Raw genomic sequence first — 111,814 nt, 5'->3', positions numbered from 1 at the left:
GCGAAAGGATTCGCCATGTGACCTTTCTAACATCGGTGATCCCAAGTGACCAGGGCTCGGCCGATCCGTGCCCGGCTGACCTCATACCGCCCGGGCGGTATGCGCTGCACGACTTGGGCCCCTCCGGACGTGGTCGTCCGGCGCGCATTTCTCGTGTGCGGCGCATGATCATGCCATGCCCGATGTCTGATTAGGTCGATATGATGCATTTTGTGATCATGTCTGCACGGCTGTGGCGCCGTCGCCCCGCCTACAGCGGCCGATGGGAAGCTGCCCGGCTGTCACCCCTCATCCTGACCGCTCTCATCGCCGGCTTGGCGTTCTCCACGCCCAGGGAGATCGCCTTCAGCCGCCTTCTGCCCGCCGCGCCCGCCCTTGCCGCCGCGATGTGGCCCGTGCTCCCCACGATCCTGTTGGGGGCGTTCTGCCTGCTGCTCATGATCGTCCTCAGCTTCTTCTACACCGATCTGGGGACGCAGTACACGGCGGCCGCGATCGTCGCGGTCACCCTGGCGGCCGCATACGGAAGTCATGTCCGACTTCAGCGTGAGGAAATGATCTTCCAGATCCGGCTCGTCGCCGACGCGGCCCAGAAAGTGCTGCTGCGCCCGCTGCCACACCGCATCGAGGGCGTCGAGATCGAGTCGCTGTACCTGGCGGCTCAGGAGCAGGCCCGGATCGGCGGCGACTTCTATGAGGCGATCGGTACACCGCACGGGGTCCGGCTGCTCATCGGCGACGTACGGGGCAAGGGCCTGTCCGCGGTGGGGGCGGCCTCGGCGGTGATCAGTTGCTTCAGAGAGGCCGCTTACGACGAGCCCGACCTGCAGGGCGTCATCCACCGCCTCGAGACCGCCGTCACGCGTCACAGCACTGTGTTTCCGGACCAGGACCAGTCCGAGCACTTCGCCACTGCTCTCCTCGCGGAGATCCCGCACGACGGCGGCTGCGTACGACTTCTCAACTGCGGGCATCCCCCGCCGCTGATCGCGCGTCACGGCAACGTCCGGGTCCTGGTCCCGACCATCGCCTCCCCGCCTCTCAACCTCGCAGCGCTCATCGGTGACCGTTACTGGGTCGACGTCGTCGCCTTCGCCCCGGGGGACCAGCTGCTGCTCTACACGGACGGCGTATCGGAGGCCCGGGACCACGCGGGCGAGTTCTTCCCGCTGCCGGACTGGATGCGGCGGCAGGGCCTTGAGCAGCCCCGTGAGCTGCTCGACCAGCTGCACTTGGCTCTGCTGCGGCACAGCGGCGGAAGGCTCGACGACGACATCGCGGCCCTAGCGCTGAGGTCCTCCGACGCGCAGGATCGGGGAACCGTCGGCATCGAGGGTTGAGTCCTCGTGTCCGCATGCCGGAAAGCCGCACGTGCTGGGCCGCATCAAGCAGATCGTCGTACGCGGCGGCTACAACATCAGCCCGGCGGAAGTGGACGCGAACTCGCCGCGCATGCCGCCGTCGCCGAGGTGGTCTGCGTCGGTGTGCCCGAGCCGGACCTGGGGGAACGCCTGGCCGCGTGCATCCGCCAGGCGCCGGGCACGCCCGCACCGGACCTGCGGGAACTCACGGCGTTCCTGGCCTCCCGGCGCGGCCTCGAGCGCCGCGAACTGCCCGAACTCCTGCTGCGCGTCGAGGAGATGCCCCTCGGCCCCAGCGGAAAGGTCTGCCGCGGGACCCTGCTGCTGGCCGCCCGTGAGACCTCCGCACCGAGAGCGAAGCGGTGAACCCCGCATCCCGCTGCCAACACCCCGCATCAGGGAGCGATATGGACAGCGTCGCCGTCATCGGACTCGGCTACACCGATCTCCCTCTGGCCCGGGAGGCGTGCCGCGCCGGTATGCGTGTCACAGGGATCGACGAGAACCCGTCCGTCACCGCGTCCCTGAACGCGGGCCACTCGCACGTCCCCGACGTCACCGATGCCGACCTCGGCGCCATGCTGGACGCCGGTTTCCGGGCGTCCGCCGACGAAAGCCCGCTGGCGGAGGCCTCGGTCGCCGTGATCTGCGTCCCCACACCGCTGGACGACACGGGCGGACCCGACCTTCGCCATGTGCGAAGCGCCGCCCCCGCCCTCGGGGACCGCCTGAAACCCGGCAGTCTCGTCGTCCTGCAGTCCACGTCCTTCCCGGGCACCACGGACGACGTGGTCCGGGGCATCGTGGAGCAGGCCTCCGGTCTCACCGCCGGAACGGACTTCTCCCTCGCCTTCTCACCCGAGCGCATCGACCCGGGCAACCAGACCTTCGGCGTGCGGAACACCCCGCGTGCCGTGGGCGGTTACACCCGGACGTGAACGACGGCCGCGGCCGACTTCTTCCGGCACTCGTGCGACCGCGTCGTGGAAGCGGGCTCCGCGCGCGAGGCCGAACTGGCGAAACTCCTGGAGAACACCTAGCGCAACGTGAACATCGCCCTGGTCAACGAACTCGCCGTCGCCGCCCGCGCACTGGGAGTCGATGTCTGGGAGGCCCTCGACTGCGCCCGCACGAAACCGTTCGGCTTCCAGGAGTTCCGGCCCGGACCGGGCGTGGGCGGGCACTGCATCCCGGTCGATCCCTTCTATCTCACGCACTGGGCGCGCACCGGAGGGACACCGCTGCGGCTGGTCGAGCTCTCGCAGGAGATCAACGCCCGGATGCCGGCGCATGTCGTACGGCGTGCCGAGCAGTTGCTGAACGAGCGGGGCAGCGCCCTGCCGGACGCGCGGGTGCTGCTGGTCGGAGTGACCTACAAGCGCAACAGCACAGACGTACGAGCCAGCTCGGCCGCCGCGATCGTCCGGCTGATGCGGCAGAGCGGCGCCGACGTCACGTATCACGACCCGTTCGTGGCCGCCTGGGCGCCGGGCTGCGAACCGGTGAAGTGGTCCGCCGACGCGGACGCCGACCTCACGATCCTGCTGCAGGACCACGACGCCGTCCCGCTGGACCGGCTGCCCGAGCACGCCCGACTGCTGCTGGACACCCGGGGCCGGCTGCGCGGCACCCGCGCCCATCAGCTCTGAGACGGGCCCTCGTCCGTGCCGGGTGCGTCGGCGAGGCGGCCCGGCCAGTCGGCCCTGCGTGCCGTTTCCGCCTGCTGTCGCGGGTCGGCCACCGCGTCGCGCGGATCGTCCGGCCACTGCCGCACGAGCGCGGTGGCCCAGTCGGCCCATTCGGCCACGAGCCGGTAGTAGTCGGTCAGGAAGCGCCCCACCAGCAGGGTGCGCGGCGCGTTCGGGGAAGGGGCCCTGGCCGGTGAGGTAGGCGCGGGCGGCTGCCAGGCCAACCCGCGCGCAAAGTGCTTCACACCCTGCGTCACCTACTGTCCGGCGAGGTCGTGCTCGCCGACGGCCGGGCGGTGCGCGCGAGCGAGCCCGACCACGCCGACCTGTTCTGGGGCATCCGCGGCGACGGAGGGAACTTCGGCATCGTCACCGAGTTGGAATTCCGGCTGCATCGGCTCGGTCCCACCGTCCTCGCAGGCCTGGCGATGTTCCCGATCGAGCGCCCCGGAGGTGCTGCGGGGCTGACGGGACTTCGCCGACGCGTCACCCGACCAACTCGCCACCGCCTGTCTGCTGCTCACCGCGCCGCCCGAGCCGTTCTCCCCGAGGACCTGCGGGGCAAACCGGTGCTGGGCATGGCCGCCCTGTCGATCGACACGTTCCTCGCCCACGCCGTCGGACTGACCGCGCTCGGCGCCTCGTTGAGCGAGATGGTCATCTTCCGCACCGGGCAGGCCGTCGCAGCGGTGCCCGACGGGGCGACCGCGTTCTGTTCTCTACCCGATCCGCGTGTGGGCCGACCCGTCCGGCGACGCCCGGATGACCGCGGCCGGCCGGCCGGGCGTTGGCGGCCGCCATGCGACCGTTCGGCACCGGTGCTCCTACCTGACCTTCACCCCCGGACCGGACCGAGTCCGCGGCGCCTACGGCGACGAGACATACGCCCGCCTGGTGCCACTCAAGAACCTCTACGACCCGGCCATCCTGTTCCGCCTCAACCAGAACAACCGCCCCGGCCACCCGGCCGCCGTCGGCTGACTGTGTGTCATCCCTACAACTGGGGTACCACGCACCACAGTTGCGTCACTCCCAGGGTGGAGAGGAGGTACCGCCCGGCGAGGGATCCGCAAGCGCGCCCGGTTCCTGAAAGATCCTTCCTGTCCGAACACGCGACCGGAAGGAACGAATCGTGCGCAGACGACGTCTCGCGCCGCTGTTGGCCGTGAGTGTCACGGCGACGCTGGCTCCCGCACTCGCCACCTCGACGGCCGCCGCCGCTCCCGCCGCCACTCCGCCGACCGCCTCCTTATCCGCTGCCAAGGGCGGCGCGCTGGACCGGTACGTGAAGCAGAAGCCGCGGTGGAAGCGGTGCGAAGCCGACTCCCCGGCAAAATTCCAGTGCGCCACGATCAAGGTCCCGCTGGACTACCGGGTTCCCGCGGGCAAGCGGATCGAGCTGGCCATATCCCGGATCAGGAGCACCTCGCCCGGCAAGCGGCACGGTGTCCTGTTCTCCAACCCCGGCGGCCCGGGGGGAGGGGGGCTCTACATGCCGCTCGACCTGAAGGATGTGCTTCCCAAGTCCGCGCAGCGGAAGTACGACCTGATCGGCTTCGACCCGCGCGGTGTGGGACGGAGCAGCCCCGTCTCCTGCGACCTGAAGCCGGAGGAGGAGAACTGGCTGCGGCCGTACAAGAAGGAGACGTTCGCCAAGGACGTCGCCTGGGCACGCGACGTCGCGGACAAGTGCAGGGAGAAGGCGGGCGACACGCTCGCGCACATCACCACACGCAACACCGCGCGTGACATGGACCTGATCCGAGCGATCCTCGGCGAGAAGAAGATCTCGTACCTCGGCTACTCGTACGGCACCTACCTTGGCGCCGTCTACACCCAGCTCTTCCCGGGCCGGGCCGACCGGTTCGTGCTGGACAGCGCGGTCGATCCGGCGCGCGCCTGGCGAGGCATGATCCAGTGGTGGGCGGAGGGCGCCGAGCCCGCGTTCGACCGGTGGACCGAGTGGGCCGCCCAGCGGTCCGACAAGTACGGCCTCGGCGGCACCCCGAAGAAGGTCGACCGGACGTTCTGGGACCTGGTCGCGCGGGCCGACGAGAAACCCATCGAGATGGACGGGCAGCCGACCACCGGTGACGACATCCGCTTCGGTTTCCGCGGGGCCGTCTTCAGCCCGGAGTTCGCCACCGAGCTCGTCGTGGAACTGAAGAAGGCCGCGGCCGGCCGGCCCGCCTCCGCGAAGAAGCTCGCGGCGTTCACCGGGTCCGGGCGGACCGGGACGACAGGCGCCGCCGGTGCCGGCGAGGTGCCGGCCGACAACATGACGGCGAGCTTCTGGGCCGTGGTCTGCGGTGACAACTCGGCGCCGTGGTCCCGCGATCCCGAGAGCTACCGGCGGGACGCCATCGAGGACAAGGGACGCTACCCCCTCTTCGGTGACTTCGCGTCCAGCATCAAGCCCTGTGCGTTCTGGGACAAGTCCGTGGAACGGGCGACGAAGGTGAACAACAAGGTCCGCTCCCTGGTCGTCCAGAACGAGTGGGACTCGCAGACCCCGCTGCCCAGCGGTCAGGCCCTGCACGCCGACCTGAAGGGCTCGCGGATGGTCACCGTCCACGGCGGCGAGGGACACGGCGTCTACCCGAGCGGCAACGCGTGCACGGACGGCACGGTCACGAAGTACCTGCTCACCGGCAAGCTCCCGGCGAAGGATGTGACCTGCGAGGCGACGGCCGACTCGAACGCGGAGGCACGGAAGAACCAGAAGCGGGACGTGCTCCCCGGCTCTCCGCTCCCGCAGCGCGCCCCGGACCGTTTCTGAACACGGGCGCACGGCCCATAGCGACATGACCCATAGCGACATGACCCATAGCGACACGGCTCTAGCGACATGGCCCATCGGCGCATGGCCCATTGCCGCATGACTCCTTGAAGGCGGGGCGGGACCTCCTGGCGGGGTCCCGCCCCTCGTGCGACGGTCCGAGGCCGACAGCCCTGGGCGACGCACCGAGGGCACGAGCAGAGCGTGCTCCGGGAGGGGTGCCTCTACCGTCCGACGAGCCGCCGTTCGAGGTCGCGGAGGTCCTTGCGGAGGGAGGAGCGGACCTGGCGGGCCAGGAGTGGCGCGGCCAGCCGGTAGAAGCCGCCTCCGCCGCCCCGGACGCGAATGCGGGCGCGTGTGCCGCGGGCGTCCGGCTCGAAGGCGTACGTGACGTGCATGGGCATCGGACCGGCCACGGAGATCATGTCCAGCAGATGGGGCGGTTCGTGCGCGGCCACCCGCAGGACGTAGTCGATGCGCCGGCCGAGGAAGAAGGCCGTCCGGGTGATCTCGGCGTCCACGCCGAAGCCGCCCGCGTCCGCCTCCCGGGTCAGCTCCGCGGTGCGGATGCCCTGAGTCCACTCGGCGTCATGGCGCCAGTCCATGGCGTACTCGGCCACCCGCTCGGGCGGGAGCGGGATCACGCGCTCCACGGACACGTCGATGGTCATGGCACTGCCGCCTTCACCTTGACCGGCCCGGGTCGGGGGCGGGCTGCTGTCTCCAGGGTCCTCGATGTCCGAGACGGGCGCACGACGGGCAGGCCGGACGCGCTTCGAACGGGGACAGTGCCGGATGCCTCGCCGTCATGAGTACGCGTACTCAGTCGCGCCCGCCCGGCTACCGATCCGAGCGGTCGGCCGCCATGAGACGGTCCTTCCATGTCCGCCTCAACGCCCGTTGGCCGTGCCGCGCTTGCCGCTTCCGCCCTGGCTCTCGTCGCCGCCCTCTCCGCATGCGGTGATCTGCACGCCCCGGAGGCGACGGCCCGGCCCGCCACTCCCAGCGCGTCCACCGGGGCCTCGCCGTACGTGGAGCCGGGGGCCGGTGACGGCGCTCCGCACTACCACGAGAACAACGCGTCCCGACAGTCGCGCGAGATGTCTCCCGCCCACGCGAAGGACGCCGAGCGGGAGGCCGGGCGCATCCGGCCGGTGCTCGAGCGGCTGTGGGAGCAGCGGAAGTGGGACCCGGCGACGGTGCGCACGGCCCTGCTGCGCCTCGGTTACGAGGAGGAGCGCGTCACGAAGGACGGCAAGCGGCTCGGTGGGACACTCACCGTCACCGGGATGTCCCCGCGCTGGAAGGACGACGGTTACGTGACGCCGGAGGGGGCGCGGGTCGCGCTGCGCGTCCATGACGACGCCTGCGTCACGGCGTTCGTGCAGAAGTCGAACTTCGAAGCCAGGGCCAACGGGCCGTACCCGGAGACCGGCTGCTTCGAACCGCCCTTCGCCCACTGACCGGGTGCCTCACCGCACCGCGTCCGCCAGGGCGTCGATGCCCTCCTCGAAGCCGACCGGTGGTTCGAAGCCCAGGTCGCGGCGCGCTGCCCGGACGCTGAACCAGTGGGGATGCGTGAGCTCCGCGACGAGGAAGCGGCTCAGGGCGTGGGTGCGGGTGAGGCCGGCTGGAGCCGCGCCCGCCGTCTGCTGCCCGCCCTGGCCACCGCCCGCTTCACCCGCCTCGTACCGGCCGACGCCGGTCCCGGCCCGGAAGGCCGCGCGGACCTGCTGCGCGAACTGGCCGCCCGGGACGAGGCCCGGGCCGCGATCACCCAGACCCTGACCCTGCTGCTCGCCACCGTCCTGCACAGCGACCCGGAGGAGCTGGACCCCGCCCGGCCCGTGACCGACTTCGGCCTCGACTCGCTGCTGAGCACCGAGTTCCTGGTGCGTGCCGGCGAGCACTTCGACGTCCGCCTGGCGGCCACCGAACTGATGGGCGGCGACCGCACGCCGACCTGCTTCGCGCACGTGGTGCACAGCAGGCTGGACCTTCCGTAGGGGGTTCCCACGAAGACCGTCTCTTCAAGGACGAGGAGACGGCCCGCGTCGCCTTCAGAGCACCTCGGCCCGCCCCGTGGTGTCGTCGAGGAACCCGCCCGACTGGTGCTGCCACAGCTTCGCGTAGGCGCCGTCGGTCCCGAGAAGCTCCTGGTGCGTGCCCTGCTCGACGATCTGTCCGCGGTCGAGGACGACGAGCTGGTCCATGGAGGCGACCGTGCTCAGCCGGTGCGCCACCACCAGCGCGGTCCGCCCGTCCATGAGCCGCCACAGCGCCTCCTGCACGAGGAGTTCGCTCTCCGAGTCCAGGGCGCTGGTCGCCTCGTCGAGCAGCAGGATCGGCGCGTCGCGCAGGATCGCCCGGGCGAGAGCGACACGCTGGCGCTGACCGCCGGACAGCTTGATGCCGCGCTCGCCCACCAAGGTGTTGAAGCCGTCCGGCAGCGCGTCGGCGAACTCCGTGACATGGGCCGCCTCGGCCGCCCGGCGGATCTCGGCCTCGGTGGCGTCGGGCCGGGCGAACGCGATGTTGTCCCGCAGGGTGCGGTGGAACATCGCCGGGTCCTGCGGCACGTACGCGATCTGGCTGCGCAGGTCGGTCTGGCGCAGCCGGCTGATGTCCTGACCGCCCACGAGGATGCGGCCGCCGTCGATGTCCGTCATCCGCAACAACAACCGCGTGAGGGAGGTCTTGCCGCCGCCGGACCGGCCGACCAGGCCGACCCTCGCCCCGCTCGGCACGTCCAGGTCGAGACTCTCGAACAGCGGCCTGCCGCCACGGTGAGCGAAGGTCACCTTCTCGAAGCGGATGCCGGCGGACCGGGGCCGCAGCGGCTCCGGCGACGGCGGATCGAGCACGGTGGGAGGCGTCAGGAGCAGCTCGGTGAACTGCGCGGCCTCCGTCATCGAGTTCTCCAGCCGGCGGTAGATCTGGTTGAACTCGAACATGATCCGGGTCGCGTTGCTGTAGTAGGTGAAGGCGACCACGATCGCCTCCACGCCGTTTCCGCCCCCGGCGAGCGTGACCGCGAGCAGCAGACCCATCGCGTTGGTCAGCACCGACATCGGCGCGACCAGCGTGTCGATGCGGAGGTTGCCGTAGTCCCACGACCGCAGCGTGAGCCGGCGCGAGGTGGCGACCCGGGAGCGGTGCTCGGCGGCCTCGCGCTCCTCCGCGGCGAACGCCCGCACCGTGTCCATGTTCATCAGGCTGTCGGCGACGTGGCCCGACACCCGGGCGATCGCCTCCTCACGCAGGTCGACCAGCGCCTGGCGGCGCCGGATCAGAGGCGCGACCAGCACCCCGGTCAGGGTGATCATCACCAGCAGTCCGACCACGAGGAGGGGCTCGTAGCGCCACAGCACCACCGCCCCGAACGCCAGCGGCACGAAGCTGCCCACGATCTGGAACGTCAGCGTGTCCACGAACTGCTCGAAACGCGAGGCGAAGCTCAGGACGCGCTTGGTCAGCGAACCGGCGAAGTTGTCGTGGAAGAACGCGGCGTCCTTGGCGAACAGCTCGTCCATCCCGATCACGTACAGGTGCTCGATGCCGAGGGCGTCGAGGCGGTTGAGGCAGTGCACGGCGACGCGCCAGAGTGCCTCCGCGAACAGCAGGACCCCGACGAAGCCGAGGACGTACGGCAGTGCCGAGTCGACCGTGAGGTCCCTGTCGTCGGCGATGCCGCCGACGAGCTTGGCGACGATCAGCGGCGCGATGTAGTTGATTCCGATGTTGCCCAGCGCCATGGACAGCATCGCGGGTGCCGTCAGCCGGCGGAGCCGGGACAACTCCCGTCCGTAGTAACGAAGTGCGAGAAGTACCGAGCGTTTGCCCGGCTGAACCCTGCGCGATCCAGGCGTATCCATCCCACCCCTGTGTCGTTCTGTGGCCGCCCGCCACGCGCGCATGTGCGGGCAGGGGCCATCGCCGCAACGGATGTGTGGAGATTCGGGTCGAGTCCGGAAGTCTGCCGCGACGGCGACCGCGGCGTCCAAGCGTTTTCCGGCCGGGCGGTGGTGCGCAGGGAGCGCCAAGAGGCACGGTCGGCGGACTCGGGGCGGTCGGGGCGGTGGCGCGGGTCCGGCCGGGCGGTTCAGGACGTGCGTGCGCGGGGGTGCCGGTGACGCGGGGATGTCGGTAACGCCACCCCCGTAGCGGGTGTCCAGGCCCAGGGACGGGCCGTGCCGGGGGCGGCAGCATGTGTGTCGTCGGCAACCGGCCGACGACCGATCCGACACCGGACATCGGGGGACCCCCATGAACGAGACCTTCGCCAGGCGCCTGACGGGCCTCGCTGCCGCGGCCGCACTCATCATCGAAGTACCGCTCTGCTTCATCTACTCCGGCCCACCCCGGACGTGAACATCCTCACCAGGCTGCTGCTCGCGATCTTCTCGCCGGCGTTCCTGATCGTGTTCGTGACGGCCTTCCGCGAGCTGGTCAAGCGGGTGAACCCGGACTGTGAGTGGGTGGGTTCGCCGGCGTTCGCCGTCGGGCTGGTCTACGTGGCGGTCACCCTGGTCTCCAGCGGGCTGGAGGCCGGCGCGGTCATCGCCGCCGACCGTGCGATCGATCCGACCATCGCGGTCAGCGGCACCTACGTCCTCTACGGCTCGATCGGCAAGGTGCTGACGGCGCTGTTCCTGACCGTGGTGGGCTTCGGCATCTCCCGTACGAACCTGCTGCCGCGCTGGACCGGCCGCTCCGCCTACGTCCTGGCCGGGGTCAATCCGGCCTTCGTGCCGTCCCTGTTCTTCGGCAACGACCCGGTGGACTTCTACGCGGCGAACGGCTGGGGCACCACCGCGTCGCTGGGCGCGATCCTCAGCTACTGGCTGCTCGCGCTGGGCATCACGACGTACCGCAGCGCCACCACGAGGGCCGCTCTCCCCGCTCAGCGCAGGTAGACCGGCACCCTCGAGGCCAGATCGCCCAGTACGTCCCGCTCCGCCCCGGTCGGCGCCCGCCGTCCCGTGCCCACCAGCAGCGCGTCCGCGTCGGAGAACGACGGGGGGAAGGCGCTCCCGGCGATCCGCTCCAGCATCTCGCGGGACCGGGCGAGCCCCTCCGCGGGCGGCTGCGCGGCGTGGGGGAGGTGGGCGATCAGGTCGAGATGGTGCAGCGTCCACTCCATGACGTACGTGGAGAGGTAGTCGCCCACGGTAAGAACCTCGTCGCGGGTGCCGACCCTGAGAGCGGGGTCGGCGAGCTCCGCCGCGCGGCCCGCGGCGGAGCCGACGTCGTCCAGGTGGAACTTGAGGAGATGCGGTTCCCCGTACGCGGCGGCCAGCCGGACGGTCAGCGCGTCGAGCGGGTCGTCTCCGGTCGGCGGCGTGTCGGAGACCTCCCAGTAGGTCAGCGCGTCACGGGTCGGTTCCCCGTCGGCGGGGGTGGCGAGGGTGATCAGGACGTCCTGCGCGTCGATGACCAGATGGCACACCAGGTCCCGTACCAGCCAGCCCGTACAGCCGGACGGCCGGGCGAAGTTCTCGTCGGACAGGCCGGCGACCGCCGCGCGCAGCGCCGCCCAGGAGCGTGAGAAGAGATCCACACCGGCAACGTAGGCCGTGCCGTGCGGGCGGACAAGCGCATTGCGGACAGCGGGACCGCCTCTGCGGCGGCGCCGTGGAGCACAGCTGTTGACGCCGACCCGGCCGGCGCGCCACGGTGAGTAACGTGGTAGATGCGGTGCATCACCGACGCCCTGAGATCCGAAGGTGGTGGGCATGGCCGTCATGGGGAGGCCCGGATCGCCGGCCGCGACGGGCGAGGCCGTGGAGCGCCTCGTCTCGCCGGTCAACTCGCACACCGAATGGGATCCGCTGGAGGAGATCATCGTCGGGCGGCTCGAGGGCGCGACGATCCCTTCGGGCCACCCGGTGGTCAGCTGCAACGTGCCGCCCTGGGCCGGGCGGCTGCAGGGACTCGCCGCCGGCTTGCGGTATCCGCGCGTGCTCGTCGAGGAAGCGCAGCAGGAGATCGACGGGTTCATCGACCTGCTGGAGTCCCTCGGTGTCACGGTCAGGCGGCCGGACATGGTCGACCACCGGCGCCGCTTCGCCACCCCCGACTGGTCCTCCCGGGGCTTCTGCAACACCTGTCCGCGGGACAGCATGCTCGTGATCGGCGACGAGATCATCGAAACGCCGATGGCCTGGCCGTGCCGGTACTTCGAGACCCACTCCTACCGCCCGCTCCTCAAGGACTACTTCCGCCGCGGCGCGCGCTGGACGGCGGCACCCAAGCCGCAGCTCACGGACGAACTGTTCGATCCGGACTTCCAGGTCCCGAAGGACGGCGAGCCCATGCGGTACATCCTCACCGAGTTCGAGCCGGTCTTCGACGCGGCGGACTTCGTCCGGGCCGGGCGGGACCTGTTCGTCACCCGCAGCAACGTCACCAACCGGATGGGCATCGACTGGCTGCGCCGCCATCTCGGGCCGGGGTACCGCATCCACGAGATCGAGAGCCGCTGCCGCACGCCCATGCACATCGACACGACGTTCGTCCTGCTCGCGCCAGGAAAGGTGCTGGTCAACCCCGAGTACATCGACGTCGACCGGCTGCCCGGCGTCCTGAGCTCCTGGGACGTCCTGGTCGCCCCCGAGCCCGACCCCATCGACGAGACGCTGCTCAAGGTCACGTCGATGTGCGGCAAGTGGCTCAGCATGAACGTGCTCATGATCGACGAACGGCGGGTGATCGCGGAGCGGCATCACACCGGCATGCTGCGCGCCCTGGAGAAGTGGGGTTTCGAGCCGATCCCGTGCGACCTGCTGCACTACGCGCCGTTCGGCGGCTCGTTCCACTGCGCGACGCTCGACATCCGGCGCCGCGGCTCACTCGAGTCCTACTTCGACTGACGGAGGCCTCCGGGCGCCCTCAGCCTCCGCGCGCCCCTCGGACTCCAGGCGCGCCCAGCCGCCCGGCCGCGAGGGCGGCGAGTTCCGCAGGCGTCCGCGGCCCCGGCTCCGTGCCCGTCAGCCACCCCTGCGCCCGGAGGAGTTCCGTCGCGGCGGCTCCCCACGGCAGTCGCAGGCCCGCCTCCCGGAGAAGGTCGGGACGGGCCAGTGCCACGGGAGCGGGCCCGGTGCGGACTCCGGACGGGGTGAGGAGCGCCGCGTCGTCGGCCCAGCGCAGCGCGAGGTCGACGTCGTGGGTGGCCATCACCACCGTGGTGCCGGCCCCACGGAGACCGTCGAGCGTGGTGAGGAGCCGTTCCTGGCCGTCGGGGTCGAGCCCGGCCGTCGGCTCGTCGAGGATGAGGACACGGGGCCGCATGGCGACCGCGCCCGCGATGGCGGTGCGCTTGCGCTGCCCGTAGGAGAGCAGATGGGTGGGCCGGTCGGCCAGGGCGGTGATGTCCAGGGCGGCGAGCGCCTCCGCCACCCGCGCCCGCACGTCCGCGTCGTCCAGGCCCAGGTTCAGCGGCCCGAACGACACGTCCTGCTCGACGGACGCCGCGAAGAGCTGGTCGTCCGGGTCCTGCACCACCAGCTGGACGGTCGTCCGCAGCCTGGTCAGGCCCTTGCGGTCGTACGTCACCGGCTGCCCGTCGACCGTCAACCGGCCCTCGCGGGGCCGCAGTCCGCCGCTGAGGAGCCGCATCAGCGTGGTCTTGCCGCTGCCGTTGCGGCCGAGCAGCGCGAGCGCGCGCCCCTCGCGGATCTCGAAGTCGAGGCCGCTGAGCACGGCCGGGCCGTCCTCGTAGGCGAAGGACGCGCCCCGCAGGGCGACGAGGGCGGGCTCGCTCATGTCAGCGACCTTTCCAGTACGAAGGTGAGGACGGCCAGCGCCGCGAGGAGCACGCAACTGGCGGCCGTGAAGCGGACGGAGACACGGGCCTCGGGCACCAGGACGCGCAGGGTGCCGTCGTAGCCGCGCCCGGCGAGACCGGCCTGGAGGCGGACCGCCCGGTCGAAGGCCCGGACGAACGCGGTGGCGCCGAGACCGCCCAGGGACCGCCAGGCGGCGGCCCGCGTGGTGTGCCCGAGCCGGGCGGCCTGCGCGTCACGGACGCGGCGCACGGAGTCCAGCAGCAGGAAGCTCATCCGGTACGTCACGAGCGCCACGTCGACGACCGGCGCGGGCACTCCGGCCCGGACCAGCCGCGGCAGCAGGTCGGACATGGGAGTGGTGAACGCGAACAGCAGCACCCCCAGGGAGGCCGCCGAGGTGCGCAGCAGCAACTCCCCGGCCCGGACCGGCCCGTCACCGGCGAGGGAGACGAAGCCGCCCGGCCCGCCGACCTGAACGAGGAGCGTCAGCGCGCCGGTCACGCAGAAGCCCAGCGGCACCCGGTAGGCCCGCCACAGCCGGAGCCAGGGCACGCCCGCCGGACCCAGCAGCACCACCAGGGCGGTCAGCAGCACCAGAGCCGCGCCCGGCCAGGGCGGCAGCGAGATCGCCAGGAGGGTCAGACCCAGCCCGAGCACGGCCTTGTCCACGGGATGGCGGTGGCGCCAGCGACTGCTGTGCGCCGCCGCGTCGATCGGCAGCACGCGGCTCAGGCCCCTTCGGCCGTGGACTCCTCGGCGGTACCGTCCGCCGGGTTCCCGGGGTCCCGCTCCCGCTCCAGCGCCCGCCGCTCACCCTGCCGCCTGCCCCGGCGCAGTCCGAAGTAGTAGGCGAGGACACCTGAGCCGAGGGCCGCCTGGAGGGAGAACAGCGCCGACTCGATCTCACCGGACGGCGGTTCGTACAGGGGCGAGAACCAGGGCTTGTAGTCCGGCTCGATCTCGGTGATCGCCGTCTCCGCCTCGCCGTCGGCGCCCGTGAACGGCTCCTTCTTGTGGTCGCCGAGGCCGAGCGCGAGCGGCAGCACGGCGAGCGCGGCCACGGCGAGCAGCAGCACGAGATTGATCTTGGTGTTCCTGCTCATCGGGCCACCTCCTGGGTCTCGCTGCGGGACTGCTTGTCGGCGAGGAGCACACCCAGCCGGGTCAGTTCGCCCTTGCTGGACTGCACCAGCAGCCGCATCACGAGCACCGTCAGCAGTCCCTCGCTCACCGCGAGCGGGATCTGGGTGACGGCGAAGATGGAGCCGAACTTGCCGAGCGCGCCCAGGAACCCGCTGCCCGGGTCGGGGAACGCGAGCGCCAGCTGCACGCTCGTGACGCAGTAGGTGGACAGGTCGGCGACGAACGCGGCGGAGAACACGGCGACCATCAGCGGCACGCCGTAGCGGCGCAGCAGCCGGTACACCGCGTAGCCCGCCCAGGGGCCGGCGATCGCCATGGAGAAGACGTTGGCGCCGAGCGTGGTCAGACCGCCGTGCGCGAGCAGCAGCGCCTGGAAGAGCAGGGTGATGGTGCCCAGCACCGCCATGGCGGGCGGCCGGAACAGGATGGCCCCCAGGCCCGTGCCGGTGGGATGGGAGCAACTGCCGGTGACGGACGGCAGTTTCAGCGCGGACAGGACGAACGTGAAGGCGCCGGAGGCGCCGAGGAGCAGGGTGCTCTCGGGGTGCTCGCGCACCTCACGGGTGAGCGACCGGACTCCGTGGAGGACGAACGGCGCGGACGCGACGCCCCAGGCGACGGCGTGCGCCGGAGGAAGGAAACCCTCGGCAATGTGCATGGCTCAGCGGACCCTCTCCAGCACCTCGTGGATGGTTGACGCGCCTTGGCCGGTCTCCTGGCTCACGGGTCCCACCGCCCGTACTCCGCCTTCCCGGGTCCCTGAGGACCCAGTGGCTGCCCGTCAGGGCCGGAGCCGGACTTCCCGATCACAGTGGCGAGGGCCGCACCGGCATCACACCGGATTTCCCGTTCACCAAGGCGTGGTGACAGTAATGCCGAGATAAGGGCCATGACAAGCCAGCCGAGGGGGCGCGCGAGGGGGCGCGTGAAGGGGCGACCGCTCGCACACCGGCGCGGGAGGGCTCAGTCGTCACCCTCGTCGCCCTCGTCCTCCCCTTTCTCCCCGGACCCCGGAGGCTGTTCCTGCCGGGGCTTGTCGGCCTTCTCCGGCGGGCTGCCGCTCACCTCCGGAGTCGGGCTGGTGGGGCCGGGCGTCGGTTCGGCGAGGGTCGGGGCGTCGGGTGCCTTGGGGGAGGGGGTGACATCGGCCACTGTGCCGGCGGCCGGAGTCGTGGCGGCCGCCGGTGCGGAACCAGGTGAGTCGGCGGAGTCGCCGGGCGAGGGGGCGGCCGGGCTGCTCGCGGACGGGGACGCGTCGGGTTCCGTGCCCTCCGTCGCGGTGTCGTCGGGCGAGAACCACTGCATGCCGGCGAGCATCGCGGCGAGGAAGACGGCCGCCGCGGCCACCGCCGCGGCCGTTCTCCGGTGGTTGCCGAGACCGTCTCGGGGCGCGGCGCGACGGGAACGCCCGCCCGGGGCGGTGCGGGACCCCGTGGGCAGCGCGTGCGCGGTCGGGGCGCCGGTGCCGGCCGCCGCATACGGTCCCGGCCCGGAGGACGGCCCCGGGGACGCCGGGTACGGCCCGGTCGCGGCGGCCGGCCCCGGGGACGCCGCGTAAGGCCCGCTGCCGGAGGCAGACCCCGGCGACACCGCCTCCGGCAGCGGCTCGGGCAGCCCCCGCCAGGCGCCGCCGGCGAACCACTCGGCAGCCTGCTGCGCCGTGGGCCGGTCCTCGGGCTGCTTGGCGAGCAGGGCGAGGAGGTAGCTCTCGAAGGCCGGCGGCAGACCGGCGACACCGAGTTCCCGGGGCGGTACGGGGGCGTTGTCGAGATGCTGGTGCAGGAGCGCGACGGCGGTGTCCGCCTGGAAGGGCGGGCGGCCGCTGAGGAGCTGGTAGAGCACGCACCCCAGGGAGTACATGTCGGAGGCGGGACCCGCGGGCCGGCCCAGGGCCCGTTCGGGCGCGAGGTAGAGGCCGGTACCGACGATCTGGCCGGTGGCGGTGAGCGCGGCGCCCGGGTCGTCGAGGAAACGCGCGATGCCGAAGTCGCCGATCTTGAGGGTGCCGCCCGCGTCCAGCAGGAGGTTGGCGGGTTTGACGTCCCGGTGCACGATGCCCTGCTGGTGCGCGGCGGCGAGTCCGGCGGCGGCCTGCGCGGCGAGTCGGGCCACCTGCTCGGCGGGGAGCGCGCCGGAGGCGGACAGCACCCGGGCGAGGCTGTCGCCCTCGACCAGCTCCATTACCAGGTACAGCCGGTTGTCGTACTCGCCGAAGTCCAGGACCCCGACCACGTTGGGGTGGTTGAGACGCCCGGCCGTCTGCGCCTCCAGACGGAACCGGGAGGCCGCCGTGGCATCGGTGTCCTGAGGCAGCAGCAGCTTGACGGCCACCGCTCTGGCGAGCGTCTCGTCGTACGCACGCCAGACCTCTCCCATTCCGCCGCGCCCGATCTCAACGTCCAGCCGGTAGCGGCCCGCTAGCAGCACTCGTCCTCGTCCTATGCTCGTGGGAAGGTCCTCGCCGCAGCCCGCAACTCCCCGCGTCGGAGCGGGGGTTGATTGGTGGGTGCCGCAGCCGACCCAGGATACTGGCGCCGCGTGACCACCGTTCCCCGGTGCGGTGTCGTGGGACGGCACGGTCCCGGAAACCGGGGAGCGCAGCAGCATCCCGCCTGGGGTGACGGCGCGGCGCGTGTGGTTGCCGACACCGTCCCCCGTGCCTCCGTACGCCGGCCGCGCCGCCGCTGTCCCTTCCCTCTCCTCCCCTCTCCTCCCCTCTCCTCCCTCGCTTCCCTGCGCACGCGCCTGTCGTCAGGCCGCCGCTGCCGCCCCCCGCGGCCGCTTCTCGCGGCGCGGCAGCAGTGCCACCGCCAGGGCGGGTACGGCCGCGAGGAGCAGCCAGGGCACGGCGGCCGGGAGGCCCGCGTCGAGGAGGGAGCCGGTGGCCGCGCTGCCCGCGAGGACGATCAGGCCCGAGACGGACGACAGCGCACCCATGTAGAGGCCGATCCGGCCCTCCTCGGCGAGGTCGGGCACCCAGGCGCGGGCGGCGGGCACGACCAGCATCTGCCCCACCGTGAGCAGCACGACGAAACCCGCCGCCGGCAGCAGCCCGGCCGTACCCGTCCAGCCCGCGGGGCGCGCCGCGGCCACCACCGCGAAACCCGACGCGATCAGCAGCAGCCCGGCGGTCATGGAGCGGCGCAGGTCGAGCCGGTCGCCCGCCCAGCGGGTCACGGGCATCTGGGCGAACACCACCAGCACCGAGGACAGGGCGAACAGCCAGGACAGCGGCGCCTGGGAGCCCGCCGCGCGCTGCACCTCGTCGGGCAGGGCGAGATACAGCTGGTTGTAGGCGAGCAGGTACGTGCCGTACGCGCAGCACAGCGCCAGGAAGCGGCGGTTGCGCAGCAGCGCGCGAGCCCCGCCCTTGTCCCGGTTCCGGACCCTGCCGGGGATGTGCTGCGGCATCAGCCACACGTGCCCGGCGAGGACGAGCACGAACACCGCGGCGCCCGCGAGGCACGCGGTGCGGAAGTCGACGGCGAGCAGCAGCGCGCCGAGCAGCGGTCCGACGAAGGCCCCGGCCTGGCCGGCCACGCTGAACAGGGCCAGTAGACGGGTGCGTGAGCCGTGTCCCGCCTCCTCCCAGGCCACCGCCTGCCGGGCGACCTCGGACTCCACGGCGGGGGAGAACAGCGCGGCGGCGAAGCCGATCACCAGAACCGCCCCGATCACGGCCCAGCTCGCCTGCGCGTACCCGAGCCACGCGAACCCGGCGACCCGCAGGACGCAGCCGGCCAGCACGACCGGGCGTACGCCGTAACGGTCGACGAGCGCGCCGCCGACCACGAACAGGCCCTGCTGGCTGAAGGTGCGCAGCCCGAGCACGAAGCCGACCAGCCAGCCCGCCATGCCGATCGCGGTGCCGAGGTGCTCGGCGAGGAACGGCAGCACGGCGAAGAAACCGACGTTGAAGGCGAGCTGGGTGACGATCAGCAGCCGCAGCAGAGGGGACAGTTCCCGCCAGAGCCGCCAGGTGCTCTCGCGCGGGGCCCCGGGCGTCGCGTCGGGTGTCTTGTCGCCGTTCGCAGGGGCGGCCCGGCGGGCCAGGGCGCGGGATATGAGGCCTGTCATCGTTTTTCTCTCGGTGAGAGGGACACGGGGGTCAGGAGGGCGTCGTCGGGGTCCGGCCGCTGCCGCGCGGCGGGCACGACCCGGTCGCCGGGCGGCTGCTCCGGGCTGTCGGCCCGCCCGCGCCGCCGGGGCAGTCGTACGCCGCCGGCAGCCGTCACCGCGAGGGCACCGAGCAGGGCGAGTACGGCGGCGGGGAAGAGGACGGCCCACGGGGCGCGCTCGGCGTACGGCTGGTTCTCGGCGAGCAGCAGACCCCACTCGGGGGACGGCGGCTGCGCGCCGAGGCCCAGGAAGCCGAGCGCGGCGAGGCTCAGCGCGACGCCGGGCAGCCGGAGAAGGGCGTGCCGGGTCACCGGCGGCAGCACGGCGGGCAGCAGTTCGTGCCGGAGGAGATACCACCGCCCGGCACCGAGCGCACGGGTGGCGTCCAGGTGGGTGGTCGCACGCTCCTGACGCAGCAGGGAAGACGTGTGCGCGGCCAGCGGGGACCAGGCCACGACGCCGACGGCGAGGGCGGGCGCCCAGGGGCCGCCGCCCGTGATGCCCGTGACGAGGAGCCCGGCCAGGACGGGCGGTACGGCACTGACGGTGTCGACCAGCGGCCCGGACAGCCGCGGCAGCAGCCCCAGCAGCAGCCCGGCGACCAGGGCTGCGGCGCTCACCGCGAGCGCCGTGCCGAGAGTGTTCAGCGCTCCGTGGGCGACCCGGGCGAGGATGTCCCGGCCCAGCGCGTCCGTCCCGAACGGGTGTGCCGGGGAGGGGCCCTGCAGCCGGGCGAGGGTGTCCAGGGCGAGCGCGTCACGCGGCAGGCCGAGGCCGATGACCGTGGCGAGCAGCGCTCCGTACAGCAGGGGCAGGGCGCGGGGCGCGGGCGGGGCCGGCCGGTGCAGGGAGCGCAGGGCGCCGTCGCGCAGCGCGGGCCCGATCAGCAGCCGGGCCGCGAGCCGGGCGAGGACGCCGGCGGTGGCCGCGAGCAGGACGAGGGCGAGCGTGCCGGTCTGCAGGGCGGGCAGGTCCTGGGCGAGCGCGGCCTGCAGGCTGAGCCGGCCCAGGCCGGGGATGTCGAAGATCTGCTCGACGGCGACGGATCCGCCGGTCAGACCGACCACGAACAGGCCGAGGTTGGGCAGCAGTCCGGGCACACAGCGGCGCAGGGCCTGCCGTGCCACGGACTTCGGCGGGACCCCGCGGGCCGCGGCGGCCGGCGCCCAGGGTTCGGCGAACGCGCCGGGCAGCAGGTCGTCCAGCATCCGCCCGAGGACCGCGCCGGCCGGCAGGCCGAGGGCCAGTGAGGGCAGCACCATCCACTGCGGCCCGTACCAGCCCAGGGCCGGCAACCAGCCCAGGTGCACTCCGATCACCGCGGCGAGCACCGAGGCGACGAGGAACTCGGGCAGCGCGGCCAGCACCGCGGTCGTCGTGCCTCCGGCCCCGCGCGCGCCGAGCCGGCCCCGCGAGCCGAGCCGGAGCGTACGGGCGCACACGGCACTCACCGTGACCGCGGCGACGACGAGGGCGCCGGACATCAGCAGCAACGACACGCCGAGCGCCTGCGCGACGGAGGGCAGCACCGGGGCACCGGACACCCACGAGGTGCCCGCGTCCCCCTGCAGCAGCCCGCCCAGCCAGCGGCCGAGCAGTGCCAAGGGGCCGCCGCCGAGCCCGAGTTCGTCGCGGATGGCGGCCAGCGTCTCGGGGGTCGGGTCGCGGTCCGCGGAGCGGGACTTGAGCACGGTCAGCGCCGGGTCGGTGCGCGACAGCCACGGCAGCAGCCCGATCGCGCCCACCAGGCCGACCGCGAGCACGGCCCGCCACAGCAGCGTCGGGAGGTCGCCGCGCGCACGAACGCGCAGGGCGGCCAGGCCCTTGACCAGGGGGGTGTTCACCGTCGTCCCCGTGCCGCTCAGGCGAAGGGGATCTCGAAGTGCACCACGCCGCTGCCCCCGCCGGGCACGTCCTCGCGCTCGTCGCACACCACCTTGCCCAGCGTCCGCCACAGGCCCAGCGCGCCGGGCGAGTGCGGATACACGTGCAGATACACGGACCGGTACCCACCGTCGGCCCGCGCGAAGTCCAGCAGACCCTCCACCAGCCGCCGGGCCAGGCCCCGCCGCCGGTACTCGGGGCGCACGTACACCCGCCGGAGCTGTGCCGTCTCGCCCGAGGGGAACCGCTCGGCCAGCCACCGCGGGTTCGGCGGATGCGCCGGGCCGCGCGCGTCGAGCGCCGCCGTGGCCGCCACCGTCCCGTCCCGCTCGTCCACGGCGACCAGGAGCGTGTGCCGTGGCGGCAGGACGTAGAAGGACGCGGGATCGATGATGTCGGCGTGCCAGCCGGGCACGTATCCCGTCCCGAAGTCGCGGTACACCGCGTCGAGCATCACCACCCGGGCCCCGTCGAGGTCCTCCGCCGTGGCTTCCTTGATGGTGACACCGTGCATTTGCACATCATATGCAAGAAGCTTTTCCGGCTGCCAAGGGGGTGTCCGCAGGGCTCAGCTCTCGGCCGGGGTGAGCACCACGAAGTCCGCGTTCGCCGGGTCGAGGCAGACGGCCAGCCGACCGACGCCCTCCGCGTCCTCGGGCCCCATCTGCACACTGCCGCCGTTCTCGGTGACCTTGGCCACCGCGGCGTCGCAGTCCTCCACGGCGAAGACCGGGTGCCAGTACGGCCGGCCGTTCGTCAGCGAGAGGTTCTCCTTGCCCATCTCCATGAGACCGCCGTGCATGCGCTCCTCGGGCAGTCCCGCGGGGGTGATGAGGGTGTACGTGCCTGCGCCGCCCGGCAGCTCCATGTCGCTGAACTGCCAGCCGAACAGGCCGCCGTAGAACTCCTTCGCGGCCGTCGCGTCGCTCGTGAGCAGCTCGGTCCACGACAGTGAGCCCGGCTGGTCGACCAGGTCGACGCCCTTGTTCGTCCCCGGCTGCCAGACGGCGAACTGGCCGCCCAGCGGGTCGCTGTACTGCGCCATCCGGCCCCATTCGTCGAGGTCCATCGGCGCCACCCGGACGGTGCCGCCCGCCTGCTGCACGGCCTCCGTCGTGGCGTCCGCGTCGGGGACGCTGAAGTAGAGCATCCAGGCCGAGCGCGCGCCCTCCTCCGTGAGCTTGCCGAGACCGGCGACGATCTTGCCGTCCTTCCGGAACATGCCGCCTTCGAAGTCCTCGCTCCCGCCCATGTATTCGTAGTCCCACCCGAGCACGGCGCCGTAGAAGGCCGCCGCGGCCGGTACGTCCGGAGTGCCGAGGTCGAGCCAACAGGGGGAACCGGGGGCGAACTCCGTGGTGATCATGGCGATGCTTCCCTTCCGCAGGTTCGGTGTGCCCAGCGTGACACCGGGCACTGACAACCGCCCGTCGGCCGGGCCCGGTCGGCGGACCCCCGGGCCGTCCGCCCCTGGCGGCGTGCACGGCCGTGGAATCATCGGCTCCATCGCCCGGCCGGGTGATCGCGGAATCCTGTGCGGTGAGGTGGTGAGCGGCGTGGTGGCCGGCTGGGAGTGGGACGACACGCTGTTCTCGGGGACCGCCCCCTACTACGAGCGGGGACGGCTGCCGTACGCCCCCGGATTGGCGGAGGAACTCGCCGGGGCGCTGCGGCCCGACGGGAAGGGACGCCTCATCGACGTGGGATGCGGGCCCGGGACCGTCGCCCTGAGCATCGCGCATCTGTTCGGCGAGATCGTCGGCGTGGACCCCGACCGCGGGATGATCGCCGAGGCCTGGCGCCGGGCCGCCGACCGGGGAGTGGGGGAGAAGACCCGGTGGGTGCGGGCCCGGGCCGAGGATCTGCCCGCGGGGCTCGGCACGTTCGACGTCGCCGCCTTCGCGCAGTCCTTCCACTGGATGGACCGCGACCTGGTCGCGGCGACCGCCAGGGACATGCTCCGGCCGGGCAGTGCCCTGGTGCACATCTCGGACCTGAAGACGGAACACCGCGCGCTCGACGGCCTGCCGTACCCGCCGGTCCCCTACGCGGCGGTGGACGAGCTGGTCAAGCAGTACCTGGGACCCGTGCGGCGAGCGGGCCGCGGAGTGCTGCCGCAGGGCACGCCGGGCGGGGAGGCCGAGGTGTTCGCCCGGGCGGGATTCTCCGGCCCCCGGCGTCTGGTCGTCCCCGGCGGGCAGGCTCTGGAGCGGACCTTCGACGATGTCGTCGCCTAGGTGTTCTCCATGTCGTTCTCGGCGCCGCATCTGTTCGGAGGGCGCCGGGACGGCTTCGAAGCAGACCTGCGCCGGCTGCTGCGGGAGGCCTCTCCGGCGGGTCGCTTCTGCGAACGCGGGCCGAGCACGGAGGTGTTCGTCTGGCGGAACGGCCCCTCCGGGCGCTGACCCCGGGGGGCGCCGGGGACTGGATCAGTGCACCGACATGCCGCCGTCGACGAAGACCGCCTGTCCGGTGATGTAGGCGGACGCCGGGCCGGCCAGGAAGACCGCCGCTCCCGCGAAGTCCTCGGCCAGTCCGTTCCGCCCGATCAGCGTGCGGTCGGCGAGGGCGGCCACCCTCTCCGGATCCGACGACAGCCGCGCGTTGAGCGGTGTCATGACGAACCCCGGCACCAGCACGTTGCACGTGACGCCGCGCGGCGACCACGCCTCGGCCTGCGACCGGGCCAGCGACTCCAGGCCGCCCTTGGATGCGCCGTAGGCACCGCTCTGGACGAACGCCCGGTGCGCCTGCTGCGAACTGATGTGCAGGATCCGCCCGTAGCCGCGCTCCGCCATGCCCGGGCCGAAGCGCTGGCCCAGCAGGAACGGCGCGTCCAGGTTGACGGCCATCGTGAGGTCCCAGACGTCCTCGGTGAGTTCGTCCATGGGCGGGCGCACGTTGATCCCGGCGCTGTTGACGAGGATGTCCGGTTCCCCGAACGCCTCGACGGCCCGCTCGGCGGCCGTCCGCACACCCTCGCGCGTGCTCAGGTCCGCGCTGACCCACGCGGCGCGGCAGCCCTCGGCCGTCAGTTCCTCGACCGTCGCGGTCAGTCCGGCCTCGCCGCGGGCCACGGCCACCACGCTCGCCCCGGCGCGCGCGAGGGCACCGGTGATGGCGCGGCCGATGCCCGAACTGCCGCCCGTGACCACCGCGGTCCGGCCGTGCAGGGAGAACAACTCGGAGAGATAAGCCCGGGTGGCCGGTGTGGCTGCTGTCGACATGACGAGCACTCTAGAACGGCCGGTCGAAGCCCCGGTGGCCGCGTGCGACCGGCGGGGCACTCGGGCAGTGCTCCGGATCACATGGCGTGGATTGAGTGCCCGGCCCGGGCGATGTCCGTACTCATGGGCGACGGGGCGGTGCCGGATGCGAGGATGAGGCGCCATGACGGCTGGGCGGTGGGCTCGCACGATACGGGCCGCGGTGTTCGCGGCCGTCTGTGTCGTGCTCGCCGCCCTGGGGCACGTCATGATGTCCGGCGACCATGTGCCCCTCCGGACGCTGATGGCCGGCTGGGCCGTGACGGGCGTGGCGGGCTGGTGCCTGGCGGGCCGGGAGCGCGGACTCCGGCTGGTCGTCGCCGTCGCCGTGGCCGTCCAGACGGCCCTGCACTCGGCGTTCTCGCTCGCGTCGCCGGGAGCGCCGGACGTGCCCATGCCCATGTCCCCGTCCATGCCGATGTCCATGTCCATGTCCGAGCACATGGGGCATGCGGGACACACCACCGGTGGTGACTCGTCCCTCGGCATGCTCACCGCCCACCTGCTCGCCGCCCTGCTGTGCGGCCTGTGGCTGGGGCACGGGGAGCGGGCCGTCTTCCGTCTCCTGCGTGCCGTCGGCGGTCGGCTGGCCGCGCCGCTGCGGCTGCTGCTCGCCCTGCCCGCACCGCCGCCCCCGCCCGTGCGCGTACGGCGGCGGTCCTCGGACCGGGCACCGCGCCTCCTCCTTCTCGTCCACGCCATCACCACTCGAGGGCCACCCGTGGGGGCCGCTGCCGTCTGACGGCAGCCGGTGAGTCCCGGGGCGGCCCCTGCGCGCCCCGGTGCCGTACGGGTCCGGCCCATCGGGTCCGGCCCATCCCTCACTCACGGGACCGCGCAACCGTGCGCGCACGCCCGGCCTCACTCAGGCCCGCGTGCTCGCCCTCCCGTGGTCCCGGAATCCCGAGAAGGACACCAGGTGATCACTCCTGCCCTGCCCGTTCCGCACGAGAGAAGAGAGCTTCCGGCGTCGGCCGACGAGTCGGTGACCGCCTGGGCGCTGGCCGCCCGCGGCGGTGACTCCGTCGCCGTCGACCACTTCGTGCGGGCCCTGCACCGCGACGTCATCCGCTACGTCGCCCATCTGTGCGCCGATCCGCAGGCCGTCGACGATCTGGCGCAGGACACGTTCCTGCGAGCGCTCGGCAGCCTGCACCGGTTCGAGGGCCGCTCCTCGGCCCGTACCTGGCTGCTGGCGATCGCCCGGCGCGCGGTGGCCGACAGCCTCCGGCACACCGCCGTCCGCCCCCGCCCGGCCGACCTGCCCGACTGGGAGCCGGCGGCCGAGCTCGCCCAGCCGCGCGGCCTGCCGGGCTTCGAGGACGGCGTGGCGCTGCTGGAACTGCTGGCCTCACTGCCGGACGAGCGGCGTGAGGCCTTCGTCCTCACCCAGATGCTGGGCCTGCCCTACGCGGAGGCCGCCGAGCTGAGCCACTGTCCGGTCGGCACCGTCCGCTCCCGCGTGGCCCGCGCCCGGGCGACGCTGATGACTCTGCTCACCGAGGCGGATCACCCGGCTCCGGCCGCGTCACCACCCTCACTGGCCGCGGCCTGACACCCCCTGGGTGCCCGCCGGGACTCTCCGGCGGGCACTCGGCGACATGGTTGACCACGCCGTGGTCGAACTAGGCGGCCAGGACGGGCGGCAGGAGGAGGTTCAGGGACGCCGACCACCAGCCGAGCGCCGCCGCCGTGCCCGCTCCCGCGAGCAGGCGGGAGCAAAGACCGGCCGGCTGGTCGCGGCGAGGGCGGGCGAGTGGCTCATCCCCTGCCCACTTGAGCTCGGTGTTCGCCGGGCGGGTGGTCTTGAACGCCGAGTGCCTGAAGCCAGGGGAGATCACCGCGTCACGCCGCCCGCACCGCCGCCCGCCGCGAGCCCCACCGCCGCGTCCGGTGGCTCCCGGCCACCCGGCACACCGCGTAGATGCCGAACGAGATCGTCGTGACGTAGGGGCTGATGGGAATGCTGCTGCCCAGCGCGAGCAGGATGCCGCCCTCGATCGAGGCCACGGCGAACAGCACGCTCAGCACGGGCAGCAGCACCGGCGACGCGGTGACCCGGGTGGCGGCCGCGGCCGGGGTGACGACCAGCGTGAGCACCAGCAGCGCCCCGACGACCTGCACCGACAGGGCGACCGCGAGCCCGAGCACCAGCATGAACGCGAAGGACAGCGTGCGCACCGGCACCCCGCGTGCCTCCGCCACGTCCGGGTCGGTGCTGGCGAAGGCGAGCGGACGCCACATGACCGCCAGGGCGATCAGCACCAGCACGGACGTGCCGAGCAGCCACGACATCTGCGGCGTGTCCACGGCGACGATCTGACCGGTGAGCAGACCGAACTTGTTGGCCGCCCGGCCCTTGTAGAGGGCGAGGAAGAGCACCCCGAGACCCAGTCCGAACGGCATGATGATGCCGATCACCGAGTTGCGGTCCCGGGCCCGTGTCCCCAGCACCCCGATGGCCCCGGCCGCGAGGAGCGAACCGGCGATCGAGCCGGCCACGATGTTCGCGCCCAGCAGCAGCGCGGCCGACGCGCCCGCGAAGGACAGCTCGCTGATGCCGTGCACCGCGAACGGCAGGTCCCGCATCAGGACGAAGACCCCGGCCAGACCGCCCACGAGCCCCAGCGCCACGCCCGCGATGAGCGAGTTGCGGACCAGGCCCAGGAGTTCGCCGTAGTCCGTGAAGTCGAAGATCTGCCGCCAGACCCCTTCGGCGAGCATCATGCGCGCACTCCGTCCGTCGCGTGCACCGGCCCGGGGTGGTGCGGCGGCGCGGCCGGCTCGTCGGGGGCCCCGGCGACGACGACCCGCCCCCGCACGCGCACCACGTCGACCTGCGTGCCGTAAAGCCGGGACAGCGACTCGGAGGTCAGCACCTCGTCCGGGGTGCCGACGCGGTGGCCGCCGGGGGCCAGGTACAGCACCCGGTCGACCATGCCCAGCACCGGGTTGATCTCGTGCGTCACGAAGACCACCGCCGTGCCGTGGGCGCGGCGCCGGGCGTCGATCAGCCCGGTGACGGCCCGCTGGTGGTGCAGGTCGAGCGACAGCAGGGGCTCGTCGCACAGCAGGACGCGCGGATCGGTCGCCAGGGCCTGGCCGATGCGCACGCGTTGGCGTTCGCCGCCGGACAGCATGCCGAGCGGGACGTCGGCGTAGGACGCGGCCCCCACCGACTCGAGGATCTCGTCCACCCGGCGGCGGACCGGACCGGTGCGCGGGCGCGGCCCGAAGCGGTGCCCGTCGATGCCGAACCGTACGAGGTCCCGGGCGCGCAGCATGGCCTGCGCGGACAGCGCCGCCTGCTGCGGGACGTAGCCGATGTGCCGGGCGGCGTCGCGAGCTGGCCGGCCGAGGACGGTCAGCGTTCCGGCGGACAGCGGCCGACGGCCCAGCAGCGCCCGTACGAAACTGGTCTTGCCCGCTCCGTTCGGCCCCAGCACGGCCAGGAACTCCCCGGGCCGTACGTCGAGGTCGAGGCCGCTCCACACCGTGCGGTCGCCGTAGGACAGGGCCGCGCCGCGCAGACTGACGACGGGAGTGCCGTCCTGCCCGGACACGGGGGTCACTTGGCCAGCGCGCTCGCGAGCGCGTCGACGTTGCCGGTCATCCAGCCGAGGTAGTCCTTGCCCGTCGGCAGGGTCTCGGTCACGGGCACGACGGGGATGCCGGCCGCCTTGGCCGCCGCCTCGGACTTCTCGGTCTGCGGGCCGGAGGTCTGCTCGTTGTAGACGAGCACCTTGACCTTCCCGCCACTGAACAGCGCCAGGCTCTCCTGGAGGACCCGCGGGGAGACGTCGTCGCCTTCCTCGATCGCCTCGCTGAACGCCGCCGGGGTCTTGTCGACCAGCCCGCTCGCCTCGGTCATGTACAGCGGCACGGGCTCGGTGATGGCCACGCCCGCACCGCCGTGCTCCTTCTTGATCCGAGCCTCCTCGGCCTCCAGCGGGGCGAGTTTCGCCTTGAAGGTGGTGGCGTTCTTCTCGAAGGCGGCCGCGCCGGCGGGGTCGGCCTTGGCGAGGGCCGCGGATATGCGGTCGGCGACGCGGGCGACGGTGGGGAAGTCGTACCAGACGTGCTCGTTCAGCTCGCCGCCCTTCGGCGCGGTCTTGCCGGACACCCGCACGGCGTTGATCACCTGGGCGGAGTCGTTGTGGCCGCTCCTGAGCATGCGGTCGACGAAGTCGTCGTAGCCGCCGCCGTTCTCGACGACGACCTTCGCCTTGGACAGGGCCAGCTGGTTGTGGGTGTCGGCCTCGTAGGAGTGGGGGTCCTGGTCGGGGTCACTGATGACCGAGGTGACGTCGACCTTGTCGGCGCCGATGCTGCGCACGATGTCGCCGTAGACGTTCGTGGAGGCGACCACGGGCACCTTGGCCGAGGCGCTCTTGGCGTCGGCGGAGTCCGACGAGCTGCCGCAGCCCGCGAGAAGGGCCAGTGACGCGCTGGTCAGCAGCGCCAGGCGGCGGGACGTGGACAGGGGCATGGCTCCTCCATGACGGATGTGCAGAGGGGGTGCCGGAGTGCTCGGCAGGCGCCACGCTAGATGGGAATGAATGTCAAGAGCGAGTTCCGGCCGAAGTCATGTGAAAACCGTTGCCAATTGTTGGGGAACGTCTGGACTAGCGGTCCAGCGATTGGATCGGTAGTCTAAATCCATGCGAGAGACCCTGACCTCGGAACGGGACGCGATCCTCGCCGCGCTGAGACCTGTCGTCGACGGGATCGCCGCGACCTTCGGACCGCTCTGCGAAGTCGTGCTGCACGACTACCGGAACCCGGAGAAGTCGGTCGTCGCCGTGGCCGGATCGGTGACGGGGCGGACGGTGGGCGGCGCGATGAGCGAGATCGGCATGCGCGTCCTGTCCCACGGGGACGAGGCGGCCGACGAACTCAACTACGTCACCCGCACCCGCGGCGGGGCGCTGGTGAAGTCCTCCACGATGGTGCTGCGGGACTCCACGGGAGCCGTCTTCGGGGCCCTCTGCGTCAACGTGGACATCAGCGCCGTCAGCCAGGTCCACGACCTGCTCGGCACCCTCGCCGGAGTCGGCGCCGCCCCCGCGGAGCTGCCGACCACCACCTTCGGCAACGACATCGACTCCGTCGTCGACGCCCTGGTCGACGCCCACCAGTCGAAACAGCGGGGCAGCTGGGCGGAGCTCGACCGCGCCGAGCGCCTGGAGCTGTTCGGCGGGCTCGACACGCGCGGGGTCTTCGCCGTGCGCGGCGCGGTCGAGCAGGTCGCCGCCCGGCTCGGCATCTCCCGCGCCTCCGCCTACAACTACCTCTCCCAGGCCCGGGCCGCCCGCAGTGCGGCGTCCGGCACATCCGCTGGAGGATCCGCGTGACGACCACCACCCCACCGGTCACCCTCGACGACGTGCGGGACGCCGCCGCCCGGATCCGGGGCGTCGCCCACCGCACGCCCGTCCTGCGCTCCCGCACCCTCGACGCACTCGCCGGCGCCGAGATCCACCTCAAGTGCGAGAACTTCCAGCGCGTCGGCGCCTTCAAGTTCCGCGGCGCCTACAACGCCGCCTCCCGCCTCACCCCCGACCAGCTGTCCCGGGGCATCGCCGCCTACTCCTCCGGCAACCACGCCCAGGCCGTCGCCCTGGCCGCCCGCGAACTCGGCACCACCGCCGTGATCGTCATGCCGGAGGACGCCCCGCCGTCGAAGCGGGCGGCCACCGCCGGCTACGGCGCCGAGATCGTCACCTACGACCGCTACACCGGCGACCGCGTCGCCATCGCCGAGGCCCTGGCCGCCGAGCGGGGTCTCGCCGTCATCCCGCCGTACGAGCATCCGCACATCATGGCCGGGCAGGGCACGGCCGCACTGGAACTCCTCGAAGACGTGGGGGAGTTGGGGGCTATGCTGACACCGGTCGGCGGCGGCGGGCTGATGGCCGGCAGCGCCACGGTGGCCAAGGGCCTGCACCCGGCCACCCGCATGATCGGTGTCGAACCGGAGGCCGGGGACGACACCAGGCGCTCGCTGGAGGCGGGCCGGCGCATCAGCATCCCGGTGCCACACACCATCGCCGACGGACAGGCCCTGCACACACCCGGCGAACTCACCTTCTCCGTCAACCGGCGACTCGTCGACGACGTCGTCCTGGTCACCGACGACGAGATCCGGGACGCGATGCGGTTCGCCTTCGAACGCCTGAAGATCGTCATCGAACCGAGCGGCGCCACCCCGCTGGCCGCCCTGCTCACCGGCCGCGCGGGCCCTCTCCCGGCCCGCGTCGGCGTCATCCTCTCCGGCGGCAACATCGACGCCGAGCGCTTCGCCCGGCTCTGCGGCACCGGCACCCGCTGAATGGCGCGGCCCGCTCCACGGGCGGACGATGGAAACACACCCTCACGGAGGAGGAGCGTCATGTTCGAGGTGAAGACGCTCGACAAGCCGGACGAGCGGCGCGACTACCCCCGGGGTCACCTGGAAGCCGTCCACATGACGGGACTGGACTTCGCCGTGGCCACGTTCGAACCAGGCTGGCGCTGGTCCGAGTCCGTGGCTCCGATCGCCGGGACCGAAAGCTGTCAGATCCACCACAACGGCTACGTCGTATCGGGCCGTATGCGCATCCGCATGGACGACGGAGCGGAAGGCGAAGTGGGACCCGGCGACGTGTTCGTCTGCCCGCCCGGCCACGACGCATGGGTCGTCGGCGACGAGCAGTGTGTGGTCTACGACTTCGCGGGCAGCATGGCCAAGGAGTACGCCAAGAAGGACTAGCCCCACCGTGCTTGGTACGGGGCCGTCTGATCACACCGGCAGCAGCCGTCCCACCAGGGTGCTCAACTGCCGGACGGTACGGCACTCGTGCATCTCGACCAGCTCGGCGTAGGCGGGCGCCGCGGAGTCGCCCGTGCCCCAGCGCGAGCGCTGCTCGGGGTTCAACCAGTAGACGCGGCGGGCCCGTCCGGCGATCCGCCGTACGGCCGGCAGGTTCGGGTCGCTCATGTTCGTGCGGGCGTCACCGAGGACGAACACGGTCGTGCGCGGGCCGACCGCGTCGCCGTAGCGCTCCGCGAACTCGCCCAGCGCCATGCCGTAGTCGCTGCTGCCGTGCCAGCCCGTGAGCGTGGCCTCCGCCTGAATACGGGCGCTGAGCCCCTCCGGGTCCGCGGTGCCGTGCCGCAGGAGCCCGGTCACCTCGTCGATCCGGTTGACGAAGGCGAACACCCGCACCTTGCTGAACTGGTCGTGCAGCGCCTGCACCAGCAGCATCGTGAAGTCGGAGAAGCCCGACACCGACCCCGACACATCGCACAACAGCACCAGTTCGGGGCGGACCGGACGCCGCCTGCGCAGCACCGGCTTCATCGGCACGCCGCCCGTCGACAGCGAACCGCGCAGGGTCCGCCGCAGGTCGATCGCCCCCCGGGAGGCACGGCGGCGGCGGGCCGCGAGCCGGGTCGCGAGCTTGCGGGCGAGCGGCTGAACCGTCCGGCGCAACTCGGCCAGCCGTGCCTTGCCCGCGAACAGGAACTCGACCTGGTCGGCGGTCGGGGCCACCGCCCGCCGGGCGATCTCGTCCCGCCCGCGCCGCTCGGCGACCCGGCGCCGCGCCTCCGCCGCCACCAGCGCGCGGAAGCTCTCGATGCGCCGCCGGATCTCGTCCTCCAGCAGCCGGTCCGTGAACCCCTCGCTCCCGCCCCGGCCGCGCACGTCGTCGCGGACCCGGGCGAGCAGCGTCTGCGGACGCAGCCGTTCCAGCGTCTGGTACGACGACCAGCCGTCCGACTCCGGCGCGGAACCGTACCCGCCGAAACCGTCCACCGCCTCGACCGCCAACCGGGACAGCAGCGCCCGGTCGTCGGCGGCGAGCGCGGCCGCCAGCCGGTCGCGCAGATCGTCCCGGCCCGCGGCCTTCCCCTCCGGGCCGCCGACACCGCGCGGGAAGTACAGGTCGAAGACCGGGTCGAACACCTGCCGCCCGCCGGGGCCGTGCAGCAGCGTCGCCGCGAGGCCCTCGCGCAGCAGCTCCCGGTCCGCGAGGCCGAGCGCCTCGACCGCCCGCGCCGCGTCGACCGTCTCGCCGGTGCCGATCCGCAGCCCATGCGCGCGCAGCGCCCCGACCAGGGAGGTCAGTCGCTCCACGACGCCCGCCGGCACGGTCACAGGGCGTCCAGGTCCAGCTTGGCGCTCGCCTTGAGCACGTCGTCCTGGTGCTTGAGGAGCACACCGAGCGTGGCCCGCACCACCGTCTCGTCCAGGGTGTCCGCGCCGAGGGCCAGCAGCGTGCGCGCCCAGTCGATGCTCTCGGCGACCGACGGCACCTTGCGCAGGTCCATCGCCCGCAGCGCGCCCACGACCCGGACCACCGAGCGGGCCAGCGCCTCGTCGAGCCCCGGCACCCTCAGCCGTACGATGCGGCGCTCCAACTCCTCCTCGGGAAAGCCGATGTGGAGGAAGAGACAGCGGCGGCGCAGCGCCTCGGACAGCTCCCGGCTCGCGTTGGACGTGAGGACGACGAAGGGACGGCGCGTCGCGGCGATGGTGCCCAGCTCCGGCACGGTCACCTGGAAGTCGCTGAGCACCTCCAGGAGCAGGCCCTCCACCTCGACGTCCGCCTTGTCGGTCTCGTCGATCAGCAGCACCTTCGGGTCGTCACCCCGGATGGCGGTCAGCAGCGGCCGCGTGAGCAGGAACTCCTCGCTGAAGATGTCCGTGCGCGTCTCGTCCCACGTCTCGTCGCGGCCGGCGCTGATGCGCAGGAGCTGCTTGGCGTGGTTCCACTCGTAGAGCGCGCGGGACTCGTCGACCCCCTCGTAGCACTGCAGACGCACCAGGCGCGCCCCCGCCACCTCGGCGACGGCCTTGGCGAGCTCCGTCTTGCCGACGCCCGCCGGGCCCTCCACCAGCAGCGGCTTGCCGAGGCGGTCGGCGAGGAAGACGGTCGTGGCGACGGCGGGCGAGGCGAGATAGCCGGTCTCGGCCAGACGCGCGGAGACGTCGTCGACGGATGTGAACAACGGGGCCTCCAGGTCGGCGGCAGCGGGCAGGGCGGACAAGGTGTCCAAGCGCTTGCTCACCGATGATGTCACGAGGGCCCCGCGCGCAGAACCCGTAATCGCGGGGTGTGCTGGGCGACACCCTGCGATACGGGACCGTACCGGCCGTGTACGTCGGCGACCACGGGCGGCGCCCTGCGCGTCGACGGCGGCTCCGTGGACTCGATCCTGCCCCTGAATCAGGCGTCCTCCACGAGGATCACCTCCAGGGTGCGCGGCCCGTGCACCCCCTCGACCCGGTCCAGCTCGATGTCACTGGTCGCCGACGGCCCGGAGATCCACGTCAACGGCCGCGCCGGGTCGAGGCGTTCCAGACCCTGCGGCACGGACGACACGACCTGGCCAGGGACGCGCACGACACAGATGTGGTGGTCCGGGACGAGGGTGATCCGGCGTCGGCCCTGGTCGGGGGAGCCGTCCAGCACGATCGTCCCGGTCTCCGCGATCGCGACCGCACAGGCCGTCACCACGCTGTCCACCCGGTCGAGTTCCTGCGGCGTGCTCTCCGCCCGGTCCGCCACCCGCGTCACACCGGTCGCCGCCAGCCACCCCTCGTCCAGCCCGGGCGGCACGAGCACCGACGCCGACCCGCGCTTCTCCAGGAGCCCCGCGATCAGCCCCGCCAGCCCCTCGGTGTCCGTGCGGTGCACGATCGCCCGGTAGTCCGCCAGGTTCTCGGCGAGCAGCTCCACCGTCTCCGCGACGCTCCGGTCCCCGTGCTCCCGCAGATAGTCGCGCGCGACGGCCTGCTCGTACGGCACGTCATCGCGGGGCACGTCCGCCAGCGCGCGCCGCACCCGCCCGAGAATCCGCTCCCTGCTGTTCACCTGGCACCGTCCTTCCCGCCGCGCGTGCGCTGCCACCAGTCCCGGAACGGCTCGGCCGGCACCGGCGGCAGATCCCGCGACCCGCTCCACGCCTTGCCCGGGCCCGGCAACGTACGGGGATGGAAGCGCCGGGTCCGGGAGGCGGCGCGCTGGCCGGTGCGCAGCGCGCCCGGGTGTGTGAACGCCCAGCGTGCCGCGCGCATCGCCGCCCGCTCGGCGGCATGCCCCTTCGCGGGCCGCAGCACCACCTTGTTGCCCTCGCGGGTGACCTCCCCGCCCTCCACGACCCGTTCCCGCAGATGCACCAGCACCTCGGGGATGTCGATGGCGACCGGGCACACCTCGTAGCACGCCCCGCACAGCGAGGACGCGTACGGGAGCGAGGCGTCGATCTCACTGCCCGTGCCCCGCAGTTGGGGACTGAGGATGGCGCCGATCGGCCCCGGGTACACCGAGCCGTAGGCATGGCCGCCGGCACGTTCGTACACCGGGCACACGTTGAGACACGCCGAGCAGCGGATGCAGCGCAGCGCCTGCCGGCCGACCTCGTCGGCGAGGGTGTCGGTGCGGCCGTTGTCCAGCAGCACCAGATGGAAGGTGCTCGGCCCGTCCCCGTCGGTCGTCCCGGTCCACGTCGACGTGTACGGGTTCATGCGCTCCGCCGTCGACGAGCGGGGGAGCGTCTGGAAGAACACCTCCAGGTCCCGCCACGTCGGCACGATCTTCTCGATGCCGACGACCGAGATCAGCGTCTCGGGCAGCGTCAGGCACATCCGGCCGTTGCCCTCCGACTCCACGACCACCAGCGTGCCCGTCTCGGCGACCATGAAGTTGGCCCCGGAGATGCCGACCTTGGCGCGCAGGAACTTCTCCCGCAGGTGCAGCCGGGCCGCCTCGGCGAGTTCGGCGGGCGTGTCGGTGAGGCCCTCGGGGGCCGGGCGGCCCCACTCGCTCATCTCACGGGAGAAGATGTCGCGGATCTCGCCGCGGTTGCGGTGGATGGCCGGGACGAGGATGTGCGAGGGGCGGTCCTTGCCCAACTGCACGATCAGCTCCGCCAGATCCGTCTCGTAGGCGCGGATGCCCTCGGCCTCCAGCGCTTCGTTGAGCCCGATCTCCTGGGTGGCCATCGACTTGACCTTGACGACCTCCGACTCGCCGGTCATCTTCACGAGCTGGGTGACGATCTCGTTGGCCTCGGCCGCGTCGGCGGCCCAGTGGACGATGCCGCCGGCCGCCGTCACCGCCTCCTCCAACTGCTCCACGTAGCGGTCGAGATGGCGCAGCGTGTGGTCCTTGATCCGCTTGCCCGCCTCGCGCAGCTCGGCCCAGTCCGACACCTCCGTCACGGCCTTGGCCCGCTTGGCGCGGATGGTGTGGGTGGCGTGCCGCAGATTGCCGCGCAGGGTCGTGTTGCCCACGGCCTCCCGCGCGGCCTCCGGAAACGCCGGCATCCCGACGAACGTCCCGCTCATACGGCCGGTTCCTCCTCCGTGCTCGCCAGGATCTCCGCGATGTGCACCGGCCGCATGCCGGTCCGCAGCCGGGTCATGGTCCCGCCGATGTGCATCAGGCAGGAGTTGTCGGCCGCGCACAGCACCTCGGCGCCCGTCGACTCGGCGTTGCGCACCTTGTCGGCGCCCATGGCCGCCGAGACGTCGGCGTTCTTCACGGCGAAGGTGCCGCCGAACCCGCAGCACTCGTCGGCCCCCGGCAGTTCGACCAGCTCCAGGCCTTTCACGGCCTGGAGCAGTCGCCGCGGCCGCTCACCGAGCCCGAGCCCCCGCAGTCCGTGACAGGTCGGGTGGTAGGTCACCTTCTGCGGGTAGTACGCCCCGACATCCGTCACGCCCAGCACGTCGACCAGGAACTCGGTGAGTTCGTACGTCTTCGGCACCACCGGCGCCAGCGTGGCCGCGAGGGTGTCCCCGCGCCCCTCGGCCCGGGCCCGCTCGCCCATCCGCGGATACAGCTCGCGCACCATCGCCCCGCACGAGCCGGACGGCGTCACGATCGCCTCGTACTCGCCGAAGACATCGGAGAAGTGCCGGGCGAGCGGTTCGGCCTCGTGACGGTATCCGGTGTTGTAGTGCGCCTGGCCGCAGCAGGTCTGCGCCATCGGGAAGTCGACGTCGACGCCCAGTCTGGTCAGCAGTTTCACCACGGCGCGCCCGGTGTCCGGATACAGCGTGTCGTTGACGCAGGTCAGGAACAGGGCGACACGCATCGCGGCTCCTTGTGGTCGATCATCGGATGAGTTGCAGCGTAGTCCGGGGACGGGGCCCGGGGGAGACCCCGTCAGTCCCCGGCGAGCCGGTCCTGCGCGGCGCGCCACCGCTCGGTCCCGCCGCGCGGCTCGTACCGCGTGAGCGGCTGGGTACGGACGAGCAGCCGCCGCATCCCCGCCAGGTCACCGGCGAGACCGTGGGCCCGGGCCTGCACGAGCACGTTCCCCAAGGCCGCCGCCTCCGTCGGCCCCGCCACCACCGGCAGCCCGCAGGCGTCCGCGGTCAGCTGGCACAGCAGAGCGTTGCGCGTACCGCCGCCCACCACGTGCACCACGTCGACCGGATGCCCGGCGAGCCGCTGCGCGTCCTGGACCGCCTTGCGGTGGGCGAGGGCGAGGGAGTCGAGGATGCAGCGCGTCACCTCGGCCGGCGACTCGGGCACGGGCTGCCCCGAGACCCGGCACGCCTCGGCGATCCGCTCCGGCATCCGCCCCGGCGCCAGAAACGCCGCGTCACCCGCGTCCACCACGGACCGCAGTGCCTCCACCTTGGAGGCCTCCAGCAGCAGCGCGCCCAGGTCCGGGTCGTCCCAGGCCCGCACGCATTCCTGGAGCAGCCACAGCCCCATGATGTTGCGCAAGTAGCGGACGGTGCCGTCCAGCCCCAGTTCGTTGGTGAAGTTGGCCGCCCGGCTCTCCTCGGTCAGCACCGGCGCGTCCAGCTCCAGTCCGGCCAGGGACCAGGTGCCGGTGCAGATGTACGCGAACCGCTCCCGCCCGGCGGGTACGGCGGCCACGGCCGACGCGGTGTCGTGCGACCCGACCGCCGTCACGGGCACGGGCCCGGTCAGCCCGGTCTCCTCCAGCACCGCCTCCCGCAGCACACCCGCCGGATCACCCGGCTGCCGCAGCGGCGCGAACAGGCTCAGGTCGATGCCCAGCCGCGCGGCGATGTCGTACGCCCAGTCGCGGGTCCGGGGATCGATCAGCTGGGTCGTCGAGGCGTTGGTGAGCTCGGTGCCCTGCTCGCCGGTGAGCCAGTACGTCAGCAGGTCGGGGACGAGCAGCAGCCGCTCGGCGGAGGACAGCTGGGCCGAGGACCGGGCCGCCGTCAGCTGGTACAGGGTGTTGAAGGGCGCGTACTGCAACCCGGTCGCCGCGTACAGCTCCTCCGCAGGGACGGTCGCCCACACCTTCTCGGCGACGCCTTCCGTCCGGGAGTCCCGGTAGTGCACGGGATTGCCGAGCAGCGCCCCGTCCGCGTCGAGCAGCCCGTAGTCCACGGCCCAGCTGTCGATCCCGACGGAGTCGACCTGCCCGGCCGCCTTCAGCCCCTCCAGCACCCCCGCGTACAGACCGAGCACGTCCCAGCGCAGCCCCTCGGGCACGCGCACAGGCCGGTTCGGGAAACGGTGCGCCTCGGTCAGCTCCAGGCTGTCGGGGCCGACACGGCCGACCATGACGCGCCCGCTGGACGCGCCGAGGTCGACCGCGGCGTACGACTTCACGGCCGCGCTCACCGCAGGAACGCGGCCGCGACGCCGGCGTCGACCGGGACGTGCAGCCCCGTGGTGTGGGTCAGGTCGCCGCCCGTCAGGGCGAAGACCGCGTTCGCGACATGCTCGGGCAGCACCTCACGCTTGAGGATGGTCCGCTGGGCATAGAACTCGCCGAGCTTCTCCTCCTCGACCCCGTACACGGCCGCCCGCTGCGCCCCCCACCCACCGGCGAAGATCCCGGAACCGCGCACGACACCGTCCGGATTGACGCCGTTGACCCGGATGCCGTGCTCGCCCAGCTCGGCGGCGAGCAGCCGCACCTGGTGGGCCTGGTCCGCCTTGGTGGCCGAGTAGGCGATGTTGTTGGGCCCGGCGAACACGGCGTTCTTCGAGGCGATGTAGACGATGTCGCCGCCCAGCTCCTGCGCGATCATCACCCGCGCCGCTTCCCGCGACACCAGGAAGGACCCGCGCGCCATGATGTCGTGCTGGAGGTCCCAGTCCTTCGCCGAGGTCTCCAGCAGCGGCTTGGAGATCGAGATACCGGCGTTGTTGACGACGAGATCGACACCGCCGAACGCCAGCACGGCCGCCTTGAACGCCTCGGCGATCTGCTCCTCGGACGTCACGTCCACGGTCACGGCGACGGCCTTGTCCGGACCGCCCAGCTCCTCGGCGACCGCGGCCGCGTTCTCGCCGTTCAGATCGGCCACGACGACACAGGCGCCCTCGGCGGCCAGCCGGTGCGCGATCGCCTTCCCGATGCCGCTGCCCGCGCCCGTCACCAGTGCGACCCGCGTCGCGAGCGCCTTGGGCCTCGGCATCCGCTGGAGCTTGGCCTCCTCCAGCGCCCAGTACTCGATGCGGAACTTCTCCGACTCCTCGATGGGCGCGTACGTGGACACGGCCTCCGCCCCGCGCATCACGTTGATGGCGTTGACGTAGAACTCGCCGGCCACCCGGGCCGTCTGCTTGTCCTTGCCGTAACTGAACATGCCCACGCCCGGGACCAGCACGATCGCCGGGTCGGCGCCGCGCATGGCGGGGGAGTCGGGCTCGGCGTGCCGCTGGTAGTAGGCGGCGTACTCCTCGCGGTACTCCGCGTGCAGCTCCTTCAGCCGGGCGATGGCCTCGTCGAGGGGAGCCGTGGGCGGCAGGTCGAGGACCAGCGGCCGCACCTTGGTCCGCAGGAAGTGGTCCGGGCAGGAGGTGCCCAGCGCGGCCAGCCGCGGATGCTCGGCACTCGCCAGGAAGTCGAGAACCACCTCGGAGTCGTTGAAGTGCCCGACCTGAGGCCGGTCCTGCGACGCGAGGGCACGGACGTACGGCGCGAGCGCGGCGGCCCGCTCCCGGCGCTCCCCGGCACTCAGCGCGGCGTACCCCTCGATCACCGGTCCGAAGGGCTCGTCCTTGCCACGCTCGGCGAGGAACTTCTCCGCGGTCCGGATGATGTGCAGAGAGTTCCGCTCGCACTCCTCGGACGTGTCACCCCAGGCGGTGATCCCGTGCCCGCCCAGAACGCACCCGATGGCCTGCGGATTGGCCTCCTTCACGGCCGCGATGTCCAGCCCCAGCTGGAATCCGGGCCGCCGCCACGGCACCCACACGACACTGTCCCCGAAACACTCGGCGGTCAGCTTCTCCCCGTCGGCGGCACACGCCAGCGCGATACCGGAGTCGGGGTGGAGGTGGTCGACGTGCGCCGCCTCGACGAGCCCGTGCATCGCGGTGTCGATGGAGGGAGCGGCCCCGCCCTTGCCATGCAGGCAGTAGTCGAACGCGGCGACCATCTCGTCCTCGCGCTCGACACCCGGATAGACATCGACGAGCGCCCGCATCCGGTCCAGCCGCAGCACGGCGAGCCCCGCCTCCGTGAGCGTGCCGAGGTCACCGCCGGACCCCTTGACCCACATCAGCTCGACGTCACCACCGGTGACGGGGTCGGTCTCGGTGCCCTTGGCGGAGGCGTTGCCTCCCGCGTAGTTGGTGTTACGGGGATCGGAGCCGAGCCGATGCGAACGGGCCAGGAGAGCGGCGGCTTCGGGGTGGGTTGCCATGACAGTTCCTTTGCAACGGAGGGTGTGTAGTTCAGGGGCGCGGGGAACTGCGCGACCAGCCACAATCGGCCCGCAGCCCGAAATCAAACAGAACCCGGCAGACGCTCACGCTCCCCAGCCGGCCTGCTGCCCACCGACCCGCTCGGCCACGATCTGCTCGGCCCACCCGGACCGCCGGTACGCGGCGATGGGGTCGGGGTCCAGCCCCATCTCCTCCCGCACCTCCCGCAGCAACGGCCGCACATCCGTGTTGTACGCATCCATCAGCACGGCATTCGCCTCCAGCACGTCCCCGCTGCGCTGCGCCGCCCTCAACGCGTCGCCGTCGACCAGCAGCGCCTTCGCCGTCGCCTCCTGCACGTTCATCACCGACCGGATGATCGCCGGGATCTTCGCCTCGATGTTGTGGCACTGGTCGAGCATGAACGCGACCTCGGGCGAGAACCCCCCGCCCCGGATCACCTCGTACATGATCCGGAACAGCTGGAAGGGGTCCGCCGCGCCCACCATCAGGTCGTCATCCGCGTAGAACCGCGAGTTGAAGTCGAACCCTCCGAGCTTCCCCTCCCGCAGCAGCGTCGCCACGATGAACTCGATGTTGGTCCCCGGCGCGTGATGCCCGGTGTCGACGACGACCTGCGCCTTCGGCCCGAGCTTCAGGCAGTGGGCGTACGCCGTGCCCCAGTCCGGCACATCCGTCGAGTAGAAGGCCGGCTCGAAGAACTTGTACTCCAGCAGCATCCGCTGCCCGTCGCCCAGCCGCTCGTAGACCTCCGCGAGCCCCTCGGCGAGCCGGTCCTGCCGGGCCCAGATGTCGTCCTGCCCGGGATAGTTCGTCCCGTCGGCGAACCAGAGCTTCAGGTCCGTCGAACCCGTCGCATCCATGATGTCTACACACTCCAGCAGATGGTCGACGGCCTTCCGGCGCACAGAGGCCTCCGGGTGGCAGATGCTCCCGAGCTTGTAGTCGTCGTCCTGGAACGTGTTGGAGTTGATCGCCCCCAGCCGCACGCCCCGCTGCTGCGCGTGCTTCGCCAGCGCCGCGTAGTCGCCGACCTTGTCCCACGGAATGTGCAGGGCGACCGTCGGGGCGACCCCCGTGAACTCGTGCACCTTCGCCGCGTCGTCCAGTTTCTCGTACGGATCGCGTGGCACACCCGCTTGCGCGAACACCTTGAAGCGCGTGCCCGAGTTCCCGTACGCCCACGACGGCGTCTCGACTGCCTGGGTCTTGAGAGCGGCCTTCACCGCGGCGAGCTCGGTCACGTCAGGGCTCCTGAGGCATCGGGTCGTAACGACCATCGAATGAAACGATTCAGGACGCGAAGTTATGGGCCCCCCGAAGGGGTGTCAACCCCTCCGGTCGACACGGTTACTCGTGACCAGGGCGTGACCTTCTGCACTCGAAACATTTTCGACCGGAACCCATTGACGTGACATGCGCGGCCCGCCTAACGTCCCGGCAACCCAGTTGAAACCTTTCACGACGCCCACGACGCCGAGAGGCGGTCCCGCCGGCGTCGTCGAGGAGCCCCCATGACCCACCCGTCCACCACGGGTCCGGCCCCGGTTCTGGCACTGAAGGACGTCTCCAAGTCCTTCGGTGCGGTCCGCGCACTGCGGGACGTCTCCCTGGAGCTGTTCCCCGGGGAGGTGCACGCGCTCGCCGGTGAGAACGGTGCCGGCAAGTCCACCCTCATCAAGGCACTCGCCGGAGTGCACCGGCCGGACGCCGGCCAGGTGCTGCTCGACGGTGCGCCCGTCACCTTCCACGGCCCCGGCGACGCCCGCGACGCCGGCATCGCCGTGATCTACCAGGAGCCCACGCTCTTCCCCGACCTGTCGATCGCCGAGAACATCTACATGGGCCGCCAGCCCCGGCGCGCCCTCGGCCGGATCGACCACAAGGCCACCCACAACGCGACCGCCGCCCTCATGGAGCGCCTCGGAGTCGAACTCGACCCCGACCGGCCCGCCCGCGGCCTGTCCATCGCCGACCAGCAGATCGTCGAGATCGCCAAGGCCCTCTCCTTCGACGCCCGCGTCCTGATCATGGACGAGCCGACCGCCGCGCTCACCGGCAGCGAGGTCGCCCGCCTCTTCGGCGTCGTACGCACCCTGCGCGACCAGGGCGCCGCGGTGCTGTTCATCTCCCACCGGCTGGAGGAGATCTTCGAGATCTGCCGGCGGGTCACCACCCTGCGCGACGGCGCCCTGGTCGGCAGCGAGCCACTGGAGGGCATGACCGAGGACGACCTCGTGCGCCGCATGGTCGGCCGCGACCTCGACGAGCTCTACCCCAAGCAGGACGTGCAGCCGGGCGAGGTCGCCCTGAGCGTGCGCCGCCTGACCCGCGAGGGCGTGTTCACCGACGTCTCCTTCGACGTACGGCACGGCGAGATCGTCGGCCTCGCCGGACTGGTCGGCGCCGGGCGTACGGAGGTCGCGCGGGCCGTGTTCGGCATCGACCGCTGGGACGCCGGCGAGGTCACCGTCGACGGCAAACCCCTGGTCAACGGCGCCCCGTCCACCGCGATGTCCGCCGGGCTCGCCCTGGTCCCCGAGGACCGGCGCGCCCAGGGCCTGGTGATGGACATGTCCATCGAGCGGAACATCGGGCTCACCGGGCTGCGCACGACCGTGAAGGCGGGCCTGATGGACCGCGGAGCCGAGCGCAGCCGCTCCCTCGACTGGGCCGTCAAGCTGCAGGTCAAGTACGCCCGGATCGCCGACACCGTCAACACCCTCTCGGGCGGCAACCAGCAGAAGGTCGTGCTCGCCAAGTGGCTCGCCACCGGCCCCAGGGTGCTGATCGTCGACGAGCCCACCCGCGGTATCGACGTCGGCACCAAGGCCGAGGTGCACCGGCTGCTGTCGCAACTGGCCGCCGACGGCGTCGCCGTCCTGATGATCTCCTCCGACCTGCCCGAGATCCTCGGCATGGCCGACCGCGTGCTGGTCATGCACGAGGGACGGCTCACCGCCGAGATCCCACGCTCCGACGCCACCGAGGAAACCGTGATGGCCGCAGCCACCGGGAGGGCCGCCGCATGACGGTCGTCACTCCCCAAGAGGCCCCCGTGGCCGACGTGCCCAAGTCGAGCGGCACCCGGCTGGTCGACCGCGTCTTCAAGATGCGCGAACTCGCCATCCTCGTCGTCTTCCTGGTGATGATCGCCGTCACCCAGGCCGGCAACAGCCAGTTCCTGTCCGAACAAGGCATCAAGGACCTGCTGCTGAACGCGACGATCCTCGTGCTGGTCGCCACGGGCCAGTCCCTCGTCGTCATCACCCGCAACGTCGACCTGTCGGTCGGATCCACGCTCGGCATCAGCGCCTTCGCCGCCGGAACGTATCTCCAGGGCGGCGGCAACCCGCTCGTGGCGATCGCGCTGGCGGTCCTGCTCGGCATCGGCTTCGGACTGCTCAACGGCCTGCTCGTCAGCCTCGGCCAGGTGCCCGCGCTCGTCGTCACCCTGGGCACGCTCTACATCATCCGCGGCATCGACTCCATCTGGGTCGGCTCCAGCCAGATCACCGCGGCCGATCTGCCCGGCGGTTTCGTCGACTTCGGCTCCGGCGGCATCTCGGCGGTGCCGTACCTGGCGCTGATCGCGCTGGCGGTCCTCGTCGCCACCGCCTACTACCTCAAGCACTTCGCCAGCGGCCGCGAGCTGTACGCGCTGGGCTCCAACCCCGAGGCCGCCCGCCTCGCCGGCATCCCCGTGCGCAAGCGGATCCTCGCCGCGTACACCTTCTGCGGCGCCCTCGCCGGACTCGCCGGAGCCATGTACCTCGCGCGGTTCGGCAACGTCGACTCCGGCACCGGCACCGGCTACGAACTCACCGTCGTCAGCGCGGTCGTGGTCGGCGGTGTCGTCTTCACCGGCGGCTCCGGCAGCGTCTACGGCGCGGCTCTCGGCGCGCTGCTGCTGACGTCCATCAACAGTGTGCTGCCCGCCCTCGGCGTCAGCTCCGTCTGGGTGCTCGCCATCAACGGCATCCTGCTCATCCTCGCCATCGCGGTCGACCGGATCGTCGCGCTGCGCGTGGCCTCCGCCCTGAAGAAGAGGAACGCCCGCCATGGCTGACATCTCCCTGAGCCGAGCGGTCCGCTGGGACACGGTCGTCGGCGCCCTGCTGATCGTGGTCCTGCTGTTCTCCTTCGGCTTCGTCGACGGGTTCGGCAACGCGCTCAACCTGTCGTTCCTCCTCGGCAACACGCTGCCGATCGCGCTGATCGCCCTGCCGATGACCCTGCTGGTGGTCTCCGGGGAGATCGACCTGTCGGTGGCGTCCACGGCGGGTCTGTCCGGTGCCGTGATGGGCGCCCTGTGGAACCAGGGCATGGCCATCGAGACGATCATCCCGATCTGCCTGCTGCTGGGTGTGGTGTGCGGGTTGATCAACGGTCTGCTGGTGACGCGGCTGGGGCTGCCCTCGCTGGCCGTCACGATCGGCACGCTCGCCGCGTACCGGGGTATCGCGCAGATCGTGCTCGGGTCCGACGCGGTGACCGACTTCCCCACCCAGTACCTGGACTTCGCGTCCGGGCGCATCGGGGACACCTTCATCCCGTACGCCTTCCTGCCGTTCCTCGTCCTGCTCGCCATCGCCGTGGTCGCGCTGCACGCCACGCCGTTCGGGCGGTCGCTGTTCGCGATCGGGGCGAGTGAGGAGGCCGCGCGGTTCGCCGGCATCCGGGTCAAACGGCAGAAGCTGCTGCTGTTCACGGTGACGGGGCTGATGGCGTCCCTCACCGGCATCTTCTGGGCGCTGCACTACGCCAGCGCCCGCTACGACAACGCCACCGGCCTTGAACTGTCCGTCGTGGCCGCCGTACTGCTCGGCGGTATCGACTTCGACGGTGGCAAGGGCACGCTCGGCGGCGCCATCGCCGGGGTGTTCCTGCTGGGGGCATTGCAGAACGTGATGAGCCTCCAGGACGTCTCCGCCCAGTCGCAGATCGTCGTCACCGGCGTTCTGCTCGTCCTCTCCGTGCTCGGCCCCAGGGTCGCACGGCAGATCTCCGTAGCGAGGGCGGGCCGCAGAGCCGCCTCGACTCCGACCTCGTAACTCAGCCCTTCCTCGTAAAGGACCATCGTCATGCGTAAGTCAACCCTCCGCCGCAGCTGCGCGGCGCTCGCCACCGCCACCTCTCTCGCCCTGGCGCTCACCGCCTGCGGCGGTGGCACCACCAAGAAGGACGTCGCGAACGAGGGCGGGTCCGCCGCCACCGCCGGCAAGGCCGACCCGAACGCGGCCACCAAGAAGGGCCTCACCGTCGGGTTCCTGCCCAAGCAGGTCAACAACCCGTACTTCACCTCCGCCGACAAGGGCGGCGAGAAGGCCCTGGCCGAGCTGGGCTCCAAGTACAAGGAGGTCGGTCCCTCCAGCGCGACCGACACCTCCGGCCAGGTCTCCTACGTCAACACGCTCACGCAGCAGCAGGTCGACGCGATGGCCGTGTCCGCGCAGGACCCGGGCGCCCTGTGCACCGCGCTCAAGCAGGCCATGAAGAACGGCATCAAGGTCGTCACCTACGACTCCGACACCACGCCCGACTGCCGCAACGCCTTCGTCTCGCAGGCCTCCGCCGAGGACCTCGGCCGCACGGAGGTGCAGCTGCTCGCCAAGCAGATCGGCTACAAGGGCGAGATCGCGATCCTGTCCGCCGCCCAGACCGCGACGAACCAGAACACCTGGATCGACTTCATGAAGGACGAGCTGAAGAAGCCCGAGTACAAGAACATGAAGCTGGTGAAGACCGCGTACGGCAACGACGACCCCCAGCAGTCCTTCCAGCAGACCCAGGGCCTGCTCCAGGAGTACCCGAACCTGAAGGGGATCATCTCCCCGACCACCGTCGGCATCAAGGCCGCCGCCCAGTACCTGTCGGGCTCCAAGTACAAGGGCAAGGTCAAGCTGACCGGCCTCGGCACCCCGAACGACATGCGCAAGTACGTCAAGAACGGCACCGTCGAGGCGTTCGAGCTGTGGGACCCGGCGAAGCTCGGCGAGCTGGCCGCCCGTACCGCCGTCGCCCTGTCGTCCGGGCAGATCACCGGCAAGGAAGGCGAGACCTTCAAGGCCGGCTCCATGGGCGAGTACACCATCGGCAAGGACGGCGTCATCAGCCTCGGCAAGCCGACCGTGTTCGACGCCAAGAACATCGACCAGTTCAACTTCTGATTCCCGGAGGGTTGTTGATGCAGCGCGTGTGCTTCCTGCTGAAGGTCCGGGCGGACCGCCTCGACGAGTACCGCGAGCGGCACGCCGCCGTGTGGCCCGAGATGCTCGACGCCCTGAAGGCGACCGGCTGGCACAACTACTCGCTCTTCCTGCGCGAGGACGGACTGCTCGTCGGCTACCTGGAGACCGAGGACTTCGCGGCCGCCCAGGCCGGTATGGAAGCCACCGACGTCAACGCCCGCTGGCAGGCGGAGATGGCGCCGTTCTTCGAGTCGCTGGACGGCGCCCGGCCCGACGAGGCCATGAAACCGCTCACGGAAGTGTTCCACCTCGCCTGAACAATGGAGTTCATGAGATGCACAGACGTACGTTGCTGGTCGCCGCTTTCGCCGGAGCCGTGGTGACCCCCGCCCTCGCCTCCGGCACCGCGCGGGCCGCCGACCCCGGGCCCTCCGTCACCCGGACCGGCACCACGACCCTCGACAGCCAGGCCATCTTCTTCGTGTCGTACGACGGCCTGGTCAACAACAACTCGTTCCAGAAGAACGGCCTGCTGACCTACAAGGGCTACCAGTACGCCGTCTGGTACACCGCCGACCGCAACGCCGTCGTCGGACGACGGGTACTCGGCGGCAGCACCTGGTCGACGGTCAAGGTCGGTCACACCCTCAAGGCCGACGACTCCCACAACGTCATCTCCATGGGCGTCTCCAAGACCGACGGCCGGCTGCACCTCAACATGGACTCCCACAGCGACGGCTTCACCTACGTCAAGTCGGTCGCCGGGCTCCTGGACAACCCCGGCGGGCTGAGCTGGACCGCGAGCCGCTTCGGCGCACCCCAGTCCACCCTGGACGGCCTCGCGCTGACCTCGCAGTTCACCTACCCGCAGTTCATATCCACACCCGACGGCAAGCTCCAGCTGAGCTACCGCGTCGCCGTCTCCGGCAACGGCCGCAACGCGCTCGCCGAGTACGACGGCACCAAGTGGACCAACCTGGGGGAGTGGTCCGGCTCCACCGGCACGTACACCAGCGAGCACGGCTCCTCGACCGCCCGCAACATGTACCTGCACGGCATCGACTACGACCGCAACGGCCGGCTGCACTCCTTCTTCACCTGGCGCGAGCAGAACGGCGCCGTGATGTGCAACAGCGGCGGCATCACCAACCACGACACCGGCTACCTCTACTCCGACGACCGCGGCCGCACCTGGCGCAACAACGCGGGCACCGTCGTCGGCGTCACCGGCGGCTCCGACAAGGTGTCCGTGACCGACGCCGGCCTGGTCGTCGACCCGCTCAACCCGGACCACTCCCTGATGAACCAGGAGAGCCAGTTCACCGACTCGGCGGGCCGGCCGCACGCGATCATCTCCTACGTCCCCGGCCGCTTCGGCCAGTGCACCACGAACTACGTCGCCGACCGCACCGCCAACGGGCGCGCCTTCCACGTCCGCAAGAACGCCTCGGGCACCTGGCAGAAGACCGAGATCCCGGTCCCGCTGAACTCCAGCCAGCGCACCAAGCTGGTCCTGGACAAGTACGACAACGCCTACGCGATCTTCCCCTTCGGGCGGATCGCCGGCGCCTCGGCCGCCTCCGGGTACACCGACTGGAAGATCCTGTTCGACGGCAGCGGCCTCAACGCCTTCGGCGAGGTCGTCGTCGACGAGATGCGCGTCGCGCAGGACGGGGTGCTGTCCTTCATGTACCAGGAGAAATCCAGCGGTACGACGCCCTCGGCGCTGCACGTCGTCGACTTCCGGCTGCCCGCCTGACCCCGCCCGGTTCCCGGGGCGGCGTGCCGTAATGTGAAGCCGCCCCGGCCGCCGCCCCCTCGTCTCCCCCTGGAGGTCCCTGCCCGATGGCCCAGTCGGTGGGTATCAAGGACGTAGCCCGTGCCGCCGGAGTCTCCGTCGGCACGGTGTCGAACGTGATCAACCGCCCGGACACGGTCGCCACCGAGACCCGGGCCCGCGTGCTGTCCGCGATAGACCGGCTCGGCTACGTCCGCAGCGAGTCCGCGCGCCAGCTGCGCGCGGGCCGCAGCCGCATCATGGGGCTGCTCGTCCTCGACATGGGCAACCCCTTCTTCGTCGACGTGGCCCGCGGCGCCGAACGCGCCGCACGACAGGCCGGGCTCGGCGTGATGGTCTGCAACAGCGCACAGAACCCGGGCGAGGAGGCCGAGTACCTGTCGCTCTTCGCCGAGCAGCGCGTGCGCGGTGTGCTGCTCACGCCGGCCGACGCCACGGGCCGCAACATCGAGGCGTTCCGCCGGCACGGCATCCCGTTCGTCCTGGTCGACCGGGTCGCCGAGGGCACCACCGAGTGCTCGGTCTCCGTCGACGACGTCGCGGGCGGCGCCCTGGCCGTACGCCACCTCGTCGACGCCGGGCACCGCTCCATCGCCTACGTCAGCGGCCCGCCCGGCCTCAACCAGGTCCGCGACCGGCGCACGGGCGCCCTCGAAGCGCTCTCCGAGGCCGGGCTCGGCCCCGACGCGCTGCGCGAGCTGCCCACCGAACGGCTCGACGTCGCCGCGGGCCGCGATGCCGGCGCTCGCCTGCTCGGCCTCGCCGACCGGCCGACCGCCGTGTTCTGCGCCAACGACCTCCTCGCGCTCGGTGTCCTCCAGGCCATGTACGCGGCCGGTGTCGACGTCCCGGACGACCTCGCCATCGTCGGCTACGACGACATCGAGTTCGCGGCGGCCGCCGCCGTCCCCCTCACCTCCGTACGGCAGCCCGCCGTCACCATGGGCGCCATGGCGGCCGACCTGCTCCTGGAGGAGACGGAGGAGGACGGCCCGGCCCGGCCGCACGAGCACCGGCGGGTCGTGCTCCAGCCCGAGCTGGTGGTCCGCCGCTCCAGCCTGTCCGCCCGCTGAACCTGAACGGTCGTTCAGGAAGACTTCATGATCCGAAGGGGTCACTCGCGGACGTTCCCTGTGATGAACTGGGACGCGGTCCGAAATCCGTCCGTCCCGGGAGCCCTGTTGACCCTCAGCTACCGCCAGCCCGGAGTCGTCCTCACCGACCGCCGCTTCACCGTCCCCCTCGACCACAGCCGCCCCGAGGGCGAGACGATCGAGCTGTACGCCCGCGAGGTCGTCGCGACCGACAAGGCGCAGCAGGACCTGCCGTGGCTGCTCTACCTCCAGGGCGGGCCCGGCTTCGGCGCGGACCGCTCCGTCGGCAGGCCCGGCTGGCTCGGCCGCGCGCTGAAGGAGTACCGCGTGCTCCTGCTCGACCAGCGCGGCACCGGCCACAGCACGCCCGCCAACCGGCAGACGCTCCCGCTGCGCGGCGGCCCCGCCGAGCAGGCCGACTACCTCACACACTTCCGCGCCGACTCGATCGTCCGCGACTGCGAGGCCATCCGCACGCAGGTCACCGGCGGCGCCCCCTGGACCGTCCTCGGCCAGAGCTTCGGCGGCTTCTGCCTGACCACCTACCTGTCCCTCGCGCCCGAGGGCCTGGCCACCGCTGTGATCACAGGCGGACTGCCCTCCCTGGACGCCCACGCCGACGACGTCTACCGGGCCGCCTTCCCGCGCATCGAACGCAAGGTCACCGCGCACTACGCGCGCTACCCGCAGGACGCCGAACGCGCCCGCCGCATCGCCGACCACCTCCTCACGCACGACGTGGTCCTGCCGAACGGCTACCGCCTCACCGTCGAGGCCTTCCAGTCCCTCGGCATCGTCCTCGGCACCGGCGACGGCACCCACCGCCTGCACTACCTCCTCGAGAACGCGTTCGTCCGCACCCCGCAGGGCTTCACGCTCTCCGACGCGTTCCAGGAACAGGCGCAGGGCATGCTGTCCTACGCCCGCCACCCGCTGTACGCCCTGATCCACGAGTCGATCTACGGCCAGGACGCCCGGCCCACCGCCTGGTCGGCCGAGCGGGTCCGCGCCGAGTTCCCGCAGTTCGACGCCGCGAAGGCCCTCGCGGGAGACGAACCGCTGCTGTTCACCGGGGAGTCCATCCACCCCTGGATGTTCGACTGCGACCCGGCGCTGCGCCCCCTGCGCGAGACCGCCGACCGGCTCGCCGCCCGCACCGACTGGACCCCCCTGTACGACCCGGCCCGCCTCGCCGCGAACGACGTACCGGTCGTCGCCGCCGTCTACCACGACGACATGTACGTCGACACCGCCCATTCCCTGCGGACCGCCCGCACGATCCGCGGCCTGCGCACCTGGGTCACGGACGAGTTCGAGCACGACGGCGTGCGCACCGGTGGCCGGCGGGTCCTCGACCGGCTGCTGGCGCTGGTGCGGAATGAGGCGTGATGCCGTGCCGGAAACACGTGGCGATGCCGGTGGCGCGGATTAGTCTGCGGGCATGACGACCACTCAACTCCAGCCCATGCCCGGCGACTGGCGGCGTGCCCTCGCGGTCGTGGCCCACCCCGACGATCTGGAGTACGGCTGCTCGGCGGCGATCGCGGCCTGGACCGACGAGGGCCGCGAGGTCGCCTATGTGCTGGCGACCCGGGGCGAGGCGGGCATCGACACACTGGAACCCGAGCGCTGCGGTCCGCTGCGGGAGCGGGAACAGCGGGCGAGCGCGGCCGTGGTCGGTGTGTCGGCCGTGGAGTTCCTCGACCACAGGGACGGTGTCATCGAGTACGGCACCGCCCTGCGCCGCGACATCGCCGCCGCGATCCGCCGGCACCGGCCCGAGCTGGTCATCACCCTCAACCACCGGGACACCTGGGGCGGTGTCGCCTGGAACACCCCGGACCACGTGGCGGTCGGCCGGGCCACGCTCGACGCGGCCGGCGACGCGGGCAACCGGTGGATCTTCCCGGAGCTCACCGAGCAGGGCCTTCAGCCGTGGGACGGCGTGCGCTGGGTCGCCGTGGCCGGTTCCAGCACCCCCACGCACGCGGTCGACGCGACGTCCGGCATGGAACGCGCGGTGCGTTCACTGCTGGAACACCGCACCTACATCGAGGCCCTGACCGACGAGGACCCGGAGACCTACGTCCGCGGCTTCCTCACCGGGCACGCCGAGGCCACGGGGGAGCGGTTCGGGGGCAAGCCGGCGGTGGCGTTCGAGCTGTTCCCCCGATGACGCAGAGCGTGACGTCGGCGGGTTTTTTCGTTTCGTATGCTGAACGTCATGCGAGATCACCAGCCCGCGCAGGCGGAACTGCGCGGCGACTGCGAGCGGTGCTTCGGACTGTGCTGCGTCGCCCTGCCGTTCGCGGCCTCGGCCGACTTCGCCGTCGACAAGGACGCCGGCACGCCCTGCCGCAGTCTTCAGAGCGACCACCGCTGCGGCATCCACGCCAGGCTGCGGCAGAAAGGGTTCACCGGCTGCACGGTCTACGACTGCTTCGGCGCCGGGCAGCAGGTCTCGCAGATCACCTTCGGCGGCCAGGACTGGCGGTCCGGGCCGCGGGAGCACGCCCGCCGCATGTTCGATGTCTTCCCGGTCGTCCGGCAGCTGCACGAGCTGCTGTGGTACCTGACCGAGGCGCTCTCCCTGCCCGCGGCCCGGCCGGTCCACGCCGATCTGCGTAAGACTCTGGAGACGACCGAGGAGCTGACCGGGCTGCCCCCCGAGGAGCTCGCCGGGCTGGACGTGGCGGCGCACCGCCAGGAGGTCAACGTCCTGCTGCTGAGGACGAGCGAGCTGGCCAGGTCCGGCACCAAGGGGCGCAAGAAGAACCGCCGGGGCGCGGACCTGATGGGCGCCCGCCTCAAGGGCGCCGACCTGCGCGGCGCCGACCTGCGCGGCGCCTACCTCATCGCCGCCGACCTCACGGGCGCGGACCTGCGGGGCGCCGACCTGATCGGTGCCGACCTGCGCGACACGGACCTCACGGACGCCGACCTGACCGGGGCGTTCTTCCTCACCCAGCCGCAGCTGAACGCGGCCCGGGGCAATGCCGGGACCCGGCTGCCCGCGTCAGTCACCCGCCCCGGGCACTGGACAGCCCAGGTCTGAGGCCGGCTCCCGCACCGGTGTCCGGCGCTGCGGGCGCAGCCGCAGCCCCTCCGGCATCAGCGTCAGCCGCTCGGTCACACGCAGCCGGTACGCCGGGTCGGGCCGCAGCTCGTAGCGGCGCAGCACCAGGCCGAGCACCAGCGTCGCCTCGTGCAGGGCGAACTGGCGCCCGATGCAGGCCCGCGCCCCGGTCCCGAACGGTTTGAAGGTGTGCGGGGCCCGGGACCGTACCGCCTGCGCCTCGAAGCGGTCCGGGTCGAACCGCTCGGCGTCCGCGCCCCACACCTCGGGGTCCCGGTGCAGCATCGGCGTCAGCACCAGCGCCCAGGCCCCACGCCGCATGGGATGCTCCCCGGCCAGCACGGTGTCCTCCCGTGCCTCCCGGGCGAAGGCGGGCGCGGTGGGCCACAGCCGCAGCGACTCGTCCAGCACCCGGCGGACGTAGCGCAGCCTGGCCACCTGCTCGTAGGCCGGTTCCGGCGTGTCGCCCCAGACGCGGTCCACCTCGGCGCGGGCGCGGGCCGCGACCTCGGGGTGGCGGGAGAGGTAGTGCAGCGCGAAGGAGAGCGCGCCGGACGTCGTCTCGTGGCCGGCGACGAGGAAGGTGATGACCTGGCGGCGGACGTTCCGCAGCTCCAGCCGCTCCCCGGTCTCGGGGTGGGCCGTCTCCAGCATCCGGTCGAGCAGGTCCCCGTCTCCGCTGCCGGTGGCTTGCCGGGCCCGGATCAGCTCGTCGACCGTGCGGTTGAGGTAGTCGATGTCGGCGGCGTTGCGGCGGGTCGCGCTCCGTAGCAGCAGCGGGGCCAGCGGGAAGGGAACCGTGTTGAGCCGTTGCGCGTACGTCAGCGTGCCGACCATCGCGGTCACGAAGGGATGCGGCCGGGCGCGTTCGAAGGACCCGAAGTCGTGGCCGAAGCCGGTGCGGGCGATCGTCTCCAGCGTCAGCTTGGTCATGTCGCCGGGCACGTCCACCGCTTGACCGGTCACGGCCGCCCGGTCCCAGTGCTCCGTGAGCTGTCGCGCGACGGCCAGCATCATCGGGTGGTAGCCGGCCATGGCCTCGCGGCTGAACCCCGGGGCGAGCACGTCGTGCGCCAGCTGCCAATTGGGCTCGTGGTTGTACGCCGTGAACAGGCCGTCCCCGGCCACCGGCCGCAGGTTCGCTATGCCGAGCCCCACGTGCTTGGCGAACCGCGACTCGTCCGCGAGATCGGCCGCGTGCCGGGCGCCCCACACGAACACGAACTCCTTGCCGAAGGCCTTCCGGCGGAAGACCGGACCCAGTTCGCGGGCGTACCTCAGTGTGTCCTGCAGGGGAGTGCGCCGGTTCACGCCCACCACGTCACCGAGCAGCGGGATCCGGTGCGGCGGATGCGCAATGCGGTCCAGCTCCGGCCAGCCCAGCTCGGCACTGCGGAAACCCTTGGGCAGCCCGTCCCGTGTCGGCGCCTCCGTCATGACGCGATCTCCCTTGGTCCAGCGGCGGGTTGGCACGTGTTGTACGTGGGTTCAATAGCGCGCTTCAGTCTGGTCCGGTTGTTGAACCGGCGTCAAGTAAAGTGCGGGCATGGCCGCGAACCAGAGCGGGCGCACGCGCCGCCGGCTCAGTACCGAGGAGCGCCGGGAGCAGCTTCTGTCGGTCGGTGCGCGGCTGTTCTCGGAGAGTCCGTACGACGACGTGTGGATCGAGCAGGTCGCCGAGATCGCCGGGGTGTCGCGCGGGCTGCTGTACCACTACTTCCCGACCAAGCGGGACTTCTTCGCGGCGGTCGTCGAGCGCGAGAGCGAGCGGATGCTGCGCATGACGGCGGCGGTGCCCGGCGTCCCGGTACGCGAGCAACTCGCGGGCGGCCTGGACACGTTCCTGGAGTACGTCCGGGCCCACGCCCACGGCTACCGCGCCTTCCACCGCGCCGACGCGGCCGGGGACCAGGTGGTGCGCCGCGTCTACCAGCGGGCCCTGGCGGCACAGGAGCGGCAGATCCTCGCGGCGCTCGCCGCGGATCCCGAGTTCGGCCTCGCCTTCCAGGAGCGGCCGGAGGTGCGGCTCGCGGTGCGCGGCTGGCTGGCGTTCACGACGTCCGTCTGTCTGGAGTGGCTGCGCGGCACGGAGTTGAGCCGGGATCAGGTGCGTGAGCTGTGCACCCGCGCTCTGCTGGGTGTCCTCACTCCCTGAACGGCCTCGTAAAGATCACGTGACGTGGTTGGCTCACGCCCCGATCTTCGGTAGGTTAGGCAAGGCTTACCTAAGGAGGTCTGGGATGGGTGACGACAGCCACGACGACAGCCACAGCTGGACGGCGGCCCCTGCCGCTGCGGAGCGGGCGCGCTCGGTGCTCGCCGCCGCGTGGTCCTGCTCGGTGACCGCGGAGGGCACGCGGGAGGAGCTGGTCGGCGCGCACACGGTGACCGAGGACGGCCGGGTGCTGGTGGACGTGCCCGGGGACAGCGCACTGCTCGGGGCCGCGATCTGCGCGCCCCGCGGCGAGCCGTCCGCGGTGCTGGAGTTCGCCGACGTGGCGCCCGTCCCCGTCCGCAGCCGGATCCGCGCCCGGCTGTGGCTCGCGGGCTGGTTCACCGTGGAGGGGGAGAGCCGGCTGGCCTTCCGGGCCACGCGCGTGGTGCTGCGGCAGCCCTCCGGGGCCGTGGTCGTGGACCTCGACGACTTCACCGCCGCCACGCCGGACCCGCTCGGCACAGCCGAGGCCCGGCTGCTGACGCACCTCGCCGACTGCCACGCGGACGCGGTCGAGCGGCTCACCCGGCTCGTCGGCGCCGACAGCCTGCACGGCGCGGTCCGCGTCCAGCCGCTCGCCGTCGACCGGCACGGACTGACCCTGCGCATCGAACGCACCCGTGCCGACGGCGACGTACGGCTCGCCTTCCACACCCCCGCCGACACCGTCGCGCAGCTCACCGAGCGCATGCACGTCCTGCTCGGCCAGGCGACCGCCGCGGCCTGCCCGCGGGCCCTACAGCGGCAGCGCACAGACGGCGACCGGTGACGGAAAGGGCTCACCGGCGCGGCGCAGCGCGCCGCTCTCCTCGTCGACACGGAAGACGGTCACCGTGCCGGACTTCTGGTTCGCCGCGAACAGCAGCGTCCCCTCCGGCGAGAGGGCGATCTGGCGCGGGAAGTCCCCGCCCACCGGCACGGTGTCCAGCAGCTTGAGCCGGGCGCCGTCCGCCTCGACGGCGTACCGCGTGAGGCTGTTGTCGCCGCGGTTGGCGAGAAAGGCGTGACGGCCGTTCGGAGTCACCTGGAACTGCGCCGGGTAGTTGGTGCCCGGACCGGTGCCCGTGGACTGCGGCTCACCGACCGTGACGCGGCCGGAGGCGGGGTCGTACGCGCAGACCGCCACCGTGTTGTCGACCTCGTTCGCGAGGTAGGCGTACCTGCCGCCGGGGTGGAACGTCAGGTGGCGCGGGCCCGCGCCCGGCCGCGTCCGCGCCTGCGCGACCTCGGTGAGCGTGCCGGCCTTCTCGTCGAGGCGGTAGGTGTAGAGGGTGTCCGTGCCCAGGTCCACGGCGAGCACATGACCGCCGTCGGGGCTGGTGAAGATCTGGTGGGCGTGCGGACCCTCCTGGCCCGGCCCCGGCGCCGGACGGGTGTGCCGGACGAGACCGGTCCGCTCGCCGAGGGCGCCCGAGGCGTCGATCGGGTGCACGGCCACACTGCCGGAGCCGTAGTTCGCGCTGAACAGCCAGCGCCCGCCCGGATGCACCGACAGATGGCAGGGGCCGGCGCCGCCGGTGCTCCGGCTGCCCAGGATCTTCCGGTCGGACAGCCGGACGGCCGTCACGGCACCGTCGTCGCGCTCGTTCACCGCGTACAGCGTGTGGCGGTCCGGGTGGATCGCGAGGTACGACGGGTTGCCGACGCCGGTGATCGTGCCGGTGCCGCTGATCCGGCCCGTCGCGGCGTCGTACGTGGCCAGGCCGATGCCCTTGCCGCCGCCCTCGACGGAGGTGTACGTGCCGAGGTAGAGGGGGCCCGGTCCGGACGGGCGCCCGGCCCGGCGGGACGGGCTCACGCCCGCATCGGGGGCCGTCGGACTCGTCGGGGCCGCCGGCGCGGGCGCGTCGTCACAGGCGGACAGCGCCGCCGCGGCGGCACCGCCCGCCAGCGCGCCGACGAACCGGCGCCTGCTCCAGCCACCACTGCCCATGTCGCCCCTCAGGTCGTCACTCGTCCCGTCGCGACAGCCACCCTGGCGTGGATCACCCGTCAGGTGCAACACCGGCACCGGGCGTTGCGCGCGGCGCAATCCACTCCGGGTGGTCGCTCAGCGAGAACGTCCGCCGACCCCCGTACGGTTCCGCCACATCTGCTCCTGGACGCCCAGGCGCTCCCGCAGCCGCGTCAGACGGGGCATCCGCGCGCGCTGCTCCCGCGACACCTGGTCCAGTTCCTCGAACAGGCGCCGGGTGCGGTGCTCGGTGTCGAGCTCGTCGAGGATCCGGTTGACCTCCGTCAGGACGGCACCGAGCAACTGCCAGTGCCGCGTCTCGCGCTCGGCCTCCTTGCGCAGCAGCAGGGCCAGCTTGTCGCGCGTGCCCGCCGCGGTGCGCAGTTCCGTGGCGAGACGTTCCTCCGCCGACTCGGCGCTCGCGCTCAGATGGGTGGTCACCAGCACCGCGAAGCTCACCACGGCGTCGGCGATCTCGGACAGCAGCTGCTGCAGCGCGGCGCCCGTCTCGGCGTCGAACAGCGGCTCGGGCTCGCGTTCCTTCGCCAGGTCGGTGAAGGAGCGCGCGAGCACGCGCAGGACGACCGTGCAGATCTCCAGCGTGTCCAGGCCGGTGCGCAGCACCACCCGATGCAGCAGGCCCTCGCGCACGCGCGGGTTGAGCCGCAGGCTGTCCTCCGCCTGCCGGAGCGCCGCGTCCACCTCGACGATGTCGTGGTCCAGGCGCCGCGCCTCGTGCAGCCGCTCCGCCGCCTGATCCGGGGGCGTACCGCCGGCGGCTTCCTCGCCCATGCGCAGCATCAGCTGCCGCAGCCGGCGCGCCAGCCCCTCGATGGACGCGCCCGCCTCCTCCACCCACACCGGCGGAGCCAGCAGCAGATTGCAGCCGAGCCCGACGAACGCGCCGATCAGCGTCTCCACCACCCGGGCCCAGGCCGTGTCCCCGTGGGTGGTGACCCCGAGCACGAGCATCGCGCTGATCGCGACCTCGGGTACGTACTCCTCCACCCGGACCAGCCGTCCCACTGCCAGCGAGGCCACGAGGAGCAGTGCCAGGCTCCACCACGTCAGACCCACCAGGAGGCTGAACGCGATGGCGACGAGGACGCCGGTGACCACGGCGTTCACCCGCCGGAAGCCGTTGGTGAGCGTGGCGTAGAGGGTCACCTGGACAACCAGCAGGGCCGTCAGGGGAGCGGTGAGCGGTGCCGCCTCGGGGCTCAGCCGCAGCGCGATGACGTAGGCGATCGTCGCCGCGAACGCGGACCGCACCGTCTGGACGACCACGGGGTCCCGGCGCTTGTGCACGATCCGCCTGGCGTGCGCCGTCCACTCACGTACCTCTCGCATCCTCAGGCTGTTCCCCTTCCCCTGCGTATCGAACGCGTTCATGAAGGACGTTAGCGCCGGGGAAAACCACGGGCGACCGAGGGCCTCAGGCGTACACCTTGTCGAGGAAGGCGGCCAGGTGCCCCCGGGTCCGCTCGATCTGCTCCTGGAGAGTGAGACTCTCGTCGAAGCGGGTCCCGTTCTCCGGCACCTTCTTCCCGCGCAGGTACAGCGAGCAGGCGAGGTCGGTGCACATGTACGCCCCGACGGAGTTGCCCTCACGCCCGGCCGCTCCCGCCTTGCGCGCGGTCATCAGCGACACACCGCCCCGGGGATGCGTCGTCAGGCACAGCGAACACATGCTGCGCTGCAGAAAGCCCCGCTGCGCCGCCTGGAACCGCATCGCCAGCCCGACGAGCCGCCCCTCGCGCTCGGCGACCAGATAACTCCGGTCGGGCGCCCCCGGATCCCGCCACCCGAGGAAGTCGAGATCGTCCCAGGGCCGCTCGCCGAGGTCCCGCGGGACGGTCAGACGCTTGGCCTCTCCCTTGGAGCAGTTGATAAAGGAGTTGCGGATGTGCTGTTCGGTGAGTGGTCTCATGGGAGGGCTCCTGGTCTGGTCGACGAAACCTAGGGGCCCTAGGTTTCCGGTTCAGGTTAGAAGCATCGAAGACGGGGGAGCCAGTGGATTTTCGCGAAGTCGCGTCCGCACGGGCACGTGCGGCGCTGCGCCATGTGGCGGGAGGCTCGTCGGGGCCCGCCGTCGATCCGGAGGTGCGGATCACGCTGAACTTCCACCCGGACCGGTCGGCGGGCGGCGTGCCCATCCTCGTCGCGCTCGCCCGGGACGGCGCCTACCACTCCCAGTTCGTCACCGGCACCGGCAACGGCGGCCTCACGGCACACCCCGGCGGCGACCGGTGGCACTGGGAGAGCCGGATCTTCGGCGGGGTGTACGACGAGGCGGCCGCCCACGAGCGGCCCGTGTACGGCGCCCTGAACTTCCGCCGGCAAGTGGTCGGCGCGGCGCCGCGCTTCGGCTCCTCGCACTTCCGGCTGCGCGCCGGTGTCCTGCCCCGCGCCACGTTCTGCTACCCCGACAGCGCCGCAGAGCCGGCCGACTTCGGCGTGGCGGCCGGCATGTCGCTCATCGCGCTGGCCGAGGCGGACGAGCAGGACGCACTCAACGACTACATCGAGGCGCACGTGCACGGCGGCGTGGACCTCGCCCGGGACGTGGAGGCACTGGTACTGGACGCCTGCTACCGCGGCACACCGGTCGAGGCCGCGGCCCGGCAGCTGCCGTGCCCCGTCGAGTGGCACCCCGGCTATCGCATCACGGTGGCCGGGCTACGGCGCCACGCCGACTACCGCGGCTGGGGGTACGCCGAACTGGGCGCGCGGATCGCCCGGGACGGCCTGGTCGATCCGCGGGCCATCGGCGACGCCGCCCGGACGGGCCGGTATGAACTCCAGGACCTGAAGAAGGTGTGGCACACCCTCGCCCGCTTCGGCGCGCCGGAGGGAGCGGGCACGGCCTACTCGCCGGCCGGGGCCCGTGGTGGCGGGACCCCGGTGTGAGCACCGCCAGCGTGTAGGCGGTGGCCATCAGCGGGGAGTGGGCAGGGCCTGCTTCGTGGCCGGGGCCCGTGGTGGCGAGAAACCGGTGTGAGCACTGGGGGTGAGCGCCCCCAGCGTGTAGGCGGGGCCACCAGTGGGGAGCGGGCAGCGTCTACTCCGCGGCCGGGGCCTCCGGTGGCCAGACCCCCGGGGTGAACACCCCCAGCGCGTACGCGCGGGCGACCAGTTCCGTGCGATTGGTGGCGTGCCAGCGGACGGACAGGCGGCGCAGGTGGTACGTGACGCCGTCGGTGGTGAGGCCGGTCTCGCGGGCGGCACGGGCCGTGGTGGCGCCGGCGGCCAGCAGGGCCAGGATGCGGGCCTCCATGGGCGTGACCCGGGCCTGTCCGGCGGGCGGGGCGGGGGAGGGGACGCGCTCGCCCTCCACACCCAGCATCACCAGCAGCGCCGGTGTGTCCTCCACCGTGTCGCTCACCGGGTCCGCCGTCAGCTCCCCGTACCGCTCCGCGCCGCCGGGTGCCCGCCAGCGCACCGACACCTGGTAGCGCGAGCGGTGCCGCAGGCGCAGGGCCTGGGCGATGCGCTCCACCTGCGTGGCCTCACGCGGGCTGAACAGGTCCAGGACGTCACGGCCGCGCAGCCGCCCCGGCGTCGTACCGCACTCCGCGGCCATCGCCGGATTGGCCAGCAGCACCACGCCGTACACATCGCACACGGCGACCGGCATCGCGACCCGGTCGAAGAGCAGCAGGGCGCGGTTGCGCCACGTCACGGCCTCCTGCCGGGCGTGGTCCACGAGCTTCTCCTGCCATGCCGGGCCGCCCCGCGCAAGGGCGACGCGTCTGCATGTACTACACAATCATGTAGGACCGCGGTGCGGCCCGCCGGGTCCCGTGGATCACGCTGGATCGCAGTACGTCCGTACCGCGAAAGGCAGTTGTCGCGTCATGCGCCCCACCGCACAGACCCCAAGGCCCGCAGACGGCCTCCCCGTCGCCGACATCTCCGGCACCGGACCGGGCGACGCGCCCGTCCAGCAGGCCATGGACCTGATGCGCGAGCACGGGCCCGTGTTCGTGCGGCGGCTGTACGGACGCGACACCCTGTTCGTGGGCGACCTGGACCTCGTGGCCGAACTCGCGGACGAGCAGCGGTTCGCCAAGCACATCGGGCCCGGTCTGCAGAACGTCCGCGAGTTCGCCGCCGACGGCCTGTTCACCGCGTACAACGACGAGCCCAACTGGGCCAAGGCGCACGACATCCTCATGCCCGCCTTCGCGCTCGGCTCGATGCGGACCTACCACCGTGATGCTGAAGGTGGCCCGCAGGCTCATCGCCTCCTGGGACGGCGACGCCCGCGCCGGACACCCCGTCGACGTGCCCGGCGACATGACGCGCATGACGCTCGACACCATCGGACTGGCCGGATTCGGCTACGACTTCGGCTCCTTCGAGCGCTCCGAGCCGCACCCCTTCGTCGAGTCGATGGTCCGCTGCCTGGAGTGGAGCATGACCCGCCTCGCCCGCGTCCCGGGCCAGGACTACTCGGCGCAGGACGCGGCCTTCCGCGACGACTCCGCCTATCTCGCCCAGGTCGTCGACGACGTCATCGCCGCCCGCACCGGCACCGACCAGAGCCAGGCCGACGACCTCCTCGGCCTCATGCTCACCGCCGAGCACCCCGCCGACGGCAGCACCCTCGACACCGCCAACATCCGCAACCAGGTCATCACTTTCCTCATCGCCGGCCACGAGACCACCTCCGGCGCCATGTCCTTCGCCCTGTACTACCTCGCCAAGCACCCGACCGCGCTCCAGCTGGTGCAGCGCGAGGTCGACGAGCTGTGGGGTGACGCAGCGGACGTCGAGCCGACGTACGACGAGATCGGCCGGCTGACGTACACGCGCCAGGTCCTCAACGAGGCGCTCCGGCTATGGCCCACGGCCGCCGTCTTCGCCCGGGAGGCCCGCGAGGACACGCTGCTCGGCGGCCGCGTCCCGCTGCGCGCCGGGCAGTCCGCCCTGGTGCTCACGCCGATGCTGCACCGCCAGCCTGTCTGGGGCGACAACCCCGAGCTGTTCGACCCCGCCCGCTTCACCGCCGAGGCGGAGGCGGAGCGTCCCGTGCACGCCTTCAAGCCGTTCGGCACCGGTGAGCGCGCCTGCATCGGACGGCAGTTCGCCCTGCACGAGGCGACCATGCTCCTGGCCATGCTCGTCCACCGCTACCGGCTGAGCGACCACGCCGACTACCGGCTCCACGTCAAGGAGACCCTCACCCTCAAGCCCGAGGGCTTCACCCTCACGCTCACCCCGCGCACGACCGCCGACCGAGTCCACACGCCGCTGCCCGGCGCCGCCCCGGTCCGGGACTCCCGGTCGGCCGAACCGCGGGGCCTGCCCGCGCGCGTCCGCCCCGGCACCGCCGCCCTCTTCCTGCACGGCAGCAACTACGGCACCTGCCGCGACTTCGCGGCCCAACTCGCCGACGAGGCCGCCGCCGTCGGCTGCGAGACCCGGGTGGCGCCCCTGGACGCCTACGCGGGCGGCCTGCCCACCGACCGGCCCGTCGTCATCACTGCCGCCTCCTACAACGGCCGCCCCACCGACGACGCCACCGCCTTCGCCGCCCGGCTGGAGGAGACCCACGACCTGTCCGGCGTGACGTACGCGGTCCTCGGCGTCGGCGACCGCAACTGGGCCGCCACCTACCAGCACGTCCCCACCCGGATCGACGAGCGGCTCGCCGAGTCCGGCGCCACCCGGCTGCTCGACCGCGCCGCCGCCGACGCCTCCGGCGACCTCACCGGCACGGTAAGGGAGTTCACGGCGGCCCTCCGCGTCGCCCTGCTGGAGCGGTACGGCGACCCGGAGGCCACGACCCCAGACCCGGAGCCCGCCGCGGCCTACGAGGTCCGCGCCCTGACCGGCGGCCCGCTGGACACCCTCGCCGAGCGGCACGGGCTCGTCCCCATGCGGGTCACCGAGGCCTACGACCTCACCGCGCCCGGTTACGCACGCCGCAAGCGGTTCGTCCGCGTGGCCCTGCCGGACGGCGTCACCTACCGCACGGCAGACCACCTCACCGTGCTGCCCGCCAACCACCCGGACCTCGTCATCCGCGCCGCCGCGGCGCTCGGCGTCGACCTCGACACCGTCCTGGACATCCGCGCCACCCGCCCGCGCCGCGACTCAATCGCCGTCGACCGGCCCGTGACGGTACGTCATCTCCTCACCCATAACGTGGAGTTGCAGGAGCGCCCGAGCGCCGATCAGCTGGCCGCGCTCGCCGCCGCCAACCCGTGCCCGCCGGAGCGCACGGCCCTGGCCGCCCTCACCGACGACCCGCGCACCCTCGTGGAGATCCTCGAGGACCACCCGGCCCTGCGCGGCGCCCTGGACTGGCCGCAGCTCCTCGACCTCCTCACCCCGCTGCGCCCCCGCCACTACTCCATCTCCTCCTCACCCGCCGTCGACCCCGCTCACGTGGACCTGATGGTGTCGCTGCTGGAGGCACCGGCCCGCTCGGGCAAGGGCGTCTACCGGGGCACCGGATCCGGCCACCTGGCCCGCGTCGAGCCCGGCGACACGGTGTACGCGCGCGTGCGGCCGTGCCGGGAGGCCTTCCGCATCGACGCCGGCGGCGGATCGGCGCCGGTCGTCATGATCGCGGCGGGCACCGGCCTCGCCCCGTTCCGCGGCGCGATCGCCGACCGTACGGCCGCCCTCGCCGCAGGCAACGAACTCGCCCCGGCCGTCTGCTACTTCGGCTGCGACGCGCCCGACGCCGACTTCCTGCACGCCGGGGAACTGCGTGCCGCCGAGATCGCCGGGGCCATATCCCTGCGCCCCGCCTTCAGCGAGGCCCCAGAGGGCGAGGTGCGGTTCGTGCAGCACCGCATCGCCACCGAGGCCGAGGAGGTCTGGGCCCTGCTGGCCGCCGGAGCGCGCGTGTACGTCTGCGGGGACGGTTCGCGGATGGCGCCCGGGGTGCGGGAGGCGTTCCGTACGCTGTACCGCAAGCACACGCCGGGCGCCGACGAGACGGCCGCCGAGCAGTGGCTCGACGGGCTGGTCGCGGACGGGCGTTACGTCGAGGACGTGTACGCGGCCGGCTGACCGAAGGCGAAGGGGAGGGGTGGGCGCACGGTGGTGGACTCCTGGGAACGGGCCCGGCACATCATGGAGGTGACGGGCCTGGACCCCGGCCGCCTCGCCCACCTCGCCCCGCTGACCGGCGGCACGTACAACACCGTCGAGGAACTCCGCCTCACCGACGGCACCCACTACGTGCTGAAGATCCCGCCCGCGGCGGCCACCCCCGGCCTCCGCCACGAGCGCAGGCTCCTCGTCTCGGAGGCCGAGTTCTATCGCTCGGCCGCCCGCGCCGGAGTCCCCGCACCCCAACTGGTGTCCATGGGGGAGGATTTCCTGCTGATGACGGCCTGCCCTGGCGATTCCTGGGACGGCTCGCTCACCGACGCGGAACAGACCGCACTGCGTGCGGAGCTGGGACGCCAGACGGCCCGGCTGCACCGCGTGACGGGCCCCGGCTTCGGCTATCCCTCCGGCGCGCTCGGCCCGCTCGCCCCCGACTGGCGGACCGCGTTCACGACGATGTTCGACGCCGTCCTCGACGACGCCCGGCGCTACGGGGCGCGGCTGCCCCGGCCCGTCGACACGGTGGCCCGTACCGCCCGGTCCGCGTACGGCGCCCTCGACGAGGTCACTGTCCCGTGCCTCGTGCACTTCGATCTGTGGCGGGGCAACATCCTGGTCGACCGCTCGGCCGGTGAGGCCCGCATCGGCGGCCTCATCGACGGGGAGCGCATGTTCTGGGGCGACCCCCTGGCCGATTTCGTCTCCCTGGCGCTCCTGGGCGACATCGAACGGGACGAGGCGTTCCTGGCGGGCTACCGGGAGGCCGGCGGCCCGGCCCGCTTCGACGCCCCCGCCCGCCTCCGGCTGGCCCTGTACCGCGCGTACCTGTACCTGATCATGCTCACCGAGACGATCCCGCGTGAGGTCGGAGAGGAACACGAGCGCTGGGTGCAGGAGACGGTCGCTCCGGAACTGGTCGCGGCTCTGGACGAGGTTGAGGAGGCCTCCCGGCGCCTCGGTTAGCTCCGGGTTGGGTCACATCGTGAAACAAGGGTTGGAGGAGGAGCCACATGGCGGGGCGGAGCGGGCGCACGGTGCGCGATCTCAGGCGGGCCAACCGTACGGCCGTGCTGCAACGGCTCTGCTTCGGCGGGCCGCTCAGCCGCTTCGAGCCCGGCCCGGCGACCGGGCTGAGCTCGGGCTCCGTCAGCAACGTCGTCGCCGACCTGGTCGCCGACGGACTGGTCGAGGAGGCCGGCAGCGTCGACTCCGACGGCGGCCGCCCCCGCACCCTGCTGCGCGTCGCGCCCGCCGGCGGCCACATGATCGGCGGCCGGCGCCCCGATCCGGCACCGGGCAGTGCGCTCCCCGCCTGGCGCACGGCGCTTCAGGAGCGGGCACCGCGCTGAGGTTTCTCTGGTCACCGCGGAGGTACTCGCGTGGCGCCCGGACCAGTGAAGGGAGCACGCCGTGACCGACCACCGCCTCGAAGGACCCGGTGAGAACGGTGATCCCGTGCCGCGGGACATGCCGGACCAGCAGGCCGACGCCGGCGAGGACCCCTGGGAGGTCGCCCCGCGCTTCACGGGCACCGGCAAGGACCGCAAGGCCGAGGAGGACGAGGCCGAGGACGGAGCCGAGAGCGGGACCGACGAGCCCGCCCGCGATGTCCCCGACACCGACGAAGCAGGGACGGGACGGCAGGGCGAAACGCGCTCGGGGACCGTCCACCCCGAGCATCCGGTGCCGGACGAGTCCTCCGCCTGATCCTCATCCTGATCCTCCGCCGGAGCGCTGTTCCGCTCCGGCGGCGTGAGCGCCGGTGGCCGCAGCCGACCGTGGGGGCCGGCTGCGGCCATCGGTCGTCTCCGTGGTCATACCGTGGGAGACCCGGGGTCAACCCACCTTGCGTCCCCGCAACGGTTCCGTACGTGCGCCCGCGCCCTGCTGAAGGCCCTGGAGGAACTCCTCCAGCACCTCCGTCGCCGTGCGCTTGGGCCGCCAGCCGAGTTCCGCGCGCGCACGCGTGCAGTCCATCAGGGGCAGCCGCAGCACCGCGTCGAACAGGTGTGGGGAGGCGGGCAGCAGGTGCAGGCCCCAGGCGGCGGCGATCGCCGAGCGGGCCGCCGTACGCGGCAGCCGCACCGGACGCGCCCCGAGCATCTCGCCCAGCACCTTGGCGTCGACCGACGGCTCGGCCGCCAGGTTGAAGGCGCCCCGGACGTCGGAGTGCACGGCCAGCCGGTACGCGCTGGCCGCGTCGTCCGTGTGCAGCGCCTGCACCCGCAGCCCCGGGATGTCGGGCAGGAAGGGCAGCAGCTCCGGGCGGGCCAGCGGGCCGGGCAGGAAACGCCCGCCGAAGATCCGGCGCTGCTCACTCGCGGACTGCCGCTTGAAGAGAAAGGCCGGCCGCATCCGCACCACCCGCGTCTCGGGGTGGTCGCGCTCGAACGTGTCCAGCGCGCGCTCGAGATAGGCCTTCTCCCGGCAGTACGCGGCGTCCGGCCAGCCGTGCGTCGGCCATGACTCGTCCACCGCCCGGTCCTTCGGGCCCGGCGAGTACGCGCCGACCGACGAGGCGTGCACCAGCGCCGGCACGCCCGCTTCGGCCACCGCCTCGAACACCCGCATGCTGCCGAGCACATTGGCGCGCCAGGTCGCCGCCGGGTCGTGCGTCGGCTGGAACGCCCAGGCCAGATGGACCACCGCGGCCGCGCCCTGGAACTGCTCGACCAGATCGGACTCCTCGGAGGCCAGGTCGACCGCCGACCAGTCCGTCTTCGGCGGCGACCAGTCGGGGATCCGCCGCGCCAGGCCCAGCACGGACGTGACCTCCGGATCCTCCGAGAGGAGGCGCACGACGCTGGTGCCCACGTTGCCGGTGGCGCCCGTGACGACGACCCTCATGCCTGTTCCGCTGCTCACCATCCGCTCCTCTCGACCGCGACCGTCCTCGGAGCTGACCGAGTACCCGGACCGGGGCGATTGCACCTGGGCAGCCGATCGCGCGCGGGCAGAGGAAAGCCCCGGCCGGACGGGGGAATCACGGCCGGGGCGGCTCAAGGGGTGGACGTACGGCCCGGGGACACCGTCCCCTCCGCACCCACGTGTTGTTCAACGGGGAACTACCTCTGGGTGTTCCGGGCGTGAACCTGCTTCGCGGTGATGTGTGTCACCGCTCCTCGTGCTCCGGGAGGATCTCGGCCCACAGGTTCTCGGCCTGGAGCAGCAGCGTGCCGAGCACCGCCGTGTGCTCGGCGCCCAGCCCGGCGTGCTCCCGCAGCCTGTCCTGCAAGTACCGGTGCAACTCCCGCATCCTCTCCTCCCTCTCGTCGTCCGGGCGGGGATCCACGATGCCGTTGAGCAGGCGGTCGGCCTCCGCGTCGCAGACCTCCCCGATCATGTCCAGCAGGTCCGCGTACGAGCGAAGGGCCTTGCCCTCGGGCGGGGCGGGCGTGCGGTTGCCGTCCACGGCCACCGCGAGCGCCCGGGTCAGGGCGGTGACGTGCCCGGTGACGCGGCCGAGGCGTTCGTCCTCGTCCGGCGGCGGCAGGGGCATGTGCGGAACGCGGTGCAGGGCGCGCAGCGGGCCGTAGGTCAGGCGCAGGCTCTCCTGGCTCCAGCGGCGCGCCGAGCGCAACGCGTCCAGGCGGCGCTCCAGCCGTGCCGAGGCGTTGAGCCAGCCCGCGGCGGTCTGTGCGTCCCAGTCGCCCGCGTGCAGGTCCGCCGCGACGGAACGCAGCACGTCACCCGATTCCCGGGCGAGGGCCGCCAGGTTCTCCCGGACGTCCCGGAGGTGGATCGGCGGCAGCACGAGCGCGTTGACGGCGACGCCGATGACCGCGCCGAGTGCCGCCTGCCCCACCCGGTGCCCGACGCCCTCCAGGCCGGCCATGCCCGAGGTGAGGGTGAACAGGGCCGTGGTCGCCGCGTAGATGCCCTGGTCGCCGAAGCGGGGCCAGTTCGAGAGCAGCATCAGCACCGGGACGGACAGGGCGAGCGCGCCCGTCGTGTCTCCGGTGAGGGCCAGCGTCGCCGAGGCCAGCACGGTGCCGACGCAGATCGCCCCGAACTGCCGAGCGCCCTGCACCAGCGAGCTGTAGACGGTGGCCTGCACCAGCACCAGCGCGACCCACGGCGCCATCAGGGCCAGCGGGTCGCCCATCCAGACGCCGCCCACGAGCCAGGCGATCACCGCCGCCGCGGCCGCCTTCAACGACTGGACGACCAGGTCCCGCTCCCGCCCGGGCCCACGCCAGGCGGCCCGCACGGCCTCCACGGCCCGCCGCGCCTCCCGCCGCACGGCGTCCAGCGGCCGCGCGGAGCGCACCTCCTGCCCGAGATCCTCCATACGCTCCCGCAACGCCTCGGCGGCGACCCGGCTGTCCACCACGGCCCGGCCCCGCCCCTCCCGGCCGGGCGACGCCTCCTGGGCCGCCCGGCCGGGCGACGCGTTGCGGGGGCGTGTCTCCTGGGCCGTCCGGCTGCCGTTCGTCTCGTAGGGTTCCGTCTCCCGGGTCGGCGGGCTGTGCTCTGCGTCGCGGGGTCCCGCCTCCAGGGCTCCTCGGTTTTCCGTGGCGTTGCGGGGGCGTGTCTCCTGGGCCTTCCGGCTGCCGTTCGTCTCGTAGGGTCCCGCCTCCCGGTCCGGCGGGCTGTCCTCCGGGTCGTCGGCCTCCTTTCCCCGGTCCGGCGGGCTGTCCTCCGGGTCGTCGGCCTCCTTCCCCCGACCTGTCCGGCTTTCCGTCACCTCGTCGTGTCCCACCCCCCGGGTCGGCCCCCCGGAGGGGCCGGTGTCGTTCGCCGTCGCGGATTCGTCCTTTCGGCGGCCGAAGGCTTGAGCCGCCCGTCGAACCACACTCCTCACACGCGTCATGCGCTGCGAGTATCCGCGTGACCGGGGGTTTCACGCCGCCTCATGCCAGGGGACCGTCCCGCAGGGACGACAGAAGGTGCGCGGGGTCGGCGTAGACCGCGTCCGCGCCGGACTTCTCCAGGTCGGTGCGGGGGATGCCACCGCACAGGACACCCACACAGCGCACTCCGGCGCGGCTGCCCGCCCGCATGTCCCACACGGTGTCGCCGACGAAGACCGCCCGCTCCGCCGGCACCCCGGCCAGCTCCAGGGCGTGCTCGACCGGCTCCGGCGCGGGCTTGCCCGCGTCCACGTCGTCGGCGCTGGCCGTGGCGGTGATGGCGTCGTCCGCGTCGATCGCCCGGCGCAGCGCGCTCAGCTCGGCGCCGCCGGCGGACGTGGCCAGCACCACCGCCCAGCCGTCCCGGTGCAGCCGCCGCAGCAGCGCCCCCGCCTCGGGCAGCGCGGGCAACCGGTCGAAGTACTGCCCGTACAGCGCCTTGTGCGCGGCGCTGATCGCCGCGTCCTGGTCCGTGTCCCGGTCATCGCCGAGCAGGTGCGCGACGAGGTCGGTGGCGGCCAGGCCCACGGCCCGGTGAACGGCGTGCATCGGCACGTCGTGGCCCGCCTGCCGGAAGGCCTCCCACCACGTCACGACGTGCAGGTGGTTGGTGTCGACCAGCGTGCCGTCGACGTCGAACACGGCCGCCCGTCCCGCCTTCGCCATGCGTACGATCCCTTCCTCTCGGCCCGCTCCTCGGGCCCGCCCGGGTACCACCTCAGCCGCCCGTCACGCCGGACGGCACCCGCCGCTCACGGGTCCAGGCCAGCAACTCGTCCAGGGACCACGTCGTCACCACCCGCTCGGGCGGCACCCCGCACTCCTCCGCCCGCGCGCACCCGTTGATCTGCCAGTCCAGCTGCCCCGGCGCGTGCGCGTCGGTGTCGACGGAGAACAGCACCCCCGCGTCCACGGCCCGGCGCAGCAGCCGCCGCGGCGGGTCGAGCCGCTCCGGCCGGCTGTTGATCTCCAGGGCCGTGCCCGTCTCCGCGCAGGCCGCGAACACCTGGTCCGCGTCGAACTCCGACTCGGGCCGCCCCCGTCCGGTCAGCAGCCGCCCCGTGCAGTGCCCCAGCACGTCCGAGTGCGGGTCACGGACCGCGGCCACCATCCGCCGGGTCATCGACCGGGCGTCCATGCGCAGCTTGGAGTGCACCGACACGACCACGACGTCGAGCCGGTCCAGCAGCTCCGGCTCCTGGTCGAGCGAGCCGTCCTCGAGGATGTCGCACTCGATGCCGGTCAGCAGCCGGAACGGCGCCCACGTCTCGTTCAGGGCCGCCACCACGTCCAGTTGCTCCCGCAGCCGCTCGGCCGACAGCCCGCGGGCCACCGTCAGGCGCGGCGAGTGGTCGGTCAGCGCCGCCCACTCGTGCCCCAGCGCCGCCGCGGCCCGGCCCATCTCCTCGATCGGGCTGCCGCCGTCCGACCAGTCGGAGTGCAGATGGCAGTCGCCGCGCAGCAGCGCCCGCAGCTTCTCGCCGCCCCGTACGGCGGGCGGCTCCTTCGCCTCGCCCTCCAGCTTGCGCAGATAGCCCGGCACCTCACCGGCCAAGGCCTCCCGCACCACCTGGGCGGTCTTCGGACCGACCCCCTTGAGCGACTCCAGCGACCCGGTGTCCGCCCGCCGGCGCACCTCGTCCTCGCCCAGCTCCTTCAGCACCCGGGACGCCGTACGGAAGGCGCGCACGCGGTACGTCGGTGCCAGGGACCGCTCCAGCAGGAAGGCGATCCGGTCCAGTGCCTCGACGGGATCCATGGTCACCTCCACCTCAAGGGTTCCCCGGCCACCTCAAGGGTTCCCCAGCGCCCGGCGGGCCGCACGACGTGCGCGCGGTTTGCCCGGTACGCACCCGGGTACTGCGATGCCTCGTCCCGAACGCGCCGACGAGGAGGCCCGCCATGTCCGATCCCACCGCGTCCCCCGGCACGGTCGCCGTGGTCACCGGCGCCGACTCCGGCATCGGCAGGGCCACCGCCGTACGGCTCGCCCAGGCGGGCATGGACGTCGGCATCACCTGGCACAGCGACCACAAGGGAGCGGAGGAGACGGCCGAGGAGGTCCGGGCGCACGGGCGGCGGGCCGAGGTCGCCCGGATGGACCTCACCCGGCTGCCCGACGCCGCCGACACCGTCGACGAGCTGTGCGAGCGCCTCGGCCGTGTCGACGTGCTGGTCAACAACGCCGGCACCGGCACCATGACGCCCTTCCTCGACCTGGAGCTGTCCGACGTGCGGGAGGTCCTCGACGTCGATCTGGTCGGGCCCTTCCTGTGCGGGCAGAAGGCGGCCCGGCACATGATCCGGCAGGGCGACGGGGGGCGGATCGTCAACGTCACGTCCGTCCATGAGCACCAGCCGCGCGTGGGCGCCGCCCCGTACTGCGCCGCCAAGGGCGGTCTCGGCCTGCTCACCCAGGTCATGGCGCTCGAACTCGCGGAGTACCGCATCACCGTCAACGCCGTCGCGCCCGGGGAGATCTCCACGCCCATGACCGGGCAGGAGGACACCGACCCGCACACCGAGAGCCGCCCCGGCGTGCCGCTGGGACGGCCCGGCGACGCCCGCGAGGTCGCCGCCGTCATCGCCTTCCTCGCCGGCCCCGACGCCTCGTACGTCACCGGCGCCTCCTGGAGCGTCGACGGCGGCATGCTCCGTATGGGCCCCCAGGCCGGCTCGCACCTGACGAGCGACGACTGGCGCCGCCCCTGAGCGGCCGGCCGGTCCGGCCCGCGACTGGACCCCGCACTACCGCCGGATGCGCTCTACGCTCGATGCATGACCGAAAGCGCGAGCCCGTACATATCCCACCCTCGGATCATGGTGCTCGGGGTGCAGCCGGGCACACCGCCGTTCCGGATCGTGGAGATCGACGGCCAGGTGGTCGGGGAGGCCAAGGCCGTCACCGACGTGCTGGCGGCCGCCGCCGCGTTCGGCATCACGGTCCACGACCTGGACGATCCGGACGTGGTCCGCTGGGTCGGCGGCGACAAGTTCACCTGGACCGTGCACTAGGCCTGACCGTGCACTGGGCGTGTTGGCGTCATCGGGCCTGTTGGCGTCATCGGGCCTGATGGTGCGGTCAGGACTTCTCGGTCGCCGGCTTCCTCCCCGCCCGGCCCCCGCGCCGCTCGCGCGCGTGGACCGCGCGGCTCAGCCGGCGGCCCAGGAGCAGGTAACCGATCAGCGCGCCCCCGGTGTTCAGGATGACGTCGTCGATGTCGAAGGCACGGCCGGTGACCAGCGCGCCCTGGGCGAACTCCACCAGCAGCATCACCACGGCGGTCAGCAGCAGCACGCGCAGGATGCCGCGGGTGCGCGGGGCGACGACGGGCACGAGGACGCCGAAGGGGAGGCCCAGCAGGATGTTGCCGCCGATCTGCCGGACGGCGTCCCGCAGTTCCGGCTGGTCGAGATAGGCCTTCAGCGAGCGGCCCGGATGCAGATTGGTGTGGGTCAGCGCCTCCGACGCGGGCGAGGGCTGGAGCGTGAGCCGGGCCAGCACCACGGCGAAGGCCACCATGAAGGTGAAGGCGCACAGCATCGCCAGCAGCCGCACGGGCAGCGGCAACCGGTGTCGCTCGCGGCCGGAGCCGGCCGTACGCGGACGTGAGGCTGCACCGGCCATTGTGTCCTCCAGACTTCAACTTCCCAAGGTGATAAGGCGGTTACCCACGGGCGCGCCGACGATGCCGCCGGGGATCGTTCCCGGCCACGGTTTCCCCGCCGTCCGCCGGGCCACTCCGCCCTGGGAGCCGCCGCGCGCCGTCACATCCCGCAGCCGGGGCGGTGCTTGGATGACCGCCACAACGATCAGCGCCCGTGGAGATGGCGTTGTGGTCCGGCGTAAGACGCTCCTCACCGTGGCCGAGGTACCGCTGTGGTGGGCAGCGCTCACCGCGCTGTGGCTGGTGTTCGTCACCACCGTCGGCCCGCTGGAGCTCGCGGTCGGCGCGGGCGCGGCCCTCCTCGGGGCGCTCGCGGCGCGGGCCGCGCGACGGGCGGTGACCGGACGGTGAACGGCTGGATCCTGGCCGCGACGCTCACCCTCGCCGCCGGCCTGGCGGCGGCCCTGTGGGGCGTCGCCACCGGACCGCTGCGGCGCCGGGTCGTCGCCCAGAACCTGTCCACGGCGGTGGCCTGCCCGGGCCTGCTGCTCATCGCCCAGGGCTACGACCGCCCCTCCTACGTCGATCTCGCCCTGGTTCTCGCCCTGCTCGGCCCGGTCGGCACGCTCGTCTTCGCCCGGCTCCTCGCCGCGGAACTGGCCGAGGATCCGCCCCGCGGCCGGGGCGTGACCTGGGCCGCGGCCGGCCTCGGAGCCGTGGTCGTGCTGGCGCTGTGCGCGGTCACCGGGCCGGCCGGACGATGGCGAAGCTGCTGGTGACAGTCGGTCACGGAGGAGGCCGTGGGCGGCCCGCTCACCGTGCTGTACGTCCTGGCGAGCGCGGTGACCGCCGGGGCGGTCCTGCGGGTCGCCGCGCGCGTGTTCCTCGGCCTCGGTCCCAGGCCGGAGGAAGGGAACGTGTACGAGACGACCGGCTCCGGCGAGGAGCCCGAGACCCGGCAGCGGCTGAGCCGGGTCCCGGACACCATGACGGCGGTCCCGGCGGTGCTGCTCGCCGGGTCCCTCGCCGTCGGTGAGATCCCCGGGTTCGGTGGCGCGCCGGAACCGGCGGCCTCGTGCGCCTCTCGGTGCACTGGACCCCGCCCGGCGTCCTGCTCGGCCTCGCCTCCACCGCGCTGGCGCTCGCCCTCGCGGCGGTGGCCGTCACCCGGCCGCGGGGCCGGGCGCTGCCGCTGCGGCGCCTGCATTCCGGGCACGTCGGGGACTACGTCGCGTGGCTGCTGGTGGGCACCACGCTGCTGGGCGCGCTGGCCCTGCCCGAGGTCCTCGGGAGCTGATCAGTTCCCGTACGAGACGCGCACCTCCTTGAAGCCCAGGGAACGCAGCAGGCCTTCGAGCATGCTCCTGGTGTTGGTCTCGGCGCGGGCGGTCAGCTCGCTCTCCTTCGCGGCGTCGCCGATGTGTCGTACCGCGAGTTTCTGCACGGCCTGTTCGCCGTTGGGATTGTCCGAGAAGAGGTCGCCGAGGCGGTCGAAGAGACCGCGCTGTTTGGAGACGGCGTAGGAACGGTCGGGGTCGAGGGCCGGCTTGCCCAGTCGCGCGTGGGGCAGCCGGAGTGTGGCGGACGTGCGGTCGCCGTTGACCTGCACGTCGTCGTCGCCGACCTTGCCCAGGTCGACGTAGGCGTCGACGGTGCCCGCACCGACGTACAGGGTGCGGGTGCCGCGGATCGCGTCGGGGAGGAACTTGGCGTCCTTCTCCAGGTCCACGACGACCTGGAAGTTGCCGGAGGCGGCGTCGTAACGGCTGAGGTCCTGGACGGACTTCAGCAGCGCGGGGCCGGACCGGTCGTGGGTCTCGGAGCCGAACAGGTCCTTCAGGCCCGGGATCACGCTCAGCCGGATCCCGGCGAAGAACACGACGAGCACCAGCACCAGGGCGCCCACCACCTTCGCCCAGCCGGGCACGCGCCGGGGGAGACGCTTGACGGGAGTCGTCATGCGACGGCCCTCCTTCCTACTGTCCTGATGCCCGCCAGGAGCCTTGCCAGACCGGCCGGTTGAGGAGGGAGGACGTCAGCGGAAGCGCTGAAGGCGCACTCGGGCATCACACTGGGCCCGACGCCGCCTCCGGCTGTTCCAGGGCCGCGTCCAGCGTCGGCTGCGGGGGCAGCAGCCGGGACAGGCCGGTGATCCGCAGGACGCGCAGCGTCAGGGGGTGGGCGCAGACGAGGAGCAGCTGTCCGTCCCGGTCGAGCACCCGGCTCCTGGCCCGGTACAGCAGCCGCAGGCCCGAGCAGTCGAAGAACTCGATCCCGCTGAGGTCGATCACGACCCGGGCGGCGCGGCGGTTCGTCTCCCGGTCCAGGTGCGGGGCGATCTCCGTGGCCGCTGCGAGGTCGATCTCGCCACGGAACTCCAGCACCGTGTGCCCCCGTTCCTGTCGGACGCGCAGATGCCGGGTGAGCGGTGCAGGTTCCTGCCGCACGACGAGATCGCCTCCAGCCTGCTCCGTGCGTGGGGAGGGGCCGCGGTCGTCAGAACCGTTCCCCGCCCTGCAAGTTACCCCCGAACTAGTGAATTTGAGCATGTTCGATTGACATATGTCTCTGAATTGCGGCCGAGTTGGCCGAGGTTCGCGCGGGGGCGTGCGCGGGCGTGGGAGGGGGCGTGTTCCCCGGCGTGCGCTTCGGGTCGCGACAGGGTGCCCGGGCTACGACAGGGCGTGCCAGGCCTTGACGAGAGCCTGGCGGAACTGCTCGGTCTGGTGTGCCGTGAGGTCGCGCACCATCCGCTCCTCCAGCTCCCGGACGGGCCCGGCGTACTGTGCGAGCAGCTCCCGCCCGGCGTCGGTGAGCAGGATCAGCAGCTCTCGGCGGTTGCGGGGATTGCGCTCCCGGCGCACCAGCCCGCGGCCCTCCAGTGAGCGGACGAGATCGGCGATGGACTGCGCGGTGACGAAGGAGTCGCGCGCCAGCTGGGCCGCCGACAGTCCGTCGTGTCGCTCCAGCACGGTCAGCGCGGTGTACTGGAGAGCGGTGATCCCGGAGGGTCTGACCAGCTCGTCCAGATGGGAGCGTACGACGAGCTCCACCTGCTTGACCATGTAGAGCAGGGAAGGGGGCGCCTTGGTCACCTGTGCGTCGAGCATGGATGCAGGCTAGACCATTGACAGGAAACCTGTCTGTAATGAGACTGCGAACCAACAGGAATCCTGTTTGTTGAAATCTTGGCGACGACGCTGAGGAGCGGCGATGACCACCTTCGAGAGGGAACCCGGACAGCTGTTCATCGGGGGACAGTGGCGCGAGGCCGCCGACGGGGCGCGCACCGAGGTGGTCGACCCGTCCCGGGGCGCGGTCGTCACCACCGTCGCCGAGGCGGGCCCGGCCGACGTCGACGCGGCCGTACGGGCCGCCCGCGAGGCCTACGACGACGGCGCCTGGTCGGGTCTGAGCGGCCGCGAGCGAGGCCGGGTGCTGCACCGCGTCGCCCAGCTGATCCGCGAGAACGCCGACGAGATCGCCGCGCTGGAGAGCCTCGACGTGGGCAAGCCGATCACGCTGTGCAACGCGGTCGACGTGACGAACGCGGCCAACGACTACGAGTACTTCGCCAACCTCGCCCAGAGCCAGGACGGCGCCCTGCGCGACACCCCCATGAACGCCCTCGCCTACACCAGGCGCGAGCCGCTCGGCGTGGTCGCCGCGATCACCCCGTTCAACTTCCCGCTGATCCTCGCCGGCAGCAAGATCGGCCCGGCCCTGGCCGCCGGCAACACCGTCGTCCACAAGCCCGCCGACGAGACCCCGCTGAGCGCCCTCTACATGGCCCGGCTGTTCCAGGAGGCGGGGGTGCCCGACGGCGTGGTCAACGTCGTGACCGGCAGCGGACCGGTGGCCGGCGAGGCCCTGCTGCGCCACCGCGGTGTCGACAAGGTCGCCTTCACCGGCTCCACCGCGATCGGCCGGCACGTGGCGAGCGTCGCCGGCGAGGCCCTCAAGCCCGTCACCATGGAACTCGGCGGGAACGCGGCCCACCTCGTCTTCGAGGACGCCGACCTGGAGAAGGCGGTGGGCGCGGTCATCAAGGGCTTCGTCTTCAACACCGGCCAGTTCTGCATGGGTGGCCCGCGCCTGCTGGTGGCCCGCTCGGTGCACCCCACCCTCCTCGGCATCCTCGCCGATGCCGTGCCCGGGGTGCCGGTCGGCGACCCGCGCGACCCGGCCACGGTCATCGGCCCGATGGCGGCCGAGAAGCACCTGAAGAAGGTCGAGGAGTACGTCGCCCTGGCCCGCAAGGAGGGCGCCCGGATCGTCTGCGGCGGCGAGCGGCTCGACCTGGACGGCGGCTACTACTACAAGCCCACCGTCATCGCCGACCTGTCGAACGACTCCCGCGTGGTCCAGGAGGAGATCTTCGGCCCGGTCCTCACCGTGCAGCCCTTCGACGACGAGGACGAGGCCGTCGCCCTCGCCAACTCCACCCCCTACGGCCTGGCCTCCGGGGTCCAGACCACCAACCTCGCCCGTGCTCACCGGGTCGCCGACCGGCTCCAGGCCGGCATCGTGTGGGTCAACGACTGGGCGATGCTCGACCCCGCGATCCCCTTCGGCGGCGTGAAGGACTCCGGCTACGGCCGTGAGTACGGGCCCGAGGCCCTCGCCGGTTACACCAAGGTCAAGTCCGTCGTCGTCTCGCTCGACTGAGACAGTCGTCAAGGAGCTCTTGCGATGCCCACCACCACCCGTGCCGCGGTCGTCGAGTCCGGCGGCGCGCCCTTCACCCTCTCCGACGTCGTCCTGGACGAACCCGGCCCGCACGAGGCGCTGGTCCGCATGGTCGCCACCGGCCTGTGCCACACCGACCTCGGTGTGGCGAGCGGCGGACTGCCCTTCCCGCTGCCCGGGGTCCTCGGCCACGAGGGCGCGGGCGTCGTCGAGGCCGTCGGCTCCGCCGTCACCGGCGTCACGCCCGGCGACCACGTCCTGCTCTCCTTCACCTCCTGCGGCGACTGCCGCAACTGCCGCGGCGGGCACCCCGCGTACTGCGCGACCTGGCTGCCGCTGAACCTGCTCGGCGGCAGCCGGGCCGACGGCACGAGCACCATCAGCCGCGAGGGCCAGGCCCTGGGCGGGCACTTCTTCGGCCAGTCCTCCTTCGCCGAGCGGGCCCTGGCCGACGAGCGCAGCCTCGTCAAGGTCGACCCGGACGTGCCGCTGGAGTCCATCGCCCCGCTGGGCTGCGGCGTACAGACCGGTGTGGGTGCCGTCTGGAACGTCCTGAAGCCGGACACGGGCAGCACGGTCGTCGTCCTGGGCGCCGGAGCGGTCGGCCTGTCGGCCGTGATGGCGGCGGCCCTCACCCCGGCCACGCGGATCGTCGCCGTCGACCGGGTCGCCGAACGCCTCTCCCTGGCGACGGAACTGGGCGCCACGCACACCGTCGACACGAGCGGGACGGACCTCGCCCCGGCCCTCGCCGAGATCACCGGCGGCCAGGGCGCGGACGGTGTCGTGGAGACCACGGGAAATGTCGGCGTCCTGCGCCAGGGCGTCGACGCGCTCGCCGCCCGCGGCACGCTGGTCGTGGTCGGCGCCCCGCCCTTCGGTACGGAGGTCGCCCTGGACGTCAACGGGCTGCTCGGCGGCAAGCGGATCGTGGGTCTCACCCTCGGCGACAGCGAGACGCAGACCATGATCCCGGCCCTGGTCCGTCTGGTGAAGGACGGGCGGCTGCCGCTGCACCGCCTGATCGGCACGTATCCCTTCGGGGACATCGACCGGGCGGTGCAGGACATGAGGTCGGGCAAGACGATCAAGCCGGTTCTGATGTTCTGACGCGATCGGCCGTGACGGCCGTTCGCATGAGAGCTCGAGGGGCGCGGGGGACCGGCGTGTGCGGGTTTGCCGTGGCTTGTCGCGCAGTTCCCCGCGCCCCTTTGGGGCCTCTCGCCTCAGTCGTTCACCAGGACCAGCTTCCCTGTCGTCCGGCCCGTGTCGCCGGTGGCGTGGGCCTCAGCGGCGGCGGACAGCGGGAAGGTCCCGGCGATCGTGGCGCGGAGCCTGCCGGTCCCGGCGAGTTCCGCGATCGTCTCCATGCCGGCGCGGTCGGCGTCGACCAGCATCCGGACCGCACGGACACCGAGCCGGTCGGCCTCCTCGTAGAAGTCGTCCGAACCAACCGGCAGGATCGACACCACGACGCCGCCTGGGCGCAGCACGCGCAGTGAGCGCAGGGCGGTGTCGCCGCCGATCGTGTCCAGGACGACGTCGGCGTCCTTCACGGCCTCGGTGAAGTCCGTCTCCCGGTAGTCCACCGTCTCGTCCACGCCGATCCCGCGCAGAAACTCGTGCTTGCCCGCGCTCGCCGTGCCGATCACGTACGCGCCGCGCGCCTTCGCGATCTGCACCGCGACGTGCCCGACCCCGCCCGCCGCGGCGTGGATCAGCACCCGCTGCCCGGACTTCAGGTCCGCGTGCTCGACGAGGGCCTGCCACGCGGTCAGCGACACCAGCGGCAGCGCGCCCGCCTGGACATGGTCGATCCCGGCCGGCTTGCGGGTCAGGGCCCGCACCGGGGCGATGACGTACTCGGCGTGCGAGCCGTGCCCGTACGGATACGGCAGCATGCCGAAGACCTCGTCCCCGGGTGCGAACGCCGCGACGCCGATGCCGACCGCCTCCACCACCCCGGAGACGTCCCAGCCCAGGACGAAGGGCGGCTCGCCCAGGAAGCCGCCCGTGGCGCGGTGCTTCCAGTCGGTCGGGTTGACCCCGGCGGCCCGCACCCGGACCAGCACCTCGTTCGGCCTCGGCGCCGGGCGCTCGACTTCCACTTCCTTCAGGACCTCGGGACCGCCGAGGACGTCCTGGCTGATGGCTCGCATCGTGTTCTGTGTGCTCATGGTCATCCAGCGTGCCCGCCCGCGCCGGTCCCGCCAATGGCAGGATGGTCAACCTTCGATAGGATCGTGCCATGCGACGTGAGCGAGTGGTGGTCCTGGCCCTGGACGGCGTGTACCCGTTCGAACTGGGCATCCCCAGCCGGATCCTGGGCGCGGCCGACGGCCGGTACGAGGTGCTGACCTGCTCGGTCGACGGCGGTCCGGTGCGTACGAGCGCGGACTTCGGCGTCACCGTGGAGCACGGCCCCGAGATCCTGGCCACCGCCGACACCGTGGTGATCGCGCCCGTCGCACCCGCCCACCTGACCGACGAGGTGCCCGGCGACGTCCTGGCCGCGCTCGCGCTCATCCGCCCCGGGACGCGCATCGTCTCCATCTGCACCGGCGCCTTCGTCCTCGCCGCCGCCGGGCTCCTCGACGGGCGCAGGGCGACCACCCACTGGCAGGTCGCCGACCACTTCCGCCGCAAGTTCCCGCACGTCGACCTCGACCCGGACGTGCTGTTCGTCGACGACCACCCGGTCCTCACCTCCGCCGGAGCCGCCTCCGGGGTGGACGTCTGCCTGCACCTGGTCCGCAAGGACCACGGCAGCCGCCTGGCCAACACCGTCGCCCGCCGCTGCGTGGTCCCGCCGTTCCGCGACGGCGGCCAGGCCCAGTACATCGAACAGCCCGTCCCCGAACAGGGCGCCGCGAGCACCGCGGCCACCCGCTCCTGGGCCCTGGAACGCCTCGGCGAACCGCTCACCCTGGCCGACCTCGCGGGCCACGCCCGGATGAGCCTGCGCACCTTCGCCCGACGCTTCCACGACGAGGTGGGCCTCAGTCCCGGCCGCTGGCTGATCCAGCAGCGGGTGGCCCGGGCCCGGCATCTGCTGGAGACCAGCGACCTCACCGTCGACCAGATCGCCGGCCGGGTCGGCTTCGCGACCGGAGCCTCCCTGCGCCAGCACCTGAACGCGGCCATCGGGGTGACCCCGCAGGCCTACCGCCGCACGTTCCAGACCGCCCGCTGACCCAGGCAGGGCCTGTGTCCGCCCAACTGGGCGGCATGCAAAGCCATTTGTCGACCCGTTGCTTTCTGTCGGAGCGTGACGGAACCCTCACGCCCAGCGGGGGGCGCGGTTGATCCTTCGGTCTTCAAACCCGATAAGGTTCCAATCGCCGCTGCGAGTTGGCGCGACAGCGTCCGGTCGATTCGCAGTGCGCACTCATGAGTGCGGTTCACACACCCCCCCGTTCGATCGTGTTGCTTCTAAGGATGCAGATGGAACTCGCCACTCCGCCACCGGCGGCGCGGGCCCCTGTCGCCTGGCACAGCTGGTGGTTGATGCCGCTGGGCTTGGGAGGCGGGACGGTTGCCGCCACGTTCATGAGCTCGGAGCGAATCACCGCGGCCGTCGCCGGTGTCGCGGCGACGGCCGTCAGTGCCGTGTGCGTACGCCTGCTGCTGCGCACCCGCGCGCAGCTGCACCGGGCGGAGGGCTCCTTCCGCACCACGCAGGCCGAGCACAACCAGCAGTGGCAGCAGCACGTGGCGGGTCTGGAACGGAAGTTCTCCGCCGAGCGCGCCACCCTGGAGTCCCAGCTCACCGAGCAGAACGCCTCGTACGAGCGGCGCCTCGCCGAGCAGAGCGCCACCTACGAGACGCAGCTCGCCGACCAGTCCCGGGCCTACGAGGAACGGCTGACCGAGCAGGCCAGGTCCTACGAGGCCCAGCTCGCCGGCCAGGCCGAGGTCTGGCAGGAGCAGCTCTCCCACCAGCTCGCCGCGGTCGCCCGGCTCGCCGACGAGCAACTGCCCGACGCCATGGAGAAGCTGCGTTCGGGCGAGGCCATCGACGACGTCCTGCCGACCGTCAACCAGTGCGCGAAGGTCAGCGCCGACCTCCAGGCGGAACTGCGCAAGCTGCTGCGTACCGCCCTGGTCGGCCTGGAGGCGGAGTTCGACCGCTCCACCACCGCCGAGCAGGCCGTGATCAGCATCGGCAACCGCATCCACGTGCTGACCAGCAAGCTCCGCGGCCGGCTGCACGAGATGCAGGGCGAGCACGGCAGGCTCCCGGCCGTCGCCCGCGGCCTGATGGAGCTCGACCAGGAACTCGGCCCCGCCGACTCGCTCGCCGCGAGCATCGGTGTGCTCGGCGGCTCGGACCGTCCGGGACGCCAGTGGCAGGAACCGCAGCGGCTGCTGAGCGTGGTGCGCGGCGGCATCGGCCGGATCAAGGACTTCCACCGCGTCCAGGTGCGCCACTTGCCCGAACTCGGCGTCGACGGCGGCCTGGTGGACCATCTGACGCTGATCTTCGCCCACCTCCTGGACAACGCGGCCCGCTACTCGCCGCCCACCGAGCCGGTGCTCATCTCCGGCAAGGAGGTCCCCAACGGCGTCGGCATCGAGATCCAGGACTCCGGCAAGGGCCTGAGCGAGGAGAAGAAGCGCGAGGCCGAGCACGCCCTCGCGGGCACCGCGCCCGGCGCGGGCCTCGGCGGCATCACCGAGGACGCGAGCATCGGCCTGCGCGTCGTCGGCGCCCTCGCCCGCCGCTACGGCATCCGGGTCACCTTCGCGGACTCGCCCTGGCTCGGCACCTCCGTGGTGGTCGTGGTGCCGCACAAGTACTTCAGCCCGCTGCCCGCGGCCGCGAGCACCCAGGCCGCGCCCGCCTCCGAGGCCCGCCCCGCCGCGCCCGCCCCGGCCCGCGAGACGGTCATCGCACCGGCGGCGGCCGCGCAGACGGAAAGCGTGGAGACCACGCCCGGCGGACTGCCCCGGCGTCGCAGCAAGCGGACCGAGACGGACGGGTCCCGGCAGGCCGAGCGGAGTGACCGGAGCACGGCCGTCTCCGCCGTCCCTCCGGACGCCTCCTTCTCCGGTCTCGCGGCCTTCGCCACGGCCGGACGCGACGCCGCCGAGGCGTCCCGGGCGGCCGACGACCGCGAGACTCCCGCCGGACGCGAGTCCACCGAGCACCGCACCGAAGAGAGCGACTAGTCCTCATGACGCAGCAAGGAACAGATGTGAGCTGGGCGCTCCGCGATCTCGTCGAGAGCATCCAGGAGATCCGTTTCGCCCTCGTGGCCTCCAGCGACGGCAAGGCCATCACCTCCTACGGCGCCGAAGACCCCGACGACGTCGACCGCTTCGCCGCCGTGGTGGCCGGCCTGCAGGCACTGGCCCAGCCGGTCGCCGAACAGTTCCCCAAGTACGCCGGGCAGTTGCGCCTCGCGATGATCGAGGTCGACGGCGGGCACCTCTTCGTCGTTCGGGCCGGTGTGGAGACGTACCTCGGTGTCCTTGCCAGGGAGGGCCTCGATCAGGGCCTGCTCGGGCACCAGATGAGGGACCTGGCCCGCAGGATGGGTGAGCTCCTCGGCACCACTCCGCGCCTGGAGGAGCACTCTGGATGAGTGCTCCCCGTAGGCCGTCGGACCCGTCCGGTCTCGAGCGCTACTACGTCCTCACGGGAGGGCGCAGCGGACCGGGCGGTTCGGCGTCGAGCCTCGACGTGGCGACTCTCGTCGTCTCCCGCGCCGCCCCGTTACCGGGCATGCAGCATGAGCACGAGGAGATCCTCCGGCGCTGCCGCGATCCGCTGTCGGTCGCCGAACTCGGCGCCCACCTCGGGCTGCCCTTCAACATTCTCGCGGTGCTGCTGTCGGACCTGCTGGACGCAGGTCGGGTCGAAGCCCGTGATCCCATCCCGGCGCACGACGCCGGCCGCGGGCCCGACCTCGCGCTCCTTGAGGAGGTACTCAGTGGACTTGAAAGGCTTTGACCAACCCGGAGGGCGGGCGGCCGGGGACACCCGCTCGGTGAAGGTGATGATCGCCGGCGGGTTCGGCACCGGGAAGACCACCATGGTCCGGTCGGTCAGCGACATCAAGCCGCTCACCACCGAGGAGACCCTCACCCAGGCCAGCGTCGACGTCGACCGTCTCATCGGCGTCGCCGACAAGACGCAGACCACCGTCAGCCTGGACTTCGGCAAGATCGGCATCAACGAGAGCCTGGTGCTGTACCTGTTCGGCACGCCGGGCCAGGAGCGGTTCTGGTTCCTGTGGAACGGGCTGTTCAAGGGGGCCCTCGGCGCGATCGTCCTGGTGGACACGCGCCGCCTGGAATCCAGTTTCCGGGCGATCGAGGAGATGGAGCGGCAGAACGTCCCGTTCGTCGTCGCGCTGAACGTCTTCCCCGACTCCCGGAACTACCCGGTCGAGGAGATCCGGGACGCCCTGGACATCCCCGAGCACACCCCGGTCGTGGCCTTCGACGCCCGCGACCGGGCCTCCAGCCGTGACGTCCTCGTCGCCCTGATCCACCACCTGAAGGAACGCTCGGCCGTGGCCCTGGAGCCCCGATGAACGATCAGACCGAAACCCCCCTTCAGGCACCGCGCGGCTGCCCCGTCGCCCACCACGCGGCCGACCTCACCCGGCTCTACGGGCCGGAGGCCTCGACCGACCCGGCGGGCATCTACGAGCGGCTGCGCAAGGAGCACGGCCCGGTCGCGCCGGTCCTGCTCGAAGGCGACGTGCCCGCCTGGCTGGTCCTCGGTTACCGCGACAACCGGCGGGTGCTCGACAACCCCCGCCAGTTCAGCCGGGACGCACGGATCTGGCGGGACTGGGCCGAGGGGCGCGTCGAGGACACCTCGCCGCTGATCCCGATGCTGGGCTGGCGGCCGGACTGCGTCTCCCAGGACGGCGAGCCGCACCGCAGGCTGCGGGCCGCCGTCACCGACGGACTCCAGGCGGCCTCGGCCCGGGGCATCCGGCGCCACGCGACCCACTTCGCGAACAAGCAGATCAACGCGTTCGCGGACACCGGACGCGCCGACCTCGTGTCCGACTACGCCGAGTACCTGCCGATGCTCGTGCTCTCCCGCATCCTCGGGCTGCCCGAGGCGGAGGGCCGGGACCTGGTCGAGTCCTGCGCCCAGGTCCTCAAGGGCGGTGAGGACGCCCTCGCGCACAACGACCGCATCATGGCGATCCTCGGGGAACTGGCCGAGCGCAAGCGCACCGAACCCGGCGGCGACTTCACCACCGCCCTGCTGGGGCACGCGGCCGGCCTCGACGAGGAGGAGGTGGTCAGCCATCTGCGTCTGGTGCTGATCGCCGCGCACACCACGACCAGCAACCTGCTGGCCCGGGTCCTCCAGCTGATCCTCACCGACACCGCCCGGCTCTCCGGACTGATCAGCGGGCAGCTGAACATCTCGGCCGTGGTGGAGGAGGTCATGTGGAACAGCCCTCCGCTGGCCGTGCTGCCGGGCCGGTTCGCCGCCGGCGACCTGGAACTGGGCGGCCACCAGATCCAGGAGGGCGACCTGCTGGTCCTCGGCCTCGCGGCGGGCAACGCCGACCCCGAGATCCGGCCGGACACCGGCGTCTCGGTCCAGGGCAACCAGGCCCATCTGGCGTTCAGTTCAGGTCCGCACGAGTGCCCCGGGCAGAGCATCGGCCAGTCCATCATCGAGATCGCCGTGGACGTCCTGCTGCACCGCCTGCCGGGCCTGACCCTGGCCGTGCCCCCGGAGGAGCTCACCTCGACGGCCTCCACGTGGGAGTCGCGGCTGGACAGCCTGCCGGTCGAGTTCCCCGTCTGACGCGGTGCCCGGCCGGACCTCCGGCCGGGCACCGGCGCGTCGTCACACGGTCAGCAGGTCGTCCACCGAGCCCCGCCCGGCCAGTTCGGCCGTCGCCACCGCGCCCTCCTTCGCCGCCGCGTAACGCCCGCTGGTCAGCGCCCACTCGTAGTTGCCGTTGATCCAGTGCTGGATGGCCTCGACCCCCATCCGCACCCGGTCCCGCTCCGCCTCGTCGAGCCGCAGCTCGTCGCACATCTGCGGGACGCGCGCCTGGAGTTCGAGGTACTCGTCGAGACAGGCGATCGTCATCCGGTACGCCTCGTCGGTGGCCTCCTGCCAGGAGCAGCCCCGCTCCCGGCGCAGCACGGCGATGAGGTTGTGGCCGTCGCCGCGCCGCTTCTCCCGCTCGAAGGAGTGGATGTCGTTCATGAACCCGATGGTGTCCGCGGCCAGGTCACGCATCCGCTCCATCACCGGATGCCCCATCACCTGAGCCGGCACCTCGAAGCCGCGGCTGCGCTCGCCCGCGTCGATGCTGTGGTGAATGCCGACCGTACGGCGCCGGAACTCGGCGTACTCGTCGAGCCCCAGCGTGCCCTCCAGGCCCCGGGCCGCCAGGTCGACCTCCTCGCAGTGCGCGACCAGGAACCGTCCCCACGAGGCGGCGAAGCGTGTCTGCCATGTCAGGGACATGCCACGCGAGAGATGGTTCCAGACCTCCGCCCACGCCACGGTGATCGGGCAGGCCACCCGGGGCGGACTGCCCGCCGGCCGCAGGGGAGTGACGATCAGCTCCCGGGCGACCTCCGCTATGCGGTCGGAGCGGTCGGGCCGGCTGGCGTCGAACTGGTCGTCGAAGAGGAAGGCCAGCGAGAACCAGTTCATCAGGACGACCATGTCGTCCGCCGACGCGTGCGGATATGTGCGCGCGGCAGCCTGGGGCAGGTCCCAGGACTTGTACTCCTCGAACCCGTCCCGGCTGCGGACCAGGCGCATCTCCCACACCCAGCGCAGATGGCGGGCTCGGGCGTACTCCAGATGCTCGCTGACCGGGGTGTCGAAGGGGAGGTCGAACCGGACGTCCTGAGGCATGTGCTTCCTTTCGGGAGACGGACCGCAGAGTCCCCCCACCCCTGCGAACGGGCGGTGTCGCGACCGCCCGCACACTCGAACTGGGCTTCGCAGTCCGAAACTTGAACCGAGAAGCGGTACGAGACTGCCCAAGGCGCGAATAAGCCATTCCGTGACCCTGCCGTGATATCCGTTACTGCCCGAACCACGTGAGCTGCGTATACTCCCTCGTCCCTCACCCGGCCCCGGCTCGTCCGCTGGGCCCGCGCAGCCCCGGAACGTCACACTGGTAAGCGTCCGTGACCACGTTTCAGGAGGACTGCCGACGATGACGTCCGCACCCGTACGCAGTGCTGAGCAGCGCAAGAAGGACACCCTGCACCGTCTGGAGCACGACGTGGACGCTTGGGTCGCCACGGCCGACAGCGCGTCGGGGACGCCCTATCTCGTCCCGCTGTCGTTCCTGTGGAACGGCTCGTATCTGCTGTTCGCCACACCCGCGTCGAGCCCCACCGGACGGAACCTGGCCGCCACCGGCCGGGCCCGCGTCGAAATCGGGCCGACCCGTGATGTCGTCATGGTCGACGGCACCGTCGAGACCGTCCAGCCCGCCGAACTGACCGAGCAGGACGCCGAACTCTTCGCCGCCAAGACCGGGTTCGACCCCCGCCGGCTGGCCACGCCGTACCTCTACTTCCGCGTCCTGCCGCAGCGGGTACAGGCCTGGCGGGAGGCCGACGAACTGGACGGCCGCGAACTCATGCGCGAGGGCCGGTGGTTGACGGCCGACTGAATCGGCCCGGCCGGGATAACCGCAAGGTACGGGGCCGCGGGGCACGAACGCCCCGCGGCCGGAATCCTGCGGAGGAGACATGGCACTGGTGAAAGCGAGTGTCCTGGTGCTCGACTGTGCCGAGCCCGAGAAGCTCGCCGTGTTCTACAAGGAGCTGCTGGAGGGGGAGGAGGCGGACGCGACCGCCAACCGGGTGGAGATCAAGGGCGCCGACGGCTTCCGCATCGCCCTGCGCAGGGACGTCAACGCGACCCCGCCCAGCTGGCCCCGACCCGAGAACTCCCTCCAGGCGCACCTGGAGTTCGTGGTGGACGACCTCGACGCGGTGGAACGCCGGGTCGTCGCCCTCGGCGGCCGGCCCCTGGAGGCCAAGGAGCCCTCGGGCCCCCTGGAGGAACGCGGCTACGCCGACCCGGCAGGCCACTCCTTCACGCTGCGCCGCACCCCGCCGACCGCACCCAAGCAGGGCTGAACGGGGCGGCGGGGGGGGCGCGGTGCGCGCGACCCTCGCGCAGGCCGGGCCGGCCCCCGCCCGCCGCACCGGCGGGCGGGGACGTGTCGTTCTCAGTCGCGGCCGCTCTTCTCCCCGGCCGGCCAGGTGCCGGTGGAACGCTCGATGGCCTTGGCGCCCGCGCGGTCCACGGCGCTGCGCACCACGGCGAAGATGGCGCCCTGGACCGCGGCGGCCAGCAGGATCTCGCCCCAGCCGCGGTCCTTGTCCAGCGCGTCGGGCGCGTCCTCCTCGTTACGGATCGCCATCCATGTCTTGCGGAAGGCCAGCCCGGCCAGCCAGCCGCTCGACCAGCCCAGCACGAACCCGAGGGGCTGGTAGGCGAAGGGCAGCTTCTTCTTCTTGGCCACGTGAATCTCCTTGATCGGTGAAGGGTGGACGGAAATGGTCAGGGGGTGTGGGCGGCCGGGACCCGCTCCTCGGCGCGGACCGGCCCGGGCGGCGTACCGTCGCCGAACGGCCGGCCGCCCAGCTCCTCGCGGTGGTGCGGGGTCAGCCAGCCGGACAGGTCCGGGCCCAGCGGCACGATGCGCGTCGGGTTGATGCCCGTGTGCACCTGGTAGTAGTGGCGCTTGATGTGGTCGAAGTCGACGGTGTCGCCGAAGCCGGGCGTCTGGTAGAGGTCCCGGACGTATCCCCACAGCACCCGGTTCTCCGTCAGCTTCCAGCGGTTGCACTTGAAGTGGCCGTGGTAGACCGCGTCGAAGCGGACCAGCGTGGTGAACAGCCGGATGTCCGCCTCGGTGATGGTGTCGCCGACGAGGTACCGCTGCCGTTCCAGGCGGTCGGCGAGCAGCTCCAGCCGCCGGAACACGCCCACGCAGGCGTTCTCGTACTCCTCCTGCTCGGTCGCGAAACCCGCCCGGTACACGCCGTTGTTGACGTCCTCGTAGACGTCCGCCATCACCTCGTCGATCTCGTCGCGCAGCTTGTCCGGGTACAGGTCGGGCGCGCCGTGCCGGTGCAGGGCCGTCCATTCGGTCGCGAGGTCGAGCGTCAGCTGCTGGTAGTCGTTGGTGACCAGCTTTCCGCTGGGCACGTCCACGATCGCCGGCACGCTGACTCCGCCGGGGTAGTCCGTCTCCCGGCGGTCGTACGCCTCACTCAGATAGCGGATGCCGAGGACCGGATCGCGGCCGTCCTCGTCCAGCGTGAAGCGCCAGCTGCGGTCGTCCTGGATCGGGTCGGCGACGGCCAGGGACAGCGCGTCCTCCAGGCCGAGCAGCCGCCGGGAGACCAGCGACCGGCTCGCCCACGGGCAGGCGCGGCTGATGACCAGACGGTAGCGGCCGGCCTCCACCGGCCAGCCGTCCCGGCCATCGGCGGTGATCCGGTCCGTGAAATGCGCCTTGGACCGCTTGAACGAGCTCCTTCCGTAGGCGCTGTTGCCGTCGTCGCCGTCGTCGCGGCTCATGGGGATGACCTCCTTCGGCGTACGTGTGGCCTGCTTGCCGGGCGTGTGCCCTGGTGAACGCGTTCCCCTTTTTCCGCCGACGGCACGGTGTGAGCACCGCCGACCGGGGCAATCGGCGTGGGTGACTGCAGAAGGATCTGATCGGAGGACACGCGTCACCGTGCTGGTGGCGCTCGCTGCCAATCTGGTGATCGCGGCAGCCAAGGCGGTCGGCGGCCTGGCCGCGGGATCGCCGGCCCTGCTGTCGGAGGCGGCCCACTCGGTGGCCGACAGCCTGAACGAGGTGTTCTTACTGGCGGCGCTGCGCCGCAGCCGCCGCCCCGCCGACCGGCGGCACCCCTTCGGCTACGGCAAGGAGCGGTTCTTCTGGTCGCTCCTGGCGGCCGTCGGGATCTTCGTCATGGGCGGCTGCTTCTCCTTCTTCCAGGGCTTCGAGGCTCTGGCGGGCGGAGCGGAGGAGGACACCGGCGGCTATGTGGCCGGCCTGATCGTGCTCGGCATCGCCCTCCTCGCGGAGGGTGCCTCTCTGCTGCGGGCGCTGTACCAGGTGCGCCGGCAGGGCGGCACGGGCGCCGGGCTGCGCGACCCCGCCCTGCGCACGGTCGTCGCGGAGGACGGCACGGCGGTGCTCGGCGTCACGCTCGCCATCGCCGGTATGGCGCTGCACATGGTCACGGGCCAGGTGGTGTGGGAGGCGTCGGCCTCCCTTGCGATCGGCGCGCTGCTGGTCTACGTCGCCTACCGGCTCGGCCGGGACGCCCGCGACCAGCTGATCGGCGAGGCCGCCGACCAGGAGTCGAGCGGGAGGATCCGGGAGTTGCTGCGGGCACAGCCCGAGATCGACAGCGTGGAGGCGCTGTTCACCATGAAGACGGGCCTCGACACGGCCCTCGTCGCCGCCCGCGTCGACCTCGTGCCCGGCCTGGACAGCGAGCGCGTCGAGGACGTCGCCGTCCGCATCAAGCGCTCCATCGCCCGGACGGTCCCCGAGGCCGACCAGATCTTCCTCGACGTCACGGACCAACGCGCGCGGGAGGCAGCGGAAAGCCCCGCCGCGACGGGGGAACGCGGCGGGGCCTGACCCGCGCGTGCCCCGTCGCCGACGGTTCATGCACGCCCCCGGAGACGTTTTCCGCCGACCGCCCCGGACAGGTCGGCCGGCTTCTCGGGCCCGCTCCGCGGGGCCGCCGTTCCGGGCGGATCCCGAGGGAGCACCTACGGGGGGCGTGCCCGGCGCGGCGCCCCGGATGCCGGCCGGGCGGGGCGCCGCCCTTGTCCGCCGCCGGACGGGCTACGCCCTGTGTCCCGACGGCGGGTGGCGTTTGGTGTCCACAGGATGGGCGACGATTCCTGTCCCATCGAGTGGGCGGCGTTTTCGCGCCCGCTGGTTGGGCGACCTTCCGTGTTCCGACAGTCGGGTGGTCTTTCGTGCCCGCCGGTCGGGCGGCCCTCCGTGGCCCATCGATCGGGTTGAGCTTCGTGCTCGCCGGACGGGCGACTGTCCGTGTCCCAACGGCCGGGTGGTGTTTCGTGCTCGCCGGACGGGCCGCCTTCCGTGCCCCAACGGCCGGGCGATGGCCGCTTCGCCCCCGCGGCCGGAAACAGGGCCCCTGGGCGGCCGACCACTGCCGGTCCGCCCAGGGGCCCGTCCTCGCCCCGCTCGGCCCCGGAAGCCGGCCGGGCGGGGCGCCGCCCTTGTCCGCCGCCGGACGGGCTACGCCCTGTGTCCCGACTGGCGGGTGGCGTTTGGCCGGCCGGGCGACCTTCCGTTTCCTGGTGGGCGGGTGGCGTTTGATGCCCGCCGGCCGGGCGACGATCCGTGTCCCGCCGGACGGGCGGGCCGTCCTGCCCAACAGCCGGGCGATGGCCGCTCCGCCCGCCCCGCGGCCGGAAACAGGGCCCCTGGGCGGCCGCCAACTGCCGGTCCGCCCAGGGGCCCGTTCTCACCCCGCTCGCCTGTCCGCCCGGGGGCGCCGAAGGCCTGCCGTGTCACCCGCCGTCGGTCGGTTCCAGTACGAACACCGGGATCTCCCGGTCCGTCTTCTTCTGGTAGTCGGCGTAGGGCGGATACGCCGCGACCGCGCGTTCCCACCACTCGGCCTTCTCCCGGCCCGTGACCTCGCGGGCGACCATGTCCTGCTTCACCGGACCGTCCTGGAGCTCCACATGCGGATCGGCCTTGATGTTGAAGTACCAGACCGGGTGCTTGGGCGAGCCGCCGAGGGAGGCGACCGCGGCGTAACGCCCCTCGTGCTCCACCCGCATCACCGGTGTCTTGCGCAGCTTGCCGCTCCTGGCACCCCGTGAGGTGAGGATGACCACCGGCATCTTCGTGCCCTGAAGGGTCGTGCCCTGCGTGCCGCCGGAGCTTTCGTACAGCTCCACCTGCTTGCGCACCCACTGCGTCGGGCTGGGTTCGTACTCGCCCTGGAGAGGCATGGCATCCGTCCCATCGTCGTGTCACGGTTGACCGGCATCCGGCTTCAACACCGCTACCCACGCGGATCATCCGCACCACGGCACATCCGGACCGCCGCGCGTCTCACCCCGGCGCCACCGCCGTCCGCGCGGCCAGGACCGTCATCACCCCGCTCGCCACCAGCGCCGTCACCAGCCGGCCACGGTGACCGGTCAGCGCCCGCCCCAGCAGGGCTCCGCTCCCGGCGAGCAGCACCTGCCAGCTCGCCGAGGCGGCGAAGGCGGCGAGCACGAAGACACCCTGCTCCGGAGCGCCGGCCGGGCCCGCGGCCCGGGAGCCGAGCACGAGCGCCGCGAAGTAGATCACCGTCGTGGGGTTCAGGAGGGTGACGCCGAGCAGGCCCAGGTAGGCCCGGGCCGGACCCGGGGGAGCGGGCGCCGTCCGCGTGGCGAGCCGGTGGCCGCGGTGTTCGCGCACGGCCGTGACCGCGCCCCACCCCGCCAGCGCGAGCAGCACCAGGACGCAGACCCACCGCAGCGGCCCGAGCACCGGCCGCAGCGCGTCGGCCAGGGCCGCGCCTCCGAGGGTGGCCGCGAGGGCGTACAGCCCGTCGGCGGTGGCGACGCCGAGCGCGGCGCAGACACCGGTGCGCAGGGACGTACGGGCGGTGAGGGAGACGAGGTACGTCCCGACGGCGCCGACGGGGACGGCGATGCCGAACCCGGCGAGCAGCCCCGCGACGAGCGCGGCCGTCATGACCGCGGCGGCGTCGGCCCTCCACGGCGGCCGGACCGCTGCTGTCGGCGCGCGGCGCAAGCGGTGGCGGACGGCGGCAGCAGCAGGACGGCGAAGTCAGACATGGCTGGATCCTGGGCCCTGCCCCGCCCGTCGGCAACCGGTTTTCCCACCGGCACCGGCGCACCGCCGCTTCCGGCGAGGGACCGGCTCCCGCAACCGGCCCTCGACGCCCGCGGTTCGAACTGGAAGACAGCGTTCCTCGGCCATGTTGCCGCCGCCACCGATCTGGCCGAACTTCGCGTCGCTCCATAGGTGCCTGGGGCATCTAATGAAGATCGGCACGACGCACACTTCGTCTGCGAGGTCTTCATGACGGAAACGACCGCACCCGTCGCCTTCCCCCAGAGCCGGACCTGCCCCTACCAGCCGCCCGCCGCCTACGACGCGCTGCGCGACGAGCGCCCCCTGACCCGCATCACCCTCTTCGACGGCCGTGAGGCGTGGCTGGTCAGCGGGCACGCGACCGCCCGCGCGCTGCTGGCCGACCCGCGGCTGTCCTCCAACCGCAGCCGCCCCGGCTTCCCCGCCCCGACCCGGCGATTCGCCGGGATCACGAACCGCAGAACGGCCCTGCTCGGCGTCGACGACCCCGAGCACCGCGCCCAGCGGCGGATGGTCGTCGGCGACTTCACCCTCAAACGGGCCGTCGAACTCCGGCCACGGATCCAGCAGATCGTGGACGAACGGCTCGACGCGATGATCGCCCAGGGCCCGCCCGCGAACCTGGTGAGCACCTTCGCGCTGCCCGTGCCGTCCATGGTCATCTGCGCCCTGCTCGGTGTCCCGTACGCCGACCACGACTTCTTCGAGGCCCAGTCACGACGGCTGCTGCGCGGCCCGGAGACCGCGGACGTGGAGGACGCCCGCGACCGGCTGGAGGCGTACTTCGGCGAGCTGATCGACCGCAAGCAGCGCGACCCCGGCACCGGCCTGCTCGACGACCTGGTCCAGCGGCACTTGCGCGAGGGCGCGCTCGACCGCGAGGGCCTGATCGCCCTGGCGCTCATCCTGCTGGTCGCGGGCCACGAGACGACCGCCAACATGATCTCGCTCGGCATCTTCACCCTGCTCCAGCACCCCGACCGGCTGGCCGAACTGCGCGCCGACCCGCGGCTGCTGCCGGCCGCCGTCGAGGAGCTGATGCGGATGCTGTCGATCGCCGACGGCCTGCTGCGCCTGGCCGTCGAGGACATCGAGGTGGCCGGGACGACGATCCGCAAGGGCGACGGCGTGGTCTTCGCGACCTCCGTCATCAACCGCGACGAGACGGTTTACCCCGAGCCGGACACGCTCGACTGGAGCCGCCCGGCCCGGCATCACGTCGCCTTCGGCTTCGGCATCCACCAGTGCCTCGGCCAGAACCTCGCCCGCGCCGAACTGGAGATCGCCCTGCACACCCTCTTCGACCGGCTGCCCACACTGCGCCTGGCCGCTCCCGCCGAGGAAATCCCCTTCAAACCCGGCGACACGATCCAGGGGATGCTGGAACTTCCCGTGACCTGGTAAGAGGCTTCCGCCATGCATATCGACATCGACAAGGACGTCTGCATCGGCGCGGGCCAGTGCGCCCTGACCGCCCCGGACGTGTTCACCCAGGACGACGACGGCTACAGCGCCCTGCTGCCGGGCCGGGAGGACGGCAGCGGCAGCCCGCTGGTGCGGGAGGCGGCCCGGGCCTGCCCGGTGAGCGCCATCACCGTCTCCGAGACGGTGGGCTGACACCGGATCAGGCGACCTCCAGGAGCAGCCGGGCCGCCTCCCGCGCCTCGGCCGCGGGCTCGGCGCTCCTGGTCACACCCGCCGTGACCATGGCACCCTCCGCCAGCAGGAACAGCTGCCCGGCCAGCGCGCCGGGCAGTTCCGCCGCCTCGACGAGCGAGGCGAGGTAGTCCCGGAAAGCCCGCTTGTGCGCGCGCACCTGGCCGACCACGCGCACGGACGTCGCGCCGAGCTCCCCGTACGCGTTGATCCACGCACAGCCCCGGAAGCCCGGCTCGCCGAACCACCGGCCCAGCCAGTCGAACACGGCCAGGATCCGCTCCCGCGGCTCCGCGTACTGCTCGACGTACTCGGCCAGTTGGCCGCGCCAGCGCGCGTCGCGCCGCTCCAGATACGCCTCCACCAGCTGCTCCTTCGACGGGAACAGCTGGTAGAGCCGCTTGAGCGAGACTCCGGACGTGCCGCGGACGTCGTCCATGCCGACGGACTGCACGCCCCGCCCGTAGAACAGCTCCTCGGCGGCGTCCAACGCCCGCTCCCGGGCCCCCGCACTGTCCATCCACGACCACTCCTTGACGCGAGAACGAGCGTTCTCCTACCGTAGCAGCGCCGCTGTGGAGAACGCCCGTTCTCCTTAGTCGACCAAGGAGAATCCATGACGGACCGCCCGCCGCTGCCGCCCTTCACCCGGGAGACCGCCGCACAGAAGGTCCAGGCCGCCGAGGACGCCTGGAACACCCGCGACCCGCACAAGGTGGCCCTCGCCTACTCGGAGGACTCCGTCTGGCGCAACCGCGACACCTTCCTCACCGGACGCGCCGAGATCGTCGACTTCCTGACCGGAAAGTGGGAGCGCGAGCGGGAGTACGCGCTGCGCAAGGACCTGTGGGCCTTCGACGGCAACCGCATCGCGGTCCGCTTCCAGTACGAGTGCCGGGACGCGGACGGCCGGTGGTGGCGCTCCTACGGCAACGAACTGTGGGAGTTCGACGAGCACGGCCTGATGACCCGCCGCGAGGCGAGCATCAACGACGTGCCGATCGAGGAGCGGGAGCGTCGCATCTTCGGCCCGCGGCCGGAGCGCGAGCGCGGAGCCACGTTCCCCGTCCGGTGAGCCCGGTGGAGTGACTAGGGTTTCCGGGATGACCGAACAGTCCGCCCGGAAGCCCTTCCTCTACGTCGTCGTCTGCGCCGCCGGTATCGCCGCGGACGTCAGCAAGCTGATCACCGCCGCGCAGGAGCGTGACTGGGAGGTCGGGGTCATCGCGACGCCCGTCGCCATGAACGGCTTCTTCGACACCGCGGCCGTCGAGGCGCAGACGGGCCGCCCGATCCGGTCCGCCTGGCGTACCCCGGGCGAGCCGCGCCCGTTCCCGGCGCCCGACGCCGTGGTCGTCGCGCCCGCCACCTTCAACACCGTCAACAAGTGGGCGGCCGGCATCGCCGACACCCTCGCCCTGGCCACCCTGTGCGAGGCCGCGGGGCTCGGCGTGCCGGTCGCCGTCCTGCCGTGCGTGGCCGACGCGCTGGCCTCCCACCCCGCCTACCGGGACAGCCTCGAACGGCTGCGGGGAATGGGCGTGCGGTTCGGGCAGCCGTACACCGGAGAACCCGGCGAGGACGGCGGACGGCCGGAGTTCGGCTGGGAACGAGCGCTGGACCTGGTCGAACGCGGCTGACGGCCGGCCGGTCAGCCGCAGCCGACCGTGGGTCCCTCCACCATGCCGCCGGTGTACAGCGCCTGCCCGCGCGGCATCCAGTATCCCAGCTTCGAAGCGACCGTCGAGCAGGCCGACGCCAGTGTCACCCGCACCCGCACGGTCGCCGCACGACCCGGCTGGAGATCGGTGAGCGCGCGGTCCACGGAGTGTGTCAGCCTGGCCTTCGACGGATGGCTGCCGATGAGCGGGTTGACACACCGGGCGTCCGCCGTGCTGATCCGTACCCCCGTCGTCTCCTCGCCGATCAGCCCGAAGCGCGCACTGCCGTCGCCCTGTTCGCTGTCGCGGTACACCCGGTACGTCAGCGTCGTCGTGGTGCCGGTGCGCAGCGTGCGCCGGTCGACCTCGACGCGGTGCGTGGGCTTCGCTTCGGCGCGCTGAGCGTGAGCGTGGCCCTCACCGTCCCCCGCAGCTTCACACCGGCCGGCGCGGAGCGGACGTGCACGGTGGCGGTGACGTCGTACGTCCCCGGGCCGGGGTACGGCTGCGAACCGGGCAGGGTCCCGGAGGCGACCGTCGCGCCGTCGCGCCTGGCCGTCCAGGTGCCGCCGGAGGTGAGACACGCGAACCGGACGGACGTCCCGGGGCGGCGGCAGGTCGCGGGCGCCGACACCGCCATCACCGGCGTGCCGCTGCCCGCGCACAGGCTGACGGAGGCCCGTTCACCGTCCGGGCCGCGCAGGACCCCCGCCGGTGCGCACAGCGTCGCGGGCCCGGCCGCCTCCGCCGCCGCGGCCCGGGCCTCGGGCCGCGGCGGGACCGGCCGGCTCCACGCGGTCGAGACGAGAGCGAGCGACGCCGCGGCCGCCCCGGTCAGGATCCTGAGCGTCCTCCGTCGTGCCGCCACCGAGTCCTCCCGTACGCACCCGACCGGCCGGGCGCCGGTCACCTGCGCCGAGGATGCGGCAGCGGCCCGGGCGCCGGCCGGTCCCACGCCGGTCGGTCACCTGGGCAGCAACGATGACGGCCCGTCAGCCGGTGCGGCCCGCGACCACTTCGAGCGCACACGAGCACGTACGCTCCCCCTGGAACACCTCCCGAAGGCAGGGGCAGCAACGATGCAGTACGTGAAGCTCGGTTCGACGGGCCTGGACGTCTCGCGGATCTGTCTGGGGTGCATGACCTACGGCCTGCCGGACCGGGGCCGGCACGAGTGGACCCTCGACGAGGAGGCCTCGCGCCCGCTGATCCGGCAGGCGGTCGAGGCGGGGATCAACTTCTTCGACACGGCCAACGTCTACTCCGACGGCACCAGCGAGGAGATCGTCGGCCGGGCCCTGCGCGACTTCGCCCGCCGCGACGAGATCGTGCTCGCCACCAAGGTGCACGGCCGGATGCGGCCCGGGCCGAACGGCGGCGGACTGTCCCGCAAGGCGATCATCAGCGAGCTCGACCAGAGCCTCACCCGCCTCGGCACCGACTACGTCGACCTCTACCAGATCCACCGCTTCGACCCGCACACCCCCGTCGAGGAGACGATGGAGGCCCTGCACGACGTCGTCAAGGCCGGCAAGGTCCGCTACATCGGGGCGAGTTCGATGTACGCCTGGCAGTTCTCCAAGGCCCAGTACACCGCCCGGCTGAACGGCTGGACCCGCTTCGTCTCCATGCAGAACCACTACAACCTCCTCTACCGCGAGGAGGAGCGCGAGATGCTGCCCCTGTGCGCGGACCAGGGCGTCGGCGTGCTGCCCTGGAGCCCGCTCGCCCGCGGCCGTCTCACCCGCGACTGGGACACCACGACCGAGCGCAGCGCCACCGACACCTTCGGCAGCACCCTGTACCAGGAGGGCGACCGCACCATCGTCGAGGCCGTCACCCGCATCGCCGGGGAGCGCGGCGTGCCCCGCGCCGAGGTCGCACTCGCCTGGCTCCTCCACCAGGACACGGTGACGGCCCCGATCGTCGGAGCGTCGAAGCCGCAGCATCTGGCGGACGCGGTGGCAGCGGTGGAGCTGGAGCTCGGCGACAAGGAACTCGAGGAACTGGAGCGGCCCTACACACCGCATCCGATCGCCGGTCACTGAAAGCGCCCCATAGGGGCGCGGGGAAGGGCGCGACCAGCCACAACGGCGCCGCAGACGGAACTACCGCCTCTCGCGAAGCGCTCAGTGCGGCCCCCGCGGCGCGAACTCCGTCCCGCAGGGCCCCGCCCCCTCGCTCTCCGGGAGCACCACCCTCGCCCCGCTCATCGTCAACGTCCGGTAGAACCCCCCGATCCGCTCGGCCGAACGCCCCACATAGTGCCCGATGAACGACCGCCGGAACCGATCACCCGAACGGTTCGGCTGCGACCCGTGCACCAGACTGCCGTTGAAGAACAGAACATCCCCCGGCGACATGTCCACAGGCACGGGCGCCAGACCGGGTGGCGGCGGAACGTACTCCCGCGCGAAGGACACCCCCGCGTCCGCCTCCTCCGGGCAGAACAGGTCCATCCGGTGCGTGCCCGGCACGACCTCCAGCCCGCCGTTCTCCCGGTCGATCACGTCGCAGGCCAGCCACGCCGCCACACACGTGCCCGGCTCCACCCGCAGATAGAAGTTGTCCTGGTGCAGCGCCTGCCCCCGGGCCCCCGGCGGCTTGAAGTAGAACATGCTCTGCGCGGCCAGGACCTCCTCCCCGAGGAGCACCTCCAGCACCGTCCGCAGCCGGGCGTCCAGCAGGACGTCGCGAGCGAGGCCGTTGATCTCGTGCGGGTGCAGCACCCGCGGCCAGACCTGCAGCGGATCGGCGCCCGGCCCGGACGCGCGCGGCTCGAAATGCCCGGGAACCGGTCCGGCCGCACGCAGCGCCGCGAACTCGTCGCACAGTCGCTCGGTCTCGCCGGCCCCGAAGAGCCCGCGCACGACCGTGAAACCGTCCTCCTCGAAACCCTCCCGGTACCGCCTGAGCGCGGCAGGGTCCAGGATGGGAGCGCCGGCGGCGCCGTTGCCCGTGACGGTCATGAGCGCACTCCTCGGTCAGTGGTCCCCGGCACGCCACGCTAGGCCACCGAGCCGTCGAGGAGGATGCCCGTGCGTGCTGACGGATTGCCCGGCACTGCTGAGCACGGGCCCGAGGGGGACCCCGCACCGCCACCCGGCCTGGTCGTGCTCGGCCACTTCGACCAGCCGCCCGGCTACGGCGTCAACCGGCCGCACGGGTCCGCGAGTTGGCTGTTCACCTGGACCACGGGAGGCCGCGGGCGGCTCCGGCAGGGCGGGGTGGAGACCTCGGCCGGCGCGGGCCACCTGGTGGTGCTCGCCCCGGGCGCCCCGCACCGTTACACGGTCGAGCCCGGCGCCCGGCGCTGGCGGTTCTGGTGGGCGCACTGCCAGGCCCGCCCGTCGTGGGTCGCGTGGCTGCGGCCGTACGAGGCCGGTGACGGGGTGTACGTGGTCACGTCCGCCCCGGCCGGAGTGCACGGCCGTGTCGAGGCGGCGTTCCGGCGGATGCACGCCGACGCCCGCGGGCCCGGGGCCTGGGCCGGGGCACCACCGTCCGAGGCGGTGGCCCCGGGGGATGCCGTGGATGACACTGCCGCCCAGGACGGTCAGATCGCCGTCGCGCACGGCGGCGCCGCCCGCGAACTGGCCCTGTGCGCCCTGGAGGAGATCGTCCTCCTCACCACCGCCGGTGCCCGGCCGGCGGCACCCCGGCCCGGCCTCGACGCGCGGATCCAACGGGCCCAGGAGCTGATCGACGCCGACCCGGGCGCACCGCACACCGTCCGCTCGCTGGCCGGGCGGGTCTCCCTGTCGCCGTCCCGCTTCGCCCATCTGTTCAGCCGCCAGCTCGGCCGGCCGCCCATGCGCGCCCTGCGCGAGGCGCGGCTGCGACACGCCGCCCGCCTGCTGGAGGGCACCGACCTGCCCGTGGAACGCGTCGCCGCGGCCTCGGGTTTCGCCAGCCCGTTCCACTTCAACCGCGTCTTCCGCGAGCGCTACGGAACACCTCCCGGGGCGTACCGGAACGCCGCTCACGGCGGTCCGCGCGGCTGAGCCAGAGGTGTCGTCATTGGTTCCGGGAGGAGTCCCCGAAAGGGCCGTTCCGGGAAGGTCCGAGGGTGTGAGCTGCTGTGCAGGCTGCAGTCCAATGGTTTTGGGGGCGACGCCCGGAGCCGGGCGAAAACGCGCCGGAAAATACAGAACGGACAGTGCGGAAATCCCTTTCGCACCGCACATTGACGTTTTGTCAAATGGTCTTGTCCGCCTACGCAATGCACGAAACCGTGAGATCACTTGTTCCCTGTCGCTGACCTGTGCAAAGGTGTGCCCTGTCGGCGTCCGGACAACACGCCTTTCTTCGCATGCGCCAGGCCACCGGACCGACATACCCCTTGGTATGGACTTTCTTCCGCATGTCCTTGAGAGGAATGCAGCCGTGAACGACGCAGGCCCGTCGAATTCTCCGGGTCCGGCCCGCAGGATCGGCGCGACGGACGAGCAACTGAGCGCCGAGCTCAGGAAGTGGACGGGGGCGACCCCCGCACTTCACCCCGTCGGTGAACTGCTGGACCGGCACTGGGAGGCGGCCTCCGCCTATGCACGGCTGTGCACCGACGGACCGCGTTCCGCCGGAATACTCACGACTGCCGCCTTCACCCGGATCTTCGGCGAGACCCTGCGTCAGGCCGGCCCCACCTCCGCGTGGCGGCCCCATCTGCTCGTCACCGTGCGGCGTATCGCCGCCGAGTGGGCCACCGACCACAGACGCGACATGCTCCACCCGGAACTGCTGTCCGGGTCCGGCGAGGGGGAGCGAGTGGCCGCCCGGCTGCTGCCGCAGCAGCACCGGCGCCTGCTGTCCGGCGCCTTCCAGCGGCTGCCCCAGTCGGCGCGCTGTCTGCTGTGGCACGTCGAGGTCGAGGCCGAACCGCTCGCCGTCCCCGCCGGGCTGCTCGGCCTGGACGAGGAGGGCGCCCGCGTCGAACTGGACCGGGCCCGTGACCGGCTGCGCGAGGAGAGCCTCCAACTGCACCGCGAACTCGCGCCCGACGAGGAGTGCCGGCGCTATCTCCGCCTGCTCGACGTGACGTACCGGCGTGGCGGCCACGGCATCGACCCGGATCTACGCGCGCATATCCAGGGCTGCGGACACTGCGCCGCCACTGCGGACCAGCTCGGCCGGTTCAACGACGGGCTCGGTCCCGCCCTGGCCGAGGCGGTGCTCGGCTGGGGCGGCCTGGAGTACGCGGAGAACAGACCGAGCGGCGTCCCGGAGAGCGACGTGACGGACGCCCCGCGGCCCGGCGCGGAGACGGCCGTCGCGGGGACCGGACTCCCCGCAGGTGTGGCCGGTCGGGAATCCTTCCCCGACCCCGTCGTCCTCGCGGGCATGGCGGGGGAGTCGTTCACCGACCCGGCCGGCCCGCCGGCCGCGCCGGCCGCCCCCGCGACGGGGGACGCGGCGCGACTTCAGGCCCACGACGGCTTTCCGGCCCCGCCCGACGCCCCGCCGGCCGCTGGAACCACTCCCGGCCGGCGTGCCGCGGGTTCCCGTCCCGGCCGGCGTGCGGCAGGCCCCCGCGCCGCGGCGCGCAGATCCGCCCACAAGGCGGCCCGCCGTTCCGCCCGCCGCCGCAACCTCTCCGTGAGCATCCTGACCGTCAGCGGCCTGGTCGTCATCCCGCTGGTCCTGTGGTCCCTGGGCAGCTCCGGCGAGGGCCCCCGGCAGGCCGGTGCGGGACGGCCCTCCGAGACGCCCGGCTCGGGTGCGGGCGAGCCGACGGGCGACCCGTCCTGGGTCGGGTCGGGCGACGCCGAGAAGGGTGCCCTGCGCGGCCGGCTGCACAACGTGGACTCGGGACTGTGCGTCGGCATCGAGGACGGCAAGGCCGCCGAGGACGCGGAGGCCGAACTCACCTCCTGCTCCTCGGCTGCCGCCCAGCAGTGGACGTACGAGACCGACGGGCTGCTGCGCAACGGCGCCGCCCCGGACCTGTGCCTGGACTCGCACCTCGGCTACTCGGTGCGGCTGGCCCCCTGCGCGGGAGCGTCCCAGCCGGACGCCAGGAACGTCCGCTACGACTTCACCCTCCAGGGCGCCCTGGTGCCCCGCTGGGACCAGGACCTCGCCCTGGCTCCGGCCGCGACCGACGGCTCGGGAGCCCTGGTCCTCAAAACCCGGGCGAACGACGAGGACCAACGGTGGGCGATCGACACCTCCAAGGCGGACCTCCAGATGGAGGCCGTCAACTGGCACGCCGCCGCCCCCGCGCCGCGTCCCACCCCGACACCCACCCCCACGCCCTCGCAGACGCCCACGGTGACCCCGACCCCGACCCCGTCCGCCACCCCGTCGGCACAGCGGCCGGCACCGACCGGCCCGGCCCCCACCGACCCGGCCTGCGACCCCTACGGCTACCCCTGCGACGGGGACGGCCAGGACGGCTACCCCGGCTACGGCTACCCCGGTTACGGATACCCCGGCTACGGCGGCTACGGCTACGGCGGTTACGGCGGCGGCCACCGCTGACCTGACGCGCGCTCAGCTCCCGACGACGCGCAGCGACAGCCACAGCGCCACCACGGCCGGTACCAGCGCGGCCGGCACCGCGAGCAGCCCGAGCCGGGTGAACTCCCCGACCCCGACCCGGTGTCCGTGCTGCTGCACGATCCGCCGCCACAGCAGCGTCGCCAGCGAGCCGGCGTAGGTCAGGTTCGGGCCGATGTTCACGCCGAGCAGCACCGCCAGCACGGCACCGGGACCGGTCCCCGCGGTCAGCGGCAGCAGCACCAGCACCGCGGGCAGGTTGTTGACGATGTTCGCCAGGACGGCGGCCAGCGCGGCCACGCCCAGCAGGGTGAGCAGGCCCGAGCCGTAGGGCAGCACCCGCTGGAGCGCGTCGGCGAGCCCGTGGTCGACGACCGCCCGCACCACGACGCCGAGGGCGAGCACGAACGCCAGGAACGCCGGGGCCGCGGACCGCACCACGGTCAGCGGGGTGGCCCGTCGCCGCAGCAGTGCCCGTACGGCCAGCACGAGCGCACCGGCCAGAGCGGCCCAGGCCGGTGCGATCCCGAGCGCGGAGGCCACGACGAACCCGGCCAGCGTGCAGCCCACGGTGACCAGGGCGAAAAGGGGCAGCTCGGGGGGCCGCTCGGCGTCGGGCGAGGGGAGGGCGGCGGTCAGTTCCTCGTCGAAGAAGCGCCGGAACACCAGGTACTCCGCGCCGATCGCCACCAGCCACGGCAGCGCCATCAGCGCCGCGAACCGGGTGAAGCTCAGCCCGCTCGCCGTGAAGGCCAGCAGGTTGGTCAGGTTGGAGACCGGCAGCAGCAGTGAGGCGGTGTTCGACAGATGGGCGCACGCGTAGAGGTGCGGCCGGGCCCGGACGCCCATCCGGGTGGCGGTGGCGAGCACCACCGGAGTCAGCAGGACGACGGTGGCGTCCAGACTGAGCACGGCCGTGATGACGGAGGCCAGCGCGAACACCGCGGTCAGCAGCCGCGCGGGACGCCCCGCCGCCCAGCGGGCCATCCACGCCCCGCACGCCGTGAACAGCCCCTCGACGTCGCAGAAGTGCGCGAGCACCAGCACGGCCGCGAGGAAGCCGACCACGGGCCCCAGCCGCTGGATCTCCTCCCACGCGTGGCCCGGCGAGATCACTCCGGCGGCGACCGCGAACCCGGCGGCCGGAACCGCCAGCACGGCCTCGGGCAGCCCCCGCGGCCGGAGCACGGCCCAGAGGAGCACGGCGGCCAGCAGCACCACGGACAGGACTTCGGCGAGCGGGGCGTTCAGGGCGAAGTCCTCCGGGGCGTGATCACAGCGTGCCCGCCCATGAAACCAGGGTTTGGTAAGAGAGCTACGAGAGTGGGAAGTGCGCTGTCACAGCTCGTCGAGCAGGGCCAGCTCCGCCCAGATCGTCTTGCCCTCGGCGGTGTGCCTGCTGCCCCAGCGCTGGGTGAGCTGGGCGACCAGGAGCAGACCGCGGCCCCCCTCGTCCCAGGTCTTGGCACGGCGCAGGTGCGGCGCCGTGTGGTTGGTGTCGGACACTTCGCAGATCAGCGTGGACGCGTCGTGGATCAGCCGCAGCCGGATGGGCGGGGCGCCGTAGCGGATGGCGTTGGTGACCAGTTCGCTCACCACCAGTTCCCCGGTGAACGTGGCCTCGGTCAGCCCCCAGCGGTCGAGCTGGTCGACGACCTGCTTGCGGATGGGGGCCACCAGCGCCGGGTCGGCGGGGATGTCCCAGGTCGCCACCTGGGAGGACGGCAGGCCCCGGGTGCGGGCCAGCAGCAGAGCCACGTCGTCGGCGGAGCCGGTCGGCGGGAGCAGGGCGTGCAGCACGCGGTCGCAGATCTCGTCCAGGGAGTCGGAGGGAGCCGACAGCGCCTCACGCAGCATCCGGTGGCTCGCGTCGACGTGCCGCTCGCGGCTCGTGACCAGCCCGTCCGTGTGGAACGCCAGGACGCTGCCCTCCCGCAGCTCCACCTCGGCGCTCTCGAACGGCAGCCCCCCGACACCGAGCGGGGGACCGGAGGGCAGATCGAGCTGCCGGGCCGGGCCGTCCGGCGGCACCAGCATGGGCTGCGGGTGCCCGGCCCGGGCCAGGGTGCAGCGCCGCGACACGGGGTCGTACACGGCGTACAGGCAGGTCGCGCCCACCTCCCCGGTGCCGGCGTCGACACCGGACTCCTGGGACAGCCGGACGACCAGGTCGTCGAGGTGGGTGAGCAGCTCGTCGGGGGCCAGGTCGATGTCGGCGAGGGTGCGGACGGCGGTGCGCAGCCGGCCCATGGTGGCCGAGGCCTGGATGCCGTGCCCGACGACGTCGCCGACGACCATCGCGACGCGCATCCCGGACAGCGGGATCACGTCGAACCAGTCGCCGCCCACGCCGGAGCGGGTGGCGGGCAGATAGCGGGAGGCCGCCTCCACGGCGGCCGTGCGCGGCAGCTTGCGGGGCAGCAGGCTGCGCTGCAGGGTGAGCGTCGTCTCCCGCTCGCGGGAGTAGCGGCGGGCGTTGTCGATGCAGACGGCGGCGCGGGCCGTGACCTCCTCGGCCAGCAGCACGTCGTCGTCGGTGAAGGGCTCCGGGCGCCGGAAGCGGGTGAAGACCGCGACCCCGAGGGTCGAGCCCCTGGCCTGGAGCGGCACGGACATCGTCGAGTGGATGCCGTACTCGCGGACCCGCCGGAACCGGACCGGGTCCCAGGCCAGCCACTGCTCGAGGCCGCCGCCGTCCGTTTCGGACGCCACGACCGTGCGCCCCGCGAGGAGCGAGGCGGCCTGCGGGGAGTTCTCCGGATAGACGTCCACCTGCCCGGGCTTGGCCACGGCCTCGGGGCTGCCCGAGTTGACCGACTGGTGGGCGGCCCGGCGCAGGCTCACCGGCGGTTTCGGAGGGGTCGGCGGGCCGGCGGACTCGCCGCCGTTGTCGCGTACGTCGAGCAGGTCGACGCTGACGAAGTCGGCGAGCGCCGGGACGCACACGTCCGCCAGCTCCTGGGCCGTACGGGTGACGTCGAGGGTGGTGCCGATGCGCACGCTCGCCTCGTTGACCAGCTGGAGCCGCTCCCGTGACCGGTACTGGTCGCTGAAGTCGTGGGCCGTCACGCACACGCCCCGCACCCGGCCCGAGTCGTCGGTGAGCGGTGCGAGCCGGGCCAGCCAGGCGTGCGCACCCCGGCTCTCGCCGCTGGCCTTCATGTACGTCTGCATGTCCTGCCGCCCACCGGTGCTCAGCACGCGGCGCAGGTTCTCTTCGAGTTCCGTGTTCTGCGGCCGGCTGCCGACGTCGGTGGGCCGCAGGCCGCGCAGCCGGTCGGCGGGCAGTCCGAGGAGGTCGGCCATGGCGTCGTTGACACCGCGCAGCCGCAGCCCTTCGTCGAAGATCATCGTGGCGCAGGGCGACTGCGTCAGGGCCGCCCGCACCAGCGGGTCGTCCGTCGGCTCCGGGCCGGGGGCCTGAGCAGGGGAGACGGCGAGCCACTCGGTCGCCTCCGGGCCGTCCGGCGGTCTGCGGTGGGCGAGCACCCACGCGGTCACCGCGTGCCCATCGCGGTGACGCAGCGTGAGCGTCCCGTTCCAGCGGGCGTCGGTCGGCACGGGCGGCGGTGCCGCTCCGTCGGCCAGCAGTTCGGCGGCGGGGCGGCCGAGGACCTCGGCGGCCGTGTGGCCCAGGAGGCGGTGGGCGCCCTCGCTCCACTCGGTGAGCGTGCCGTCGGCGGCGATGACGGCACGGGCGGCCACGGCATCGTCGAACGGCTCGTCCGGCCTCATCGTCGCCACTCCATACGGACACTCACAGTGATCAGGGAGGTCGCTTGAGTCCAGACTAGACCGTGGGCGCCCGACGTGACCCGGTAACCCCCGTGCCGCCCGGCCGCGCACGGTCAAGGCGCGATTCCGGCCGATGTGACCTCTGGGGCAGAACGGCGCTGCCGCACCCTTGACGGCCCGGTGTGACACCTCGACAGAATCTGTTTGTTCACGATCAGTTGTGAGTACTTCTGGGTCTTCATGAGGGAGAAGCCGCCATGTCGGTCACGCGCAGATCGGTCCTGCTCGCCTCCGCCGCCGCGCCCGCGGCCGGAACACTGCTGGGTGCTCCGGAGGCGTGGGCCGCAGACACGGCGCGCGGGGCGTCCGGCCGCCGTACCGTCGCGCTACGCGACGGCTGGCGCTTCGCGCTGGTCAACCCGGGCGGGATCACCGACCCGACCGGCGCCTACGCCGACGCGGCCCTGCCCGGCTACGACGACTCTCAGTGGCGTGAGGTGGCGGTCCCGCACGACTGGAGCATCGAGCAGGCCCCCACCACCGAGCACGGCACCACCAGCGGCACCGGCTTCCTCCCCGGCGGCCTCGGCTGGTACCGCCTAGCCTTCACGCTGCCGCCCGCCCTCGCCGGCAAGCGGATCTCGGTGGAGTTCGACGGCGTCTACATGGACTCCTCCGTCTTCTGCAACGGCAAGGAGGCCGGCCGTCACCCGTACGGCTACACCGGCTTCGCGCTCGACCTCACCGACCTGGTGCACACCGACGGGGGCACCACCGAGAACGTGCTCGCGGTCAAGGTCCAGAACCGGCTCCCCAGCAGCCGCTGGTACTCGGGCAGCGGCATCTACCGCGAGGCCCGCCTGGTGATCACCGAGCCGGTGCACGTGGCCCGCTGGGGCACCCGCGTCACCACCCCCGAGATCTCCGCCGAACGGGCCGTCGTCCGGGTCGACACGTCGGTCGTCAACGCGTCGGGTGCGGGCGCCGACGTGGAGGTCGTCTCCCGGATCGTCGACCCGAAGGGCCGGACGGTCGCCCGCACCTCCTCCACGGCCGCCGTCACCGAGCACAGGACCGAGACCCACGAGCTCACGGTCCGGCGCCCCCAGCTGTGGGACATCGCGGCCCCGCACCGCTACACCCTGCACACCGAGCTGCGCGTCGGCGGCAGGACCACCGACACCTACCGCACGCCCTTCGGCTTCCGCACCTTCCGCTTCGACCCGGACGAAGGCTTCTTCCTCAACGGCACCCCCCACAAGCTCAAGGGCGTCGACCTCCACCACGACCTGGGCGCGCTCGGCGCCGCGGTCAGCATCGACGCGATCCGCCGCCAGATGGAGATCATGCGGTCCATGGGCGTCAACGCCCTGCGCACCTCCCACAACCCGCCCGCGCCCGAGGTGATCCAGGTCTGCGAGGAGCTGGGCATCGTCATGCTGGTGGAGGCGTTCGACTGCTGGCGCACCGGGAAGAACCGGTACGACTACGGGCGGTTCTTCGACGAGTGGTGCGAGAAGGACGCCACCGAGATGGTGCTGGCGGCCCGCAACTCGCCCGCCGTGCTGATGTGGTCCATCGGCAACGAGGTCCCCGACTCCACCTCCACCGCCGGTCTCGCCATGGCCGACCGGATCATCGCCGCGATCAGGGCCGCCGACGACACCCGCCCGCTGGTCATCGGCTCCGACAAGTACCGCCGCCTCCCCGCCAAGGGCTCCGCGGCCGACCTGATGCTGGCCAAGCTGGACGGCCTCGGCCTCAACTACAACACCGCCAAGTCGGTGGACCAGCTGCACGCGGCCTACCCGCACCTCTTCCTGTTCGAGTCCGAGTCCTCCTCGGAGACCTCGACCCGGGGCGAGTACCAGGAGCCCGAACACCTCAACACCGGCGAGAATTACACGCCCGGAAGGCGCGGCACCTCCTCCTACGACAACAACCTCGCCTCCTGGACCATGAGCGGCGAGTACGGCCACAAGAAGGACCGGGACCGCAAGTGGTTCGCCGGGCAGTTCCTGTGGTCGGGCATCGACTACATCGGCGAGCCGACGCCCTATGACGTCTTCCCGGTCAAGGCGTCCTTCTTCGGCGCGGTCGACACCGCGGGCTTCCCCAAGGATATGTACTACCTGTTCCGGAGCCAGTGGACCGAGGAGCCGATGGTCCATCTGCTGCCGATGACCTGGAACCACGCGGAGGGTGACACGGTCGAGGTCTGGGCGTACTCGAACGTCGACACCGTCGAGCTGTTCCTCAACGGAAAGTCCCTGGGGGAACGGCGGTTCGACACCAAGAAGACCGTCGACGGCCGCACCTACCTGGAGACGACCGAGGCGACCGGCGACGACAAGACCTTCACCGACGGCCCCTACCCCGGCAGCTACACCAGCCCCAACGGCAGCGCCGGCAAGCTCCACCTGACCTGGAAGGTGCCCTATGCGCCGGGTCAGCTGAAGGCCGTCGCGCGGCGGGACGGCAAGGTGGTCGCCACGGATGTGCTGCGCACCGCCGGCGCCCCGCACGCGATACGCCTGACACCGGACCGCAAATCCCTGGCCGCCGACGGGCGTTCGCTGGTCTTCGTGACCGCCGAGGTGGTCGACCGGCGCGGGGTGGTGGTGCCCGACGCGGAGCACCTGCTCTCCTTCGAGGTGGCGAACGGCTCCCTCGCCGGGCTCGACAACGGCCGCCAGGAGAGCGCCGAGCGCTACCAGGCGAGCACCCGCACCGCCTTCCACGGCAAGGCCCTCGCCATCGTCCGCTCCGGCACGAAAACGGGCACTGTGAAGGTGACCGCCCGCGCCGACGGCCTGCGCGCCGGCACGACGACCGTACGGGCCACCCGCGCGGCGGACCGGGCCGAGACCGCCCCGCCCGCCTTCCGGCCGGAACACCCCGCGCCCGTGGACTACCCCCACGCGGACGCCAGTTACTCCGGCCGCCCGGACACCCTGCCCGCCGCCATGCTCGACGGCGACCCGGCCACCGGCTGGTCCAACGGCTTCTACAAGCAGGCCACGGCCCTGCTGCCCGCCTTCGACGGCGCCCGCACCGAGGACTGGGTCACGGTCGACCACGGACGCACCCGCGGCTTCGACCGGGTGGACGTCTCCTTCACCGTCGACGCCACGCACAGCCTGCCCGCGGCGATCGAGGTGGCGGTGTGGGACGGCCGGGCGTGGCGGGCCGTGCAGGACACGGCGATCGACTGGGCCACCGCCTCCGACGCCCCGACCGTGATCACCTTCAAGGCCGTCCGCGGCTCCCGGATCCGGCTCACGATGACGAGCCGCCACCCCGACGAGGCCCCGGGCGCCCTCCGCATCAGCAGGCTGGACACCCCGGCCGCCTGACCTCTCGGTCACGACGGTCCGGACGGACGGCGACCCAGCCAGTCCTGTCCGGACCGTTGACTGGGCGTCACATCAGCAACAACCATGGCGGGCATCCGCACCTGGGAGCGCTCCCACGCCGAGCGTCACCCGCACCTCTCCAGAGGAGCCCGGACGTGAAACGACGCAGAACCGCCCTGTTGTCCCTGACGGCCCTGCTGGCGACCGCGCTCACCGCGCTGCCCTCCGCACCGGCCGGGGCCGAGGAGGTCGAGCAGGTCAGGAACGGCACCTTCGACACGACCATGGACCCGTGGTGGGCCACCAGCAACGTGACCGCGGGGGTGTCCGACGGCCGGCTCTGCGCCGACGTCCCCGGCGGCACCGCCAACCGCTGGGACGCCGCCGTGGGGCAGAACGAGATCACCCTGGTGAAGGGGGAGTCGTACCGCTTCTCCTTCAGCGCGACCGGCACGCCCGCCGGGCACGTCGTGCGGGCGATCGTGGGCCTGTCGGTGTCGCCGTACGACACCTACCACGAGGTGTCACCGCAGCTCAGCGTCTCCGGCGACACCTACTCCTACACCTTCACCGCACCCGCCGACACCACCCAGGGTCAGGTCGGCTTCCAGCTCGGCGGCAGCGCGGATCCCTGGCGCTTCTGCATGGACGACGTCTCGCTGCTCGGCGGGGTGACGCCGGAGCCGTACGAGCCCGACACCGGGCCCCGGGTCCGCGTCAACCAGGTCGCCTATCTGCCCGCCGGGCCGAAGAACGCCACGCTGGTCACCGACGCCACGGCGAAACTGCCCTGGGAGCTGAGGACCTCCGGCGGGAAGACGGTCGCCCGGGGCACGACCGTGCCGCGCGGCGTCGACGCCTCCTCCGGGCAGAACGTCCACTCGATCGACTTCGGCGCGTACCGCAAGAAGGGCACGGGCCTCACGCTCGTCGCCGACGGCGAGACCAGCCGCCCCTTCGACATCGACGCGAGCGCCTATGAGCGGCTCCGGCTGGACTCGGCGAAGTACTACTACACCCAGCGCAGCGGCATCGCGATACGCGACGACCTGCGGCCCGGCTACGGCCGCCCGGCCGGGCACGTGGGCGTGGCCCCCAACAAGGGCGACACCGACGTCCCGTGCCAGCCCGGCGTCTGCGACTACACCCTGGACGTCAGCGGCGGCTGGTACGACGCCGGCGACCACGGCAAGTACGTCGTCAACGGCGGCATCTCCACCTGGGAGGTGCTGAGCACCCACGAACGCGCGCTGCACGCCCGCACCGGCGACCCCCGGGGGCTCGGCGACGGCACGCTCACCATCCCCGAGAGCGGCAACAAGGTCCCCGACATCCTCGACGAGGCCCGCTGGGAACTGGAGTTCCTCCTCAGGATGCAGGTGCCCGACGGCAAGCCGCTGGCCGGCATGGCCCACCACAAGATGCACGACGAGCAGTGGACCGGACTGCCGCTGCTGCCCAGTGACGACCCGCAGAAGCGCGAACTGCACCCGCCGTCCACGGCCGCGACCCTGAACCTTGCCGCCACGGCCGCACAGGCGGCCCGCCTCTACCGGCCCTACGACAAGGGGTTCGCCGACCGGGCCCTGGCAGCCGCCCGCAAGGCCTGGACGGCGGCGCTCGCCCACCCCGACCGCTACGCCTCCGAGAGCGACGGCGTCGGCGGCGGCGCCTACGCCGACAGCGACGTCACCGACGACTTCTACTGGGCGGCGGCCGAGCTGTACCTCAGCACGGGCGAGAAGCAGTTCCAGGACCACGTCCTGAAGTCGCCGGTCCACACGGCCGACCTCTTCACCCCCGTCGGCTTCGACTGGGCCCGCACGGGCGCGGCGGGACGGCTCGACCTCGCCACGGTGCCGAACAGGCTGCCCGGCCGGGACAAGGTCCGCCAGTCCGTCGTGAAGGGCGCCGACCGCTACCTGGCCACCCTGAAGGCTCACCCCTACGGCATGCCGTACGCCCCGGACGGCAACAAGTACGACTGGGGCTCCAGCCACCAGGTCCTCAACAACGCCGTCGTCCTCGCCACCGCGTACGACATCACCGGCGCCTCGAAGTACCGGGACGGCGCGCTCCAGAGCATGGACTACATCCTGGGCCGCAACGCCCTGAACATCTCCTACGTCACCGGCTACGGCGAGGTCAGCGCCCAGAACCAGCACAGCCGCTGGTACGCCCGCCAGCTCGACCCGAGCCAGCCGAACCCGCCGAAGGGCACCCTCGCGGGCGGACCGAACTCGAGCATCCAGGACCCCTACGCACAGAGCAAACTCCAGGGCTGCGTCGGTCAGTTCTGCTACATCGACGACATCCAGTCCTGGTCGACCAACGAGCACACGATCAACTGGAACGCCGCCCTGACCCGGATGGCCGCCTTCGTGGCGGACCAGGGATAGGGGCCGTCCCGGCGCGCCGGGTGCCGGGGGAGTCCGCCGACAGGACGCCTCCGGCACCCGCGCGTAGCCTGGTGTCATGCACGCGGTGCGGGTAGACGGCATCGAGGTCGCCTACGACCGGGTGGGCCAGGGCCCGCCCCTGGTGCTCGTGCACGGCGCCACCACCGACGCCCGCCTGTGGCGTCCGCAGCTAGCGGACCTGGCCGACGAGTTCACCGTCGTCGCCTGGGACGAGCCCGGGGCCGGCCGCTCCTCCGACGTACCGCCCTCCTTCGTCCTCGCGGACTACGCCCGCTGTCTGGCGGCCGTCATCGAGGACGTGGACCTCGGTCCGGCGCACGTCCTCGGCCTGTCGTGGGGCGGGACCGTGGTGCTGGAGCTCTACCGGCACCACGCCGAGCTCGTCCGGACGCTGCTCCTCGTGGACACCTACGCCGGCTGGAAGGGCTCGTTGCCCGCGGCGGAGGTGCGCAAGCGGGTCGAGGGCGCGGAGCGGATGCTCGCGGTCCCGGACGAGGAGTTCGCACCGACCATGCCCGGCCTGTTCGCCGGGCGGCCACCGGCCGATGCCGTCCGCCTGCTGTCCGTGATGTCCGCCGACACCCGGCCCCAAAGCATGCGGACGGAGCTGACCGTCATGGCCGAGGCCGACCAGCGCGACCTGCTGCCCGGGATCACGGTGCCGACCCTGCTGCTGTGGGGCGAGCTGGACGCGCGCTCGCCGGTGGACCTCGTCGCCCGTCCCCTCCTGGAGGCGATCCCGGAGGCCGCCCTGGTCGTGCTGCCCGGCACCGGGCACCTCAGCAACATCGAGTCCCCGGAGCCGTTCAACCGGACTGTCCGGGAGTTCTGTCGGTCCCATTCCTGAGCACGAGTTCCCCGGGCCGCTCATGGGCGGTCAGGGTGTGCAGCCGGGCCCGGTCGAGCGGCTCGTGCACCTCGACGTACTCGCCGTGCGGCAGCCGCTTGATCACGCCGGTCTCCCGGCCGTGCAGCACCAGCTCCCGGTCGCGCAGCTGGAGCCCCAGGCAGATCCGCCGGGTACGACGAAGACGGCCGCGGGGACGGCGAACATCCCGATCCGCACCGCCCACGTCACCGTGTTGATCGACAGATGGAGGCGGGTCGCCACGATGTCGTTGCCGCCGCCCGCCAGCAGCACCAGGTAGAGGCTGATCCAGGCCGCCCCGATCGCCGTGCGGACCGGGCGGTTGCGCGGCCGGTCCAGCAGATGGTGCTCGTTCCCGTCGCCGGTGAACCTGGCCTCCAGGAACGGGTACACGCCGATGAAGAGCAGCAGCAGCGGGAACACCACGATCGGGATGAACACGCCCAGCACCAGCGTGTGGCCCCACAGCGTGATCTCCCAGCCCGGCATGATCCGCACCA

General features: G+C 72.3%; 106 protein-coding genes, 6 pseudogenes and 1 riboswitch (2 of these 113 cut by a window edge). Of the genes and pseudogenes, 59 read left to right on the top strand and 53 right to left on the bottom strand.

The window, feature by feature from the left end:
* Positions 1-17: the start of a SpoIIE family protein phosphatase gene (locus tag ACIBL4_RS18230; RefSeq protein WP_399411130.1), read on the bottom strand. Its footprint begins 2,671 nt before the window's first position; only the first 17 of its 2,688 coding nucleotides appear in the window; the start codon lies at positions 15-17; its stop codon lies off the left edge, out of view.
* 201 nt (positions 18-218) lie between these two features.
* Here ACIBL4_RS18230 and ACIBL4_RS18225 point away from each other — a divergent pair, with 201 nt between their 5' ends.
* The 4 genes from ACIBL4_RS18225 (at position 219) to ACIBL4_RS18210 (ending at position 3,010) form a co-directional block, all read left to right on the top strand.
* A complete protein-coding gene (locus ACIBL4_RS18225; RefSeq protein WP_399411128.1) occupies positions 219-1,340 on the top strand; it encodes a PP2C family protein-serine/threonine phosphatase in 1,122 nt (373 codons plus the stop codon).
* A 144-nt stretch (positions 1,341-1,484) separates the two neighbouring features.
* Entirely contained in the window at positions 1,485-1,727 is a 243-nt protein-coding gene (locus tag ACIBL4_RS18220; protein WP_399411126.1) for a hypothetical protein, read from the top strand.
* A gap of 41 nt (positions 1,728-1,768) precedes the next feature.
* Positions 1,769-2,299, top strand: a complete 531-nt coding sequence (locus ACIBL4_RS18215; protein ID WP_399411124.1) for an NAD(P)-binding domain-containing protein — start codon at positions 1,769-1,771, stop codon at positions 2,297-2,299.
* A gap of 108 nt (positions 2,300-2,407) precedes the next feature.
* A complete protein-coding gene (locus ACIBL4_RS18210) occupies positions 2,408-3,010 on the top strand; it encodes a UDP binding domain-containing protein (RefSeq protein WP_399411122.1) in 603 nt (200 codons plus the stop codon).
* On the opposite strand, the gene ACIBL4_RS18205 is transcribed toward ACIBL4_RS18210, so the two are convergent.
* Together ACIBL4_RS18205 and ACIBL4_RS18200 are read right to left on the bottom strand one after the other, a co-directional pair.
* Entirely contained in the window at positions 3,001-3,294 is a 294-nt protein-coding gene (locus ACIBL4_RS18205) for a hypothetical protein (RefSeq protein ID WP_399411120.1), read from the bottom strand. The genes ACIBL4_RS18210 and ACIBL4_RS18205 overlap by 10 nt on opposite strands.
* Positions 3,295-3,306: 12 nt before the next feature.
* On the bottom strand, positions 3,307-3,663 hold the full coding sequence (locus tag ACIBL4_RS18200; protein ID WP_399411118.1) for a hypothetical protein: 357 nt from the start codon (positions 3,661-3,663) through the stop codon (positions 3,307-3,309).
* Positions 3,664-3,781: 118 nt separating this feature from the next.
* Here ACIBL4_RS18200 and ACIBL4_RS18195 point away from each other — a divergent pair, with 118 nt between their 5' ends.
* Positions 3,782-4,030 carry a BBE domain-containing protein gene (locus tag ACIBL4_RS18195; RefSeq protein ID WP_399411116.1) on the top strand — a complete coding sequence of 83 codons (249 nt, stop codon included), beginning with the start codon at positions 3,782-3,784 and terminating at the stop codon, positions 4,028-4,030.
* Positions 4,031-4,181: 151 nt separating this feature from the next.
* A complete protein-coding gene (locus tag ACIBL4_RS18190; protein ID WP_399411113.1) occupies positions 4,182-5,828 on the top strand; it encodes an alpha/beta hydrolase in 1,647 nt (548 codons plus the stop codon).
* 224 nt (positions 5,829-6,052) lie between these two features.
* Here ACIBL4_RS18190 and ACIBL4_RS18185 read toward each other — a convergent pair whose 3' ends face one another.
* Positions 6,053-6,499, bottom strand: a complete 447-nt coding sequence (locus ACIBL4_RS18185; RefSeq protein WP_399411110.1) for an SRPBCC family protein — start codon at positions 6,497-6,499, stop codon at positions 6,053-6,055.
* 210 nt (positions 6,500-6,709) lie between these two features.
* Here ACIBL4_RS18185 and ACIBL4_RS18180 point away from each other — a divergent pair, with 210 nt between their 5' ends.
* Positions 6,710-7,291 (top strand): hypothetical protein, encoded by a 582-nt coding sequence (locus tag ACIBL4_RS18180; RefSeq protein ID WP_399411108.1) that lies wholly within the window; start codon positions 6,710-6,712, stop codon positions 7,289-7,291.
* A gap of 111 nt (positions 7,292-7,402) precedes the next feature.
* Positions 7,403-7,834 (top strand): acyl carrier protein, encoded by a 432-nt coding sequence (locus tag ACIBL4_RS18175; RefSeq protein ID WP_399411106.1) that lies wholly within the window; start codon positions 7,403-7,405, stop codon positions 7,832-7,834.
* A gap of 54 nt (positions 7,835-7,888) precedes the next feature.
* On the opposite strand, the gene ACIBL4_RS18170 is transcribed toward ACIBL4_RS18175, so the two are convergent.
* Entirely contained in the window at positions 7,889-9,703 is a 1,815-nt protein-coding gene (locus ACIBL4_RS18170; protein WP_399411104.1) for an ABC transporter ATP-binding protein, read from the bottom strand.
* Positions 9,704-10,094: 391 nt separating this feature from the next.
* Between ACIBL4_RS18170 and ACIBL4_RS18165 the strand changes: the two are divergent.
* Positions 10,095-10,744, top strand: a pseudogene (locus ACIBL4_RS18165) (hypothetical protein).
* On the opposite strand, the gene ACIBL4_RS18160 reads toward ACIBL4_RS18165, so the two are convergent.
* Positions 10,732-11,388 (bottom strand): maleylpyruvate isomerase N-terminal domain-containing protein, encoded by a 657-nt coding sequence (locus ACIBL4_RS18160; protein ID WP_399411102.1) that lies wholly within the window; start codon positions 11,386-11,388, stop codon positions 10,732-10,734. The pseudogene ACIBL4_RS18165 and the gene ACIBL4_RS18160 overlap by 13 nt on opposite strands.
* Before the next feature lie 175 nt (positions 11,389-11,563).
* Between ACIBL4_RS18160 and ACIBL4_RS18155 the strand changes: the two genes are divergently transcribed.
* Complete coding sequence (locus ACIBL4_RS18155) at positions 11,564-12,700, top strand: amidinotransferase (RefSeq protein ID WP_399411101.1); 1,137 nt, start codon at positions 11,564-11,566, stop codon at positions 12,698-12,700.
* Between the two features lie 19 nt (positions 12,701-12,719).
* Here ACIBL4_RS18155 and ACIBL4_RS18150 read toward each other — a convergent pair whose 3' ends face one another.
* From ACIBL4_RS18150 to ACIBL4_RS18110, 9 genes are all read right to left on the bottom strand, one after another.
* Positions 12,720-13,592: an energy-coupling factor ABC transporter ATP-binding protein gene (locus tag ACIBL4_RS18150; protein ID WP_399411099.1), complete on the bottom strand. Its 873-nt coding sequence runs from the start codon at positions 13,590-13,592 to the stop codon at positions 12,720-12,722.
* A complete protein-coding gene (gene cbiQ / locus ACIBL4_RS18145; protein ID WP_399411097.1) occupies positions 13,589-14,338 on the bottom strand; it encodes a cobalt ECF transporter T component CbiQ in 750 nt (249 codons plus the stop codon). The genes ACIBL4_RS18150 and cbiQ overlap by 4 nt, the downstream gene beginning before the upstream one ends.
* Before the next feature lie 5 nt (positions 14,339-14,343).
* Entirely contained in the window at positions 14,344-14,718 is a 375-nt protein-coding gene (locus tag ACIBL4_RS18140; protein WP_399411095.1) for an energy-coupling factor ABC transporter substrate-binding protein, read from the bottom strand.
* A complete protein-coding gene (locus ACIBL4_RS18135; RefSeq protein ID WP_399411093.1) occupies positions 14,715-15,416 on the bottom strand; it encodes an energy-coupling factor ABC transporter permease in 702 nt (233 codons plus the stop codon). The genes ACIBL4_RS18140 and ACIBL4_RS18135 overlap by 4 nt, the downstream gene beginning before the upstream one ends.
* 29 nt (positions 15,417-15,445) lie before the next feature.
* Positions 15,446-15,653: riboswitch (cobalamin riboswitch) on the bottom strand.
* Positions 15,654-15,721: 68 nt separating this feature from the next.
* On the bottom strand, positions 15,722-17,185 hold the full coding sequence (locus tag ACIBL4_RS18130; protein WP_399411091.1) for a serine/threonine-protein kinase: 1,464 nt from the start codon (positions 17,183-17,185) through the stop codon (positions 15,722-15,724).
* A gap of 324 nt (positions 17,186-17,509) precedes the next feature.
* Positions 17,510-18,835, bottom strand: coding sequence for an MDR family MFS transporter (locus tag ACIBL4_RS18125; RefSeq protein ID WP_399411088.1), 1,326 nt, complete (start codon positions 18,833-18,835; stop codon positions 17,510-17,512).
* On the bottom strand, positions 18,832-20,640 hold the full coding sequence (locus ACIBL4_RS18120; RefSeq protein ID WP_399411573.1) for an ABC transporter permease subunit: 1,809 nt from the start codon (positions 20,638-20,640) through the stop codon (positions 18,832-18,834). Before ACIBL4_RS18120 ends, ACIBL4_RS18125 begins: the two co-directional genes overlap by 4 nt.
* A gap of 98 nt (positions 20,641-20,738) precedes the next feature.
* Entirely contained in the window at positions 20,739-21,275 is a 537-nt protein-coding gene (locus ACIBL4_RS18115) for a GNAT family N-acetyltransferase (protein WP_399411086.1), read from the bottom strand.
* A 54-nt stretch (positions 21,276-21,329) separates the two neighbouring features.
* The gene (locus tag ACIBL4_RS18110; protein WP_399411084.1) at positions 21,330-22,127 is read right to left on the bottom strand and encodes a VOC family protein; all 798 of its coding nucleotides are present in this window, start codon (positions 22,125-22,127) and stop codon (positions 21,330-21,332) included.
* A gap of 190 nt (positions 22,128-22,317) precedes the next feature.
* On the opposite strand from ACIBL4_RS18110, the pseudogene ACIBL4_RS18105 reads away from it, so the two are divergent.
* Positions 22,318-23,166 (top strand): annotated as a pseudogene (locus ACIBL4_RS18105) (class I SAM-dependent methyltransferase).
* A gap of 24 nt (positions 23,167-23,190) precedes the next feature.
* Here the strand turns inward: ACIBL4_RS18105 and ACIBL4_RS18100 are convergent.
* On the bottom strand, positions 23,191-23,988 hold the full coding sequence (locus ACIBL4_RS18100) for an SDR family NAD(P)-dependent oxidoreductase (RefSeq protein ID WP_399411082.1): 798 nt from the start codon (positions 23,986-23,988) through the stop codon (positions 23,191-23,193).
* 163 nt (positions 23,989-24,151) lie between these two features.
* On the opposite strand from ACIBL4_RS18100, the gene ACIBL4_RS18095 reads away from it, so the two are divergent.
* A complete protein-coding gene (locus ACIBL4_RS18095) occupies positions 24,152-24,769 on the top strand; it encodes a hypothetical protein (protein ID WP_399411080.1) in 618 nt (205 codons plus the stop codon).
* A gap of 177 nt (positions 24,770-24,946) precedes the next feature.
* Complete coding sequence (locus ACIBL4_RS18090; RefSeq protein WP_399411078.1) at positions 24,947-25,582, top strand: sigma-70 family RNA polymerase sigma factor; 636 nt, start codon at positions 24,947-24,949, stop codon at positions 25,580-25,582.
* A 70-nt stretch (positions 25,583-25,652) separates the two neighbouring features.
* Here the strand turns inward: ACIBL4_RS18090 and ACIBL4_RS18085 are convergent, their stop codons facing one another.
* Genes ACIBL4_RS18085 through ACIBL4_RS18070 form a run of 4 tightly spaced genes read right to left on the bottom strand, consistent with a single transcriptional unit; the run spans position 25,653 to position 28,516 of the window.
* Complete coding sequence (locus ACIBL4_RS18085; RefSeq protein ID WP_399411076.1) at positions 25,653-25,868, bottom strand: hypothetical protein; 216 nt, start codon at positions 25,866-25,868, stop codon at positions 25,653-25,655.
* 4 nt (positions 25,869-25,872) lie between these two features.
* Positions 25,873-26,754, bottom strand: coding sequence for a metal ABC transporter permease (locus tag ACIBL4_RS18080; RefSeq protein WP_399411074.1), 882 nt, complete (start codon positions 26,752-26,754; stop codon positions 25,873-25,875).
* The gene (locus ACIBL4_RS18075; RefSeq protein ID WP_399411072.1) at positions 26,751-27,599 is read right to left on the bottom strand and encodes a metal ABC transporter ATP-binding protein; all 849 of its coding nucleotides are present in this window, start codon (positions 27,597-27,599) and stop codon (positions 26,751-26,753) included. The genes ACIBL4_RS18080 and ACIBL4_RS18075 overlap by 4 nt, the downstream gene beginning before the upstream one ends.
* A complete protein-coding gene (locus tag ACIBL4_RS18070; protein WP_399411070.1) occupies positions 27,596-28,516 on the bottom strand; it encodes a metal ABC transporter solute-binding protein, Zn/Mn family in 921 nt (306 codons plus the stop codon). The genes ACIBL4_RS18075 and ACIBL4_RS18070 overlap by 4 nt, the downstream gene beginning before the upstream one ends.
* A gap of 172 nt (positions 28,517-28,688) precedes the next feature.
* On the opposite strand from ACIBL4_RS18070, the gene ACIBL4_RS18065 reads away from it, so the two are divergent.
* From ACIBL4_RS18065 to ACIBL4_RS18055, 3 genes are read left to right on the top strand one after another with little or no spacing between them, the layout of a single operon-like run.
* The gene (locus ACIBL4_RS18065; protein WP_399411068.1) at positions 28,689-29,381 is read left to right on the top strand and encodes a transcriptional regulator; all 693 of its coding nucleotides are present in this window, start codon (positions 28,689-28,691) and stop codon (positions 29,379-29,381) included.
* Complete coding sequence (locus ACIBL4_RS18060) at positions 29,378-30,358, top strand: pyridoxal-phosphate dependent enzyme (RefSeq protein WP_399411066.1); 981 nt, start codon at positions 29,378-29,380, stop codon at positions 30,356-30,358. The genes ACIBL4_RS18065 and ACIBL4_RS18060 overlap by 4 nt, the downstream gene beginning before the upstream one ends.
* Positions 30,359-30,418: 60 nt before the next feature.
* Positions 30,419-30,778 carry a cupin domain-containing protein gene (locus ACIBL4_RS18055; protein ID WP_399411064.1) on the top strand — a complete coding sequence of 120 codons (360 nt, stop codon included), beginning with the start codon at positions 30,419-30,421 and terminating at the stop codon, positions 30,776-30,778.
* 30 nt (positions 30,779-30,808) lie between these two features.
* Here the strand turns inward: ACIBL4_RS18055 and ACIBL4_RS18050 are convergent, their stop codons facing one another.
* The 8 genes from ACIBL4_RS18050 to rhaI all read right to left on the bottom strand — a co-directional run bounded on the left by ACIBL4_RS18050 (position 30,809) and on the right by rhaI (position 40,936).
* Complete coding sequence (locus ACIBL4_RS18050) at positions 30,809-32,167, bottom strand: VWA domain-containing protein (protein WP_399411062.1); 1,359 nt, start codon at positions 32,165-32,167, stop codon at positions 30,809-30,811.
* The gene (locus tag ACIBL4_RS18045; RefSeq protein ID WP_399411571.1) at positions 32,164-33,021 is read right to left on the bottom strand and encodes an AAA family ATPase; all 858 of its coding nucleotides are present in this window, start codon (positions 33,019-33,021) and stop codon (positions 32,164-32,166) included. The genes ACIBL4_RS18050 and ACIBL4_RS18045 overlap by 4 nt, the downstream gene beginning before the upstream one ends.
* 218 nt (positions 33,022-33,239) lie before the next feature.
* On the bottom strand, positions 33,240-33,887 hold the full coding sequence (locus ACIBL4_RS18040; RefSeq protein ID WP_399411060.1) for a lactate utilization protein C: 648 nt from the start codon (positions 33,885-33,887) through the stop codon (positions 33,240-33,242).
* A complete protein-coding gene (locus ACIBL4_RS18035; protein ID WP_399411058.1) occupies positions 33,884-35,362 on the bottom strand; it encodes a LutB/LldF family L-lactate oxidation iron-sulfur protein in 1,479 nt (492 codons plus the stop codon). The genes ACIBL4_RS18040 and ACIBL4_RS18035 overlap by 4 nt, the downstream gene beginning before the upstream one ends.
* Positions 35,359-36,114, bottom strand: a complete 756-nt coding sequence (locus ACIBL4_RS18030) for a (Fe-S)-binding protein (protein WP_399411056.1) — start codon at positions 36,112-36,114, stop codon at positions 35,359-35,361. The genes ACIBL4_RS18035 and ACIBL4_RS18030 overlap by 4 nt, the downstream gene beginning before the upstream one ends.
* 71 nt (positions 36,115-36,185) lie before the next feature.
* Positions 36,186-37,634 carry a rhamnulokinase family protein gene (locus tag ACIBL4_RS18025; RefSeq protein ID WP_399411054.1) on the bottom strand — a complete coding sequence of 483 codons (1,449 nt, stop codon included), beginning with the start codon at positions 37,632-37,634 and terminating at the stop codon, positions 36,186-36,188.
* On the bottom strand, positions 37,631-39,670 hold the full coding sequence (locus ACIBL4_RS18020) for a bifunctional aldolase/short-chain dehydrogenase (RefSeq protein WP_399411051.1): 2,040 nt from the start codon (positions 39,668-39,670) through the stop codon (positions 37,631-37,633). The genes ACIBL4_RS18025 and ACIBL4_RS18020 overlap by 4 nt, the downstream gene beginning before the upstream one ends.
* Before the next feature lie 105 nt (positions 39,671-39,775).
* The gene (gene rhaI / locus ACIBL4_RS18015; protein WP_399411049.1) at positions 39,776-40,936 is read right to left on the bottom strand and encodes an L-rhamnose isomerase; all 1,161 of its coding nucleotides are present in this window, start codon (positions 40,934-40,936) and stop codon (positions 39,776-39,778) included.
* A 270-nt stretch (positions 40,937-41,206) separates the two neighbouring features.
* Here rhaI and ACIBL4_RS18010 point away from each other — a divergent pair, with 270 nt between their 5' ends.
* The 10 genes from ACIBL4_RS18010 to ACIBL4_RS17965 all read left to right on the top strand — a co-directional run bounded on the left by ACIBL4_RS18010 (position 41,207) and on the right by ACIBL4_RS17965 (position 51,830).
* The gene (locus ACIBL4_RS18010; protein WP_399411047.1) at positions 41,207-42,724 is read left to right on the top strand and encodes a sugar ABC transporter ATP-binding protein; all 1,518 of its coding nucleotides are present in this window, start codon (positions 41,207-41,209) and stop codon (positions 42,722-42,724) included.
* The gene (locus ACIBL4_RS18005; RefSeq protein ID WP_399411045.1) at positions 42,721-43,761 is read left to right on the top strand and encodes an ABC transporter permease; all 1,041 of its coding nucleotides are present in this window, start codon (positions 42,721-42,723) and stop codon (positions 43,759-43,761) included. Before ACIBL4_RS18010 ends, ACIBL4_RS18005 begins: the two co-directional genes overlap by 4 nt.
* A complete protein-coding gene (locus tag ACIBL4_RS18000; RefSeq protein ID WP_399411043.1) occupies positions 43,754-44,746 on the top strand; it encodes an ABC transporter permease in 993 nt (330 codons plus the stop codon). Before ACIBL4_RS18005 ends, ACIBL4_RS18000 begins: the two co-directional genes overlap by 8 nt.
* Before the next feature lie 30 nt (positions 44,747-44,776).
* Positions 44,777-45,862 carry a rhamnose ABC transporter substrate-binding protein gene (gene rhaS / locus ACIBL4_RS17995; protein WP_399411041.1) on the top strand — a complete coding sequence of 362 codons (1,086 nt, stop codon included), beginning with the start codon at positions 44,777-44,779 and terminating at the stop codon, positions 45,860-45,862.
* A gap of 17 nt (positions 45,863-45,879) precedes the next feature.
* Entirely contained in the window at positions 45,880-46,200 is a 321-nt protein-coding gene (locus ACIBL4_RS17990; protein WP_020272132.1) for an L-rhamnose mutarotase, read from the top strand.
* A gap of 17 nt (positions 46,201-46,217) precedes the next feature.
* The gene (locus tag ACIBL4_RS17985) at positions 46,218-47,642 is read left to right on the top strand and encodes a BNR repeat-containing protein (protein ID WP_399411039.1); all 1,425 of its coding nucleotides are present in this window, start codon (positions 46,218-46,220) and stop codon (positions 47,640-47,642) included.
* A gap of 86 nt (positions 47,643-47,728) precedes the next feature.
* Positions 47,729-48,754, top strand: coding sequence for a LacI family DNA-binding transcriptional regulator (locus ACIBL4_RS17980; protein WP_356037356.1), 1,026 nt, complete (start codon positions 47,729-47,731; stop codon positions 48,752-48,754).
* Between the two features lie 108 nt (positions 48,755-48,862).
* Positions 48,863-50,164, top strand: coding sequence for an alpha/beta fold hydrolase (locus ACIBL4_RS17975; RefSeq protein ID WP_399411569.1), 1,302 nt, complete (start codon positions 48,863-48,865; stop codon positions 50,162-50,164).
* Positions 50,165-50,216: 52 nt separating this feature from the next.
* A complete protein-coding gene (locus tag ACIBL4_RS17970) occupies positions 50,217-50,951 on the top strand; it encodes a PIG-L deacetylase family protein (RefSeq protein ID WP_399411036.1) in 735 nt (244 codons plus the stop codon).
* Between the two features lie 36 nt (positions 50,952-50,987).
* Positions 50,988-51,830 (top strand): pentapeptide repeat-containing protein, encoded by an 843-nt coding sequence (locus tag ACIBL4_RS17965; protein WP_399411034.1) that lies wholly within the window; start codon positions 50,988-50,990, stop codon positions 51,828-51,830.
* Here ACIBL4_RS17965 and ACIBL4_RS17960 read toward each other — a convergent pair.
* A complete protein-coding gene (locus ACIBL4_RS17960) occupies positions 51,792-53,288 on the bottom strand; it encodes a cytochrome P450 (protein ID WP_399411032.1) in 1,497 nt (498 codons plus the stop codon). The two genes, ACIBL4_RS17965 and ACIBL4_RS17960, sit on opposite strands and share 39 nt — an antisense overlap.
* A 109-nt stretch (positions 53,289-53,397) precedes the next feature.
* Between ACIBL4_RS17960 and ACIBL4_RS17955 the strand changes: the two genes are divergently transcribed.
* Both ACIBL4_RS17955 and ACIBL4_RS17950 read left to right on the top strand, forming a co-directional pair.
* On the top strand, positions 53,398-54,006 hold the full coding sequence (locus ACIBL4_RS17955; RefSeq protein WP_399411030.1) for a TetR/AcrR family transcriptional regulator: 609 nt from the start codon (positions 53,398-53,400) through the stop codon (positions 54,004-54,006).
* A gap of 85 nt (positions 54,007-54,091) precedes the next feature.
* The gene (locus ACIBL4_RS17950; protein WP_399411028.1) at positions 54,092-54,835 is read left to right on the top strand and encodes a DUF2470 domain-containing protein; all 744 of its coding nucleotides are present in this window, start codon (positions 54,092-54,094) and stop codon (positions 54,833-54,835) included.
* On the opposite strand, the gene ACIBL4_RS17945 is transcribed toward ACIBL4_RS17950, so the two are convergent.
* The 3 genes from ACIBL4_RS17945 to ACIBL4_RS17935 form a co-directional block, all read right to left on the bottom strand.
* Positions 54,803-55,999, bottom strand: a complete 1,197-nt coding sequence (locus ACIBL4_RS17945; RefSeq protein WP_399411026.1) for a lactonase family protein — start codon at positions 55,997-55,999, stop codon at positions 54,803-54,805. The two genes, ACIBL4_RS17950 and ACIBL4_RS17945, sit on opposite strands and share 33 nt — an antisense overlap.
* 117 nt (positions 56,000-56,116) lie before the next feature.
* Positions 56,117-57,370 (bottom strand): aromatic acid exporter family protein, encoded by a 1,254-nt coding sequence (locus tag ACIBL4_RS17940; protein ID WP_399411024.1) that lies wholly within the window; start codon positions 57,368-57,370, stop codon positions 56,117-56,119.
* An 85-nt stretch (positions 57,371-57,455) separates the two neighbouring features.
* On the bottom strand, positions 57,456-57,950 hold the full coding sequence (locus ACIBL4_RS17935) for an FBP domain-containing protein (protein ID WP_399411022.1): 495 nt from the start codon (positions 57,948-57,950) through the stop codon (positions 57,456-57,458).
* A gap of 83 nt (positions 57,951-58,033) precedes the next feature.
* Between ACIBL4_RS17935 and ACIBL4_RS17930 the strand changes: the two genes are divergently transcribed.
* On the top strand, positions 58,034-58,930 hold the full coding sequence (locus ACIBL4_RS17930) for a DUF3626 domain-containing protein (protein ID WP_399411020.1): 897 nt from the start codon (positions 58,034-58,036) through the stop codon (positions 58,928-58,930).
* A 151-nt stretch (positions 58,931-59,081) separates the two neighbouring features.
* On the opposite strand, the gene ACIBL4_RS17925 is transcribed toward ACIBL4_RS17930, so the two are convergent.
* Positions 59,082-59,726 carry a PAS domain S-box protein gene (locus tag ACIBL4_RS17925; protein ID WP_399411018.1) on the bottom strand — a complete coding sequence of 215 codons (645 nt, stop codon included), beginning with the start codon at positions 59,724-59,726 and terminating at the stop codon, positions 59,082-59,084.
* Between the two features lie 151 nt (positions 59,727-59,877).
* On the opposite strand from ACIBL4_RS17925, the pseudogene ACIBL4_RS17920 reads away from it, so the two are divergent.
* The 4 genes and pseudogenes from ACIBL4_RS17920 to ACIBL4_RS17905 all read left to right on the top strand — a co-directional run bounded on the left by ACIBL4_RS17920 (position 59,878) and on the right by ACIBL4_RS17905 (position 64,798).
* A pseudogene (locus tag ACIBL4_RS17920) lies at positions 59,878-63,049 on the top strand (cytochrome P450).
* A gap of 30 nt (positions 63,050-63,079) precedes the next feature.
* Positions 63,080-64,054, top strand: coding sequence for a phosphotransferase family protein (locus tag ACIBL4_RS17915; protein ID WP_399411015.1), 975 nt, complete (start codon positions 63,080-63,082; stop codon positions 64,052-64,054).
* 47 nt (positions 64,055-64,101) lie between these two features.
* Positions 64,102-64,362: pseudogene (locus tag ACIBL4_RS17910) on the top strand (sugar kinase); the annotation flags it as partial.
* Positions 64,363-64,501: 139 nt separating this feature from the next.
* Complete coding sequence (locus ACIBL4_RS17905; protein WP_399411013.1) at positions 64,502-64,798, top strand: hypothetical protein; 297 nt, start codon at positions 64,502-64,504, stop codon at positions 64,796-64,798.
* Positions 64,799-64,927: 129 nt separating this feature from the next.
* On the opposite strand, the gene ACIBL4_RS17900 is transcribed toward ACIBL4_RS17905, so the two are convergent.
* The 4 genes from ACIBL4_RS17900 to ACIBL4_RS17885 form a co-directional block, all read right to left on the bottom strand.
* Positions 64,928-65,956 carry an SDR family oxidoreductase gene (locus ACIBL4_RS17900; RefSeq protein ID WP_399411011.1) on the bottom strand — a complete coding sequence of 343 codons (1,029 nt, stop codon included), beginning with the start codon at positions 65,954-65,956 and terminating at the stop codon, positions 64,928-64,930.
* Between the two features lie 247 nt (positions 65,957-66,203).
* Positions 66,204-67,382: an aromatic acid exporter family protein gene (locus ACIBL4_RS17895; RefSeq protein ID WP_399411567.1), complete on the bottom strand. Its 1,179-nt coding sequence runs from the start codon at positions 67,380-67,382 to the stop codon at positions 66,204-66,206.
* Between the two features lie 562 nt (positions 67,383-67,944).
* A complete protein-coding gene (locus tag ACIBL4_RS17890) occupies positions 67,945-68,610 on the bottom strand; it encodes an HAD family hydrolase (protein ID WP_399411009.1) in 666 nt (221 codons plus the stop codon).
* Between the two features lie 52 nt (positions 68,611-68,662).
* A complete protein-coding gene (locus ACIBL4_RS17885; RefSeq protein WP_399411007.1) occupies positions 68,663-69,703 on the bottom strand; it encodes a PHP domain-containing protein in 1,041 nt (346 codons plus the stop codon).
* Positions 69,704-69,846: 143 nt separating this feature from the next.
* On the opposite strand from ACIBL4_RS17885, the gene ACIBL4_RS17880 reads away from it, so the two are divergent.
* Together ACIBL4_RS17880 and ACIBL4_RS17875 are read left to right on the top strand one after the other, a co-directional pair.
* Positions 69,847-70,656: an SDR family oxidoreductase gene (locus ACIBL4_RS17880; protein ID WP_399411005.1), complete on the top strand. Its 810-nt coding sequence runs from the start codon at positions 69,847-69,849 to the stop codon at positions 70,654-70,656.
* Positions 70,657-70,722: 66 nt separating this feature from the next.
* A complete protein-coding gene (locus ACIBL4_RS17875) occupies positions 70,723-70,959 on the top strand; it encodes a hypothetical protein (RefSeq protein ID WP_274821561.1) in 237 nt (78 codons plus the stop codon).
* 67 nt (positions 70,960-71,026) lie between these two features.
* Here ACIBL4_RS17875 and ACIBL4_RS17870 read toward each other — a convergent pair whose 3' ends face one another.
* On the bottom strand, positions 71,027-71,572 hold the full coding sequence (locus ACIBL4_RS17870; protein WP_399411002.1) for a VanZ family protein: 546 nt from the start codon (positions 71,570-71,572) through the stop codon (positions 71,027-71,029).
* A 169-nt stretch (positions 71,573-71,741) separates the two neighbouring features.
* Between ACIBL4_RS17870 and ACIBL4_RS17865 the strand changes: the two genes are divergently transcribed.
* The 3 genes and pseudogenes from ACIBL4_RS17865 (at position 71,742) to ACIBL4_RS17855 (ending at position 72,849) form a co-directional block, all read left to right on the top strand.
* Positions 71,742-71,963 carry a hypothetical protein gene (locus tag ACIBL4_RS17865; protein WP_399411000.1) on the top strand — a complete coding sequence of 74 codons (222 nt, stop codon included), beginning with the start codon at positions 71,742-71,744 and terminating at the stop codon, positions 71,961-71,963.
* Positions 71,960-72,408: pseudogene (locus ACIBL4_RS17860) on the top strand (monovalent cation/H+ antiporter complex subunit F); the annotation flags it as partial. The gene ACIBL4_RS17865 and the pseudogene ACIBL4_RS17860, both read left to right, overlap by 4 nt.
* Positions 72,409-72,627: 219 nt before the next feature.
* Entirely contained in the window at positions 72,628-72,849 is a 222-nt protein-coding gene (locus ACIBL4_RS17855) for a hypothetical protein (protein ID WP_399410998.1), read from the top strand.
* Here ACIBL4_RS17855 and ACIBL4_RS17850 read toward each other — a convergent pair whose 3' ends face one another.
* From ACIBL4_RS17850 to ACIBL4_RS17840, 3 genes are all read right to left on the bottom strand, one after another.
* On the bottom strand, positions 72,850-73,512 hold the full coding sequence (locus ACIBL4_RS17850) for a DUF4230 domain-containing protein (protein ID WP_399410995.1): 663 nt from the start codon (positions 73,510-73,512) through the stop codon (positions 72,850-72,852). It abuts the gene before it with no gap.
* A gap of 106 nt (positions 73,513-73,618) precedes the next feature.
* Positions 73,619-73,999, bottom strand: coding sequence for an anti-sigma factor antagonist (locus ACIBL4_RS17845; protein WP_399410993.1), 381 nt, complete (start codon positions 73,997-73,999; stop codon positions 73,619-73,621).
* Positions 74,000-74,224: 225 nt separating this feature from the next.
* A complete protein-coding gene (locus ACIBL4_RS17840; protein ID WP_399410991.1) occupies positions 74,225-74,662 on the bottom strand; it encodes a MarR family winged helix-turn-helix transcriptional regulator in 438 nt (145 codons plus the stop codon).
* Between the two features lie 103 nt (positions 74,663-74,765).
* Here ACIBL4_RS17840 and ACIBL4_RS17835 point away from each other — a divergent pair, with 103 nt between their 5' ends.
* Positions 74,766-76,220, top strand: coding sequence for an aldehyde dehydrogenase family protein (locus tag ACIBL4_RS17835; protein ID WP_399410989.1), 1,455 nt, complete (start codon positions 74,766-74,768; stop codon positions 76,218-76,220).
* A gap of 24 nt (positions 76,221-76,244) precedes the next feature.
* On the top strand, positions 76,245-77,351 hold the full coding sequence (locus tag ACIBL4_RS17830) for an NAD(P)-dependent alcohol dehydrogenase (protein ID WP_399410987.1): 1,107 nt from the start codon (positions 76,245-76,247) through the stop codon (positions 77,349-77,351).
* 116 nt (positions 77,352-77,467) lie between these two features.
* On the opposite strand, the gene ACIBL4_RS17825 is transcribed toward ACIBL4_RS17830, so the two are convergent.
* A complete protein-coding gene (locus ACIBL4_RS17825) occupies positions 77,468-78,418 on the bottom strand; it encodes an NADP-dependent oxidoreductase (protein ID WP_399410985.1) in 951 nt (316 codons plus the stop codon).
* A 71-nt stretch (positions 78,419-78,489) separates the two neighbouring features.
* On the opposite strand from ACIBL4_RS17825, the gene ACIBL4_RS17820 reads away from it, so the two are divergent.
* The 6 genes from ACIBL4_RS17820 (at position 78,490) to ACIBL4_RS17795 (ending at position 84,030) form a co-directional block, all read left to right on the top strand.
* A complete protein-coding gene (locus tag ACIBL4_RS17820) occupies positions 78,490-79,434 on the top strand; it encodes a GlxA family transcriptional regulator (RefSeq protein WP_399410983.1) in 945 nt (314 codons plus the stop codon).
* 251 nt (positions 79,435-79,685) lie between these two features.
* A complete protein-coding gene (locus ACIBL4_RS17815; protein ID WP_399410981.1) occupies positions 79,686-81,413 on the top strand; it encodes a sensor histidine kinase in 1,728 nt (575 codons plus the stop codon).
* Between the two features lie 5 nt (positions 81,414-81,418).
* Positions 81,419-81,829 (top strand): roadblock/LC7 domain-containing protein, encoded by a 411-nt coding sequence (locus ACIBL4_RS17810; RefSeq protein WP_003994857.1) that lies wholly within the window; start codon positions 81,419-81,421, stop codon positions 81,827-81,829.
* A complete protein-coding gene (locus ACIBL4_RS17805) occupies positions 81,826-82,197 on the top strand; it encodes a DUF742 domain-containing protein (RefSeq protein ID WP_037668707.1) in 372 nt (123 codons plus the stop codon). Before ACIBL4_RS17810 ends, ACIBL4_RS17805 begins: the two co-directional genes overlap by 4 nt.
* Positions 82,178-82,783, top strand: coding sequence for a GTP-binding protein (locus tag ACIBL4_RS17800; RefSeq protein WP_399410978.1), 606 nt, complete (start codon positions 82,178-82,180; stop codon positions 82,781-82,783). The genes ACIBL4_RS17805 and ACIBL4_RS17800 overlap by 20 nt, the downstream gene beginning before the upstream one ends.
* Positions 82,780-84,030, top strand: coding sequence for a cytochrome P450 (locus ACIBL4_RS17795; RefSeq protein WP_399410976.1), 1,251 nt, complete (start codon positions 82,780-82,782; stop codon positions 84,028-84,030). The genes ACIBL4_RS17800 and ACIBL4_RS17795 overlap by 4 nt, the downstream gene beginning before the upstream one ends.
* A gap of 42 nt (positions 84,031-84,072) precedes the next feature.
* Here ACIBL4_RS17795 and ACIBL4_RS17790 read toward each other — a convergent pair whose 3' ends face one another.
* On the bottom strand, positions 84,073-85,104 hold the full coding sequence (locus tag ACIBL4_RS17790) for a 7-epi-alpha-eudesmol synthase (RefSeq protein WP_399410974.1): 1,032 nt from the start codon (positions 85,102-85,104) through the stop codon (positions 84,073-84,075).
* A 307-nt stretch (positions 85,105-85,411) separates the two neighbouring features.
* Between ACIBL4_RS17790 and ACIBL4_RS17785 the strand changes: the two genes are divergently transcribed.
* Positions 85,412-85,876, top strand: a complete 465-nt coding sequence (locus ACIBL4_RS17785) for a pyridoxamine 5'-phosphate oxidase family protein (RefSeq protein WP_399410972.1) — start codon at positions 85,412-85,414, stop codon at positions 85,874-85,876.
* 79 nt (positions 85,877-85,955) lie between these two features.
* Positions 85,956-86,348 carry a VOC family protein gene (locus tag ACIBL4_RS17780; protein ID WP_399410970.1) on the top strand — a complete coding sequence of 131 codons (393 nt, stop codon included), beginning with the start codon at positions 85,956-85,958 and terminating at the stop codon, positions 86,346-86,348.
* A gap of 92 nt (positions 86,349-86,440) precedes the next feature.
* On the opposite strand, the gene ACIBL4_RS17775 is transcribed toward ACIBL4_RS17780, so the two are convergent.
* Together ACIBL4_RS17775 and ACIBL4_RS17770 are read right to left on the bottom strand one after the other, a co-directional pair.
* Positions 86,441-86,737 (bottom strand): DUF4235 domain-containing protein, encoded by a 297-nt coding sequence (locus tag ACIBL4_RS17775; protein ID WP_399410968.1) that lies wholly within the window; start codon positions 86,735-86,737, stop codon positions 86,441-86,443.
* Between the two features lie 38 nt (positions 86,738-86,775).
* Complete coding sequence (locus tag ACIBL4_RS17770) at positions 86,776-87,801, bottom strand: glutathione S-transferase family protein (protein WP_399410965.1); 1,026 nt, start codon at positions 87,799-87,801, stop codon at positions 86,776-86,778.
* 160 nt (positions 87,802-87,961) lie between these two features.
* Here ACIBL4_RS17770 and ACIBL4_RS17765 point away from each other — a divergent pair, with 160 nt between their 5' ends.
* The gene (locus ACIBL4_RS17765) at positions 87,962-88,882 is read left to right on the top strand and encodes a cation diffusion facilitator family transporter (protein WP_399410963.1); all 921 of its coding nucleotides are present in this window, start codon (positions 87,962-87,964) and stop codon (positions 88,880-88,882) included.
* Positions 88,883-89,790: 908 nt separating this feature from the next.
* On the opposite strand, the gene ACIBL4_RS17760 is transcribed toward ACIBL4_RS17765, so the two are convergent.
* The gene (locus ACIBL4_RS17760; RefSeq protein WP_399410961.1) at positions 89,791-90,240 is read right to left on the bottom strand and encodes a nitroreductase family deazaflavin-dependent oxidoreductase; all 450 of its coding nucleotides are present in this window, start codon (positions 90,238-90,240) and stop codon (positions 89,791-89,793) included.
* A 103-nt stretch (positions 90,241-90,343) separates the two neighbouring features.
* The gene (locus ACIBL4_RS17755; RefSeq protein ID WP_399410959.1) at positions 90,344-90,976 is read right to left on the bottom strand and encodes a LysE family transporter; all 633 of its coding nucleotides are present in this window, start codon (positions 90,974-90,976) and stop codon (positions 90,344-90,346) included.
* Positions 90,977-91,327: 351 nt separating this feature from the next.
* On the opposite strand from ACIBL4_RS17755, the gene ACIBL4_RS17750 reads away from it, so the two are divergent.
* Positions 91,328-92,524, top strand: coding sequence for a cytochrome P450 (locus tag ACIBL4_RS17750; RefSeq protein ID WP_399410957.1), 1,197 nt, complete (start codon positions 91,328-91,330; stop codon positions 92,522-92,524).
* 12 nt (positions 92,525-92,536) lie between these two features.
* Positions 92,537-92,737: a ferredoxin gene (locus ACIBL4_RS17745; RefSeq protein ID WP_086854839.1), complete on the top strand. Its 201-nt coding sequence runs from the start codon at positions 92,537-92,539 to the stop codon at positions 92,735-92,737.
* Between the two features lie 7 nt (positions 92,738-92,744).
* Here ACIBL4_RS17745 and ACIBL4_RS17740 read toward each other — a convergent pair whose 3' ends face one another.
* On the bottom strand, positions 92,745-93,296 hold the full coding sequence (locus ACIBL4_RS17740; RefSeq protein ID WP_399410954.1) for a TetR/AcrR family transcriptional regulator: 552 nt from the start codon (positions 93,294-93,296) through the stop codon (positions 92,745-92,747).
* A gap of 96 nt (positions 93,297-93,392) precedes the next feature.
* Here ACIBL4_RS17740 and ACIBL4_RS17735 point away from each other — a divergent pair, with 96 nt between their 5' ends.
* Both ACIBL4_RS17735 and ACIBL4_RS17730 read left to right on the top strand, forming a co-directional pair.
* Positions 93,393-93,851 (top strand): nuclear transport factor 2 family protein, encoded by a 459-nt coding sequence (locus ACIBL4_RS17735; RefSeq protein WP_399410952.1) that lies wholly within the window; start codon positions 93,393-93,395, stop codon positions 93,849-93,851.
* 28 nt (positions 93,852-93,879) lie between these two features.
* Entirely contained in the window at positions 93,880-94,416 is a 537-nt protein-coding gene (locus ACIBL4_RS17730) for a flavoprotein (RefSeq protein WP_399410950.1), read from the top strand.
* Positions 94,417-94,427: 11 nt separating this feature from the next.
* On the opposite strand, the gene ACIBL4_RS17725 is transcribed toward ACIBL4_RS17730, so the two are convergent.
* On the bottom strand, positions 94,428-94,751 hold the full coding sequence (locus ACIBL4_RS17725; protein ID WP_399410948.1) for a hypothetical protein: 324 nt from the start codon (positions 94,749-94,751) through the stop codon (positions 94,428-94,430).
* Between the two features lie 765 nt (positions 94,752-95,516).
* Here ACIBL4_RS17725 and ACIBL4_RS17720 point away from each other — a divergent pair.
* Entirely contained in the window at positions 95,517-96,485 is a 969-nt protein-coding gene (locus ACIBL4_RS17720; protein ID WP_399411565.1) for an aldo/keto reductase, read from the top strand.
* 81 nt (positions 96,486-96,566) lie between these two features.
* On the opposite strand, the gene ACIBL4_RS17715 is transcribed toward ACIBL4_RS17720, so the two are convergent.
* Positions 96,567-97,406: a phytanoyl-CoA dioxygenase family protein gene (locus ACIBL4_RS17715; protein ID WP_399410946.1), complete on the bottom strand. Its 840-nt coding sequence runs from the start codon at positions 97,404-97,406 to the stop codon at positions 96,567-96,569.
* A gap of 63 nt (positions 97,407-97,469) precedes the next feature.
* On the opposite strand from ACIBL4_RS17715, the gene ACIBL4_RS17710 reads away from it, so the two are divergent.
* Together ACIBL4_RS17710 and ACIBL4_RS17705 are read left to right on the top strand one after the other, a co-directional pair.
* On the top strand, positions 97,470-98,441 hold the full coding sequence (locus tag ACIBL4_RS17710; RefSeq protein WP_399410944.1) for a helix-turn-helix domain-containing protein: 972 nt from the start codon (positions 97,470-97,472) through the stop codon (positions 98,439-98,441).
* A gap of 382 nt (positions 98,442-98,823) precedes the next feature.
* On the top strand, positions 98,824-100,917 hold the full coding sequence (locus tag ACIBL4_RS17705; protein ID WP_399410943.1) for a ricin-type beta-trefoil lectin domain protein: 2,094 nt from the start codon (positions 98,824-98,826) through the stop codon (positions 100,915-100,917).
* Between the two features lie 12 nt (positions 100,918-100,929).
* On the opposite strand, the gene ACIBL4_RS17700 is transcribed toward ACIBL4_RS17705, so the two are convergent.
* Both ACIBL4_RS17700 and ACIBL4_RS17695 read right to left on the bottom strand, forming a co-directional pair.
* A complete protein-coding gene (locus tag ACIBL4_RS17700) occupies positions 100,930-102,186 on the bottom strand; it encodes an SLC13 family permease (protein WP_399411563.1) in 1,257 nt (418 codons plus the stop codon).
* 87 nt (positions 102,187-102,273) lie between these two features.
* Positions 102,274-104,670 carry a SpoIIE family protein phosphatase gene (locus ACIBL4_RS17695; RefSeq protein ID WP_399410941.1) on the bottom strand — a complete coding sequence of 799 codons (2,397 nt, stop codon included), beginning with the start codon at positions 104,668-104,670 and terminating at the stop codon, positions 102,274-102,276.
* Positions 104,671-104,927: 257 nt separating this feature from the next.
* Between ACIBL4_RS17695 and ACIBL4_RS17690 the strand changes: the two genes are divergently transcribed.
* From ACIBL4_RS17690 to ACIBL4_RS17680, 3 genes are all read left to right on the top strand, one after another.
* The gene (locus ACIBL4_RS17690) at positions 104,928-108,026 is read left to right on the top strand and encodes a glycoside hydrolase family 2 TIM barrel-domain containing protein (protein ID WP_399410939.1); all 3,099 of its coding nucleotides are present in this window, start codon (positions 104,928-104,930) and stop codon (positions 108,024-108,026) included.
* A 155-nt stretch (positions 108,027-108,181) separates the two neighbouring features.
* Positions 108,182-110,425, top strand: a complete 2,244-nt coding sequence (locus ACIBL4_RS17685) for a glycoside hydrolase family 9 protein (protein ID WP_399410937.1) — start codon at positions 108,182-108,184, stop codon at positions 110,423-110,425.
* A 76-nt stretch (positions 110,426-110,501) separates the two neighbouring features.
* On the top strand, positions 110,502-111,293 hold the full coding sequence (locus ACIBL4_RS17680) for an alpha/beta fold hydrolase (RefSeq protein ID WP_399410935.1): 792 nt from the start codon (positions 110,502-110,504) through the stop codon (positions 111,291-111,293).
* On the opposite strand, the pseudogene ACIBL4_RS17675 reads toward ACIBL4_RS17680, so the two are convergent.
* Positions 111,253-111,814: pseudogene (locus tag ACIBL4_RS17675) on the bottom strand (cytochrome bc complex cytochrome b subunit); it runs 919 nt beyond the window's last position. The gene ACIBL4_RS17680 and the pseudogene ACIBL4_RS17675 sit on opposite strands and share 41 nt — an antisense overlap.

The organism is Streptomyces sp. NPDC050416, from assembly GCF_044458845.1.
Lineage (GTDB): Bacteria > Actinomycetota > Actinomycetes > Streptomycetales > Streptomycetaceae > Streptomyces.
This window is presented reverse-complemented; position numbering and strand designations above follow the sequence as displayed.

Bases quoted from the DNA above. Each gene is read 5' to 3' on its own strand.
- ACIBL4_RS18225 (WP_399411128.1), top strand. From the start codon at position 219: ATGTCTGCACGGCTGTGGCGCCGTCGCCCCGCCTACAGCGGCCGATGG.
- ACIBL4_RS18215 (WP_399411124.1), top strand. From the start codon at position 1,769: ATGGACAGCGTCGCCGTCATCGGACTCGGCTACACCGATCTCCCTCTG.
- ACIBL4_RS18185 (WP_399411110.1), bottom strand. From the start codon at position 6,499: ATGACCATCGACGTGTCCGTGGAGCGCGTGATCCCGCTCCCGCCCGAG.
- ACIBL4_RS18180 (WP_399411108.1), top strand. From the start codon at position 6,710: ATGTCCGCCTCAACGCCCGTTGGCCGTGCCGCGCTTGCCGCTTCCGCC.
- ACIBL4_RS18175 (WP_399411106.1), top strand. From the start codon at position 7,403: ATGCGTGAGCTCCGCGACGAGGAAGCGGCTCAGGGCGTGGGTGCGGGT.
- ACIBL4_RS18170 (WP_399411104.1), bottom strand. From the start codon at position 9,703: ATGGATACGCCTGGATCGCGCAGGGTTCAGCCGGGCAAACGCTCGGTA.
- ACIBL4_RS18155 (WP_399411101.1), top strand. From the start codon at position 11,564: ATGGCCGTCATGGGGAGGCCCGGATCGCCGGCCGCGACGGGCGAGGCC.
- ACIBL4_RS18150 (WP_399411099.1), bottom strand. From the start codon at position 13,592: ATGAGCGAGCCCGCCCTCGTCGCCCTGCGGGGCGCGTCCTTCGCCTAC.
- ACIBL4_RS18140 (WP_399411095.1), bottom strand. From the start codon at position 14,718: ATGAGCAGGAACACCAAGATCAATCTCGTGCTGCTGCTCGCCGTGGCC.
- ACIBL4_RS18135 (WP_399411093.1), bottom strand. From the start codon at position 15,416: ATGCACATTGCCGAGGGTTTCCTTCCTCCGGCGCACGCCGTCGCCTGG.
- ACIBL4_RS18125 (WP_399411088.1), bottom strand. From the start codon at position 18,835: ATGACAGGCCTCATATCCCGCGCCCTGGCCCGCCGGGCCGCCCCTGCG.
- ACIBL4_RS18115 (WP_399411086.1), bottom strand. From the start codon at position 21,275: ATGCACGGTGTCACCATCAAGGAAGCCACGGCGGAGGACCTCGACGGG.
- ACIBL4_RS18110 (WP_399411084.1), bottom strand. From the start codon at position 22,127: ATGATCACCACGGAGTTCGCCCCCGGTTCCCCCTGTTGGCTCGACCTC.
- ACIBL4_RS18100 (WP_399411082.1), bottom strand. From the start codon at position 23,988: ATGTCGACAGCAGCCACACCGGCCACCCGGGCTTATCTCTCCGAGTTG.
- ACIBL4_RS18095 (WP_399411080.1), top strand. From the start codon at position 24,152: ATGACGGCTGGGCGGTGGGCTCGCACGATACGGGCCGCGGTGTTCGCG.
- ACIBL4_RS18080 (WP_399411074.1), bottom strand. From the start codon at position 26,754: ATGATGCTCGCCGAAGGGGTCTGGCGGCAGATCTTCGACTTCACGGAC.
- ACIBL4_RS18070 (WP_399411070.1), bottom strand. From the start codon at position 28,516: ATGCCCCTGTCCACGTCCCGCCGCCTGGCGCTGCTGACCAGCGCGTCA.
- ACIBL4_RS18065 (WP_399411068.1), top strand. From the start codon at position 28,689: ATGCGAGAGACCCTGACCTCGGAACGGGACGCGATCCTCGCCGCGCTG.
- ACIBL4_RS18055 (WP_399411064.1), top strand. From the start codon at position 30,419: ATGTTCGAGGTGAAGACGCTCGACAAGCCGGACGAGCGGCGCGACTAC.
- ACIBL4_RS18035 (WP_399411058.1), bottom strand. From the start codon at position 35,362: ATGAGCGGGACGTTCGTCGGGATGCCGGCGTTTCCGGAGGCCGCGCGG.
- ACIBL4_RS18030 (WP_399411056.1), bottom strand. From the start codon at position 36,114: ATGCGTGTCGCCCTGTTCCTGACCTGCGTCAACGACACGCTGTATCCG.
- ACIBL4_RS18020 (WP_399411051.1), bottom strand. From the start codon at position 39,670: ATGGCAACCCACCCCGAAGCCGCCGCTCTCCTGGCCCGTTCGCATCGG.
- ACIBL4_RS18010 (WP_399411047.1), top strand. From the start codon at position 41,207: ATGACCCACCCGTCCACCACGGGTCCGGCCCCGGTTCTGGCACTGAAG.
- ACIBL4_RS18005 (WP_399411045.1), top strand. From the start codon at position 42,721: ATGACGGTCGTCACTCCCCAAGAGGCCCCCGTGGCCGACGTGCCCAAG.
- ACIBL4_RS18000 (WP_399411043.1), top strand. From the start codon at position 43,754: ATGGCTGACATCTCCCTGAGCCGAGCGGTCCGCTGGGACACGGTCGTC.
- rhaS (WP_399411041.1), top strand. From the start codon at position 44,777: ATGCGTAAGTCAACCCTCCGCCGCAGCTGCGCGGCGCTCGCCACCGCC.
- ACIBL4_RS17990 (WP_020272132.1), top strand. From the start codon at position 45,880: ATGCAGCGCGTGTGCTTCCTGCTGAAGGTCCGGGCGGACCGCCTCGAC.
- ACIBL4_RS17985 (WP_399411039.1), top strand. From the start codon at position 46,218: ATGCACAGACGTACGTTGCTGGTCGCCGCTTTCGCCGGAGCCGTGGTG.
- ACIBL4_RS17980 (WP_356037356.1), top strand. From the start codon at position 47,729: ATGGCCCAGTCGGTGGGTATCAAGGACGTAGCCCGTGCCGCCGGAGTC.
- ACIBL4_RS17970 (WP_399411036.1), top strand. From the start codon at position 50,217: ATGACGACCACTCAACTCCAGCCCATGCCCGGCGACTGGCGGCGTGCC.
- ACIBL4_RS17965 (WP_399411034.1), top strand. From the start codon at position 50,988: ATGCTGAACGTCATGCGAGATCACCAGCCCGCGCAGGCGGAACTGCGC.
- ACIBL4_RS17960 (WP_399411032.1), bottom strand. From the start codon at position 53,288: ATGACGGAGGCGCCGACACGGGACGGGCTGCCCAAGGGTTTCCGCAGT.
- ACIBL4_RS17955 (WP_399411030.1), top strand. From the start codon at position 53,398: ATGGCCGCGAACCAGAGCGGGCGCACGCGCCGCCGGCTCAGTACCGAG.
- ACIBL4_RS17950 (WP_399411028.1), top strand. From the start codon at position 54,092: ATGGGTGACGACAGCCACGACGACAGCCACAGCTGGACGGCGGCCCCT.
- ACIBL4_RS17945 (WP_399411026.1), bottom strand. From the start codon at position 55,999: ATGGGCAGTGGTGGCTGGAGCAGGCGCCGGTTCGTCGGCGCGCTGGCG.
- ACIBL4_RS17940 (WP_399411024.1), bottom strand. From the start codon at position 57,370: ATGCGAGAGGTACGTGAGTGGACGGCGCACGCCAGGCGGATCGTGCAC.
- ACIBL4_RS17935 (WP_399411022.1), bottom strand. From the start codon at position 57,950: ATGAGACCACTCACCGAACAGCACATCCGCAACTCCTTTATCAACTGC.
- ACIBL4_RS17895 (WP_399411567.1), bottom strand. From the start codon at position 67,382: ATGGAGGATCTCGGGCAGGAGGTGCGCTCCGCGCGGCCGCTGGACGCC.
- ACIBL4_RS17890 (WP_399411009.1), bottom strand. From the start codon at position 68,610: ATGGCGAAGGCGGGACGGGCGGCCGTGTTCGACGTCGACGGCACGCTG.
- ACIBL4_RS17885 (WP_399411007.1), bottom strand. From the start codon at position 69,703: ATGGATCCCGTCGAGGCACTGGACCGGATCGCCTTCCTGCTGGAGCGG.
- ACIBL4_RS17880 (WP_399411005.1), top strand. From the start codon at position 69,847: ATGTCCGATCCCACCGCGTCCCCCGGCACGGTCGCCGTGGTCACCGGC.
- ACIBL4_RS17875 (WP_274821561.1), top strand. From the start codon at position 70,723: ATGACCGAAAGCGCGAGCCCGTACATATCCCACCCTCGGATCATGGTG.
- ACIBL4_RS17870 (WP_399411002.1), bottom strand. From the start codon at position 71,572: ATGGCCGGTGCAGCCTCACGTCCGCGTACGGCCGGCTCCGGCCGCGAG.
- ACIBL4_RS17865 (WP_399411000.1), top strand. From the start codon at position 71,742: ATGACCGCCACAACGATCAGCGCCCGTGGAGATGGCGTTGTGGTCCGG.
- ACIBL4_RS17850 (WP_399410995.1), bottom strand. From the start codon at position 73,512: ATGACGACTCCCGTCAAGCGTCTCCCCCGGCGCGTGCCCGGCTGGGCG.
- ACIBL4_RS17840 (WP_399410991.1), bottom strand. From the start codon at position 74,662: ATGCTCGACGCACAGGTGACCAAGGCGCCCCCTTCCCTGCTCTACATG.
- ACIBL4_RS17835 (WP_399410989.1), top strand. From the start codon at position 74,766: ATGACCACCTTCGAGAGGGAACCCGGACAGCTGTTCATCGGGGGACAG.
- ACIBL4_RS17830 (WP_399410987.1), top strand. From the start codon at position 76,245: ATGCCCACCACCACCCGTGCCGCGGTCGTCGAGTCCGGCGGCGCGCCC.
- ACIBL4_RS17825 (WP_399410985.1), bottom strand. From the start codon at position 78,418: ATGAGCACACAGAACACGATGCGAGCCATCAGCCAGGACGTCCTCGGC.
- ACIBL4_RS17820 (WP_399410983.1), top strand. From the start codon at position 78,490: ATGCGACGTGAGCGAGTGGTGGTCCTGGCCCTGGACGGCGTGTACCCG.
- ACIBL4_RS17815 (WP_399410981.1), top strand. From the start codon at position 79,686: ATGGAACTCGCCACTCCGCCACCGGCGGCGCGGGCCCCTGTCGCCTGG.
- ACIBL4_RS17810 (WP_003994857.1), top strand. From the start codon at position 81,419: ATGACGCAGCAAGGAACAGATGTGAGCTGGGCGCTCCGCGATCTCGTC.
- ACIBL4_RS17805 (WP_037668707.1), top strand. From the start codon at position 81,826: ATGAGTGCTCCCCGTAGGCCGTCGGACCCGTCCGGTCTCGAGCGCTAC.
- ACIBL4_RS17795 (WP_399410976.1), top strand. From the start codon at position 82,780: ATGAACGATCAGACCGAAACCCCCCTTCAGGCACCGCGCGGCTGCCCC.
- ACIBL4_RS17790 (WP_399410974.1), bottom strand. From the start codon at position 85,104: ATGCCTCAGGACGTCCGGTTCGACCTCCCCTTCGACACCCCGGTCAGC.
- ACIBL4_RS17785 (WP_399410972.1), top strand. From the start codon at position 85,412: ATGACGTCCGCACCCGTACGCAGTGCTGAGCAGCGCAAGAAGGACACC.
- ACIBL4_RS17780 (WP_399410970.1), top strand. From the start codon at position 85,956: ATGGCACTGGTGAAAGCGAGTGTCCTGGTGCTCGACTGTGCCGAGCCC.
- ACIBL4_RS17770 (WP_399410965.1), bottom strand. From the start codon at position 87,801: ATGAGCCGCGACGACGGCGACGACGGCAACAGCGCCTACGGAAGGAGC.
- ACIBL4_RS17760 (WP_399410961.1), bottom strand. From the start codon at position 90,240: ATGCCTCTCCAGGGCGAGTACGAACCCAGCCCGACGCAGTGGGTGCGC.
- ACIBL4_RS17755 (WP_399410959.1), bottom strand. From the start codon at position 90,976: ATGACGGCCGCGCTCGTCGCGGGGCTGCTCGCCGGGTTCGGCATCGCC.
- ACIBL4_RS17750 (WP_399410957.1), top strand. From the start codon at position 91,328: ATGACGGAAACGACCGCACCCGTCGCCTTCCCCCAGAGCCGGACCTGC.
- ACIBL4_RS17745 (WP_086854839.1), top strand. From the start codon at position 92,537: ATGCATATCGACATCGACAAGGACGTCTGCATCGGCGCGGGCCAGTGC.
- ACIBL4_RS17740 (WP_399410954.1), bottom strand. From the start codon at position 93,296: ATGGACAGTGCGGGGGCCCGGGAGCGGGCGTTGGACGCCGCCGAGGAG.
- ACIBL4_RS17735 (WP_399410952.1), top strand. From the start codon at position 93,393: ATGACGGACCGCCCGCCGCTGCCGCCCTTCACCCGGGAGACCGCCGCA.
- ACIBL4_RS17730 (WP_399410950.1), top strand. From the start codon at position 93,880: ATGACCGAACAGTCCGCCCGGAAGCCCTTCCTCTACGTCGTCGTCTGC.
- ACIBL4_RS17720 (WP_399411565.1), top strand. From the start codon at position 95,517: ATGCAGTACGTGAAGCTCGGTTCGACGGGCCTGGACGTCTCGCGGATC.
- ACIBL4_RS17715 (WP_399410946.1), bottom strand. From the start codon at position 97,406: ATGACCGTCACGGGCAACGGCGCCGCCGGCGCTCCCATCCTGGACCCT.
- ACIBL4_RS17710 (WP_399410944.1), top strand. From the start codon at position 97,470: ATGCCCGTGCGTGCTGACGGATTGCCCGGCACTGCTGAGCACGGGCCC.
- ACIBL4_RS17695 (WP_399410941.1), bottom strand. From the start codon at position 104,670: ATGAGGCCGGACGAGCCGTTCGACGATGCCGTGGCCGCCCGTGCCGTC.
- ACIBL4_RS17690 (WP_399410939.1), top strand. From the start codon at position 104,928: ATGTCGGTCACGCGCAGATCGGTCCTGCTCGCCTCCGCCGCCGCGCCC.
- ACIBL4_RS17680 (WP_399410935.1), top strand. From the start codon at position 110,502: ATGCACGCGGTGCGGGTAGACGGCATCGAGGTCGCCTACGACCGGGTG.